Here is a 91910-nt window from a genome sequence, read left to right on the forward strand (position 1 = left end):
AATCCGGGGAGTGGGAATCCGGGGGCCGGCGGCGTCCCCTCGGGAGCGGGCTCCCCCGGTGCGCCTTCGGGCAGCGGTCCGGGCTCGGCCATCGCGCTGCGCTGCTGCGGCGTGAGGGCGTAGTACTGCGATTTGACCACCGAGATCTGCAGCTGCAGACGGCTCTGCTTGGCCTGCAGCTCGGCGCGCACCGCCGCGGCCTGCTCGGTCGCCGTCTTGGCCTCCTCGGCCGATCTGGCCGACGCCTGCTCGGCCTGATCCGCCCGGTCGCTGGCCGCGCGGTAGCGCTCCAGCTGCACCGACAGGTCGCTGGCCACCACCCGCTGCACGGCGAGCTTGTCGATCAGCTGTTGCGGGGACTCGGCGGTCAGGATAGCGTCCATGCCGCCGACCCGGCCACCCATGTAGGTGGTGGCGGCGAACCGGTTCACCGCCGACCGGTAGGTGGACAGCTGCTCCCTGGCGGCGTCGAGCGCGGCCTGGTCCTCGGCGTGCGCTCGATCCGCGGCCTGCTGTTCGGCGAGCTTCTGGTCGAGGTTGAGTTGGGCGGTGTGCATCGCCTCGGTGGTCTGCTCGGCCTGCCGGGACAGCTCGCTGAGCTTGGCCAACGCGTCATCAGCCGGGTCGGCGTACACGCTGCCGACCACAGTGCCGGTCAGAGCCATCACGCCGGCCACCAGGCCGGCCGCAACGCCGAGAGCAGGACGCCTAAAAGCACGCAGGTTCCACCGCATACGTTCGAGCTTCAAGATTGCATCCTTTAACACTGCCAAGGGGGGACGTGGCCGTGCCGCCGAAACTACGTAAGATCTCGAACAGGTTACGAAATAGCAACGGCGTTGTCCATCGCGAGCCGCAACGTTAACAGCCGGTTTTGTGAAAACTCTAAGGCGACGCGGCGCGAATCAGGCCACTCCCGACCGCCGTCCCCGCGCGCGCTCGCCGCGGATCGGCACCAGCCGCAACCGCGGCGCCATCCCGGCCTCGGCGAGCACGTCGAGGGCCGCCCGCTCGTCCTCGAGCAGTTCGTGGGGCACCCCCAAGAGCACACTGACCACGCAGTCCCTGCAGGCAGGCCCGCGGACCGCGCAGTCGTCACAGTCGATCACCACCGGCTCCGGGGCGGCCCGGTCGGTGTCTTGGCGGTCTGAGGGGTCCGAGACCTGTCTCATGGCGATTCCTCTCCATCGGTTGCCGCACGCTAACCCCGGCCACCGACAGACCCGAGGTGTCGGTGCACTCGCCTACGGTTGCGCGCATGACCGCCGGCGCCGCAGGACAGCTGAGCCTTCTTCAGCTCGAGGCCGAGCTCGACGCCTCACCGGCCGCCCGGGCACTGCGGGATACCACGTTCGTGGTGGTCGACCTGGAGACGACCGGTGCCCGCGCCGCGCCCGGCCCGGACGGCACCGCGGACGCCATCACCGAGATCGGCGCGGTCAAGGTGCGCGGCGGCGTGGTCGAGGGCGAGTTCGCCACCTTGATCAACCCCCGGCGCGGCATTCCACCCCAGATCGTCCGGCTGACCGGTATCACCACCGCGATGGTGCACGACGCACCCACCGTCGAGGCCGTGCTGCCGGCCTTCCTGGAGTTCGCCGGATTCGACCGCGGTTCGGTGCTGGTCGCCCATAACGCCGGGTTCGACGTCGGCTTCCTGACCGCAGCCGCAAAGCGCCACGGAGCGGTCTGGCCGCGTCCGCCGGTGCTGTGCACGGTCCGGCTGGCGCGGCGGGTGCTCAGCCGTGAGGAGGCACCCAGTGTGCGGTTGGCCGAGTTGTCCCGGCTGTTCGCGGTCACCACCACACCCACCCACCGGGCCCTCGACGACGCCCGGGCCACCGTCGACGTACTGCACGCCTTGATCGAGCGGGTCGGCAACCAGCGGGTGCATACCCTCGCCGACCTGCGCGCCTACCTCTCGCACGCGACACCGGCCCAGCGGCGCAAACGCACCCTCGCCGAAGGTCTTCCGCACCGCCCGGGCGTCTACCTGTTCCGCGGGCCATCCGAGGAGGTGCTCTACATCGGCACCGCGACCGACCTGCGCCGCCGGGTCGGCGCGTACTTCAACGGATCGGATCGCCGGCGCCGCATCGCCGAAATGGTGGCCCTGGCCACCGGGATCGACCACGTCGAATGCGCGCACCCGCTGGAGGCGGGCGTGCGCGAGCTGCGCCTGCTGGCCGCGCACGCCCCGCCGTACAACCGCCGGTCCAAGTTTCCCCGGCGGTGGTGGTGGATCACCCTGTCGCAGGAGCCCTTCCCCCGCCTGTCGGTGGTGCGCACACCCCGACACGACCGGGTGATCGGGCCGTTCCGCTCCCGCGCCGACGCCGCCCAGACCGCGGCCCTGCTGGCGCGGTTCACCGGAATCCGAACCTGCACAACACGATTGAGCCGCACCGGCCGGCACACCTGCCCGTCGGCCGAGGTCAGTCCCTGCCCCGCCGCACCCGAGTTGACCGCCGCTCAGTACGCCGAGAACGTCCGGCGGGCGGCCGCGTTGATCGAAGGCACCGACAACAGCGCGCTGCGCGCGGCGGTGCACCAGGTGACCGCGCTGGCCGACCGCGGCCACTACGAGGGCGCCGCGCGGCTACGAGACCACACCGCCACCGCGATCGACGCGCTGTGGCGAAGCCAGCGGGCACGCGCCCTGGCCGCCCTGCCCGAACTGGTGGCGGCCGCCCCGGACGGCGCCGGCGGGTGGCACCTCGCGGTGATCCGCCACGGCCGGCTGGCCGCCGCGGGTTGCGCCCCACGCGGGGTGCCTCCGATGCCCGTCGTCGACGCGATCACGCTGGGCGCCCAGGCGGTGGTGCCCGAGCCGGCGCCGTTGGCCGGCGCCCTGGTCGAGGAGACCGGGCTCATCGCCCGCTGGCTGGCGGCTCCCGGAGTGCGCATCGTGCGCGTCGCGCCCGCCGAGGGTGCGACCGCCGGGTGGGCGTCGCCGCTGGGCTCGGCCGGGCCGTGGACGGCGTGGGCGGCGCTGGCTCGCTCCGCGCGGCTGGCCTCAGAGCTGAGCGCCGAAGCGGACCCAACGAGCGAGCAGCTGTTCGGCCGCACCGCTGTCTATCGCCGTGACAGCGCGCTGCAGCCCGTCCTCCCAGGCCGGCAGCCAGTCAGCGCTGCTGGATAGACCGGCGTGGGCCACCAGTGCCCCGGCGGCGTTGAGCACCACCGCGTCGCGCACCGGGCCCGGGCTTCCGGCCAGCACCGAGCGGGCCTCCTCGGCGTTGGCCGCCGCATCACCGCCGAGCAGCTGGTCCACCTCGGCGCGGGCGAACCCGAACCCGGCGGGGTCGAAGGTCAGCCGGTCGATGGTGCCGGCCTGCACCCGCCAGATCGTGCTGGTCGTGGTCGTGGTGAGTTCGTCGAGGCCGTCGTCGCCGTGCACCACCAGCACGCTGGACCGCCGCGCCGCGAACACCCCGGCCATCACCTCGGCCAGCTCACCGAACGCGCAGCCGATCAGGCCGGCCCGCGGCCGGGCCGGGTTGGTCAGCGGGCCCAACAGGTTGAACACGGTGGGCACGCCGACCTCGCGCCGGGCCGCCGAGGCATGGCGATACGACGGGTGGAACTGCGGCGCGAAGCAGAAGCCGATGCCGACCTCGGCGACGCTGCGCGCCACCTCGTCCGGACCCATGTCGATGCGCACCCCCAGCGCTTCCAGGGTGTCGGCGCCGCCGGACAGCGAGCCCGCCGACCGATTGCCGTGCTTGACCACCGGCACCCCGGCGGCGGCCACCACGATCGCCGCCATCGTGGAGAGGTTCACGGTGTTGGCGCCATCACCGCCGGTGCCCACCACGTCCACGGTGTCGGTGCCGATCTCGTCGGTGGGAACCTTGCGGCCGAAGGCCAGCATGACGTCGGCCAGCTCCCCGACCTCGGCCGCGGTCGGGCCCTTCATCTGCATGGCCACACCGAAGGCCGCGATCTGCGCCGAGGTGGCGCTGCCGGCCATGATCTGCTCCATCGCCCAGGCCGCCTGACCCCGGTGCAGATCGGCACCGGACGTCAGCCCGCCCAGTACCTGCCGCCACTGTGCAATCTGCGCTATCGGCTGCGCCTCACCACCCGGCTCGACCACGCGCCGATCGTCGCATGCGACCCGCACGCCACCCAAGCCGCCCGCAAATCCAGCGCGAACGCGCAGGCAACAGCCCAGCCAACAGCAGTTCCGGCGAATTGCCCGCCCCGGGTGGAGTTCTACAACTACATAGCGTCATACTTGCGGATGTGACGAGCGCTGTGGGGTCCTCGGGTACTGCCATTACGTCGCGTGTGCATTCGCTGAACCGTCCGAACATGGTCAGCGTCGGCACCATCGTGTGGCTTTCCAGTGAGTTGATGTTCTTTGCCGGGCTTTTCGCGATGTATTTCACGGCCCGCGCCCAGTCTGGCGGCGACTGGCCGCCGCCGCCAACGGAGCTGAACCTCGCCCTGGCGGTCCCGGTGACGCTGGTGCTGATCGCATCGTCGTTCACCTGCCAGATGGGCGTTTTCGCCGCCGAGCGCGGCGACGTGTTCGGGCTGCGCCGGTGGTACTTCCTGACCTTCCTGATGGGTCTGTTCTTCGTCTGCGGCCAGGGCTACGAGTACTCCCACCTGGTCGAGCACGGCACCACCATCCCGTCGAGCTCCTACGGCACCGTGTTCTACCTGACCACCGGGTTCCACGGCCTGCACGTCATCGGTGGGTTGGTCGCCTTCATCTTCTTGATGCTGCGCACCACGATGAGCAAGTTCACCCCGGCCCAGGCCACCGCCTCGATCGTCGTGTCCTACTACTGGCACTTCGTCGACATCGTCTGGATCGCGCTGTTCGCCACGATCTACTTCATCCGATGAGCAACCGCCCGATGAACAGGAGTGTCCGGTTGAAGACCACGAAGAAGTGGGCCCGACCTCGCCACAACGAATCGGTCGCCCGGCGGCGGCTGCGGCGTCGGTTGTCCGGCGGGCTGCTGCTGCTGGTCGCCCTGGCCATGGCCGGCGGGCTGGCGGCACTGCTGACGCCGACCCCGCAGGTGGCGGTCGCCGACGAGTCCGCCTCGGCCCTGCTGCGCACCGGCAAGCAGCTGTTCGACACCTCCTGTGTGAGCTGCCACGGCGCCAACCTGCAGGGCGAGCCCGGCCGCGGACCGAGCCTGATCGGTGTCGGCGAGGCCGCGGTGTACTTCCAGGTCTCCACCGGGCGGATGCCCGCGGCACGCGGTGAGGCCCAGGCGCCCCGCAAGTACCCGGTGTTCGACGACAAGCAGATCGACGCCCTCGGCGCCTACGTGCAGGCCCACGGTGGCGGCCCCACCGTGGTACGCAACGCCGACGGCAGCATCGCGCAGGCCTCGCTGCGCGGTGACGACCTGGGCCGTGGCGGTGATCTGTTCCGGCTCAACTGCGCGTCCTGCCACAACTTCACCGGGCGCGGCGGTGCGTTGTCCTCGGGCAAGTACGCCCCCGACCTGGCACCGGCCAACGAGCAGCAGATCCTGACCGCGATGCTGTCCGGCCCGCAGAACATGCCGCGCTTCTCCGACCGGCAGATCTCCATGGAGGAGAAGAAGGACATCATCGCCTACGTCAGATCCGTTACCGAGGAACATGATCCGGGCGGTTACGGGCTTGGTGGCTTCGGCCCGGCGCCGGAGGGCATGGTGATGTGGATTATCGGGATGGTCGCTGCCATCGGCGCGGCATTGTGGATCGGGGCACGCGCATGACCGATGTCAACAAGGACACAACCGTTCCCGACGAGGCCCAGCTGGCCACGATGAACAACGACGAGCTGCTCGCTCTCGGTGGCCGCCTCGACGGCGTGGAGACGATCTTCAAGGAGCCGCGCTGGCAGGTCGAAGGCACCCGGGCCGAGAAGCGGGCCGAGCGCAGTGTCGCCGGCTGGTTCCTGGCCGCCGGTGGTTTCGGGCTCGCCCTGCTGCTTGTCTTTCTGTTCTGGCCGTGGGAATACGCGCCGGTGGAATCCCCGGACGGGTTCGCCTACTCGTTGGCCACTCCCCTGTACGGACTGACCTTCGGGCTCTCGGTGCTCTTGATCGGCATCGGCGCCGTGATGTTCGTCAAGAAGTTCATCCCCGAAGAGATCACCATTCAGGAGCGTCACGACGGCAGTTCCTCTGAGCTGGACCGCAAGACGGTGGCAGCGCAGCTGACCGACGCCTTCGAGGGCTCGACGATCGGGCGGCGCAAGCTGCTCGGCGCGTCGTTGGGCGTCGGGTTCGGCGCCTTCGGGCTGGGCACCCTGGTCGCCGGGGCCGGCGGCCTCATCAAGAACCCGTGGAAGCCGGTGGTGGACACCGCCGAGGGCAAGAAGGCCGTGCTGTGGACCTCCGGGTGGACCCCGCGCTACCCCGGCGAGACCATCTACCTGGCTCGGGCGACCGGCCACTCCACCAACTCCCCGTTCGTCAAGATGCGTCCCGAGGACCTCGACGCCGGCGGCATGGAGACCGTCTTCCCGTGGCGCGAATCCGACGGTGACGGCACCACCGAGGAATCCCGCGAGAAGCTCAACGAGATCATGATGGGCGTCCGCAACCCGGTGATGCTGATCCGCATCCGCCCCGACGACATGCCCAGGGTGGTCAAACGAGCGGGCCAGGAGAGCTTCAACTTCGGCGACTTCTTCGCCTACACGAAGATCTGCTCGCACCTGGGCTGCCCGTCATCGCTGTTCGAGCAGCAGACCTACCGGATTCTGTGCCCGTGCCACCAGTCGCAGTTCGACGCACTGCACTTCGCCAAGCCGGTCTTCGGCCCGGCGGCCCGCGCACTGGCACAGCTGCCGATCACCATTGACGCCAACGGGCATCTGGTCGCCAACGGCGACTTCGTCGAACCTGTCGGACCGGCCTTCTGGGAGCGCACCTCATGAGCCCTGCAATCGGCGACCTGCTCGCCCGCCAAGCAGACGACATCGACACCCGCTACCACCCGGCGGCCGCGCTGCGCCGCCAGTTCAACAAGGTCTTCCCGACGCACTGGTCGTTCCTGCTCGGTGAGATCGCGCTGTACAGCTTCATCATCCTGCTGCTGTCCGGCGTCTACCTGACCCTGTTCTTCGACCCGTCGATGGCCGAAGTCGTCTACCACGGCGTCTATCAGCCGCTCAACGGCGTGCAGATGTCGCGGGCCTACGAGTCCGCGCTGAACATCTCCTTCGAGGTCCGCGGCGGGCTGTTCGTCCGGCAGCTGCACCACTGGGCGGCATTGATGTTCGCCGCGTCGATCATGGTGCACCTGGCCCGCATCTTCTTCACCGGCGCGTTCCGCCGGCCGCGCGAGGCGAACTGGGTGATCGGGTCACTGCTGCTGATCCTGGCCATGTTCGAGGGCTACTTCGGCTACTCACTGCCCGACGACCTGCTCTCCGGTATCGGCCTGCGTGCCGCGCTGTCGTCGATCACGCTGGGTATGCCGGTGATCGGCACCTGGTTGCACTGGGCGCTGTTCGGCGGCGACTTCCCCGGCACCATCTTGATCCCGCGGCTCTACGCACTGCACATCCTGTTGATCCCGGGCATCATCCTGGCCCTGATCGGCGTGCACCTGGCGCTGGTGTGGTTCCAGAAGCACACCCAGTTCCCCGGGCCCGGGCGCACCGAGAGCAACGTCGTCGGTGTGCGCGTGCTGCCGGTTTTCGCGATCAAGTCCGGCGCGTTCTTCGCGATGATCACCGGCATCCTCGGCCTGATGGGCGGCCTGCTGCAGATCAACGCGATCTGGAACCTGGGCCCCTACCGGCCTTCTCAGGTGTCGGCGGGCAGCCAGCCGGACTTCTACATGATGTGGACCGAGGGGCTGGCCCGCTTGTGGCCGGCGTGGGAGTTCTACTTCCTGGGCCACACCGTGCCCGGCCCGGTCGGTGTCGCGCTGATCATGGGTGCGGTCTTCATCCTGCTGATGATCTACCCGTTCCTGGAGAAGCGGTTCACCGGTGACTATGCGCACCACAACCTGTTGCAGCGCCCCCGGGATGCACCGGTCCGCACCGCGATCGGCGCCATGGCGATCAGCTTCTACATGGTGCTGACCCTGGCCGCGATGAACGACATCATCGCGTGGAAGTTCCACATCTCGCTGAACGCGACGACCTGGATCGGCCGCATCGGGATGGTGGTACTGCCGCCGCTGATCTTCTTCGCCACCTACCGGTGGTGCATCGGACTGCAGCGCAGTGACCGAGAGGTGCTCGAGCACGGCATCGAAACCGGCATCATCAAGCGGCTTCCGCACGGTGCCTACATCGAGCTGCACCAGCCGCTGGGACCGGTTGACGAGCACGGCCACCCGATCCCGCTGGAATACGCCGGTGCGGCGCTGCCCAAGAAGATGAACAAGCTCGGCTCGGCCGGCTCCCCCGGTCGGGGCAGCTTCCTGACCGCCGACCCGGCCTCCGAGGACGCCGCACTCAACGAGGCCGCGCATGCCAGCGAACGGCGTGCGCTGACCGCGCTGGCCGAGCGTCAGGAAACCAACGGCGACGGCCAGCACTAGGAGGCCGCAGCCTACGGGCAGCCTGCGCGCATTACTGCGCGGGCTGCCCGTTTTGTTCTGTGCCGCACCGGAATTCGATCCGGCGCAGGCCCCGGCCGATCCCGTCGCGCTCTTCGTCGAGTGGCTGTTGCATGCCATCGACGCCGGTGTCACCGAACCCCATGCGATGACGGTGTCCACCGTGTCCGGCTCGCGGCCGTCGGCCCGGGTACTGATCCTCAAGGGCTCGACAGCGCCGGTTGGCATTTCGCGGTCAGTTCGGTGAGCCGCAAGGGCGCCGAACTCGCGCGCAATCCGGCTGTGGCGCTGACGTTTTACTGGCCCGACGTGGGTCGCCAGGTCCGGATCGAGGGCATCGCGCTGGCCGATCCGCCCCAAGTGACCGCCGAGGACTTCCTGGCCCGGTCCCCGGGCGCCCCGCACGATGGCGCTGACCGGCCGCCAGAGCCAGCCCTACCGCGACCCCGCGGAGGTCGCCGAAGCGTTGGCCAAGGCCCGCCTGGAACTCGAGCGGTCCCCCACCCTGGTCCCCGCCGACTGGGTGTCATATGCGGTGCGGGCCGACACGGTCGAATTCTGGCAGTCGGACCCGGACCGCCGGCATCGCAGGCTGCGTTACGAACGCGACGGCGAGGCGTGGTCCGCGACTCTGCTGTGGCCGTAGCGGGACCTCAGCCGAAGCGGGACGGCAGTTCCAGCACCTCGCCCAGGCGGCGCAGGTACAGCCACGGGATCACCGGCATGGCCACGGTGATCACCCCGGCCAGCCCGTAGCAGACCCACGAGCCGGTGTCCTTGCCGACCGCCATCAGATAGGTCGCGGCCGCGACGAAGCTCAGCGCACCACCGACGGCGCTGGCCAGTACGGTGACGCCGCGCAGCAGCACCCGGTCCACCTGGGCCTGGTTGGGTAGCACGGGGCGCTCGGTGGCCGACCGCCGACCGGGAGCGTCGAACCCGCGTTGCGGCAGCGGCGCACCGGGCCGAGCCGGCGCGCCCGCCTGCGGGGCCAGGACGGCCGGCCGCGCGGGCGCGGCGGATTGGCGGGCACGCAGCAGAATCGGGATGGCAGCCAGGATGACCAGTGCGGAGACGCCGATGATGATGTACAGCAGGCCGGTGTGCGAATTCTCCGCCGGCTGGTGAAAACCCCGGCCGAGGTCGACCAGCGCGACCATCGCCGCCACACCCAGACCCAACAGTGTCAGCCAGATCGCCGCGCAGACACCGAGCAGCACCCGGTCCACCACCTCCGGGGACTGCCCGGGGTGGACGAAACGGTCAGCGACGTTTCTGCCGGACATCAGCAGCTCGTCGCCGGTGCGTCGTTGCTGTTGGATGACAGCACTCTACCGTCACTGCTGGTGATCGAGCAGTTGAGCTTGCTCAGCCGCAGCATGCTGGACGCCTCCACCGAACCGATCTCCGACTGGGAGATCGGCGTCAATGTCAGCGACCACGGGATGTAGGCGTTGCGTTGCGTCCGGCGTTGCCCGGAGGCGTCGACGTAGGTGATGGTGATCTGATCGAACGGCGCCTTGGTGCCGGTGACCGAATACGTCACCTGCATCGGCTTGGCCTGGGTGGTCGTGGTGGGCTCCGTTGTCGCAGTGGATGGTTCGGGAGACGGCGCCTCGGCCGGCGGCGGAGGCGGAGGCGGTGATTCCTCGCTGGACGGCGGCGGAGGCGGCGGCTCCTCGGGAGACGGCGGAGGAGGCGGCGGCAGCGCGATGGTGGTCGGAGGCGGGCTGCTGGTCTTGGTGATCTCGTCCTGCACCGGTGGCTGCGAGACGGTGGTACTCGTCGTGGCAGGTGTCGCCAGATCGTGAGTCTCGGTGCGGGCGAACAGCAGTGCCACCGAGACCACCAGGGAGATCGCCGCGATGATCACCGTGACACCGACCACCCAGGGCCAACGCGGCGTCTTGGCGTGCGGATCCGGCTCGTCGGGCGTGTCGAAGTTGTCGTAGTCGTACAGGCGGGGGTCCACCGGCACGTAGGGCCCGCTCAAGAACTGCTCGGACTCGGGGGCCGAATAGGCCTGCGAGTACGCGGTGTTGTCCGGAGTCCCGGCGGGGGTGGCCGGGGCTACCTCGTCGATCGGCGGGATATCCCGGTCACCGGCTGCACCGGGGACCGTTTCCGAGACCGGCTGACCGTTGCCGGGGTCCTCGTCTCCAGAGCCCGCCTCCGGGGGATTCGGCCCGCTCATTCCCGCCTATCCTGTTCCAACCGCAGCGCTCCCGCGCGCCACACCCACCGCGGTCCGATAACTACCGCCGTTGGTCATTGTGCACCGGCAACCCTACCCAAGCGGGCTGACACGACGGTCCCGACGGACCGGCTCAGTGTTTCTCGGGGCCGATGTAGTACTCGAAGACCAGCCCGGCCACGCTCGACAACACGAACGCCACCCCGGCCGCGATCAGCCACGGAAGCCACAACGCGACTCCGACGGCGGCGACCGATCCCGACAGCGCGATCAGGATCGGCCACCAGCTGTGCGGGCTGAAGAAGCCCAGTTCGCCGGCGCCGTCACTGATTTCGGCCGCCTCGTAGTCCTCGGGGCGGGTGTCCAGCCGGCGTGCCACGAACCGGAAGAAGGTGGCCACGATCAGGGCCATCACCCCGGTCAGGACCAGCGCCGTGGTGCCGGCCCACTCGACCCCACCGGTGGCGAACAGTGTCGTCAGTACGGCGTAGATCACCCCGACCACCACGAAGAAGGTGGCCACGAACTCGAACAGCCTGGATTCGATGCGCATGAGGTTGTGTCCCTACTTGTTGCTGGCTTGGGGGGCTAGCAGTCCGCGGCGGCTATCGAACGGGCGCGTGGTGGTGGCCAGCGGCTCCTGCTTGATCGCCTCCAGCGCCTCGGCGTTGCTCTTGCCGGCAATGCGCTGGTCGAGGTACGCCTTGAAGTCGTTGGGCGAGACCACCCGGACTTCGAAGTTCATCATGGCGTGGTAGGTGCCGCACATCTCGGCGCAGTGCCCGACGAACGCCCCTTCCTTGGTGATCTCGGCGACCTGGAAGGTGTTCACCTGGTTGTTGCGTTCGGGCCAGGCGATGACGTCCCGCTTGAACAGGAACTCCGGCACCCAGAAGGAGTGGATGACGTCGGCGGAGTTCAACACGAACTCGATGCGCTTGCCGCTGGGCACCACCAGCACCGGGATCTCGTCGGTGGTGCCGAGCGTCTCGATCTTGTCGAAGTTCAGGTAGGTCCGGTCGTCGGTGTTGAGTCCGCGGACCGGTCCGACCAGCTCCTCGCCGTGCTTGTCGACGCCTTCGGGCTTGGAGGCCATCGCCTCTTTGCGCTTCGGCTCGGCGCCTTCGTAGCTCAGCGTGCCGTCGTGGAAGTCGACCTTCTGGTAGCCGAACTTCCAGTTCCACTGGAATGCGGTGACGTCGACGACCACCTCGGGGTCGGGTTCGTGGTGCAGCATCTTCTCCTGCACCACCACGGTGAAGTAGAAGATCACCGCGATCGCCAGGAACGGCAGGACGGTGAGCCCGAGCTCCAGGGGCATGTTGTAGCCGAACTGACGCGGCAGCTCGGTGTCGGTCGCCTTCTTGCGGTGGAAGATCGCCGCCCAGAAGATCATTCCCCAGACGATCCCGCCGATCGCGACCGAGGCGATCACCATGCCGATCCACAGCTTGTAGTTGGCCTCGGCTTCCGGGGTGATGCCCTTGGGCCAGCCGAAGCCGACCACGTCGGTCCAGTCGTAGCTGCAGCCGCTGAGCGTCACCGTCAGCAGGCCGAGCACGCCGGCCCCCGCCAGCGGTCGAAGCAGACGGCTAAGCACAACGCCCTGCCCGCGACGTGTCACGTTGGTGCCTCCTCGAGTCACAGACCGGGCCGGCGCGAACCGGCGGAGCAGTCGAATACTACGCAGCGTAGACCACCCGGATCACCCTGGTTCGCGTGACCTGCCGGTTGGCCGGTCCCGGTGCGTTGCCGCTAGTCCGGCCGTTCCGCCGCCTACCAGCCCTGCGCAGGCCCAGGCCGATGCCGGTGCGGCATACTGGGACCCGATGTGTGGACTGCTGGCCTTCGTGTGTGCCCCGGCCGGCACCGCCGACCTCCCCGCGATAGCCGCCAGGGTCGAACGCGCGGCGCACCTGATGCGCCATCGGGGGCCCGACGAACTGGGCACCTGGACCGGCGACGGTGTGGCCCTCGGGTTCAACCGGCTGTCGATCATCGACATCGAACACTCCCATCAGCCGCTGCGCTGGGGGCCGCCCGACCAGCCGGACCGCTACGTGCTGGTGTTCAACGGCGAGATCTACAACTACCTCGAACTGCGCGAGGAACTGGCGGCCTCGCACGGCGCGGTCTTCCACACCGACGGCGACGGGGAGGCGATCGTCGCCGGGTACCACCACTGGGGCGCCGAGGTGCTGCCGCGACTGCGCGGCATGTTCGCTTTCGCGATATGGGACACGCTGCGCGGTGAGCTGTTCTGCGCACGCGATCCGTTCGGGATCAAGCCGCTGTTCATGGCGACCGGGCCCGGCGGCACGGCGGTGGGCAGCGAGAAGAAGTCGCTGCTGGACATGGCCGACCTGGTGGGTTTTGACGCCGGGGACGACGGCATCGACATGCGCGCCCTGCAGCACTACACGGTGCTGCAGTACGTGCCCGAACCCGAGACACTGCACCGCGGGGTGCGCCGGCTGGAGTCGGGCTGCTGGGCGCGGATCAGCCGGGACCGGTCGGTCCCGGAGATCACCCGCTACTTCACGCCGCGATTCGACGCCACCCCGATCACCCGCGACACCGAGCAGGCGCGCTACGACGAGATCACCGCGGTGCTCGAGGACTCGGTGGCCAAGCACATGCGCGCCGACGTCACCGTCGGCGCGTTCCTGTCCGGTGGGATCGACTCCACCGCGATCGCCGCGCTGGCGATGCGCCACAACCCGAACCTGATCACCTTTACCACCGGGTTCGAGCGGGAGGGCTTCTCCGAGGTCGACGTGGCCGCCGCGTCCGCGGAGGCGATCGGTGCCCGTCATGTGGTCAAGGTGGTCAGCCCGGCCGAGTTCATCGCCGCCCTGCCCGAGATCGTCTGGTACCTCGACGACCCGGTCGCCGACCCGGCCCTGGTCCCGCTGTACTTCATCGCCCGCGAAGCCCGCAAGCACGTCAAAGTGGTGCTCTCCGGGGAAGGCGCCGACGAGTTGTTCGGCGGCTACACGATCTACCGCGAGCCGTTGTCGCTGCGGCCGTTCAATTACCTGCCCGCACCGGTGCGCCGGTCGATGGGCAAGGTGTCGCGGCCGCTTCCGGACGGAATGCGCGGGAAAAGCCTGCTGCACCGCGGGTCGCTGACGCTGGAGGAACGCTACTACGGCAATGCGCGCAGCTTCTCCGACGAGCAACTGCGGGCGGTGCTGCCCGGCTTCTCCCCCGACTGGACCCACACCGACGTCACCGCGCCGGTCTATGCCGAGTCGGCCGGCTGGGACCCGGTGGCCCGCATGCAGCACATCGACCTGTTCACCTGGTTGCGCGGCGACATCCTGGTCAAGGCGGACAAGATGACGATGGCCAACTCGCTGGAACTACGGGTGCCGTTCCTGGACCCGGAGGTGTTCGCGGTGGCGTCGCGGCTGCCGGTGTCGGGCAAGATCACCCGCACCACCACCAAATACGCGCTGCGGCGTGCGCTGGAGCCGATCATTCCCGGGCACGTGCTGCACCGGCCCAAGCTCGGCTTCCCGGTGCCGTTGCGGCACTGGCTGCGCGCCGGTGAGCTGGTGGAGTGGGCGTACGCCACGGTGGCGGCCACCGCTACAGGACACCTGATCGACGTCGCCGCGGTGCGCGCGATGCTCGACGAGCACCGCGCCGGCACCGCCGATCACAGCCGCCGGCTGTGGACGATGCTGATCTTCATGCTCTGGCACGCGATCTTCGTCGAGCAGTCCGTCGTGCCCGCCATCAGCGAGCCGGCCTACCCCGTCCAGCTCTAACGCCAACAGACACAGAATCGCACTGCGGGAACCCCGCGAGTGCGATTCTGTGTCTGTTCGCCGGGTTATTTGAGCGCGGCGCCGATCTCGGCGGCGGCGGCGTCACCGTAGGCGTCGGCCAGCCGGCCGACCGCGGCGTTGCGATCCCACGACCACTCCTGCGTTCCGGTGGACTCCAACACCAGCACCGCGACCAGCGAACCGAGCTGCGCGGACCGCTCCAGACCCAGCCCGGCGCTGCGTCCGGTGAGGAAACCGGCCCGGAAGGCGTCACCGACTCCGGTCGGGTCGGCCTGCGCCTTCTCCGGGACCACGCCGACGTGGACGCGCGAGCCGTCCGGGTGGACGATGTCGACACCGTTGGCGCCCAGGGTGGTCACCCGCAACCCGACCTGCTTCATCACGTCGGCCTCGGTCCAGCCGGTCTTGGACAGCAGCAGGTCCCACTCGTAGTCGTTGGTGAACAGGTAGGCCGCACCGTCGATGAGCCGGCGGATCTCCTCGCCGGTCAGCCGGGCCAGCTGCTGTGAGGGGTCGGCGGCGAAGGCCAGGCCGAGTTTGCGGCACTCCTCGGTGTGCAGGAACATCGCCTCGGGGTCGTTGGCCCCGATGATCACCAGTTCGGGGTTCCCGACGCTGCGCACCACGTCGGCCAGCGAGATGTTGCGGGCCTCGGACATGGCGCCCGGATAGAACGAGGCGATCTGGGCCATGTCGATGTCGGTGGTGCAGGTGAACCGCGCCGTGTGCGACGTGGTGGAGACCAGCACGTTGTCGCAGTTGACACCGTGCGACACCAGCCAGTTGCGGTAGTCGGCGAAGTCGTCGCCGGCCGCGCCGACCAGCGCGGCGTCACCGCCGAGTACGCCGATCGCGTAGGCGATGTTGCCCGCCACCCCGCCGCGGTGCACCACCAGGTCCTCGACCAGGAAGCTCAGCGAGACCTTCTGCAGGTGATCGGCCAGCAACTGTTCGGAGAACCGACCCGGAAAGCGCATCAGATGGTCGGTCGCGATCGAACCGGTCACCGCAATCGTCACTGACTATCCCCCTCGTGTGTTCAACGTGGACCTCGATGTGGGTTCCCACGGTAGCGGTCCGTCGAACCCGGCCCATCGCCGGGCAGCGCCAAGACGTCGGGTCAAGGGGCGGAGTCAGGCGGTCAGTTGAAGGAGTCGCCGCACGAGCACGAGCCGCCGGCGTTGGGGTTCTCGATGGTGAAACCCTGCTTGTCGATCTGGTCGGCGTAGCCGATCTCGGCGCCCTGCAGGTACGGGGCGCTCATCCGGTCGACGGCCAGCTTGACGCCGTTGAACTCCGCGATCACGTCACCGTCGAGGGTGCGGTCGTCGAAGAACAGGTTGTAGCGCAGGCCGGCACAGCCGCCCGGTTGCACCGAGATGCGCAGCGTCAGGTCGTCACGGCCTTCTTGGGCCAGCAGCGACTTCACCTTGGCCGCGGCCTCGTCGGTCAAGACCACGCCCTGAGACTCGGTGGTCGACTGATCCTGGACAGTCATTGCGTCTCCCTATTGCGGTTGATTGGGGGCGGGCTCGCCTCCGCTCGAGGCGTCGAACCCACCGTCACAACGATACCTTGCGCCGGCGTGTTCCCTACTGAGCCGCCGGGCCCGGTGTCCGCGCCGGCCCGCTGCCGATCTGCGCCGCCAGCACGGTGGTCAGACCGATCAGCTGGTTAGCCGCGTCCACCAGGGCTAACCGCACCGAGCCGGCGTGGTCGGCGATCGCCCGGGCGGCGATGACGCCGGCCGATCGCAGCGCCGGTTCGTCCAGGTCGATCTGGCCGGCCAGCACCAGCACCGGCAGCTGCCGCGCCCGGGCCGCCGTGCACAGCGAGCCGATCACCTTTCCGTGCAGCGACTGCTGGTCGATCCGGCCCTCACCGGTGACGATCACGTCGGTGTCGGCGAGCGCTTCGGCCAGACCGGTGTGGCGGGCCACGATGTCCGCCCCGGATTCGGCGGTGCCACCGAGGGCGAGCAGCGCCGCGCCGATTCCCCCGGCGGCGCCGGCCCCGGAGGCGGCGCTCACCTGCCAGCCGGCCGCCGCGTCGAGTTCGGTGGCCCACGCGTTCAGGCGGGTTTCGAGTACGGCCACGGTGGCGGCGTCGGCGCCCTTCTGCGGCCCGAACACCCGCGCCGCACCCCACGGGCCCAGCAGCGGGTATTCGACGTCGCAGGCCGCGATCAGCGCGACGTCTGCGAGCCGCTGCCGGGCGGCGGCCAGACCGCCCAGCGCATCGATGAGGCCCCGCCCGCCGTCGGTGCTGGCGCTGCCGCCGAGCCCGACGACGATCCGCCTCGCCCCGGCACTCAGCGCCGACTCGATGAGCTGGCCCACGCCCCTGCTGTGGGCGGCCAGGGCCGTGCCGGGCGTCGGCGGACCGTCGAGCAGCGCCAGGCCGCAGGCCTGCGCGCACTCCAGGTAGGCCGTCGTGGATGCGGCGTCCCAGAACCACTCGGCATCCACCGGGTCGTCCAACGGCCCGCTGACCCGGCATCGCTGCACCGTGCCGGTGCTGCCCACCACGGCGGCCAGCACCGCCACGAAACCCGGTCCGCCGTCGGACTGCGGGGCGATCACCAGCCGGTCGTGGGGGCGGCTGCGATGCCACCCGGTGGAGATGGCGGCGGCGGCCTGCACCGCGGTCAGGCTCTCGCCGTAGCAGTCCGGCGCGATCAGCACCCGCAGCAGGGGCGTCCCCGAGGCGGCTGAGGCGCCGGCACCGGGGTGGTCAGCCATACCGGCAGGGTATAGAGCCACACGGACGGCGTGGCAGCCCGGGCAAGTAATCTGGCGGGCGTGAAGTTGCCGGGACGCAGGAAAGATGAGGCGGGTTCCGCGGAGGCCGCCGACTCCGTGGGCGGTGCCGTCGACCTCGACAGCGCCGAATCGAGGGGTATCCGCGGCACCGCCCCCAAAGGCCGGCCCACCCCCAAGCGCAACGCGGCGGCCAAACGTCGCGGCCCGGTGGCGCCGGCGCCGATGACCGCCGCGGAGGCCCGGGCCAGGCGCAAGAGCCTGGCCGGGCCGAAACCGAGCAAGGAAGAGCGCCGGGCCCAGAAGGCCGAACGGCGGGAGCGGATGGCCCAGCGCAGGGAGCGGATGCTCGCCGGCGACGAGGGGGCCCTGCTCGAGCGCGACCGCGGCCCGGTGCGCCGCTATGTCCGCGACGTCGTCGACGCCCGCCGCAACCTGCTCGGCCTGTTCATGCCGATGGCCCTGGGTCTGATGTTCGTCATGATGGCGGTCCCGCAGATCCAGTTCTACATCTCGCCGGCGATGATGCTGCTGATGCTCTTGATGGCCGTCGACGGTGTCCTGCTCGCCCGCAAGATCGGCAGGCTGGTCGACACCAAGTACCCCGACAACACCGAAGCCCGGTGGAAGCTGGGGATCTATGCCGTCAGCAGGGCATCGACGCTGCGCCGGATGCGGGCACCGCGCCCACAGGTGCGGCGCGGCGAACGCCTCGGCTGAGTCCGGCTCGGGGGCCGACAGCTTTGGACTTCGCCGAATTCCCGCCGGTCAGCCCGCCTGACGCGACGGCGGCCGCCGCCGCCCGCGCCCGGCAGGACTCGCTGACCAAGCCGCCGGGTTCGCTGGGCCGCCTCGAAGAGCTGTCGGTCTGGGTGGCGGCATGTCAAGGCCGTTGCCCGCCAAGGCAATTCGATAGGGTCCGGGTGGTGGTGTTCGCCGGCGATCATGGCGTGACCCGCGAACGGGTGTCCGCGTACCCGGTGGAGGTGACCGCGCAGATGGCCGCCAACATCGACCGCGGAGGCGCCGCCATCAACGCGCTGGCCACCGCCGCCGGCGCGGGCGTGCGGGTGGTGGACATGGCCATCGACACCGAGGCCGGCGATCTCAGCGCGTACAAGGTGCGCCGGGGCAGCGGCGACATCTCGGCCGAAGACGCCCTGACCGCCGAGGAGACCGTGGCTGCCGTGGAGGCGGGCCGCCGGATCGCCGACGGTGAAGTCGACGCCGGCGCGGATCTGCTCATCCCCGGCGATATGGGTATCGGAAACACCACTGTCGCAGCAACGTTGATCGCGGCAGTGACCGGCGCCGAGCCCGTCGAGGCGGTCGGCCATGGCACCGGCATCGACGACGCGGGCTGGGCGCGTAAGACCGCGGCGGTGCGCGATGCGCTGTTCCGCGCTCGCGCAGTGTCTGATCCGCTGGGATTGCTGCGCTGCTGCGGGGGCGCCGACCTGGCGGCGCTGGCCGGGTTCTGCGCACAGGCGGCCATCCGGCGCACGCCGGTGCTGCTCGACGGCCTGGCATCGACCGCCGCCGCCCTGGTCGCCGAACGGCTGGCCCCGGGCGCCCGGGCGTGGTGGCAGGCCGGTCACCGCTCCCCCGAGCCGGCCCACGCGCTGGCTTGTGCGGCACTGGGACTGGAGCCGATCCTCGACCTGGGGATGCGGCTGGGTGAGGGCACCGGCGCTGCGGTGGCCCTGCCGGTCTTGCGCGCCGCGGTCGCGGCGTTGGCGTCGATGTCCACCTTCGCCGAAGCGGGCGTTTCGGGGCCCGCCGAGGCGACAGACGGAGCCCCCGGGTGATCCGGTCGCTGGCCTCGGCGGTCGCGTTCGGGACGGCCGTCCGGCTGCCCGGCGCCGACGGCCCGCCGGGACGCGGGACGCTGACGGCGTTTCCGATCATCGGGGCCGCCCTGGGGGCACTGGCGGCCGGCGTAGTCTGGGCCGGCGGGTCGGCATTCGGCCCGGGAAGCGCCTTGACCGGGCTGCTCGCGGTGGCGGTGCTGCTGGCCGCCACCCGCGGCCTGCACATCGACGGGGTGGCCGACACCGCCGACGGATTGGGCAGCTATCGGCCGGCGGCGCAGGCGCTGCAGGTGATGCGGGACGGATCGACCGGGCCGTTCGGCGTGGCGGCGGTGGTGCTGGTGATCGGCCTGCAGGCGTTGGCGTTGCCGATGCTGAATGCGGCCGGGATCGTGGTCGCGGTCGGCGCGGGCCGAGTGGCGGCGGTGCTGGCCTGTCGGCGTTCGGTGCCCGCCGCGGCGGGCAGCACGTTGGGCGCCACCATGGCGGGAAGTCAACCGGTGCCGGTGGCCATCACCTGGGCGCTGGTGCTGGCGGCCGGGTCCACGATCGCCGGTTCGGCGCCCTGGCACGGGCCGGTGGCCGTTGCCGTGGCGCTGGGCGGTACGTCGCTGCTGGTCAGGCATTGTGTGCGGCGGCTCGGTGGTATCACCGGCGACGTGCTGGGCGCCACCGTCGAATGGACCACCACCGTGGTCGCGGTGCTGTTGGCCGCGCTCTGACCTCATCTGATAAGTAACATTTCTCCGAACTTTTAGACATTTCTCCCGACGGTTACCTTACTTCCAGAGTAAATTTGGAAAAATCGAACCGGCATTAACATCGGATTCTCCGGGGAGGACGCCATTGGCTCGCCATCACCGCTACAGCAAGAGAAGTCGGGAATCCCGCAAGGCGATGAGCAACGGCGTCACCGACCTACCCGGGTACCCGGACGCCGACGACGCCGCGGCCGAGGACTGGCAATTGACGGCCGACGAACCGGATCCCCCACCCGGCCCGGCCGCCTGATCAAACCGGTTCAGTCCCCCCGCCCAACCGCCACCGCGTTGGCTCTCGGCGCCGGAGCGCGCTAGACCCGCCCGGCCAGCTACCTGCCCGAGCGCCTCCGCGGTTCAGCGAAAATGCCGACGGCACACCCGGGGTGCCGGTTAATCCAGCCGGGCCATCCAGCCGTGGGTGTCGGCGAAGGTGCCGCGCTGGATCCCGGTCAGGGTGTCACGCAGCGCCATGGTCACCTCGCCGGGCTGACCGTCGGCGATGGTGAACTCGCCGTCCGCGGATTTAACCTGCGACACCGGGGTGATGACAGCGGCGGTGCCGCAGGCGAACACCTCGGTGATCTCACCGGAAGCGGCCTTCTTCTGCCATTCGCTGACATCGATCTTGCGTTCTTCGACGCTGAACCCTGCATCAGTGGCCAACTGCAGCAACGAATCCCGGGTGATACCAGGCAGCAGGGAGCCGGACAGCTCCGGCGTGACCAACCGCGCCGACCCGCCGGTGCCGAATACGAAGAACAGGTTCATCCCGCCCATCTCCTCGACGTAGCGCCGCTCGGCCGCATCCAGCCACACCACCTGGTCGCAGCCGTTGTCGGCGGCCTGCGCCTGCGCCACCAGCGACGCGGCGTAGTTACCGCCGAACTTTGCGGCGCCGGTGCCGCCCGGGCAGGCCCGCACGTACTCCGTCGACAGCCAGACGCTCACCGGCTTGATGCCGCCCTTGAAATACGCGCCGGCCGGTGAACCCATCACCAGGCAGCGGTACTCGTTGGCCGGCCGCACTCCCAGGCCCGGCTCGGTGGCGAAGATGAAAGGGCGCAGATACAGCGACTCCTCCCCGCCGGCCGCCGGCACCCAGGACCCGTCCACGGCGATCAGCTGCCGCAGCGATTCGATGAACAGCTCGTCGGGAAGTTCCGGGATCGCCAACCGCCGAGCCGACGCCCGCATCCGCGCCGCGTTGGCCTCGGGCCGGAACGACACGATCGAGCCGTCCGCCCAGCGGTAGGCCTTCAACCCCTCGAAGACCTCCTGCGCGTAGTGCAGGACGATGGCCGAGGGGTCCAGTTCGATCGGCCCGTAGGGCATGACCCGCGCGTTGTGCCAGCCGGTATCGACCGCATAGTCGATCGAGACCATGTGATCGGTGTGATACTTGCCGAAACCCGGTTCGGCCAAAATGGATTCGCGTACCTCGTCGGGAGTCGGGTTCGCTGTGACCGACACGTGGAACTCGAGGAGGCCGCTTTTCATGCAGCGATTGTATAACCGGTGCGCTAGCGAGTTTTTGCCGTCACGAACGGCGGCGCCACCACCTCGCATTCGAGCGCACGGCCCCGCACGTCGACGGTGACTTGCGCACCGTCGTCGATGCCGGCGCCGGCGTCGATCAGCGCCAGTGCGATCCCCGCCTTCAGGGTCGGTGAGAAGGTGCCCGAGGTGGTGATCCCGACCTGCCGGTCACCGTCGAGCACCGCCAGGTCGGCCCGCAGCACTCCCCGGCCCGTGGCGCGCAGCCCGCGCAGCAGCCGGGCCGGGCCGGCCGCCTTCTCCGCCTGCAGTGCCTCGCGCCCGAAGAACGCCTCCTTCTTCCAGCCGATCGCCCAACCGCAGCGCGCCTGCAGCGGCGAGATGTCCGTTGACAGCTCGTGACCGTGCAGCGGGTAGCCCATCTCGGTGCGCAGCGTGTCGCGGGCACCCAAGCCCGCCAGCTCGCCCCCGGCCTGCGCGACCGCCGCCACCAGCGCGTCGAACACCACCTGCGCCGAGTCCCACTCCGGCAGCAGCTCGTAGCCGTGTTCGCCGGTGTAGCCGCTGCGGCATACCCGTACCGGCACACCGGCGTAGCTGGCGTCGGCAAAGGCCATGTAGTCCATCTCGGTCGGCAGCCCCAGGCCGGCCAGCACCTCGGTCGATCGCGGGCCCTGTACCGCCAGTACCGCACGGGAGCGGTGCTCGTCGGTGATCGTCACCCCGGCCGGTGCGACCTCTTTCAGGGCAGCGACCACGGCCGCGGTGTTGGCCGCGTTGGGGACCAGAAAGATTTCGTCGTCGGCGACGTAATAGGCGATCAGGTCGTCGATGACGCCGCCGGATTCGTTGCAGCACAACGTGTATTGCGCCTTGCCCGGCCCTATCCGGTTCAGGTCGTTGGTGAGCGTCGCGTTGATGAAGGCGGCCGCGCCCGGGCCGGCCACGGTGGCCTTGCCGAGATGGCTGACATCGAACAGACCGACCGCGTTGCGGGTGGCGTTGTGCTCGGCCACGGTTCCGGCGTAGGAGACCGGCATGAGCCAGCCACCGAATTCGGCGAAGCTGGCGCCCAGCTCGCGGTGACGCTCTTCTAAGGGCCCGTGTTGCAGTTCGCTCACGACGAGCCAGCCTAATCGGCACACTGGTGTAGGTGGTCGATTGGGACGCGCTCGAGAGCGCCGGAATCGCCGACGCGCGCCGCCGCGCCGGCCTGATCGAGTACCTCGACGGCCTCGGCTTCACCGCCGAGCAGATGGTCGAGGCCGAGCGGCAGGGCCGGCTGTTCGGGCTGGCCGGCGACGTGGTGGGACGCTCCGGTCCGCCCGATTACAGCCTGCGGACCGCCGCCGAGGCGCTGGGAGTACCGGTCGGCGACGTCGAGCGCGCCTGGACGATGCTCGGGCTCCGCGTCGCCAGTGCGGACACACCCGCGCTGAGCCAGGCCGACGTCGACGGGCTGGCCACCTGGATCGAGATGCGATCCAACCTGGGCGAGCCGGTCGAGGGTTTCCTGCGGGTGCTGGGGACGACGATGGCCCGCCTGGCCGAGGCCGAGTCGTCGATGATCCGGATCAGTGAGCCCGACGTGTGGCTGGGCCACACCTTCGACGAACTCGCCACCGCGCGGGCCTGGCGGTCCGTCGCGAGGTTCATCCCTCGCCTCGGCGCGATGATCGACGCCGTTCACCGCCAGCATCAGGTCAGCGCCCGGACGTTCCTCGAGGGGCTGGCCGCCGGGCCGACGGCCAGGACGGTGTGCGGCGTCGGTTTCGCCGACCTGACCGGTTTCACCGCACTGACCCAGGTGCTCACCTCCGAGGAGCTGGCCAACCTGCTCACCGAGTTCGGCGGCAGCGTCTCCGACGTGGTGCATGCCGACGGCGGGCGGGTGGTCAAGTTCATCGGCGACGCCGTCATGTGGGTGAGCGCGAGCGCGGAACTACTGGCCAAGGCGGCGTGCGACCTGGTCAACCACCCCAAAGCCCGCCGGGCGGGTCTGCGGGTGCGGGCCGGGCTGGGCTACGGCGAAGTGCTGGCGATCAACGGCGACTACTTCGGCAACCCGGTGAACCTGGCCGCGCGCCTGGTGGATGCCGCTGCCCCCGGGCAGGTTCTGGCCTGCGCCGGCGTGATCAAGGAATTGCCCGACTGGCCCGTTGTCGAACGGGGGCCGTTGACGCTCAAGGGTTTCGACGACCCCGTTCCGGCATACGAGCTGGTTCTGGCTGCCGGTCGTTAGGGTGGGTGCTTGTGAGCACTCAACCCGGATACCCCGCCCCCACCGTCACCGTCGCCGCCTCGCTGCCCTCCGCCACCGACGACGTCGCCGGCGACGCCGTGCTGATCGTGCCGGTCGTTTCGGCCGGCGACGAGAATGAGCCCGGTGCGGTGGTCGCCGCGACCGTGCCGCCACTCGCCGCCGAGGCGGTCACCGAGATCGAGGCCGGGCTGCGGGCGTTGAACGCCAAGGGCGGCAGCGACCAGGTGAACCGGCTGGTGGTGGCGTCGCTGCCGGTGGCCAGTGTGCTGACCGTCGGCCTGGGTAAGGCCCGCGACTCCTGGCCCGCCGAACTGATCCGGCGTGCCGCGGGCACGGCGGCGCGCTCACTGAACGGCACGGCCGCGGTGATCAGCACGCTGGCCGGGTTACCCGGCGACAGCGCCGACAGCATTGCGGCCGGCGTCGAGGGCCTGCTGCTGGGCGGCTACCGCTTCACCGCGTTCCGCACCGACAAAACCGCCCCGAAGGATCCGGGCCTGCAAACCGTCACCCTGGTATGCACCGCGGCCGACGCCGAAGCGCAGGCGGCGCACGGGGCCGACGTCGCCGCCGCGGTCGCCACCGCACGGGATTTCGTCAACACCCCGCCGAGTCACCTGTTCCCGGCTGAATTCGCCGAGCGGGCCAAGGCGTTGGGCGAATCCGCCGGCCTACAGGTCGAGGTGCTCGACGAGCAGGCCCTCGCCGATGCCGGGTACGGCGGGGTGATCGGAGTCGGCAAGGGCTCCGCGCGCCCGCCCCGCCTGGTGCGGCTGACCCACCGGCCGCAGGGCGTGCCGTCACCGAAGCGGGTCGCGCTGGTGGGCAAGGGCATCACGTTCGACACCGGCGGCATCTCGATCAAGCCGGCCGCCTCCATGCACCACATGACCTCCGACATGGGCGGGGCGGCCGCGGTGATCGCAACCGTGGCGCTGGCCGCCCGCCGCAACCTGCCGGTCGAGGTGATCGCCACGGTGCCGATGGCCGAGAACATGCCGTCGGCCACCGCGCAGCGGCCCGGCGACGTGCTCACCCAGTACGGCGGCATCACCGTCGAAGTGCTCAACACCGACGCCGAGGGCCGGCTCATCCTGGCCGACGCGATCGTGCGGGCCTGCGAGGACAACCCGGACTACCTGATCGAGACCTCGACTCTGACCGGCGCCCAGACCGTGGCGCTGGGTGCGCGCACCCCCGGGGTGATGGGCTCCGACGAGTTCCGGGACCGGGTGGCACGGATCTCCCAGGCTGTCGGTGAGAACGGTTGGCCGATGCCGTTGCCCGACGAACTCAAGGACGACCTGAAGTCCACGGTGGCCGACCTGGCCAACGTCAGCGGGCAGCGGTTCGCCGGGATGCTGGTGGCCGGGGTGTTCCTGCGTGAGTTCGTCGCCGACGGCGTGGCCTGGGCCCATATCGATATCGCCGGCCCGGCCTACAACACCGCGGGCGCCTGGGGTTACACCGTCAAGGGGGGCACCGGCGTGCCGACCCGGACCATGTTCGCGGTGTTGGAGGACATCGCGGCAAACGGCTAGCCGATCCGGGGCGAGATATCTTCTGCGTCAGGCTGTTTCGCGTCCGCGTCGGGATCGAAGCCGTCCACGCCTTTCTGGAACGACAAGGCGGTGCTTTGCACCAGCACCACGGCGGTCAGCAGCACCACCCACAACCAGCCCTCGGCCGGAGTGATGTGCGCGGCCGGATTCACCGTCGGTAACGCCACGACCGAGTGGATCCGCGCGCAGATGACGATGACGATGGTGAGGTAGGGCAGCGCCGTCTGTGTGAAGCGCGAGAACCGGTCGGGCGGTGCCGTGCTACGCCGCCGGGTGGAGCCGAGCCACCACAGCAGTCCGCACCCGCCCAGGATCGTCAGCCCGATCGGGGCGGAGAGCCGATTGGCGTGGTCCCACAACGGCTGAAGTGGTTGCTGCGCCTCGGTCGAACCGAGCGAGATCGCGAGGTCCATGAGCTTTATCTCGGCGAAGCAGACCACGACCGGGGGTACGAGCACCGCCACGATGAACCGCGCATGTTTGGCCAGCGCGGTAGCCGAACTCGAGGCCAGCTGGACCAGTCCGTAGACCAGGATGTAGATCGAGGCAGCAAACATCACGTCGCCGAGCAGCTCTTCGGAGGCCGCTCGTCCCCCGGTCAGGGCGCAGCCCCGTTCGCCGGACAGGATTCCATACTGGAAACTGGCGAAAAGCAGGCCGAGAAATGCAGCGACCAGGGCAATCCCGGTCAATTTCTCATATTCGATGCCCCGGGCGCCGACCGACTTCCCATCCACGCGGTGCCGGTGGGAGCGATCCAGCACCACGGTGACAGCGGCAAACGTGAAGCCCGCTAGGATTCCGGCGATCGCCTGATAGGTACTGGCCACACTCGAGATGTCGAAACCCGACCACAAAACGCAGGATTGGGCACCTGATCCCGTCGGCATCATCGGGATGCTAGCCCACCGACCCGGCCAGAGACCCCTGAAAAGGTGACGACGACGGCGCAATGACAGGATGGTTTGTGGCCCGCGGGAATCCGCCGGGCGCGCCACTCGATGCGTCCCGCTGTGGTAAGCCAGAAGGCGAGCCAGGGCGGCCCACCGACCGACGAGGAGTCAACAGCAATGGCGTTCTCAGTTCAGATGCCGGCACTCGGTGAGAGCGTCACCGAGGGAACCGTGACCCGCTGGCTCAAGAAAGAGGGCGACACCGTCGAGGTCGACGAGCCCCTGCTGGAGGTCTCCACCGACAAGGTCGACACCGAGATCCCGGCGCCGGTGTCCGGTGTGCTGACCAAGATCATCGCCGAGGAGGACGCCACGGTCGAGGTCGGCGGCGAGTTGGCGTTGATCGGCGAGGCCGGCGAGAGCGCCGGAAGCAGCGCGAGCGCCGCAGCGCCCGCCTCGGAGGCGCCGGCGGCGCAACCCGCCCCCGCGGCCGAGCCCGAGCCGGCGGCAGCGCCCGAGCCGGCGACAGCGCCCGAGCCGGCGGCGGCGCCTGAGCCCACGGCGGCGGCACCGGCCGGTGACGGCACCCCGGTCCTGATGCCCGAGTTGGGCGAATCGGTCACCGAGGGCACCGTGACCCGCTGGCTGAAGCAGGTCGGCGACTCCGTCGAGGTCGATGAACCGCTGGTGGAGGTCTCCACCGACAAGGTCGACACCGAGATCCCGTCGCCGGTGGCCGGGACCCTGCTCACGATCACCGCCGGCGAGGACGCCACCGTCGAGGTCGGCGGCGAGCTGGCCAGGATCGGGTCGGCCTCCGGGGCCGCCCCGGCGGCGGCACCGGCGCCCGCACCGGCCCCAGAACCGGCACCCGCGCCCCAGGCCCAACCCGAGCCGACACCAGCGCCGACACCGGCACCGGCGCCGGCGCCGGCGCCGCAGGCTGCACCCGCACCGGCGCCCGAACCGCAGGCTGCGCCCGCCGCCGCACCCCGGCGCGAAACACCGGCGCAGCCCTCCCCCAGCCCCGACGCCACGCCGTACGTCACGCCGCTGGTGCGCAAGCTCGCCGCCGACAACAACGTGGATCTGAGTCAGGTCACCGGCACCGGAGTCGGCGGGCGGATCCGCAAGCAGGACGTGCTGGCCTTCGCGGAGAAGAAGAAGGCACCGGCCGCCCCGGCGCCCGAGCGCGCGGCTGCCCCGGCGCCCGAGCGTGCGCCGGCACCGGCCGCGGCCTCGGCGCTGGCGCACCTGCGCGGCACCACGGCCAAGGCCAGCCGGATCCGGCAGCTCACCGCGAGGAAGACCCGCGAATCCCTGCAGGCCACCGCTCAGCTCACCCAGACCCACGAGGTCGATATGACCAGGATCGTGGCGCTGCGGGCCAGGGCAAAGGCGGACTTCGCCGAGCGCGAGGGCGTCAACCTGACTTATCTGCCGTTCATCGCCCGCGCGGTGATAGACGCGCTCAAGGCGCACCCGAACGTCAACGCCAGCTACAACGAGGAGTCCGGTGAGATCACCTACTACGACGCCGAGCACCTGGGCTTCGCCGTCGACACCGAGCAGGGGTTGCTGTCCCCGGTGATCCACAACGCCGGCGACCTGTCCCTGGCGGGGTTGGCACGGGCCATCGCCGACATCGCCGCCCGGGCGCGGTCGGGCGGCCTCAAACCGGACGAACTGTCCGGGGGCACCTTCACGATCACCAACATCGGCAGCCAGGGCGCGCTGTTCGACACCCCGATCCTGGTTCCGCCCCAGGCCGCCATGCTCGGCACCGGCGCCATCGTCAAGCGGCCGCGGGTCGTCATCGATGAAGCCGGCAACGAGTCGGTCGGGGTGCGGTCGATCTGCTACCTGCCGCTGACCTACGACCACCGGCTGATCGACGGCGCCGACGCCGGACGATTCGTCACCACGATCAAGAACCGGCTCGAAGAGGGCGCGTTCGAGGCAGAGCTGGGCCTGTAGCGGCATCGAGGGCTTTGGGAAGGGCAGCAAGAGGTTTCAGCTGTGGGTAACCTCCTCGTCGCGGTCGCCGGGTCGTCCGGGCTGATCGGGTCCGCCCTGGTGTCGGCCCTGCGTGGCGCCGACCATCGGGTGCTGCGGATCGTGCGCCGGGCACCGGCCAACGACGGCGAGCTGCGCTGGGATCCCGACGCCGGTGACATCGACGTCAACGCCCTGGCCGGCGTCGACGCCGTGGTCAACATGTGCGGGATCGGCATCAGTGACCGGCGCTGGTCGGGGGCCTTCAAACAGAACCTGCGCGACAGCCGGATCACCCCCACCGAGGTGCTGTCGACGGCGGTGGCCGAGGCCGGGGTGCCGGTGCTGATCAACGCCAGCGGGGTCGGCTTCTACGGCGACACCGGCGCCCGCACGGTCGACGAGTCGGCACCGGCCGGCGACGGGTTCCTGGCCCGGCTCACCCGGGACTGGGAGGCCGCGACCGCCCCCGCCCGGGCCGCCGGCGCCCGGGTGGTACTGGCCCGCACCGGTTTGGTGCTGGCCCGCTCGGGCGGGCTGCTGGGCCGGTTACGCCCGTTGTTCTCGCTGGGGCTGGGCGGCCGGCTGGGCAGCGGCCGCCAGTACATGTCCTGGATCAGCCTCGACGATGAGATCCGGGCACTGCGGTTCGCGATGGCCGAGCCCGCGCTCGCCGGTCCGGTCAACCTGACCGGGCCCGCCCCGGTCACCAACGCCGAGTTCACCGCCGCACTCGGCCGGGCGCTGAACCGGCCGGCACCGCTGCTGCTGCCCGGCTTCGCCGCCCGGGCCGCCTTCGGTGAACTCGCCGATGAGGGGTTGCTCGCCAGCCAGCGCGCCATTCCGGCCGCGTTGGAGCAGGCCGGGTTCCAGTTCCGGCACAACACCATCGGTGAAGCGCTCGCCTACGCGACGGCCCGGCCCACGCCGCTGTGACTCCCCCGGACCCCCGCGGGCGGCCGGAGCCCAGCCGGGTAGCCTGCGAGCATGAGGTCCATCCGGTCTGACACCGCGCCGCTCGAGGTGCGTCAGCTCGGCACCGTCGACTACGAGACCGCCTGGCAGTTGCAGCGTGACCTGGCCGACGCCAGGGTGGCTGGTGGCCCGGACACGCTACTGCTGTTGGAGCATCCGCCGGTCTACACCGCCGGACGGCGCACCGAGCCGCACGAACGCCCGCTGGCCGCCATTCACGGCACCCCGGTGGTCGACGTCGACCGGGGCGGCAAGATCACCTGGCACGGCCCGGGTCAGCTGGTCGGCTACCCGATCATCGGACTGACCGAACCGATGGACGTGGTCAATTACGTACGCCGGCTTGAGGAGTCACTTATCGAGGTCTGTAACACCCTGGGCCTCAATACGATTCGTGTCGAAGGGCGGTCGGGGGTTTGGCTGCCGGCCGACGGCGTCCGTCCCGCTCGCAAGGTCGCCGCGGTCGGGGTGCGGGTGGCCCGCGCAACCACCCTGCACGGGTTCGCGCTCAATTGTGATTGTGACCTCAGTGCGTTCGCCTCGATCGTGCCGTGCGGGATCACCGACGCGGGCGTGACGTCGCTCACGGCGGAGTTGGGTTTTGCGACCAGCGTCGACGATGTCCGCCACGCCGTCGCCGGCGCGGTCGTCGACGCCCTGGACGGCGTGCTGCCGGTGCGCGAGCACTTCGAGTCACGCGTAACATCGACCCGGTGAGCGCCGCCCCGGAAGGCCGTAGGTTACGCCGTGCTGAAGCACGTAACGCCGAGACGCCGATCGAGCGCAAACCGTCGTGGATCAAGACCCGCGCCCGGATGGGCCCGAACTACACCGACCTCAAGGGCTTGGTCAAGCGGGAGAAGCTGCACACCGTGTGCGAGGAGGCGGGCTGCCCCAACATCTACGAGTGTTGGGAGGACCGGGAAGCCACGTTCCTGATCGGCGGCGAAGTCTGCACCCGCAACTGCTCGTTCTGCCTGATCAAATCGGGTAAGCCCAGCGAACTCGACCGCGACGAGCCGCGCCGGGTCGCCGAGAGCGTGCAGGCGATGGGCCTGCGGTACTCGACCGTGACCGGTGTCGCCCGCGACGACCTGCCCGATCAGGGTTCCTGGCTCTACGCCGAGACGGTGCGCGCCATCAAGCGGCTCAACCCCTCGACCGGCGTCGAACTGCTGATCCCCGACTTCGGCGGCCGCCCGGACCTGCTCGGCGAGGTGTTCGAGTCACGCCCGGAAGTGCTGGCGCACAACGTCGAAACGGTGCCGCGCATCTTCAGGTTGATCCGGCCCGGGTTCAGCTACGAGCGCAGCCTGAGCGTGTTGACCCAGGCCCGCGACGCGGGGCTGGTCGCCAAGAGCAACCTCATCCTGGGGATGGGCGAGACCGCCGAGGAGATCCGTGAGGCGCTGTCGGCGATGTACGACGCCGGCGCCGAGCTGGTCACCATCACCCAATACCTGCGTCCCAGCGAACGGCACCACCCGATCGACCGGTGGGTCAAACCCGAGGAGTTCGTCGAGCACGCCCGCTATGCCGAGGAGCTCGGATTCGCCGGGGTGATGTCGGGGCCGCTGGTGCGTTCGTCGTATCGGGCCGGCCGGCTCTATCAGCAAGCCGTACAGAACCGGGCGCGTCGCGCCGAGCTGGACGGCACCTCGGCCCGCGGCTGACGCCCCGGCCGGCGGCAAGACCTGCTGCGTATCCTTGGTAGCTATGTCCAGACCCCGCACCCCCGCCGAGAACAAGGCTGCCCGGGCGGCGGCCAAAGCCACCCGCAAGGCCGCCAGCAGGGAGCGTCGCACCCAGCTGTGGCAGGCCTTCCAGCTTCAGCGCAAAGAGGACAAGCGGCTGCTGCCGTACATGATCGGCGCCTTCGTGCTGGTCTCCGGGGTGACCACCGTCCTGGCGCTCAACGGCGGCACGTTCGCCAAGGTGACGACGATCCCACTGGGCCTGGTGCTGGGAGCGCTGGTGGCGTTCGTAATCTTCGGCCGCCGCGCTCAGCGGACGGTGTACCGCAAGGCCGAGGGGCAGGCCGGTGCCGCAGCGTGGGCGCTGGAGAATCTGCGCGGCAAGTGGCGGGTCACCCCGGCGGTATCCGCCACCGGCCAGCTCGACGCGGTGCATCGCGTGATCGGGCGGCCGGGCATCATTTTCGTCGCGGAGGGCTCGGCCTCCCGGCTCAAACCACTGCTGGCCCAAGAGAAGAAGCGCACCGCCCGGCTGGTCGGTGATGTCCCGATCTATGACGTGGTGGTGGGCACCGGCGACGGCGAGGTGCCGCTGGCCAAGCTGGAGCGGTTCCTGACCAAGCTGCCGGCCAATATCTCCACCAAGCAGATGGATTCGCTGGAGTCGCGGCTGACCGCCCTGGGTTCGCGGACCGGTACCGCGGCCATGCCGAAAGGCCCGTTGCCCGGTGGCGCCAAGCTGCGTGGTGTGCAGCGCGCCGTGCGCCGGCGCTAGCTGCTGCGCACTACCGCGGTGGCGGTGGCACGGTCCTGCAGACCGCGACCGTCGGCGTCGACGAACAGCGCCGGAACCACCAGCGCGATCAGCAGTCCGCGTACCACCGCGCGCACGATTCCGACGCCCGGACCGGTGCCGTCGACCGGGACCACCCGCACCCCGCAGGCGTACTGACCCGGCGTGAAGCCGAACAGCCGCAGCGCGGCGATACCGAGCAGCAGCCAGACCACCAGTATCACCGTCGCCAGCCACTCCGGGGTCACCCATCCCAGGGCCACGCCCAGGCCGGCGATCCCGTAGGCCACCAACCAGTCGACGGCCAGGGCCAGCACGCGACGCCCCGTCGGGGCCAGCGAGCCGGCACCGGTGGGCGGCAGACCCAGCCTCTGGCCGGGGGTGCCGTCGGGAGACTGCGGTCCGGCCGACTCGGGACCGGACAGCCACGATGAGAAGGGGCGGCTCATGGTCCCTACGATATGCGGGGGCGGGACCTGACCCGGCTTAGCCGGGTCCTGCCGCCGTTGCGTAACGTCAGCTGCGGCAACCCCGCGGTCCGACCGGGGCTTCCAGCGGAGGAGAGCACTTCTGTGACCGACAAGACGGCCGACGACATTCTCAGACTCGTCGCCGATGAGAACGTGGAGTACGTCGACATCCAGTTCTGCGACTTGCCGGGCATGATGCAGCATCTGACGATCCCCGCGTCCACGCTGGACTCCAGCGTGTTCGAGGACGGGCTGGCCTTCGACGGCTCCTCGATCCGGGGTTTCCAGTCCATCCACGAATCCGACATGATGCTGCTGCCGGACTTCTCCACCGCGCAGATCGATCCGTTCCGGTCGGCCAAGACGCTGAACCTGAACTTCTTCGTGCACGACCCGTTCACCCGCGAGCCCTACTCGCGCGACCCCCGCAACGTCGCCCGCAAAGCCGAGAACTACCTCGCCAGCACCGGCATCGCCGACACCGCCTATTTCGGCGCCGAAGCCGAGTTCTACATCTTCGACTCGGTGAGCTTCGACTCACAGATGAACGGCACCTTCTATGAGGTCGACTCCGATTCGGGCTGGTGGAACACCGGCTCACCGACCGAGATCGGCGGCGGCGTCAACCGTGGCTACAAGACCCGCCCGAAGGGCGGCTACTTCCCGGTGGCACCCAACGACCACTACGTCGACCTGCGCGACGCCATGACCACCAACCTCGCCAACGCCGGCCTGACCTTGGAACGCGGCCACCACGAGTGCGGCTCCGGCGGGCAGGCCGAGATCAACTACCGGTTCAATACGCTGCTGCACGCCGCCGATGACCTGATGCTGTTCAAATACATCATCAAGAACACCGCGTGGGCGCACGGCAAGACCGTGACCTTCATGCCCAAACCGCTCTTCGGTGACAACGGCTCGGGCATGCACGTGCACCTGTCGCTGTGGAAGAACGGCGACCCGCTGTTCTACGACGAGGCCGGCTACGCCGGGCTGTCCGACATCGCCCGGTACTGCATCGGTGGCATCTTGCACCACGCCCCGTCGCTGCTGGCGTTCACCAACCCCACCATCAACTCCTACAAGCGCCTGGTGCCGCACTACGAGGCTCCGATCAACCTGGTCTACAGCCAGCGCAACCGCTCGGCGTGCGTGCGCATCCCGATCACCGGCACCAACCCGAAGGCCAAGCGACTGGAGTTCCGCAGCCCGGACTCCTCGGGCAACCCCTATCTGGCGTTCGCGGCCATGCTGATGGCCGGCATCGACGGCATCAAGAACAAGATCGAACCGGCCGCCCCGGTCGACAAGGACCTCTACGAACTGCCGCCCGACGAGGCCGCCAATATCCCGCAGGCCCCGACCTCGCTGGCCCAGGTGATCGACAACCTGGAAGCCGACCACGAATACCTCACCGAAGGCGGGGTTTTCACTCCCGACCTGATCGAGAACTGGATCCGCTACAAGCGAGACCACGAGATCACCCCGGTCAACCTGCGCCCGCACCCCTACGAGTTCGCGCTGTACTACGACTGCTGAGTCGAGACGCGACGGCACAGTCAGTCGGCCGTCCTGGGCGGTATGTCGTATTACGATTAAATGATGCGGATCACGCCACACGCGCACCGGCTGAGCCTCGCAGCAGCATTAGTCACCGCGATGCTGGCCTGCGCTTCCGCAGCGCACGCCGATTTGGCACCACCCCCGGGCGCCCCCGTCCCCACCGCCGGGCAGGTAGCGGCCATCTCGGGGCAGCTCACCGATCCGAACGTCCCCGACACCGACAAGGCCAAGCTTGTTTCGCGGTCAGAACGCGAGGTTGAACAGGTCCGACGCATCGATCGTGTCGTCGAAAAGGCTGCCGATCCACATGACCGGGATGGATGAAATCGCCGCCGGGATCAACTGGAAGAAGTCGACCCCGAGAATCTGGAGTTCAGCCGAAACCACATCGGGTAGCGAGCCGTCTGCGATCGCAGTGTCGAACACCTGCATGGCGCTGAGCATGGACTCGCCGGCATCCGCCCACTGCTGGTTGAGCGGGGAGAAGAACAGTTGGTCGATCAACTCCGACATGGAACCGGAGTTCGCGAGGATGCTGGATTCGGCCGGCACCAGGTGGTCGTCCACTATGCCCACAGCCCTGTCCAGGATGTCCGGCTGGCGATGAAGTGCCTCAACGGCGGACAGCAAGTCGCCGGACAGATCCGAGTCGGCTATCCCAGAAAAAATATCCTTGGCGTCGAGGAAGTTCGTGCTGGCGCTGATCAACAGGTCGGTCGAATCCGCGCTGCTGCCGGCGACTGCAATACCGGCGAGCTGATCGGCGGCATCGGCCTGGGCGCCGCCGGGCCCGAGCGCCAACGCAACCGCGACGGTACCGCCGATAAAGCCGGCTCCGACACCAAGCCGGCGGACATGACTAGCCATCAGCACAACCCCTTCACCGCCGGTCCCGACACGAACGTTCCGAAGAAATACCGTAGCGTGTGGGCCCCGCCTTCGACGTCGTTGTCCACAGTTGGGGTTTCGTCCACAGCTACGGTGTCGTGCGGGGTGGTGATCGGCTGTGTTGTCGGGGTGGGTTTTTAGCGTCGGGGTATGGCATTAGCACTGAGTGCGGTAGCGGCGCGGCAGCGGATCTGCGCGGCGTCGGATGCCATTGACGCCGCCCAGGAGGTGTTGCGTGAGACGTCTTCGGATCTGGTAGGCAATGTCTTTCGGGTTGAGGTTGCCGACCGGCTCGAGACTCAGGAGCGCATCAATCGCGGGCTGACGTACCGGATCTTCGGTGAGTTGGCTGACCCGCCCGACGGTCAGGGCTCCATCGCGGCGGCGCTTTACTTCGCCTGCGGGCCCGACCATACCGACGCCACCGAAGGAAGACAGCACACCACCGTCACCGAAACCGGCCGCCTGGGCTGGACCAACGGCACCAGCCCACCCCGGATCAACCACGCCCACCACCCCGAAGAACTCCTCCACGGCGACCCCGACCCACCCGAAGAAGACGTCGCCTGAGCCGCGAAACCACTGCGGCTCAATCCATCCCGTCGCGCGCCCAGGCCGGCATGATGAACACGCCCTCGGCCTCCACGGTGACCCCGGAGGCATCGGCGATATGACCGCGGGCGTACGCCTTGATCCCTTCCCGGCGATACACCGAGGCTTCCGCGTGCAGCGGCCCCAGGGGCGTGCCGCGCAGGTACTTGACGGTGATCGTGCCGGTGAACAACGCCTTGGTCATTCCGTCGCTGGCCGCCTCACCCAGCACGTGGTCGAGCACCAAGGCACTCACACCGCCGTGGACCAGCGACGGCGGGCCCTCGTAGGCCGCGCCGAGGTGAAAATCGGACCAGCAGTGACCGTTCTCGCCGTGCTGGATCACCAGCGGCGGGGCGATCGGATTACGCAGACCGATCACGGCGTTACCCCACGCCAGCGGCCGCCCGTCGACGACGTAGCGCAGCCCTGGTGACTCACTGAGAATCCCGGCGCGCAGCCGATCGGTCAGCTGGCGCACCGCAGCGGTCACCTCCCCGACCGTGGTGTCGTCGGCCTGGGTGCGGATGGTGGCGTCGATCAGCTCACGCACCGCCTGCGCCAACGGTCCGTACTGCTGCAACAGCACGGCGCTCTCTTCGGCACTGATCGTGGGCACGTTCGAGCCCGGTCCGAGATCCACCACAGATGTTCTCCTTCAGTCTCCGAATACCTTGCGTGCCACGGCCTTCGCCCGCCGGGTCACGCGCAGGTAGTTGTCCAGGAATTCACCGCCGTCACCGCCGGGCCAGCCGGCGGCCACCGCGACCGCGTTGAGCGCCCGCCCCGGCCCGGGCAGCTGATCGGTGGGTTTGCCGCGAACCAACACCAGGGCGTTGCGCGCACGCGTTGCGGTCAGCCAGGCCTGCCGCAGCCGATCCACGTCGTCTTCCCCGAGTAGGCCGGCATCGGCGATGGCATCCAGGGTTTCCAGCGTCGAGGTGTTGTGCAGCGCCGGAAACCGGTGTGCGTGACGCAGCTGCAGCAGCTGCACGGTCCACTCGATGTCGGCCAGCCCGCCCCGGCCCAGCTTGGTGTGGGTGTTGGGGTCCGCTCCCCGCGGCAGCCGCTCGGCGTCGACACGCGCCTTGACCCGGCGGATCTCCCGCACCGCCTCGGCGGACACCCCGCCGGCCGGGTACCGGGTGTGGTCGACCATCAGCAGGAACCGTTGGCCCAGATCCGCATCGCCGGCGACCCAGTGCGCCCGCAGCAGCGCCTGGATCTCCCACGGCTGCGCCCACTGGTCGTAATAGGCCTCGTAGGAGGCCAGGGTGCGCACCGGCGGGCCGTTGCGGCCCTCCGGGCGCAGGTTGATGTCGACCTGCAGCGGGGGGTCGACGCTGGCGGTGCCCAGCAGGGCCCGCACCTGTTCGGCGATCGTCGTCGCCCAGCGCACCGCGTCGGTGTCGCTGACTCCGTCGGCCGCCTCGCAGACGAACATCACGTCGGCGTCCGAGCCGTAACCGAGTTCGCGCCCGCCGAGCCGGCCCATGCCGATGACGGCGATGCGCGCCGGAGCCGACTCACCGTCGTCGTCCGGCAGGTTGACCCGGATGATCGCGTCCAGGCTGGCCTGCAGCACCGCCACCCACACCGCGGTCAGCGCCTTGCAGACGTCGCGGACATCGAGCATGCCGAGCAGGTCCGCCGAGGCGATCCGGGCCAGTTCGTAGCGCCGCAGGCTGCGGGCGGCGGCGATCGCGCGGACCGGGTCGGAGTAGCGGGCCGCCGAGGCGATCAGCGCCCGCGCCACCGCCTCCGGCTCGGAGTCGAGCAGTTTGGGCCCGGACGGGCCGTCACCATAGGCCTGGATGACATCGGGGGCCCGCATCAACAGTTCCGGGATGTAGGCCGAGGTGCCCAGCACCCGCATCAGCCGCTTGGCGACCGCGCTGCTGTCGCGCAGCGTCCTCAAATACCAGCGCTGCATGGCCAACGCCTCACTGAGCCGGCGGTAGGCCAGCAGACCGGCGTCGGGGTTGGGCGTGTCCGACAGCCAGTACAGCAGCTTGGGCAGCAACACCGTCTGCACCCGGCCGCGGCGGCCGCTCTGGTTGGTCAGCGCCGCCAGATGCGTCAGGGCGTTCTGCGGCGCCTCGTAGCCCAGCGCGGCCAGCTGGCGTTCGGCGGCGCCGGGCGTCAGGCCGCCAGCCAGCTCCAGGCCTGCGGGGCCGACCGCTTCCAGCAGCGGCTGATAGAACAGCTTGGCGTGCAGCCGCGACACCCGCAGGTTCTGGGCCTTGAGCTCCTCGCGCAGCACCCCCAGCGCGTCGTGGCGGCCGTCCGGCCGGATGTGGGCGGCCCGGGCCAGCCAGCGCAACGCCTCGTCGTCATCGGGCGGCGGCAGCATGTGGGTGCGCTTGAGCCGTTGTAGCTGCAGCCTGTGTTCGAGCAGCCGGAGGAATTCATACGACGCGGTCAGAGTCGCCGAATCCTCCCGGCCGATGTAGCCGCCGGCGCCCAGTGCGGCCAGGGCGTCGACGGTCGATGCCACGTGCAATGACTCGTCGCTGCGGCCGTGAACCAGCTGCAGCAGCTGCACGGCGAACTCCACGTCGCGCAGCCCTCCGGCGCCGAGCTTGATCTCGCGGGCCCGGATCTCGGCGGGCACCAACTGCTCCACCCGGCGGCGCATCGCCTGCACGTCGGTGACGAAATCCTCGCGCTCACAAGCGGTCCAGACCATGGGCAGCAGCGCGTCGACATAGGCTCGGCCCAGTTCGGCGTCACCGGCGGCGGGACGCGCCTTGAGCAGCGCCTGAAACTCCCAGGTCTTGGCCCACCGCTGGTAGTAGGCGATATGTGACTCCAGGGTCCGCACCAGCGCACCGTGCCGGCCCTCCGGCCGCAGCCCGGCATCCACTTCGAAGAACGCCTCACCGGCCACGCGCATCAGCTCGCCGGCGACGCGGCTGCTCACCGAATCGGCTTCCTCGGCGACGAAGATGACATCGACATCGCTGACGTAATTCAGTTCCCGCGCACCGCATTTGCCCATCGCGATAATCGCCAGGCGCGGCACGGCGGCGGTGTCGTCGGCACCGCACACCGTCTGCTCGGCCAATTGCAGCGCAGCCGCCAGCGCGGCGTCGGCCAGGTCGGCCAGGTGCGCCCCGACGGTCACGAAGGGAAGTTCCGGCAGACTCTCGACGGTCGGCGCCAGATCCAGCGCCGCCAGCACCAGCAGCCGGTCGCGGTACAGCGCCCGCAACCGCTCGACGTAGGCACCGTCGGTCGTCTCGGCGATGCACTCGGCGAACATGGCGCGCAGCGTTTCCGCCGACGGCAGGGTGAGCGTGTAACCGTCGGAGTCCGCCGGACTCGCCAGCAGTTTCCAGGACTGCGGGTGGCTGATGAGGTGGTCCCCCAGTGCCAGTGAGGATCCCACCACCCCGAACAGCCGCCCGCGCAGGCCTCGATCGGACATCAGCGCCGCACTCAGTTCGGCCCAATCGATTCCCGGCGTCTCAGAGAGCCGGACCAGGGTGCGCAGCGCGAGGTCGGCGTCGGGTGCTCGCGACAGCGCCCAGAGCACATCGACATGCCGTTGGGAGTAGGAGCTGTACCAACCCAGCTGGGTCAGTTCCGCCGCGGCGTATCTGTCGACCAGACCCAGCCGCCCGACGCTGGGCAGTTTGCGGCGCTGCGCTCCGGGGTAGGCCACGACCGTCGCGGATTAGAGCGCCAGGTAGTTTTGCAGCTCGTAGGGGGTCACGTGGCTGCGATAGTTCGCCCACTCCTGTCGCTTGTTGCGCAAGAAGAAATCGAAAACCTGCTCCCCCAACGCTTCTGCGACCAGCTCGGAGTTCTCCATCTCGCTCAGCGCGCGCTCTAAGGTGCCGGGAAGTTCCCGGTAGCCCATCGCCCGGCGCTCCTCGGGAGTCAACGCCCAGACGTTGTCCTCGGCCTCCGGGCCGAGCTCGTAGCCCTTCTCGACGCCGCGCAGGCCGGCGGCCAGCAGCACGGCGAACGTCAGGTAGGGGTTGCACGCCGAGTCCGGGCTGCGCACCTCGACGCGACGCGACGACGTCTTGTGCGGGCTGTACATCGGCACCCGCACCAGCGCCGAGCGGTTGGACGCACCCCAGGACGCCGCGGTGGGCGCTTCCCCGCCGTGGATCAGCCGCTTGTAGGAGTTGACCCACTGGTTGGTGACGGCACTGATCTCGTTGGCGTGCTCGAGGATTCCGGCGATGAACGACTTGGCGGTCTTGGACAGCTGCAAGGGGTCGTCGGGGCTGTGGAAGGCGTTGACCTCCCCCTCGAACAGGCTCATGTGGGTGTGCATGGCCGAGCCGGGGTACTCCCGGAACGGCTTGGGCATGAACGACGCCCGCACTCCTTCTTTGAGCGCGATCTCCTTGATCAGGTAGCGGAAGGTCATCACGTTGTCGGCCATCGACAGCGCGTCGGCGTAGCGCAGGTCGATCTCCTGCTGGCCCGGGGCGTTTTCGTGGTGGCTGTACTCCACCGAGATGCCCATGGTTTCCAGCGCGTCGATGGCGTGCCGGCGGAAGTTGGCGGCCGACCCGTGGATCGCCTGGTCGAAGTAGCCGGCGTCATCGGCCGGGACCGGTGTCGTCCCGTCGTAGGGGCCGGGCTCGAGCAGGAAGAACTCGATCTCGGGGTGCACGTAGCAGGCGAAGCCCAGCTCTCCGGCCTTGGCCAGTTGGCGGCGCAGCACGTGCCGCGACGATGCCCAGGCCGGGGAGCCGTCGGGCATGGTGATGTCGCAGAACATCCGCGCCGAGTACTGCCGGCCGTTATCCGACGTCCACGGCAGCAGCTGGAAGGTGGACGGGTCGGGATGGGCGACCATGTCCGATTCGAAGACCCGGGCGAAGCCCTCAATCGCCGAGCCGTCGAAGCCCACGCCCTCTTCGAAGGCGCCCTCGAGCTCCGCCGGGGCGATCGCTACCGACTTCAGATATCCGAGGACATCGGTGAACCAGAGCCGGACGAAGCGGATGTCGCGTTCCTCCAGCGTGCGGAGCACGAACTCCTTCTGACGGTCCATACCGCGAAGCGTAGCAGCGCTCAGCACTTCGCATCGTCTGGCGGCAATGTGCCGTCGACCAGGTAACGCGTGGCGTGACCGTCGACGCATTCGTTGCCCTGGAACACCACCGTGTGCTGAGTTCCGTTGAACGTCAGCAGTCCGCCCCGCAGCTGCTTGGCCAGGTCGACACCGGCCTGATACGGGGTCGCGGGATCCCGGGTGGTGGACACCACCATCGTCGGCGGCAGGTCGGGCACCGAGATGGTGTGCGGCTCGGTGGTCGGCGGCACCGGCCAGAACGCGCAGGTGCTCAGCGGCGCGTCACCGGTGAACTTTCCGTAACTCATGAACGGCGCCAGCTCACGCGAACGCCGGTCTTCGTCGATCACCTTGGCGCGGTCGGTGACCGGCGGCTGGTCGACACAGTTGACGGCCACCCGGGCGTCGGTGGCGTTGGTGTAGTGACCGTTGGCGTCGCGGCGCATGTACAGATCCGCCAGCCCCAGCATGATGTCGCCGCGTCCGTCGGCCAGATCCGACAGGCCGTCGTTGAGGTGCGTCCAGAACGTCGGCGAATACAGCGCCATGATGGTGCCGACAATCGCGTCGCTGTAGCTCAGCCCGCGCGGGTCCTTGGTCCTGGCGGGCTTGTCCACCAGCGGGTCGACCAGGCTGTGGTAGACGTCGACGGCCTTGTCCGGGTCGGTGCCCAACGGGCATTCCGGTTCCTTGGCGCAGTCCGCCGCGAAGTCGTCGAACGCGCCCTGGAAGGCCTGCGCCTGGCGCAGGTCCTCCTCGATGGGGTCGGCGTTGGGGTCGACGGCGCCGTCGAGGATCATCGCGCGGACGTTCTGCGGGTAGGCCTCGGCGTAGGCCGCGCCGATCCGGGTGCCGTAGGAGTAGCCCAGATAGGTCAGCTTGTCGTCGCCCAGCCCGGCCCGGATCGCGTCGAGGTCGCGGGCGACGTTGACGGTGCCGACGTTGGCCAAGAACTCCTTGCCGGTCTTCTCCAGGCAGCGTGCGACGTATTCCTTGGTCTCGTTCTCGATGCGCTCCACGCCCGCGGGGCTGTAATCGACCTGGTTGAGGGCCCGCAGCCGGTCGTTCTCCTTGTCGGAGTTGCACCAGACCGCCGGCCGTGACGACGCCACCCCGCGCGGGTCGAATCCGACCAGGTCGAACCGCTCGCGGACCTTGCGCGGCAGGGTGGAGACCAGGCCGACCGCGGTTTCGATGCCGGACTCCCCCGGCCCGCCCGGATTGATCACCAGGGAGCCGATCTTGTCCTTGGTGGCCGGGAAGCGGATCATCGCCAGCCGGGCGACGTCGCCCTGCAGCTTGGAGTAGTCGACCGGCACCGCGATGAAGCCGCATTGGGCGTCGGCGGGCACCTTGATGTTGGTGTCGGCGGTGAACCGGCACTTGTCCCACTGGACCGGCTGTCCGAGCCGCGGCGCGGCCAGCACCGCATGGCCCGGAGTCATCCGGGTGCAACTGCCGACCGTCAGGACCACCACCGCGAATGCGAGGCAGGTCAGGGTGGTGCGCACGATCCTGTCGCGGCGGGTCGGCGGGGTCATGACACCACATGCTGCCATGCACAGCTGGGCACACCCCGACATCAGGGCGCTCAGCGCGTGGCGTCGGGCCGTTCCTGCTGCCAGCGCGCCCCCGGGTGGGCGATCCGGGTGGGAGGGTGTGAGGAAATCCACTGCACCTGGTGGTTCAGCTGTTCGGCCGCAGGTGGCACACTGGCTGATGTCAGACGACCCGGGGACCCGGCTAAGGGCTTCGAGGATCGACCCGACCATTCAAGGGACAACGATGTCTGAGCATGTTTATGGCGCTCCCAGCGATTCGAAGCCCGAAACCGCCCGCATAGCTCCTCAGACCCGCGTTCATCATCTGCAGCAGATGAAGGCCGAGGGCCGCAAGTGGGCGATGCTGACGGCCTACGACTACTCCACTGCCCGCATCTTCGACGACGCTGGCATCCCGGTGCTGCTGGTCGGCGACTCGGCGGCCAACGTGGTCTATGGCTATGACAGCACGGTTCCGATCTCCATCGATGAGCTGATCCCGCTGGTGCGCGCGGTGGTGCGCGGTGCCCCGCATGCGCTGGTGGTCGCCGACCTGCCGTTCGGCTCCTATGAGGGCGGCCCGGCGGCGGCACTAGCCACCGCCACCCGGTTCATGAAGGAGGGCGGCGCGCACGCGGTCAAGCTGGAGGGCGGCGAGCGGGTGGCCGACCAGATCGCGATGCTGACCGCGGCCGGTATCCCGGTGATGGCGCACATCGGGTTCACCCCGCAGAGCGTCAACACCCTGGGCGGTTTCCGGGTGCAGGGCCGTGGTGACGCCGCCGAGCAGACCATTCACGACGCGATCGCGGTGGCCGAGGCGGGAGCGTTCGCAGTGGTGATGGAGATGGTGCCGGCCGAGCTGGCCACCCAGATCACCGGCAAGCTGACCATTCCCACCGTCGGGATCGGCGCCGGCCCCAACTGCGACGCCCAGGTTCTGGTGTGGCAGGACATGGCCGGGATGACCACCGGCAAGACCGCCCGGTTCGTCAAGCGCTTCGGCGAGGTGGGGGCTGAATTGCGCCGCGCCGCAGAGCAGTACGCCGCCGAGGTGGCGGCGGGCACCTTCCCCGCCGAAGAGCACTGCTTCTAGAGCGCGCGTTCTGGTAACACCTGCTTCCCCCCGTCCGGACGGTCCGGATGTGACAGGCTAAACGCCGTGTCTGCAACCGCCCCGAGCACCTCTCGGTTTCGCGAGGTGGAGCGCAAGTTCGACGTTGACGCGTCGGCGATTTCACCGTCCTTCGAAGGCATCGCCGGGGTGGCCCACGTTCAGCTGTTGCCGGCGCATGACCTTGCGGCCGTGTACTTCGACACCCCCGGGCACGACTTGGCGGCCCGGCGGATCACCTTGCGTCGGCGCACGGGCGGTCCCGACGCCGGCTGGCACCTGAAGCTTCCTGCCGGGCCGGCGGCGCGCACCGAGGTGCGTGCACCGCTGGGCCCGGAAATTCCCGACGAACTGCTCGACGTGGTGTTGGCGATCGTGCGGGATCGGCCGCTGGAACCCGTGGCACGAATCCAGACCGCCCGCAGTGTGGTGGTGTTGCGCGACGACCGGGGTGGGGTGCTGGCCGAGTTCTGTGACGATCAGGTCAGCGCGTCGGTCGAAGACCCGCAGGGCCTTCAAGCCGAACAGCACTGGCGGGAGTGGGAACTGGAACTGGGCTGCGGGGACCTCAAGCTGCTGGACCGGCTGAGCAACCGGCTGCTCGACACCGGCGCCAGGCCGGCCGGCCACGGCTCCAAACTGGCCAAGGTGCTCGGCGACCCGGCGGTGCCCCCGCACCCGACCGATCGCCTGCATCGGGCGCTGGCCAAGCAGATCGAGCAACTGCTGGTCGCCGACCGTGCGGTGCGCGCCGACGCCGACGACTCGGTTCATCAGATGCGGGTGACCATCCGGCGGATTCGCAGTCTGTTGCACGGCGAGGAGACGGCACACGCCGCGCTGCTGGGCGAACTACAGGAATTGGGTGCGGTGCTCGGTGTTGCCCGCGATGCCGAAGTCCTGGCCCAGCGCTATCAGCAGGCACTCGACGAGCTGGCGCCAGAGCTGGTCCGCGGGCCGGTGGGCGAACGGCTGGTGGGCGGTTCGCTGCGCCGCTATCAGACGGGGCGGCGCCGTATCCTGGCCGCGCTGCGCTCCCCCAGGTACTTCCGGCTGCTCGACGGCCTCGACGAGTTGGTCAGCGCCCCGGCGGCCGAGCGCTACGCCACGGTGGGCATCGCCTACCGGCGGTTGCGCAAGGCGGTGAAAGCCGCCAAGAAAGCCGCCGACCGCGACGCGGCGCTGCACCGGATCCGCAAGGCCGCCAAGCGGCTGCGCTACGCCGCCGCGGCCGCGAACAAGAAGAAGATCGCCAAGCGGGCGAAGACGATTCAGACCGTGCTCGGCGACCACCAGGACAGCGTGGTCAGCCGGGCGCATCTGGTTGTGCAGGCGGATGCCGCGGCGGCCGCCGGCGAGGACACCTTCACCTACGGGCTGCTGTATGCCCGGGAGGCCGACCTGGCTGCGCGGAGCCGGACTGCGTTGCGGCCCGCACTGCGCAGGCTCAAGCGGGTGATGTGGCCGAAACTGGAACCACCCCAGCCGAGGATCGGCGACGGTCTTCCTTTGCGGGGCAGCTAATCAGCGGCGGATGTGCCCGCCAGTGCGTCCAGTAACCGATCGATGAACCGGTCGGCGTGGCCCCGAATGCCGCCGTTGGAGTGTTGGGAGGTGTCGACCGCGGTCGGGCCTCCCGACGCGAAGCGCACCACCACCGCACGCCGGTAGGTCCGCTCCCCGAACGCGTCCGCCGAACCATAGGTGCTGACCTCGACCCCGATGACTTGGCTCAGCGGCCGGATCACCGCAGCCAGTTCCTGCTCCTCAGCAGCGTCTGCGATGTAGTCCAGTTGCCCGACCACCTGCTTGTCGATCCACACCAGACGGCACTGCTGATCCGGAAGGTTCTCACGGGCGAAACCGTCGACCGGCCAACGCCTCACCAGCCGGCCGATCTGCTCCACCACAATCCGGGGCGGGCGCGACCAGTCCGGGAACACGTCCCTGGCGATCTGCCGAAGACGTTCTTCGCTCGTCATGGACGACAAATTAATCCCCATTTGCCCCGAGTGCGCCGCGGCGTGGCGGTGATCACCTCGCGGGCCTCGTTTCACACGCAGCGCGCCAGTGCCGCCCGGTGCGTGGGCGGGCGAGTTGGCCTGTAAGCCGGATTCTGTTCCGCACCGCGATGCGATGCGGCGGCGACCATCCATCTGGGCACACCGTCGCCGGGTACCTCAAGCGGCCTACCCGCAGGCTTGAGCGAGCAGCCCTCAGGCGCCTGCGCGACCGCACCGAGATGCGGCCTTCTTGGCCTTGCTTCGGGTGGGGTTTACCGAGCCGTCCCGGTCACCCGGGGCGCTGGTGCGCTCTTACCGCACCGTTTCACCCTTACCACCTGACGGTGGCGGTCTGTTTTCTGTGGCACTTTCCCGCGAGTCACCTCGGATTGCTGTTAGCAATCACCCTGCTCTGTGAAGTCCGGACTTTCCTCGACCCGCTCACGCGAGCCGCGGCCGCCCGGCCAACTCGTCCGCGCTGTTCACGGTACTACGCGAGGCGCTGCGACGCCTCAGCGCCGGCCGTAAACGGCGACCACGACGGTCCGGTCCAGCGTGCTCTCCGATCACACCCCGATGGCGTTGTTGGCGCAGTCGGACATGATCGCGAAATCGGCCGGGTCGTGGTACCAGCGGTTGAGGAGTTCCAGGCCGCTGATCGACAGGGCGGGGTTGATCGCGATGGTCTGGGCCACCGGGCCCGGAAAACCGGCGGCCTGGGCGCGGGTTTGCGGTGTGGAGCCGTCGGAGCCCCGGTCGCCGTCGAGGTCGCGGTGGCCCAGCACGTCGCGGGTGTGCCATTCGGCGGCCAGCCGTAGCCGGGGATCGGCCACCACGCCGGTGACACAACCCGCCTGACGCTGAATGGTGTACACGTTCGTCACGTTGCGGTCCGGCGGCGGCACCGCGCCGTCTGGTGTGAGCAGAATGAACGCGGAGGGCCGATGACGACGACACCGTGGCAGAAGCGGGTGGACGCCGGCGACTGGGACAGGATCGCCGCCGATCTCGACGAGTGCGGCGGCGCGTTGTTGCCGCGGCTGCTGACGGTGTCGGAGGCCGCGCGGTTGCGGCGGGTCTACCCCGACGACGCCCGTTTTCGCGCCACCGTCGACATGCAGCGTCATCGTTACGGCTCCGGGCAATACCGGTACTTCACGGCACCGGCACCGGACCCGGTCGATCACCTCAAGCGGGCGCTGTATCCGCACCTGCTGCCGATCGCCCGCGACTGGGCGGCCCGGCTGGGCCGGGAGGCCCCCTGGCCGGACGGCTTCGACGAATGGCTAGACCGCTGCCACCGGGCCGGACAGACCAAGACCACCGCGCTGATGCTGCGTTACGGCCCGGGCGACTGGAACGCACTGCATCGGGACCTCTACGGCGACTTGGTATTTCCGCTGCAGGTCGTCATCAACCTCAGCGATCCGGACACCGACTACACCGGCGGCGAGTTCCTGCTCGTCGAACAGCGGCCGCGAGCCCAATCCCGCGGCACCGCGATCCAGTTGCCGCACGGCCACGGCTATGTGTTCACCACCCGGGACCGGCCGGTGCGCTCCACCCGGGGATGGTCGACGGCTCCGGTGCGCCACGGCGTCTCGGCCATCCGCTCCGGTGAGCGTTACACGCTGGGACTGATCTTTCACGACGCCGCTTGAAAGACGCCGCGTGAAAGACGCCGCTTACCCGGTTCGGCGCAGCAGGATCACATTGTCGATCCACGTCGCCGGCTGTCCGTCGCGTCCGGTGTCCTGGCGACGTGATTGTTCGGCGCGGATCCGCTCCCAGTTTCCGGGCTCGAGGTTCAACGACGCCAAGACTTCGTCGACACCGGCGAAATGATGGTCGCGGGCGTGCTCTTCGGCGCCCGGCGGCGGCGCCCCGTGGTCGACGATCAGCAGCCGCCCGCCCACCGCCACGGCGGCTGCGGCGCGACGCAGCACCGTCTCGCGGTCCAGCCGTGCCGGGGAGTGCAGAAACTGAGCCGACACCAGATCGAACCGGCCGTCGGGGAAGCTGGTGGACAGATCGTGGCGCTCGAAGCGGATGCGGAACAACACATCCCGTTGGGCGGCGGCGGCCCGGGCCCGATCCAACGCATTGGCCGAGACGTCGACGGCGAGCACCTCCCAGCCGTCCTCGGCCAGCCAGATGGCGTCGGCGCCCTCACCGCAGCCCAGGTCCAGCGCCCGGCCCGGCGCCAGATCGGCGGTGACCTCGGCAAGCTGGGCGTTGACCCGGCCGCTCCATACCCGCTCGTCCCCGCCGTAGAACTGTTCCCAGAACTCCCGGGCATCCTGCACCGACTCGGTCATCGCCGGCCCCCCGCGGTCGCCAGCCCGGGCAGCGGCAGCCCGTAGTCGTCGGCCGCCAGGCTCTGCACCACCGCCGCGGCGGCCCGAGAGCCCGCCGCGATCGCGGCGGCGACCTGCGGCATCTCCCCGGTCAGATCCCCGGCGGCGAACACCCCGGAAATCGAGGTGCGGCACAGTGGGTCCACCCCGACCGGGTCTTCGGCGCCGGGCCCGAGGCCGGTGATGTCCACGCCGAGTCGTGCGGCGAGCCGATCGCGCTGCCGCATGCCCGTCGCGACCAGCATGCCGCGGCGCGCAAGCCGGCTGCCGTCGGCGAACACCACCGCCGACAGCTCGCCGTCGTCGGAATCGAGCGCCGCTAGCGTCCGCTCGTCGACCTCGATGCCGGCAGCGGCCAGCCGGGCGCGCCCGGCGTCGTCGAGGTCGGCGGAACCGTCGCCGAGCACCACGATGTCGTCGGTCCAGCACCGCGACAACAGCGCCAGGTGTACCGCGCGCTCACCGCGGGCCAGCACCGCCAGCGGTTGATCGGCGATCTCCCAGCCGTGGCAGAACGGGCAGTGGAAGACCGAACGGCCCCACAGCTCGTCCACGCCGGGCAGCTCCGGCGGCAGGTAGGCCATCCCGGTGGCCAGCAGCACCCGGCGGGTCCGCTCGGTGGCGCCGTCGGCCAGGCGCACCGCAAAGGCCCCGTCCACCCCGGTGACGTCGGTCACCGCGCCCGAGCGGATCTGCACCCCGTAGGAGGCGAGTTCGCTGCGGCCGAGCGCATACAGTTCGGCCGGCGGGCGGCCGTCGTGGCCCAACAGGCCGCCGATTCCGGCTGCGGCCAGGTTGCTCTGCTCCCCCGCGTCGATCAGCAGCGTCTTGCGCCGGGCCCGGCCCAGCATCAGGCCGGCGCTGAGCCCGGCCGCACCGCCGCCCACCACCAGACAATCCCAGATTTCATCCATGACGCCGAGGGTGCCGCGGCCCCTGCACCGGTAGCAAGTTAATTTGCTATACAGGCAAATACGGGGTGTTCTTGCGGGCCGTCCGCCGCCGCATCGAGGCCGACTCCTAGCATCGGTTAACGGGTGTATCCGGTGTGGCCGCACGGCACCGGACGAGCAGCGAGAGATAAGGTCGCCTATGGGCAGGATCTACGACAACGTCACCGAACTGGTCGGGCATACGCCGCTCGTCCGCCTCAACCGGCTGACCGACGGCCTCGGCGCGGAGGTGGCGGCCAAGCTGGAGTTCTATAACCCGGCACACAGTGTCAAGGATCGAATAGGGGTTGCGATCATCGACGCCGCCGAGCGATCCGGTGAATTGCGGCCTGGCGGAACGATCGTCGAGGCGACCAGTGGCAATACCGGCATCGCGCTGGCGATGGTCGGCGCGGCGCGCGGCTACAAGGTGATCCTCACCATGCCGGACACGATGTCCACCGAACGCCGGGTGATGCTTCGCGCCTTCGGCGCCGAGATCGTGTTGACCCCCGGCGCCGAGGGCATGTCCGGCGCGGTGGCCAAGGCGAAGCAGATCATCGCCGACACCGACAACGCCGTCGCCGCCGATCAGTTCGCCAACCCGGCCAACCCGCAGATCCACTCGGCGACGACGGCCGAGGAGATCTGGTCGGATACCGGGGGCGCCGTCGACATCTTCGTCGCCGGCATCGGCACGGGGGGAACCCTGACCGGGGTGGGCCACGCCCTCAAGGCACGCAAGCCCGAGGTCAGCATCGTCGGCGTGGAGCCGAAAGACTCCGCGATTCTCAACGGCGGCGACCCGGGACCCCACAAACTCCAGGGTCTGGGGCCGAATTTCGTGCCCGAGGTGCTCGACCGGGACGTCTACGACGAGATCATCGACGTCGGCTTTGAGGACGCCATCCGCGTCGCCCGCGCGCTCGGCACCGACGAGGGCATCCTCGGCGGAATCTCGGCGGGTGCGAACGTCTGGGCCGCACTGGAACTGGGCAAGCGCCCGGAGAACGCCGGGAAGCTCATCGTGGTGATCATCCCGGACTTCGGCGAACGCTACATCTCGACACCGCTGTTCGAGCACATCCGGGAATGACCACGCCATGAGCCTGCTATCGGCGGTACGCGAGGACCTGCGCAACGCACGGGCGCACGACCCTGCCGCGCGTGGGGACCTCGAGAACGCGCTGGTCTATTCGGGTCTGCATGCCATCTGGTCGCACCGGGTGGCACACCGGCTTTGGCGCCGGCCGGCTCTGCGCGGTCTCGCCCGAGTGCTCTCGCAGTTCACCCGCCTGGTCACCGGGATCGAGATCCATCCGGGTGCGACCATCGGCCGGCGGTTCTTCATCGACCACGGATTCGGTGTCGTGATCGGTGAGACCACCGAGATCGGCGATGATGTGATGCTCTACCACGGCGTGACGCTGGGCGGCCGCTCACTGAACCGGGGCAAGCGCCATCCGACGGTCGGCGACCGGGTGACCATCGGCGCGGGCGCAAAAGTGCTCGGGCCGTTACGCATCGGCGACGATTCGGCTATCGGCGCCAACGCCGTCATCACCCGTGACGTGCCGGCGAATTCGATCGCCACCGGAATCCCGGCGGTGGTGCGCGCCCGCACCGCGAACCAGCGTGAGCCGGGCGTCGACCCGACGTCCTACATCGATCCCGCCATGTACATCTGACGTTGCGCGGTCCCGCCAGCACCTGGCAAGGTTAGTTGCCATGCAGGCAAACGTCGGGGAAAGCAGCGTTGATCTGCGGGTGCGGCGACGGCTGCGTGAGCTGCGCACGCAACAGGGCCTGACGTTGGAGGACGTGGCCACCCGCGCCGGTATCGACGTTTCCACGCTGAGCCGGCTGGAGTCCGGCAAGCGGCGCTTGGCCCTGGATCACCTGCCCCGGCTGGCCGAGGCCTTGTCGGTCAGCACCGACGAGTTGCTCCGCGCCCCCGAACACCCGGACCCGCGGGTACGGGGCAGCTCGCATACCCGCCACGGCATCACCTACTGGCCGCTGACCCGGCACGGGCCGGCGGGCGGTCTGCACGCCTTCAAGATCCGGGTCAGCGTGCGGCGCCGCCGCCCGGCCGAGTTACCGGTGCACGAGGGCCACGAGTGGATGTACCTGCTGTCCGGCCGCCTCCGGCTGGTGCTCGGCGAGGATGATTTCCTGATCGGCCCGGGCGAGGCCGTCGAGTTCTCCACCTGGACCCCGCACTGGTTCGGCGCGGTCGACGGCCCGGCCGAGGCGATCGTGATCTTCGGCACCCACGGCGAACGGGTGCACCTGCACGATTGAGGCCGCCTACAGGTAGGAGGTCTGGTTCACCAGCCGCACTGAGGCCGGCCCGTCACCGAAGAACTCGGCGATGCTCAACGACGCCAGATCCAGGTGCAGCCGGTAGAGGATCGCCGGGCCGGCGTCCAGCGCCAGGCGCAGCACGGTCTTGATCGGTGTCACGTGCGACACCACCAACACGGTGGTGCCGCTGTGTTCGGCGATGATCCGGTCGCGTGCCCGCAACACCCGCCGCTGCACCGCGTCGAAACTCTCCCCCTCCGGGGGCTGGGTGGAGGTGTCCTTGAGCCAGCGCCGGTGCAGCTCCGGGTCTCGGGCGGCCGCCTCGGCGAATGTCAGCCCCTCCCAGGCCCCGAAGTCGGTCTCGGTCAGGTCCTCATCGACCGTCACGTCCAGGCGCAGCAGCTTCGCCGCGGCGGTGGCCGTGTCAAAGCAGCGCTGCAGCGGCGAACTGATGACCGCGCCGATGCCGCCGCGCTGGGCGATGTAGCGGGCCGCCGCGTCGGCTTGCGCGCGGCCCATGTCGGTCAGCGGCGGGTTGCCCCGGCCGGAGTAGCGCCGGTGCACCGACAGTTCGGTCTGCCCGTGCCGCAACAGCAACAGTCGCGTGGGCGTTCCGGTTGCTCCCGTCCAGCCGGGTGCCGTCGGCGCCGCAGGCTTTCCGGGCCTTTCACCCTCCGATTCATCGGATTCACCCGAAGCCAGTTCCTGAACGGCCGGAGCGGCCGCGGCGTCCATCGCCTGATTCGCCAGGCGATCGGCATAAGAGTTCTTCTCCCGCGGAATCCAGCTGTAGCGGACGTGGTCGAACTTCGACGCCAACTCGCGGGCCTGCCGGTGCAGGGGAATCAGGTCGGGATGCTTGACCTTCCACCGGCCGGCCATCTGCTCGACGACCAGCTTCGAATCCATGAAGACCGCGACCTCCGCGGCGCCCAGCCGGGCCGCCTCGGTCAAACCGGCTACCAGGCCGCGGTATTCGGCCACGTTGTTGGTGGCCACACCGATCGACTCCATGGCTTCGGCCAGCACCTCGGCGCGATCCGCGGACCACACCACCGTTCCGTAGCCGGCCGGCCCCGGATTGCCGCGGGACCCGCCGTCGGCTTCGATAATGACCTTCATCGGCGGTGGACTACCCGAAGTCCTTGACCCGCAACAGGATCGCACTGCATTCCGGGCAGCGCAGCACCTCCTCCGGTGGAGCGGCCGAGATCCGCGCCAGCTCCCCGCGGTCGATCTCGATCCGGCAGGCCCCGCACTGGCCGCCCCGTAGCGGTCCCGCACCGACCCCGGCGGAGGCCCGCTGACGTTCGTAGAGCGCCAGCAGCTCGCCGTCGATCGCCGCGGCCAGCTCGGCACGGCTGGCCGCGCGCTGCGCACGGGTGGTCTCGATCTCGGCCGATGTGGTGTCCAAACTCTGCTGGACCCGGGCCAAGTCGGCCGCCAGCCCGTCGATCACGGCCGACTCGGCGGTCGCCTGGGTCTGCAGTTGCTCACGCTGCTCCAGCAGCTCCAGCAGCGAGTCCTCCAGGCTGGCCTGCCGCCGCTGCAATGTCTCCAGCTCGTGCTGCAGGTCGACGACCTGCTTGGCGTTGGTCTGCCCCGAGTCCAGCAGGGTGCGGTCGCGATCCTCGCGCTGGCGCACCGCATCGATCTCCGACTCGAAGCGGGCCGCCTGGGCGTCCAGGTCCTCCAACGCCAGCTCCAGCGCGGCCAGCCGGTCGGAGGCGGCGGTGTGGTCGGCCTGGATGCGCTCGAGGTCTTGCTGCTCGGGAAGATGCCCGGCCCGATGCGCGATCCGCGCCAGCTCCGCATCGAGCTCCGACAATTCCAGAAGCGAACGTTGTTGTGCCACTTCAGCCTTCATCGCCGATCTCCTTCGAGCGCGAGGTTCCAGGGGTCGGTGCGCAGCGCGCTGACGCGCACCGGCAGGGCCGCACCGAAGTGCGAACGTAAGACGTCGGCGGCCTGCGCGCACCACGGGTATTCGCTGGCCCAGTGCGCCACGTCGACCAGCGCCACCGCCGAGCGGCGGGAGTGCTCGTCGGCCGGATGGTGACGCAGATCGGCGGTGACGTAGGCCTGGGCGTCGGCCCTGGCCGCCGCATCCAGCAGGGAGTCCCCGGCGCCGCCGCAGACCGCCACCCGCGACACCGGCAGATCGGGGTCCCCCGCCGCGCGCACCCCCCACGAGGTGGCCGGCAGTCCGGCGGCCACCCGGGCGACGAAAGCGCTCAGCGGCTCCGGCGCTGCCAAGGTGCCGATCCGGCCGATTCCGACACCGGCGGGCAGCGGCTGCAACGCGAAGACGTCGAACGCCGGCTCCTCGTAGGGGTGCGCGGCCAGCAGCGCCGCCCGGACCCGGGCGCGGGCGGATGCCGGAGCCACCACCTCGACGCGGTCCTCGGTGACGCGCTCCACCGCGCCCACCCGGCCGATCGTCGGCGCCGCGCCGTCACCGGGCAGGAACTGGCCGGTGCCGGTCACGCTCCAGCTGCACTGCGCATAGTCGCCGATGTGCCCGGCCCCGGCGGCGAACACCGCGGCCCGCACCGCATCGGCGTGTTCGACCGGCGTGTAGATCACCCACTTGTCGGTGTCGGGAGCCCGGGTCGCCGGTTCCAGCACGGCCTCCACGGTCAGCCCCAGCGCCTCAGCCAGCGCATCCGACACCCCGGGGGCGGCCGAGTCGGCGTTGGTGTGCGCGGTGAACAGGGCACGCCCGGAACGGATCAGCCGGTGTATCAGAGACCCCTTGGGCGTGCTCGCCGCCACGGTATCCACCCCGCGCAACAGCAGCGGATGATGGGCCAGCAGCAGGCCGCCTTCGGGAACCTCGTCGACGACCGCCGCGGTGGCGTCGACCGCGATCGTCACCGAACCCACCGCGTCGTCGGGGTCACCACAGACCAGCCCCACCGAATCCCAGGACTGGGCCAGTTCCGGCGGGTAGGCGGCATCGAGCACGTCGATGACATCAGCCAGCCGCACAGTCACACTCCAAGACAGTAGTGCGCCACCCGGCAGGCCCGCCGCGCACATCGGGGACAATGGGGCCGTGACCCGCACGACCACTGTCAGCGCCGAGCTGGTGATCTTCGACCTGGACGGCACCTTGACCGACTCCGCCGCCGGGATCGTCGCCAGCTTCCGCCACGCGCTGGAGCACATCGGCGCACCGGTGCCCGACGGTGACCTGGCCCAGCGGCTCGTCGGGCCCCCGATACATCACACCCTGGCCGGAATGGGCCTCGGCGAGCTGACCGACGCGGCGATCGCCGCCTACCGCGCCGACTACACCAGCCGCGGCTGGCTGATGAACACCATGTTCGACGGCGTCACCGCGCTGCTGGCCGACCTGCGGGCCGCCGGGGTCCGGTTGGCCGTGGCCACCTCCAAAGTCGAGCCGACCGCGCGCAAGATCCTGGCCCACTTCTCACTCGACGGGTTTTTCGAGGTGGTCGCCGGCGCCAGCGTCGACGGCACCCGGTCGGCGAAGTCCGCGGTGCTGGCCCATGCGCTCGAGCAACTGGCGCCGCTGCCGGCCCGGGTGCTGATGGTCGGCGACCGGCGTCACGACGTGGACGGCGCGGCGGCGCACGGGATCGACACCGTGCTGGTCGGCTGGGGTTACGGGCAGTCCGACTACCCGACCGGCGCAGCAGCCGACGACGGTCTTTTAGCCCGCGTGCAGACCATGGACGAACTGCGGGAGGTGCTCGGTGTCTGACCCGGCACTGCACGTCACGTTCGTCTGCACCGGCAACATCTGCCGCTCCCCGATGGCCGAGAAGATGTTCGCCCACCAGCTCGCCCAGCGCGGTCTGGGTGAGCTGGTGCGGGTCACCAGCGCCGGGACCGCGCACTGGCATATCGGCAAGGGCGCCGACGAGCGCACCAGCCGGGTGCTGCGCGACAACGGCTATCCGGTGGAACACTGCGCCGCGCAGGTCGGCGACGATCATCTGGCCGCCGATCTGGTGGTGGCGCTGGGGCGCAACCACGTCGGCTGGCTTCGCGAGCTCGGTGTACCGGCCGATCGGATCCGGATGCTGCGGTCCTTCGATCCGCGTTCGGGTGCGGCCGTTCCCGACGTCGACGATCCCTACTACGGCGGCCACGACGATTTCGTGCGGGCGTTCAGCGTCATCGCGGCCGCGCTTCCGGGCCTGCACGACTGGGTCGACGCACAATTGGCGTCCGGCGGGGGCGGCTGATGCGGCGGCTGGCCTTCCTGCTGCGCCCGAGCTGGCTGGCCCTGGCGGTGGTGGTGTTGGCCTTCGCCTATCTGTGCTTCACCGTGCTGGCGCCGTGGCAGTTGGGCAAGAACACCACCACGTCCCGCGCCAACAGCCAACTCGAACGGGCGTTGACCGCGCAACCCGTTCCGCTGACAACAGTGCTGCCGCACCAGGATTCGTCGGCACCGGATGAGCAATGGCGGCCGGTGACCGCCACCGGACACTACCTCGCCGAGGCGCAGGTGCTGGTCCGGTTGCGGTTGGTCGACGGTGCGCCTGCCGTCGAGGTCCTGACGCCGTTCGCGGTCCGCGGCGGGCCGACGGTGCTGGTCAATCGCGGCTATGTGCGCACCGACGACGGCGGCTCGCGGATGCCGCAGATTGCGCCGCCACCGGACGGGCAGGTCACCATCACGGCGCGGCTGCGGGATTCGCAGGAAGCCGTTCCGGGCAAGAATCCGTTCAGCGAGAACGGTTTCCGCCAGGTTTACTCGATCAACACCGAACAGGTCGCGGCGTTGACCAAAGTTCCGCTGACCGGCTCCTACCTGCAGCTGGTCGAGGACCAGCCGGGCGGGCTGGGACTGATCGCGCTGCCGCGCCGGGATGCCGGACCGTTCTTGTCCTACGGGATCCAGTGGATCGCGTTCGGCATCCTCGCCCCGATCGGGTTGGGCTACTTCGCCTACGCCGAAATGCGGGCGCGGCGCGCGGAGAAATCCGACGCCGGCGCCGACGCCGATCCCGATGAGCCGGCGCCGCCGATGACCGTCGAGCAAAAGCTCGCCGACCGGTACGGCCGGCGCCGCTGAGCACCGCGGCGCCTCGACAAACCGCCTCGAGTGCGGCATATCCGCCCCGGTATTCGGGCATACTCGCACCCATGGAGCAGCGCCGATGAGAAAGACCACCAGGATCGTCGACCTGCTGAATCCCGCCGCGATGCTGTTGCCGGCCGCCAACGTGATCATGCAACTATCGCTGCCCGGGGTCGGTTACGGGGTACAGGAAAGCCGGGTGGACAGCGGCAACGTCTACAAGCATCCGTTCAAGCGGGCCCGCACCACCGGCACCTACCTGGCGGTGGCCGCCATCGGCACCGACGACGACCGCGAGCTCTACCGCGCCGCCGTGGACACCGCACACCGGCAGGTTCGTTCCACGCCCGAAAGCCCGGTGCGTTACAACGCGTTCGACCCCAAGCTGCAACTATGGGTCGCGGCCTGCCTGTACCGCTACTTCGTCGACCAGCACGAGTTTCTGCACGGCCCGCTCGACGACGCGGCCGCCGACGCGATCTACGCCGACGCCAAGAAGCTGGGCACCACGTTGCAGGTGCCCGATGAGATGTGGCCGGCCGACCGCGAGGCGTTCGAAAAGTATTGGAAGCAGGCGCTGCACGAGCTGCGCATCGATCCTCCGGTGCGTGAACATCTGCGCGGGGTGGCGGCGATGGTGTTTTTGCCCTGGCCGCTACGGCTGGCCGGCCCGCTGAACCTGTTCGCGACGACGGGGTTCTTGCCCGCACAGTTCCGCGAGATGATGCAGCTGGACTGGTCGGCGGCCCAGCAGCGCCGGTTCGAATGGCTGCTGTCGGCGTTGCGCTTGGCCGACCGGCTCATCCCCCACCAGGCCTGGGTGCTGGGTTATCGGGCATATCTGTGGGACATGCGTTTTCGGGCACGTACCGGGATGCGCCTCGTCTAGCGCGTCGGCGCCGTGCCATCCTGGGCTGATGGTGAACATCTCGGGTGTGGGGATCTGGAGCGCGCCGCTGCGCTACGGCGATCAGGGCGAGGCCGCCGAGGCGGCCGCCGAGCTGGAGGAGTTGGGCTTCGGCACCCTGTGGATCCCCGATGTCGGCGGCCGGGTGTTCGACGCGGTCGGCAATCTGCTGGCCGCAACCCGGCAAGCGGTGATCGCCACCGGCATCTTGAATCTGTGGATGCACACTCCGGCCGACGTGGCCGCGTCATACGCATCGCTGACCGCGGCCCACGGCGACCGGTTCCTGCTGGGGATCGGTGTCAGCCACGCCCCGCTGATCGACTCCCGGGATCCCGGCCGCTACCGGCAGCCGCTGCAGGCGATGACAACGTTCCTCGACGGCCTCGACGCCGCGGAAACACCCGTTGCGGCCGACGCCCGGGTGCTGGCGGCGCTGGGCCCGAAGATGCTCGACCTGGCCGCTACCCGCAGCCGCGGCGCGCACCCCTATCTGACCACCCCCGAACACACCCGGTTCGCCCGCGAACAGCTGGGCGCGGGCCCGTTGCTGGCGCCCGAGCAGACCGCGATCCTGTGCTCCGGGCGCGACGAGGCCCGCGAGATCGGTACCGCCTGGCTGGCCTCGTACCTGGCGCTGCCCAACTACGCCAACAACCTGCTGCGCTCGGGATTCACCGCCGACGACATCGCCGACGTCAGCGACCGGCTGTTCGACGCACTCATCGCCTGGGGGAGCCCGGAGGCCGTCATCAAACGGATCACCGAGCACCGGGAGGCCGGGGCCGACCATGTCTGCGTGCAACTGCTCGACGCAGACCCGCGGGCCTTCCCGCGGGAGCAGTGGCGCCGGCTGGCCGCCGCGCTGAGTTGAACACCGGTCCCCGCAAGAAAACCGGGGCCGTCGGATCGGCTAGGCCGACAAGATGATCAGCAGGGCGAAGATCCCGATCAGCACGGCCAACCCCGCCCACAGCGTGGCCCGCCCCCCTGGTGTGGCCCTGGAGCGTCCTCCTGTCGGGGTCAGCTGCGGACTGGTCGTCGGCGGTACGCCCCATTTGCCGGTCGGCGCCGTGCCTGGGGTTTCAGGCGGCGGTGGCGGCGTGGGGTCCTCGTCCGGACTCGGGTAGGTGGTCATGGCCGGGTGCATTGACCGTCGGCGGCGATGTCAAACCCGGTTTCGCCTTTATGGTGGGCGCGGACGGTATCGAACCGCCGACCGCTGGTGTGTAAAACCAGAGCTCTACCACTGAGCTACGCGCCCCTGCCTCGGGCAGGTTACCCGGCAGAACGCCGGGCGCCCAAAACCGCGAGATTGCGCTGATGCAGAAAAAAACCGTGAAACGCCTGCGTCAGTGCAATCTCGCGGCGGAAAACGCCGGGGAACTACCCCTTCAGGGCGGCCAGGGCGTCGACCCACAGTTTCTGGTCGCGCGCCTCGCCGGGCGCCTTCATCTCGGCGAACCGGATGATGCCGGTCTTGTCGATGACGAACGTGCCGCGATTGGAGAAGCCGGTCTCGGAGTTGAACACCCCGAACGATTCGCTGACGGCGCCGTGCGGCCAGAAGTCGGACAGCACCGGGAACAGGAACCCGCTCTCAGCGGCCCATACCTTGTGGGTGGGCGGCGGCCCCACCGAGATGGCCAGCGCGACGCTGTCGTCGTTGACATAGCTGGGCAGGTGATCACGCAGCTGGTCCAGCTCGCCCTGGCAGATGCCGGTGAAGGCCAGCGGGAAGAACACCAGCAGGACGTTCTTGTCCCCCCGGTAGTCACTCAGGGAGACCAGCTGCTGGTCCTGGTCCTTGAGGGTGAAATCAGGAGCTTCGGTACCGACTTCCAACATCAACGCTTTCCCATCCTTGATTTGGGTTGAACCAGTCGACTGGCACTCCAGTCGCCGAGATTGACCGACGAAGTAGGCATCAGGCCGGCGGTCGGCGCCGACTCCGCGATCTCCGCGGGCTGGACATGGCCGGCCTTACCTGTCTTGGGCGTCAGCACCCAGATCACGCCGTCGTCGGCCAGCGCGGTGATGGCGTCCATCAGGGTGTCCACCAGGTCTCCGTCGCCGTCGCGCCACCACAGCAGCACCACGTCGACCACCTCATCGGTGTCTTCGTCGAGCAGTTCACTGCCGCAGGCCTCTTCGACGTCGGCACGGATGTCGTCGTCGGCGTCGTCGTCCCAGCCGAACTCCTGGACCAACTGATTGCTCTGGATGCCCAGCTTGCGGGCGAAGTTCGGGGCGTTGTCCGCCGCGACCACCGTGTGACCTCCTTCAACCATCAGCGCGCCGTGTGTTGGGCATCATCGTTGCACAGCACCGCAAGCCAGTCGCGGGCGAATCACCGGGTCCGTGGGGATCGAAGGCCTCAGAAGGCTCGGCACAGCTGCATCCCCTTCTCCCTGGCCCGGTTGAGTTCGTCTTTGCGGGAGTTGTAGACCGCCACCGGCGCCTTGGAGGAAATCGCGTTCGCCACACCGCGCGCGGCTTCGGCATACGTGGTGAACGCGTCCTTGAGCTCTGTCGACAGCTTCTCGTTGATGGCGCCGGTCACCTCATCGGCGCTGTGGTTGAGCGCCTCGATCGCCGGCCCGGCGGTTCCGGGAATGTCGCCGCCGCTATTGAACGCCTCGACGTACTTGTTCACGGTGTCGACCGCGTCGCTGCTGCTCGAGGCGAACCGCCCGCACGCGCCGCGCACCGCCTGGGTCGTCATCGACTGCTGGCGCTGGGTCTCGCGGATGCTCGAGGTGGCCTCCGAGGCCGACACCGACGCCGACACCGAGGAGCGGTACGCCGGCGCCGCCGAGGTGTCCGCCTCCGGGGTCCCGCCGATGATGCTGGTACAGCCGACGACGCCCATCACCACCGCGGCGGTTCCACCGGCCACCAGCGCACCCAACCGGGCGTGTCGCCGCGCCCGCGCACGCGGCACGGTCCGCCATCCGGTCAGCACATCGTCAAACGTTACCGCGTAGTCGGCGGCAAGCCGAGATCAGCCCACCCCCACCCGTCACTCACCCACCGCCGGTCCCGGGTCCGGTGGGGCAGGATAGAAAAGACGAGGCCGACGAAGCGATCGGTCCGGTGCCGTCCTGGCCACAAGCCGGGAGGCACGTCTTGACCTCCAAACCAAGGAGTAACGCGTTGACTACCGAGACCGTGCACCAGGATCTGGGCAATAAACCAAGCGGCACAACCGAATCCGATCGAGTTCGGGTGATCCGCGAGGGTGTGGCGTCTTACCTTCCCGACATCGACCCCGAAGAGACCTCCGAGTGGCTGGAGTCCTTCGACGAACTGCTGGCCCGGTCCGGCCCGGCGCGCGCCCGCTACCTGATGCTGCGGCTGCTGGAACGCGCCGGCGAGCAGCGGGTGGCGATCCCCGCGCTCACCTCCACCGACTACGTGAACACCATCCCGACCGAACTGGAGCCCTGGTTCCCCGGCGACGAGGACACCGAGCGCCGCTACCGTCGGTGGATCCGCTGGAACGCCGCGGTGATGGTGCACCGCGCGCAGCGCCCCGGCGTCGGCGTCGGCGGGCACATCTCGACCTACGCGTCGTCGTCGACGCTCTATGAGGTCGGCTTCAACCACTTCTTCCGCGGCAAGAGCCACCCCGGCGGCGGGGACCAGGTGTTCATCCAGGGCCACGCCTCCCCCGGGATCTACGCCCGGGCGTTCCTGGAGGGCCGGCTGAGCACCGACCAGCTGGACGGGTTCCGTCAGGAGCACAGCCACCCCGGTGGCGGCCTGCCGTCCTACCCGCACCCGCGGCTGATGCCCGACTTCTGGGAGTTCCCCACGGTGTCGATGGGGCTGGGGCCGATGAACGCCATCTACCAAGCCCGGTTCAACCACTACCTGCATGACCGCGGCATCAAAGACACCTCCGACCAACACGTGTGGTGCTTCTTGGGCGACGGGGAGATGGACGAGCCGGAGAGCCGCGGCCTGCTGCACGTCGGCGCACTGGAGGGTCTGGACAACCTGACCTTCGTGATCAACTGCAACCTGCAGCGCCTGGACGGACCGGTGCGCGGCAACGGCAAGATCATCCAGGAGCTCGAATCGTTCTTCCGCGGGGCGGGCTGGAATGTGATCAAGGTGGTCTGGGGCCGTGAGTGGGACGCCCTGCTGCACGCCGACCGGGACGGTGCCCTGGTCAACCTGATGAACGTCACCCCCGACGGCGACTACCAGACCTACAAGGCCAACGACGGCGGGTACGTGCGGGAGCATTTCTTCGGCCGCGACCCGCGCACCAAGGCCCTGGTCGAGGATCTGTCCGATCAGGACATCTGGCACCTCAAGCGCGGCGGGCACGATTACCGCAAAGTCCATGCGGCCTACCGTGCGGCCATCGAGCACAAGGGCCAGCCAACCGTCATCCTGGCCAAGACCATCAAGGGATACAGCCTGGGCAGCTACTTCGCCGGCCGCAACGCCACCCACCAGATGAAGAAGTTCCGGCTGCAGGACCTCAAGGACTTCCGCGACGAGATGCGAATCCCCATCTCCGACGCCGAACTCGAGGAGAACCCGTACCTGCCGCCGTACTACCACCCCGGCGAAAACGCACCGGAGATCCGCTACCTGCTGGACCGCCGGCGCAGCCTCGGGGGTTTCGTTCCCCAGCGCCGCACCCAGGCCCGGCCGCTGGCGCTGCCCGCCTCCGACGCGTATGCGGCGGTCAAGAAGGGATCGGGCAACCAAGAAGTCGCCACCACCATGGCGACCGTGCGGGTGTTCAAAGAACTGTTGCGGGACAAAGGAATTGGCGATCGGATCGTCCCGATCATCCCCGACGAGGCCCGCACGTTCGGGATGGACTCGTGGTTCCCGTCGTTGAAGATCTACAACCGCCTCGGGCAGCTCTACACCTCCGTCGACGCCGATCTGATGCTGGCCTACAAGGAAAGCGAAGTCGGCCAGATCCTGCACGAGGGCATCAACGAGGCCGGCTCCACGGCGTCGTTCACCGCGGTCGGGACGTCGTACGCCACCCACGACGAGCCGATGATCCCGATCTACATCTTCTATTCGATGTTCGGCTTCCAGCGCACCGGCGACGGCCTGTGGGCGGCCGCCGATCAGATGGCACGCGGTTTCGTGCTGGGCGCCACCGCGGGGCGCACCACGCTGACCGGCGAGGGCCTGCAGCACGCCGACGGGCACTCACTGCTGCTGGCCAGCACCAACCCGGCGGTGGTGTCCTACGATCCCGCGTTCGCCTACGAGGTCGCCCACATCATCGAAAGCGGCCTGCACCGGATGTACGGCCCGGACCCGGACAACGTGTACTTCTACGTCACGCTCTACAACGAGCCCTATGTGCAGCCGGCGGAGCCGGACGGCTTCGACCCGACCGGCCTGCTGCGCGGTATCTACCGCTATCAGAAGGCCGCCGAGCCCAGGGCCCACACAGCGCAGATCCTTGCCTCGGGGGTGGCGATGCCCGAGGCGCTACGCGCCGCGGAGCTGCTGGCCGCCGAGTGGGACGTGGCGGCCGACGTCTGGTCGGTGACCAGCTGGGGTGAGCTCAACCGCGACGGTGTGGCGGTCGAACGCGAGCGGCTGCGCCACCCGGACCGGGAGGCCGCGGTGCCCTATGTAGCTCAGGCGCTTGCCGACGCCGACGGCCCGGTCGTCGCGGTGTCGGACTGGATGCGCGCGGTGCCCGAGCAGATCCGGCCCTGGGTGCCCGGCACGTTCGTCACCCTGGGCACCGACGGGTTCGGCTTCTCCGACACCCGCCCGGCCGCGCGGCGCTACTTCAACACCGATGCGGAGTCGGTGGTGGTCGCGGTGCTGGCCGCCCTGGCGCGGGACGGGGCGATCGAGGCATCGGTACCGGCGACGGCCGCGACCCGGTACGAGATCGATGACGTGCTGGCCGCTCCGGAGCAGACGTCGGACTCGGGGGTGGCCTGACAACGCCGGGTTGTCAGTTGTTGCCAGAAATCTGGCGTAGCTTTTAGGGATGGTCGACAACAGCGGGGGCCAGGTCCTGCCCCGGTCCACCCTGGACCTGCTCAGCACCGTCCCGGACACCCTGCTGCGCAGGCTCAAGCACTATTCGGGCCGACTGGCCACCGAGGCGGTGTCGGCGATGGGCGAACGGCTGCCGTTCTTCGGCGACCTGGAGGCCTCTCAGCGCGCCAGCGTCGCGCTGGTGGTGCAGACCGCGGTGGTCAATTTCGCCGAGTGGATGCACGATCCGCACGGCAACGTCAGCCACACCGCGCAGGCCTTCGAGCTGGTGCCGCAAGAGCTCACCCGGCACATCGCGCTGCGCCACACCGTGGACATGGTGCGGGTCACCATGGAGTTCTTCGAGGAGGTCGTGCCGATGCTGGCGCGCTCCGAGGAGCAGGTGACCGCGCTGACGGTGGGCATCCTCAAGTACAGCCGCGACCTGGCCTTCACCGCCGCGTCCGCCTACGCCGACGCCGCCGAGGCCCGGGGCACCTGGGATTCCCGGATGGAGGCCAGCGTGGTCGATGCCGTGGTGCGCGGTGACACCGGGCCGGAGCTGCTGAGCCGGGCGGCGGCACTGAACTGGGACACCACCGCACCGGCCACGGTCGTGGTGGGCACCGCGCCACCCGGCCCGGACGCCTTCTCCGGGCAGAAGGCCAGCCAGGACGTCCGCGACGTCGCCGAACGCCACGGCCGGGCGGCGCTGACCGACGTACACGGCACCTGGCTGGTGGCGATCGTGTCCGGCCCGCTGTCGCCGACCCAGAAGTTCCTCGCCGACCTGCTCGGCGCGTTCTCCGACGGGCCGGTGGTGATCGGGCCGACCGCGCCGACGCTGACCGCGGCCTACCACAGTGCCAGCGAGGCGATCTCGGGTATGAACGCCGTCGTCGGCTGGACCGGGGCGCCGCGTCCGGTGCTCGCCCGCGAACTGCTGCCCGAGCGGGCCCTGATCGGGGACCCCTCGGCGATCGCCGCGCTGCACACCGACGTGATGCGGCCCCTGGCCGAGGCCGGACCGGCACTGACGGAGACGCTGGACGCCTACCTGGACTGTGGCGGCGCCATCGAGGCGTGTTCGCGGAAGTTGTTCGTTCATCCAAACACCGTCCGTTACCGGCTCAAGCGGATCGCCGACTTCACCGGACGCGATCCCACCCAGCCCCGCGACGCTTATGTGCTGCGGGTGGCCGCCACCGTCGGCCGGCTGGCCAATCAGGCGCAACATGCCAGCTTCAGCAGCGCACAGGCGCCATACGCCGCGCCACCGGCGACAGCGCCTATACCCGATGAGCATCAGGTCGGCTGACGCGGGTGCGGCGGGGAAGCCGGGAGGCCGCCGCTGGGCCCACCGCCGCCCGGGCAGTTGTCGCAGGACGGTATCGAACATGTCGCATCGAGTGGCTGTTTTGTAGGGGTTCCACAAAAACATAAGACAATGTTCATAATCTAGGACATCCTGCAAATCGCGCTTCACAATGTTCTCTTAAAGACGTGATTGCGTTGCTCGCTCCCGGACAGGGATCGCAGACCCCCGGCATGCTGTCGCCGTGGCTCGAGGGGTCCGATTCCGACGCAGCCCGGGCCCAGCTGGCCGCCTGGTCGGAGATCAGCGGCCTGGATCTGGTCGCGCTGGGCACCACCGCGGGCGCCGAGGAGATCACCGACACGGCGGTGACCCAGCCGCTGGTGGTGGCGGCGACCCTGCTCGCCTACGGCGAGCTGGCCAAGCGTCGCAACGGCCCGGTCAGCGGCGACGACGTCATCGTGGCCGGCCACTCCGTGGGTGAGATCGCCGCCTACGCCATTGCGGGCGTGATCTCCGCCGACGACGCCGTCATGCTGGCCACCACCCGCGGCCGCGAGATGGCCAAGGCCTGCGCGCTCGAGCCGACCGGCATGGCGGCGGTGCTGGGCGGTGACGAAGCCGAGGTGCTGACCCGCCTCGAGCAGCTCGACCTGACCCCGGCCAACCGCAACGCTGTCGGCCAGATCGTCGCGGCCGGTCCGCTGACCGCATTGGACAAACTCGCCGAGGACCCGCCCGCCAAGGCGCGGGTGCGTAAGCTGGCCACAGCGGGTGCGTTCCACACCCAGTACATGGCTCCGGCGCTGGAGGCCTACTCCGCCGCGGCGGCGCAGGTCACGACATCGGAGCCCACCGCCACACTGTTGTCCAACCGCGACGGGCAGCCGGTGGCATCGGCAGCCGTGGCGATGGATCAACTGGTCGCGCAGCTGACCAGGCCGGTGCGCTGGGACCTGTGCACCGAGACGCTCCGCTCCCGCGGAGTCACGGCGATCGTGGAATTCCCGCCCGCGGGAACCCTGGCCGGAATCGCCAAACGCGAACTTCGGGGGACCCCGACGCACGCCGTCAAATCCCCCGCGGATCTGGACGGGCTCCCCGAGTTCTAACCCTTTTTCGGCCCGCTCCAACCTGCACAACGAGATATGCAGTAATCAAGCCGCACACCCCGTGCGGAACCAACCGAAGGGAACACACTGTGCCTGCCAGTCAGGAAGAAATCATCGCCGGTCTCGCCGAGATCATCGAAGAGGTGACCGGTATCGAGCCGAGCGAGGTCACCGTCGAGAAGTCCTTCGTCGACGACCTGGACATCGACTCGCTGTCGATGGTGGAGATCGCCGTGCAGACCGAAGACAAGTACGGCGTCAAGATCCCCGACGAAGACCTCGCGGGTCTGCGTACCGTCGGCGACGTGGTCGGCTACATCCAGAAGCTCGAGGCCGAGAACCCCGAGGCTGCCGCCGCGCTGCGCGAGAAGTTCTCCTCGGAAAGCAACTGACCGTGTCCTCTCAGCCTTCGACGGCCAACGGCGGTTACCCCAGTGTGGTGGTAACCGCCGTTGAGGCCACAACATCGGTCGGGGCGGACATCGAGAGTACGTGGAAAGGTCTGCTGGCCGGCGAGAGCGGAATTCACGTCCTCGAAGACGACTTCGTCACCAAGTGGGACCTGCCGGTCAAGATCGGCGGGCACCTGAAGGATCCCGTCGACGACCACATGGGCCGGCTGGACATGCGGCGCATGTCCTACGTCCAGCGGATGGCCAAGCTGCTCGGCACCCGACTGTGGGAGAACGCCGGCTCGCCCGAGGTGGACCCGGACCGGTTCACCGTGGTGATCGGCACCGGCCTGGGCGGCGGCGAGAAGATCGTCGAGACCTATGACCTGATGAACGAGGGCGGCCCCCGCAAGGTGTCGCCGCTGGCCGTTCAGATGATCATGCCCAACGGCGCCGCCGCGGTGGTCGGCCTGCAACTGGGTGCTCGCGCCGGGGTCATCACCCCGGTGTCGGCCTGTTCGTCGGGTTCGGAGGCGATCGCGCACGCGTGGCGTCAGATCGTCATGGGCGACGCGGACTTCGCGGTCTGCGGCGGTGTCGAAGGCGGCATCGAGGCACTGCCGATCGCGGCGTTCTCGATGATGCGCGCGATGTCGACCCGCAACGACGACCCCGAGGGCGCGTCGCGGCCGTTCGACAAGAACCGGGACGGCTTCGTGTTCGGTGAGGCCGGCGCGATGATGATCATCGAGACCGAGGAGCACGCCAAGGCCCGCGGCGCCAAGCCACTGGCGCGGCTGATGGGCGCCGGGATCACCTCCGACGCCTTCCACATGGTGGCGCCGGGACCCGACGGCAAGCGGGCCGGCCGGGCGATGACGCGGTCGCTGGAGTTGGCGGGGCTGTCCGCCAAGGACGTCGACCACATCAACGCGCACGGAACGGCCACTCCGATCGGCGACACGGCCGAGGCGAACGCGATCCGGGAAGCCGGGTGCGAGCACGCCGCGGTGTACGCGCCCAAGTCGGCACTCGGCCACTCCATCGGTGCGGTCGGTGCGCTGGAGTCGGTGCTCACGGTGCTCACGCTGCGTGACGGGGTCATCCCGCCGACGCTGAACTACGAGACGCCGGACCCCGAGATCGACCTCGACATCGTCGCGGGCGAGCCTCGCTACGGCGACTACAAGTACGCCATCAACAACTCATTCGGATTCGGTGGGCACAACGTCGCGCTCGCCTTCGGGCGGTACTGACACCAGTACCAAGAGAGGGAAGTTCGCAACAGCCATGTCAACGCTGGCCACAGGAAACGGTTTACCTAACGTCGTCGTCACCGGCTTCGCCTTGACGTCACCATTGGCCGCGGATGCGGAAGAGACCTGGAAACGGCTGCTGGACGGCCAGAGCGGCATCCGCAAGCTCACCGATTCGTTCGTCGACGAGTTTGACCTGCCGGTCCGCATCGGCGGGCATCTCGTCGAGACGCCCGAGTCCTTCGACGAAGGGCTCAGTCGGACCGAGCTGCGCCGGTTGTCCTATCTGCAGAAGGTGGCATTGGTGCTGAGCCGGCGAGCGTGGGACCACGCCGGCTCGCCCGAGGTCGACACCACGCGCCTGATGGTGTCGGTCGGCACCGGTCTGGGTTCCACCGAGGAACTGGTCTTCGCCTACGACGACATGCGAGAGCGGGGGCTCAGAGCGGTCTCGCCGCTGACCGTGCAGAAGTACATGCCCAATGCGGCCGCGGCCACGATCGGCTTGGACCGCAAGGCCAAAGCCGGGGTGCTCACGTCGATTTCGGCGTGCGCGTCGGGGTCGGAGGGCATTGCCCGGGCCTGGCAGCAGATCGTGCTCGGCGAAGCCGACATCGCGATCTGCGGCGGGGTGGAACAGCGCATCGAGGCGGTGCCGATCGCCGGCTTCGCCCAGATGCGCATCGTGATGTCGACGAACAACGATGACCCGGCCGGTGCCTGCCGTCCGTTCGACCGTGACCGCGACGGGTTCGTGTTCGGCGAGGCCGGCGCCCTGCTGGTGATCGAGACCGAAGAGCACGCAAAGGCCCGCGGCGCCAACATCATCGCGCGGATCATGGGTGGTGCCGTCACCTCCGACGGCTACCACATCGTGGCCCCCGACCCGAATGGTGAGCAGGCCGCCCACGCGATGAAGCGGGCGATCGAGTTGGCCGGGCTGACCCCGGGCGACATCGACCACATCAACGCCCACGCCACCGCCACGACGGTCGGTGACATCGCCGAATCCCACGCCATCGACAACGCGCTGGGCAAGGGCGGCGGCGGCGCCGCGGTCTACGCGCCCAAGTCGGCACTGGGGCACTCGGTGGGGGCGGCCGGCGCGGCGGAATCCATCCTGACCGTGCTCACGTTGCGCGACCAGGTCATCCCGCCGACCCTGAACCTGAAGAATCTTGACCCCGAGATCGACCTGGACGTGGTGTCGGGCGAAGCCCGACCGGGCAACTACCAGTACGCGATCAACAACTCGTTCGGATTCGGCGGGCACAACGTCGCGCTCGTCTTCGGCCGGTACTGACGGCCGCACAGCGGCCCAAGCATGAAACGACAAGGAGACGCGCGATGACGACCATGGCTCCCGAAACGGTGGGCGAATCACTCGATCCGCGCGATCCCCTGCTGCGGCTGTCGACGTTCTTCGACGACGGCACCGTGGAACTGCTGCACGAGCGGGACCGCTCGGGCGTGCTGGCCGCGGTCGGTGAGGTCAACGGGGTGCGCACCATTGCGTTCTGCACCGACGGCACCGTGATGGGCGGTGCGATGGGCATCGACGGCTGCGACCACATCGTCAACGCCTACGACACCGCGATCGCCGAGCAGAGCCCGATCGTGGGTCTGTGGCACTCCGGTGGAGCCCGGCTGGCCGAAGGGGTGCGCGCCCTGCACGCGGTGGGGCGGGTCTTCGAGGCCATGATCCGGGCTTCGGGCTACGTCCCGCAGATCTCGGTGGTGGTCGGCTTCGCCGCCGGCGGCGCCGCCTACGGTCCGGCGCTGACCGACGTCATCGTGATGGCCCCGGAGGGGCGGGTCTTCGTCACCGGTCCCGACGTGGTGCGCAGCGTCACCGGTGAGGACGTCGACATGGCCGCCCTCGGCGGCCCCGACACCCACCACAAGAAGTCGGGTGTGTGCCACATCGTCGCCGACGACGAACTCGACGCCTACGAGCGGGGCCGCCGCCTGGTCGGGTTGTTCTGCCAGCAGGGTCATTTCGACCGCAACAAGGCCGAGGCCGGCGAGATCGACCTGCACGCACTGCTGCCGGAGTCGGCGCGGCGCGCCTACGACGTGCATCCGCTGGTGCACGGGCTGCTGGACTCCGACGCCCCGTTCGACGAGTTCCAGGCCAAGTGGGCGCCGTCGATGGTGGTCGGGCTGGGCCGGCTGTCGGGTCGCACCGTCGGCGTGCTGGCCAACAACCCGCTGCGGCTGGGCGGCTGCCTGAACTCCGAAAGCGCCGAGAAGGCGGCACGTTTCGTGCGGCTGTGCGACGCGTTCGGGATTCCGCTGATCGTGATCGTCGACGTGCCGGGCTATCTGCCGGGGGTCGGCCAGGAGTGGGGCGGCGTGGTGCGCCGCGGCGCCAAGCTGCTGCACGCGTTCGGCGAGGCCACCGTCCCCCGGGTCACGCTGGTCACCCGCAAGACCTACGGCGGGGCCTACATCGCGATGAACTCCCGATCCTTGGGCGCCACCAAGGTGTTCGCCTGGCCGGACGCCGAGGTCGCGGTGATGGGCGCCAAGGCCGCGGTCGGCATTCTGCACAAGAAGAAGCTGGCCGCCGCGCCCGATCACGAGCGGGACGCGCTGCACGAGGAGCTGGCGGCCGAGCACGAGCGGATCGCCGGCGGGGTGGACAGCGCCATCGACATCGGTGTGGTCGACGAGAAGATCGACCCGTCGCACACCCGCGGCAAGATCACCCAGGCACTGGCCGAGGCCCCCGCCCGCCGCGGCCGCCACAAGAACATCCCGCTGTAATTTCTCGCGCGAGGATTCTCCCGCGAGCAGACGCAGAATCGCACAAACTGCCGTGCGGCAGTGCGATTTTGCGTCTGCTCGCCCCCAAGTGCCCCTGGTCTCGCCAAGTCCCCCTAGTGGCCTACCGCGTGGTGTAGCCGCCGTTGGCGAAGATGGTCTGGCCGGTGATCCAGTGCCCGCCGTCGAGCAGGAACGCCACCAGCGGGGCGATGTCCTCGATGCGGGTCAGTCGGTTGCCCATCCCCTGCGACTTGTGGAACTCCACCCGCTCCGGGGTCTCCTGCGGGTAGAAGAACGGGGTGTCCATCGGGCCCGGGGCAACGCTGTTGACGTTGATGCCCCGAGCGCCGAACTCCTTGGCCGCGGCCCGGGTGAAGTGCTCCACCGGGCTCTTGGAGCCCGCGTAAGTGGAGTAGCCGTCGGTGAACGCGCCCAGCAGTGCGGTCACGATCGTCACCACCGAACCGTTGTCGTTGAGCCGCCTGCCGGCCTGCTGCAGGAAGAAATACGCCGACTTGGAGTTGATGTCGAACATCGAATCATATTCGGCCTCAGTGGTTTCCAGCACGGGCTTGCGCAACACCTTTCCGACGGTGTTGACCGCGAAGTCCACCCCGCCGAATGCATCCACGGCGGCGTCGAACAGCGCGGTGACATTGGCCGGGCGGGTCAGGTCGCCTTGGACCTTGATCGCCTTGGCGCCGGCGGCCTGCACCGCGGCGACGGTCTTGTCGGCGTCGGGTTCGGAACTGTCGCTGTTGTAGTGCACCGCGACGTTGACGCCGCTGCTCGCCAGCGTGGTGCTGATCAGGCCGCCCAGGTTCTTGGCCCCGGCCGCAACGACCGCCGATTTGCCCGCAAGTTTGCTCATTGGGTTGTCCCTCCTGTCTCGGATTCCCGAAGCTAGTCGGCAAACACACAAATGAGAAACACCAATTTGCGACTTTTCAACAACTATCACTTGTGGCTAGTGTGGTGTCGGTGTGCACCGTCCCCGATCTGCGCCGGCTGAGCCATTTCATCGCCGTCGTGGACGCCTCCGGTTTCACCCGGGCTGCTGCGCAGCTGCACCTGTCCCAGCAGGCGCTGTCCAGCTCCGTCCGCCAGCTCGAGAAGGACCTCGGAGCGACGCTGCTGGTGCGCTCCGGGCGGCGCATCTCGCTCACCGCCGCGGGCCAGACGCTGCTCGATGAGGGGCGCACCCTGTTGGCGGCGGCCCGGACGATCACCCAACACACCCAGGCTGCGGCCAGCGCCAAACCGGATGAGTTCGTGGTGGGCCACTCCCCTGCGATCACCAACCATGACGTCTACGCGCTCATCGAACCCGCGATCGCCGAAGCGCCCAGCACCTCGTTCACCGTGCGGCAGATGTTCCCCGACCAGCTGGTCGCCGGGGTCCGCGACGGCTCCGTGCACTTGGGCTTGCGCCGCGGAGTGGTGCCTCAGGAGCGGCTCGCCACAACGGTGATCCGTTACGACACACTGCGTGTCGCGGTGCGCAGCGACCATCCACTGGCCGGACGCACCCACCTCGCCATGGCCGACCTGGCCGGTGAATTCATTGCACTGTGGGCACCGCCCGGGGAATCGTACTACAGCGACTTTCTGATCAACGCCTGCCGGCGCGCCGGCTTCGAACCCCAGTACCGGGTCAGCCGGGTGCAGGGCTGCCCGCCCGAGGTCGCCGCGATCACCGAGGACGCCGCCGCGTTCGTCACCGCCCCGCCGGGTCCGGCCGTCGACGGCGCCGTCACCGTGATCGATGTCGCCGAACCGCTGCTGGTGCCCCTGCAGGCGCTGTGGCAACCGCACACCGGTTCGGCGGTGCGGGACCTGATTCTGCGCTGCCGTCCTTGACAACCAGCACCCGGAGCTCCACAATTCATCATGCGATGAATTTCTTGCTTCATCCGGATGGAGTGCGATGCCCGCGTATCTGGCCGCCCTGGTACTCGCCTTGTGTCCCGTGCTGGTCCTCACCCGCCTGATCGTGCTGCGGCGCAGCGGAACCCACGCCATGCATTTCGGAAGCATGGACAACAAGGACTTTCTGATTCCGCCCTTCGCGCTGGTCTACTTCTACGTGGTCTTCGCCGACGCCTTCGGATGGCCGCTGGTCGGCTCCGAACCGTTCTTCACCTCCGCTGCCATCGACTGGATCGGGGTGGCATTCTGCTTCGCCGGCCTGGCAATGGTGGTGCTGAGCCTGGTCGCCTTCGGCACCAGTTTCCGGGTGGGCATCGACACCGAGCGCCCGGACAAGCTGGTGACGTCGGGGGTGTTCGCCGTCAGCCGCAACCCCATCTACGTCGGATTCGGCTTGGTGCTGCTCGGTGAGTTCCTCGTGTTTCCCACCTGGATTCCGTTGATCTACCTGCTGGCCGGGGTATGGCTGTTCAACCGTCAGGTGCTGCGGGAGGAAGCCTTCATGCGTGGGCACTACGGCCGGGAGTACGCCGAATACTGCGGCCGCGTCCGCCGGTACCTGTGACTCAATCGGTGGCCGCGACGAACTCGCGCGCCACCTCGACCACCCGCTCCCGGTCGGCGGCCACCAGCCCGATCCGGGTGCGGCGATCCAAGATGTCGTCGACACTGAGGGCACCCTCGTGGCTGACCGCGTACTCGAACTCGGCGCGGATCACGTCGATCCCCTCGGCTACCGGGTCATCCGGTCGCCGGCAGGTGGCGGTGGCGAGCACGTTGGCCGCTTCCGCGCCGTAGCGTGCCACCAGGGATTCGGGTAGCGCCCGCGGCGCGGGCACCGCCGAAGACACCGGGTTGTTCGGCGCGCCCACCAGCGGCAGGTCGCGGGTGCGGCAGGGTGTGGCGCGCAGCGCCCGCGTTCGCACCGCCCGGTCCAGGACGTCTTCGGCCATATGCCGGTACTCGGTCAGTTTGCCGCCGATAACGCTGAGCACCCCGGACTCCGATTCGACGACGGCATGGTTGCGCGAGACGTCGGCGGTGCGGCCCTGCCCGGTGTCGATCAGCGGGCGCAGACCCGCATAGGAGCCGATCACGTCACCGACATCGACTGCGGCGCCCAGCGCCCTGTTGACGGTGTCCAGCAGGAAGGACACTTCTTCTGTAGTAGGTTGCGGCACATCGGGAATCGGTCCGGGCGCCTCTTCGTCGGTGAGCCCCAGATAGACCCGGCCGAGCTGTTCGGGCATGGCGAAGACGAACCGGTTCAGCTCCCCCGGTATCGGTACGGTCAGCGCCGCGGTCGGGTGGCCGAAAGCGGAGGCGTCGAACACCAGGTGGGTGCCGCGGCTCGGCCGCAGCCGCAATCCGGGGTCGATGTCGGCGGCCCACACCCCGGTCGCGTTGATGACAGCCCGCGCGGTGACGTCGAAGGACTCGGCGGAGAGTTGGTCGGTCAGCCGAACCGACTCGCCGGTGGCCGCTGACGCGGCCACGTAGCTGAGGATCGTCGCACCGTGCTGGGCCGCGGTGCGGGCCACCGCCGTGACCAACCGGGCGTCGTCGATCAACTGCCCGTCGTAGGCCAGCAGCCCGCCGTCCAGGCCGTCGCGACGTACCGTCGGCGCCAAGTCGATGACCTGTTCGCGCGAGATCCGTTGCGAGCGGGGCAACACCGTCGCCGGCGTGTGCGCCAGCCGACGCAGCGCGTCACCGGCGAGAAAGCCGGCACGCACCAGCGCCCGGTCGCGCCCGCGCATCGACCCCAGCAACGGCACCAGCTGCGGCATCGCTCGCACCAGATGAGGTGCGTTGCGGGTCATCAGGATTCCGCGCTCGATGGCGCTGCGTCGGGCGATGCCCACGTTGCCGGTCGCCAGGTAGCGCAGCCCACCGTGCACGAGTTTGGAGCTCCACCGGCTGGTGCCGAACGCCAGGTCGTGCTTTTCGACCAGCACCACCCGCAATCCGCGGGTGGCGGCGTCCAGGGCGATGCCGGCGCCGGTGATCCCACCGCCGATCACGACGACGTCGACGGGGGCGCCGTCGGCCAGGGCCGTCAGCTCGGCGGTGCGGCGGGCGGCGTTGAGCGCCGCGTCGGCTATCACGACAGGTACCTGTTCAGCGCGTAGGTCAGTTCGGCGGCCAGTGCGTCCTCATCCAGAATCGGCGCGACGATCTGTGCCGACTGGATCGCCGACTGGGTGATCAGCAGGCACATCGCGGCGAGCTGACGCGGGTCACCCGTCCGGACACCGCCGCCGCCCTGGGCATTGGCGAGCTCGGTGCCGACCAGGTCGACCAGGCGCCGTTGGCTGGCGCCCATTCGCTCGGCGATGTAGACCATCGCCAGGTCGGGCGCGTGATGCAGCACCTGCATGACCACCTCGTCGCGACGCAGCCGCGCGGCTACCCCGACGATCCGGTCGACCAGGGCCTCGCGTCCGGTGCCGCGGGGCGCCAGCCCCGTCCAAGCGTCGGTGACCCGGGCGGTGAGCAGCGCGGCGATCACCGCTCGGCTGTCGCGCCAGCGCCGATAGACGGTGGGCCGGCTGACACCGGCGCGGCGGGCGATGGCCGCCAACGTCACCCGCTCGACTCCGAGCGCGAGCAGACAGCTCGCCGCGGCGTCGAGGATCCGGTCCCCCACCCCGAGCTGCTCATCATTACTGGTTGACAGCATATGTAATACTGTAACGCATGACTCCGTCCGACGCCCAGGATGTCCTCATTCCCCCGATGAAGTGGAACGCCTGGGGCGATCCCGCGGCGGCCAAACCGCTGTCCGACGGCATCCGCCAGCTGTTGAAGGCCGCCCTGGGCATCGAGGGCTCCGATGCCGCCGAAGCCGACCCCGCCCAGGTGCCGCTGCGGCCGTCGGCACTCGCCGATGCCGACCGCCGCGCCCTGGCGGCGATCGTCGGTGCGGAGTTCTGCCGGGTCGACCAGCCCGGCCGGCTCTTGCGCGCCGGCGGAAAGTCCACCCTGGACCTTTTGCGCCGCAACGAATCCGGCGTCCAAGACGCACCTGATGCGGTGCTGTTGCCCGGCGGTCCCGACGGTGAAGACCAGATCACCGAGATCTTGCGCTACTGCAGCGAGCACGGCATCGCGGTGGTCCCGTTCGGCGGCGGCACCAGCGTCGTCGGGGGCCTCGACCCGCTGCGCGGCGACTTCACCGCCGTGGTCTCGCTGGACCTGCGACGCTTCGATGAACTGATCAGCCTCGACGAGGTCTCCGGAGAGGCCGAGTTCGGCGCCGGGGTCACCGGGCCGGACGCCGAACGACTGCTCGGCGAGCGCGGCTTCTCGCTCGGCCACTTCCCGCAGAGCTTCCAGTTCGCCACCCTCGGCGGATTTGCCGCCACCCGCTCCTCGGGCCAGGATTCGGCGGGCTACGGCCGGTTCGACGACATGGTCCGCGGGCTGCGGATGATCACCCCCGCCGGGGTGCTGGACCCCGGACGCGCCCCGGCGTCGGCGGCCGGACCGGACCTGCGCCAGCTGCTGGTCGGCTCGGAGGGCGTCTTCGGCGTCATCACCCGGGTGCGGGTGCGGGTGCATCCGGCGCCGGCGACCACCCGCTACGAGGCGTGGTCGTTCCCGGACTTCGCCACCGGCGCCGCCGCACTGCGGGCGATCACCCAGACCGGCACCGGCGCAACCGTCGTCCGGCTCTCCGACGAGGCCGAGACCGGGGTGAACCTGGCCAGCACCGAGCAGATCGGCGAACAGCAGATCACCGGAGGCTGCCTGGCGATCACGCTGTTCGAGGGAACCGCCGAGCACACCGAGAGCCGGCACGCCGAGACCCGCGCGGTGCTGACCGCCCACGGCGGCACCTCACTGGGCGAAGAGCCGGCACGCGCCTGGGAGCACGGCCGGTTCGCCGCGCCCTACCTGCGGGATTCGCTGCTGGCCGCCGGGGCGCTGTGCGAGACGCTGGAGACCGCCACCAGCTGGTCCAACATCGCGGCACTCAAGACCGCCGTGACCGAGGCACTGACCACCGCGCTGACCGACAGCGGCACGCCCGCGCTGGTGTTGTGCCACATCTCGCACGTCTACCCGACCGGCGCGTCACTGTACTTCACCGTCGTCGCCGGGCAGCGCGGCAACCCGATCGAGCAGTGGCGCGCGGCGAAAACCGCTGCAAGCGAAGCGATCATGCGCAACGGGGGCACCATCACCCACCACCATGCCGTCGGCGCCGACCACCGGCCGTGGATGCGCGACGAGGTGGGCGAGCTCGGTGTGCAGGTGCTGCGGGCGGTCAAGGCCACCCTGGATCCGGCGGGAATTCTCAACCCCGGCAAGCTGATCCCGTGACGCGCTCCATCAGCCGGGTCACCTTGTTGACCAATCCGGCGGCCGGGCACGGCAACGCACGACACGCGGCCGAGCGGGCACTGGCCCGCTTCCAGCAGCGCGGCGTGGACGTCAACCACCTCGTCGGCGCCGATGCCCGCCAGGCGCGCCAGCTGCTCGACGAGGCACTGGCGGCGGGCACCGACGCGGTGGTGGTGGCCGGCGGCGACGGCGTCATCTCGCTGGCGCTGCAGGCGCTGGCGCTCGGTGAGGTGCCGCTGGGCATCGTGCCGGCCGGCACGGGAAACGATCACGCCCGCGAATATGGTCTGCCCACCGGCGATCCCGAGGCGGCCGCCGATGTCGTCGTCGACGGGTGGACGGAGACGGTCGACCTCGGCCATATCGCCCCCGACAACGCCGCCCCGTCCTGGTTCGGCACCGTGATGGCGGCGGGATTCGACTCACTGGTCAGCGACCGCGTCAACCGGATGCGCTGGCCGCACGGCCGGATGCGCTACAACCTGGCCATGGTGGCCGAGATCTCCAAGCTGCGGCTGCTGCCGTTCCGGCTGACCTTCGACGACGACGAGCCACTCGAGGTCGACCTGACGCTGGCGGCGTTCGGCAACACCCGCAGTTACGGCGGCGGCATGCAGATCTGTCCGGGAGCCGACCACAGCGACGGGCTGCTCGACGTCACGATGGTGCATTCGGGGTCACGGACCAAGCTGATCCGGCTGTTCCCCACCGTGTTCAAGGGCACCCATGTGAGCCTGGACGAGGTGAGCACCCGGCGGGCCGCCTCAATACGGGTGGAGTGCCCGGGCATCAACGCCTACGCCGACGGCGACTTCGTCGCCCCACTGCCGGTGACGGTGTCGGCGGTGCCGGGCGCGCTGCAGATCCTGCGTCGCCCCTAACGCGCGAGCAGTCCCCCGCAAGCGGTAGGGACTCAGCCCACGCCGCGGCTGAGCCAGGACACCTCCGCGCCGTCGCCGCCGTCGCGGAAGGCCTCCAGCGCCTCGTCCCAGGCGGTGCCCAACACGGTTTCCAGCTCGGCGGCCAGCGCGTCGGCGCCGGCGGCCATCATCGTGCGCAGGCGATTCTCACCGACCATCACGTCACCGTTGGCGCTCATCGCTCCGCTCCACAACCCCAGCTGCGGAGTGTGGCTGAACCGCTGGCCGTCGACCCCGGCGCTGGGGTCTTCGGTGACCTCGAAGCGCAGCACCGACCAGGAGCGCAGCGCACTGGCCAGCCGAGCGCCGGTGCCCACCGGCCCGACCCAGTTGACCACCGCGCGCAGCTGTCCCGGCATGGCCGGTTGTGGCGTCCAGTTGAGCTTGGCCTGAGCATTCAACGTCGAGGTCAGCGCCCACTCGACGTGCGGGCACACCGCCGCGGGCGACGCGTGGATGTACACCACGCCGCTGGTCACGTCGGCGAATTGATTCGTCGCGCGCATCAGTTGCTCCTTCGGATCCACGAGGGACGTCTTCCCCAACGACCTGGTGGAACCGTGCGGAACGGTGCTGCCGCGAACTCCCGGGTTATTAGTGATGTATGTGTCTATTGTGCCTCGTGAGACGCCTGTTGGCTAGTCCCCGCCGTACTGCGACACGACCGCGTCGGCCAGCTCCGGCCACCGGGGCGTCACCCAGTCGCCGAAGTCGCGGTCGGTGAGCACCACCAGCACCCGCTCGATCGCGGGATCAGCCCAGATCAGAGTGCCTGACTGGCCGAAATGGCCGTAGGTCCGCGCCGAGTTGGCCGCTCCGGTCCAGTGCGGCGACTTGCCGTCGCGGATCTCGAAGCCCAGCCCCCAGTCGTTCGGCCGCTGCGGCCCGTAACCGGGCAACACGCCGTCCAGCCCGGGAAACTGCACGCTGATCGCCTCGGCGTGCAGTTGCGGCGACACCGTGACCGGCGCCAGCAGGTCCCCGGCGAACGCGGCCAGGTCGGCGACGGTCGAGGTGACCCCGAACCCGGCCGCCGCGGCGCCGCCGTCCAGCCGGCTGGCCGCCATCCCCAACGGTCCGAACACCGCCTCGGTCAGGTAGCGGCCGAACTCGATCCCGGACGCGCTCTGCACCGCCTGCGCCAGCACCGCAAAGCCGTGGTTGGAGTACACCCGCCGAGTGCCCGGCTTGGCCAGGACCCGATCGGAGTCCGCCGAGAGCCCCGAGGCGTGCGCCAGCAGGTGGCGCACCGTCGCCCCGGGTGGCCCGGCCGGGGTGTCCAGCTCGATAGCGCCCTCTTCGACCGCGACCTGCAGCGCCCGAGCCACCAGCGGCTTGGTCACCGACGCCAGGTAGAACGGCCGCGACGTGTCTCCGTGGCTGGCCAGCACCCCCTGTGGTCCGATGACGGCGGCGGCCGCGTGATCCACGGGCCAGTCGTTGAGGGCGGCGAGGGCTTCAACTGTGGACATCGGCAGTCAGCCTAGCCCCGGCCGGCGAGCCTGCCGGGCACGGCGCAGGCCCGCGACGGTCGAACGAATGTCCGCCGATGTCGAGACTTCGACGGCAACGCGGGCCATGCTGGAACGGCACCCCACTGGAAAGGAACGCTTCGTGAGCTTTGACACCGTGATACGCGACGGCCGGTGGTTCGACGGCACCGGCGCCCCGTCGGCGATCCGCAACATCGGCATCCGCGACGGGCATATCGCGGCGATCAGCCCCGAACCGCTCGATGAGACGGGCTGCGACCAGGTGATCGACGCCGCCGGCAAATGGGTGCTGCCCGGGCTGATCGACATCCACACCCATTACGACGTCGAGGTGCTCGCAGCGCCTTCGCTGTCGGAGTCGGTCCGCCACGGCGTGACCACCGTGCTGGTGGGCTCCTGCTCGCTGTCCACCATCCACGTCGACGGCGAGGACGCCGGCAACCTGTTCGGCCGGGTGGAGGCCATCCCCCGCCAATACGTGGTCGACACCATCGATCGGTTCAAGACCTGGTCGAGCTGTGCGGACTACATCGCCAGCCTCGAGCAGCTGCCCCTGGGCCCGAATGTGACCGCGTTCATCGGACATTCGGACATGCGCACCGCGATCATGGGGCTCGATCGCGCCACCCGAGCGGACGTGCGGCCCACCGCGGCCGAACAGGCCCGCATGGAGCAGATGCTCGACGAGGCACTGCAGGCGGGATTCGTCGGAATGTCTTCCCAGCAGCTGCTTTTCGACAAGATCGATGGCGATACCTGCCGCTCGCGCACCCTGCCGTCGACGTATGCCAAGCCGAAAGAGCTGCGCCGGCTCAAGTCGAAACTGCGCCGCAGCGGGCGGATCCTGCAGGCCGGGCCGGACGTCAAGAACCCGTTCGACGTCCTCTCCCAGCTGGCCCAAGCCCTGGGCATCTTCCGCCGCCCACTCAAGACCAGCCTGCTGGCCGCCGCCGATGTCAAGAGCAACCCGCTCGCGATCCCGGCGATGATCAAGGCGTCGCGCATGCTGAACAAGCTGGGCGCTGATTTCCGCTGGCAGCACCTGCCGGTGCCGTTCGAGGTGTACGCCGATGGCATCGACCTGGTGATCTTCGAAGAGTTCGGCTCCGGTGCCGAGGCGCTGCACCTTCGGGAGTACGTCGAGCGCGACAAGCTGATGCGCGACGAGGCTTACCGGCGGCGCTTCCGCAAGGATTACGCGAACAAGTACGGTCCGCGGGTCTGGCACCGCGACTTCTTCGACGCCGAGATCGTCGAGTGCCCCGACGCGTCGGTGATCGGCAAGTCGTTCGGTCAGGTCGGGATCGACCGTGGCGGAGTGCATCCGGTTGACGCGTTCCTCGACCTGGTGCTCGAGCACGGCACCGCGCTGCGTTGGCACACCACGATCTCCAACCACCGGCCCGAGGTGCTCAAGAAGATCGCCCGGGAGCCGGGCATCCAGATGGGCTTTTCGGATGCCGGCGCGCACCTGCGCAACATGGCGTTCTACAACATGGGCCTGCGGTTGCTTCGCCACGTCGTCGACGCCCAGCAGGCAGGTCAGCCGTTCCTGACTGTCGAGCAGGCGGTGCACCGGCTGACGGGCGAACTGGCCGACTGGTATCGGATCGACGCCGGGCATCTGCGGGTCGGTGACCGCGCCGACGTGCTGGTCGTCGACCCCGATCATCTCGACGCCACGCTGGACGCCTATGCCGAGGAGCCCTTCGCGCAATACGGCGGCATGTCACGCATGGTCAACCGCAACGATCAGACCGTCACGGCCGTGTTCGTCTCGGGACGTGCGGTATTCCTGGACGGCCGGCCCACCGACATCCTCGGCAGACAACGCACCGGAAGCTTCCTGCGCGCCGATACCCGCACCCCCGCGGTCGCCGCGCAAGCCACGGCGCAGGGCGCCGCACCGGGCACCTAAGGTTGACTGCATGAGTCAGACAGTGCGCGGTGTGATCTCCCGAGAACAAGGCAAACCCGTCGAGGTGACCGACATCGTGATCCCGGATCCGGGCCCCAACGACGTCGTCGTCGCCATCACGGCCTGCGGGGTGTGTCACACCGATCTGACCTACCGCGACGGTGGCATCAATGATTCGTATCCGTTCTTGTTAGGCCACGAGGCCGCCGGGACCGTGGAGGCGGTGGGTTCGGCGGTGAGCGCGGTCGAGCCCGGCGACTTCGTGATCCTGAATTGGCGTGCGGTGTGCGGGCAGTGCCGGGCCTGCAAGCGCGGCCGGCCGCACCTGTGCTTTGACACCTTCAACGCCTCGGTACCGATGACCCTGACCGACGGCACCGAACTCACCCCGGCACTGGGTATCGGCGCGTTCGCCGACAAGACCCTGGTGCATGAGGGGCAGTGCACCAAGGTCGATCCGGGCGCTGATCCGGCGGTGGCCGGGCTGTTGGGCTGCGGGGTGATGGCCGGTCTGGGCGCGGCGATCAACACCGGCGGCGTCAGCCGTGACGACACCGTCGCGGTGATCGGCTGCGGCGGCGTGGGCGACGCCGCGATCGCGGGCGCGGCCCTGGTGGGTGCCCGGCGCATCATCGCCGTGGACACCGACGAGACCAAGCTGGCCTGGGCCCGAGACTTCGGCGCCACCGACACCGTCAACGCCGGCACCCAGGACCCGGTCGAGGCGATCCAGGAGCTCACCGACGGTTTCGGTGCTGATGTGGTGATCGATGCGGTGGGTCGACCGGAGACCTGGAAGCAGGCGTTCTACGCGCGTGATCTGGCCGGAACCGTTGTGCTGGTGGGAGTCCCGACACCGGATATGCGCTTGGAGATGCCGCTGGTGGACTTCTTCTCCCGCGGCGGGTCACTGAAGTCGTCCTGGTATGGCGATTGTTTGCCCGAGCGTGACTTCCCGACCCTGATCAGTCTGTATCTGCAGGGGCGGCTGCCGCTGGAGAAATTCGTCTCCGAACGCATCGGCCTCGACGACATCGAGGAGGCGTTCGCAAAGATGCACGACGGTACGGTGCTGCGTTCGGTGGTGGTGCTGTGAGCGGCATCGAGCGGGTCGTCACCAGCGGCACCTTCGCACTCGACGGCGGCAGTTGGGACGTCGACAACAACATCTGGATCGTCGGTGACGATTCGCAGGTGGTGGTCTTCGACGCCGCCCACGACGCGGCACCGATCCTCGACGCGGTCGGGGGCCGCAAGGTGGTGGCGGTGGTGTGTACGCACGGCCACAACGACCACATCACGGTGGCGCCGCAGCTCGGCGAAACCCTCGACGCCCCGGTGTGGCTGCACCCGGCCGACGAGATGCTGTGGCAGATGACGCACCCGGACAACAACTTCGAGCCGATCTCGGACAACCAGACGCTGCGGGTGGCCGGCACCGAGCTGCAAGCCCTGCACACCCCGGGCCACTCGCCGGGCTCGGTGTGCTGGTATGCCCCGGACCTGGGGGCGGTGTTCAGTGGCGACACACTGTTCTGCGGTGGCCCGGGCGCCACCGGACGCTCGTTCTCGGACTTTCCCACGATCCTGGCCTCGATCTCCGAGCAGCTCGGCACACTACCGGCCGAAACCGTCGTCTACACCGGCCACGGCGACACCACCCGCATCGGGGATGAACTGGTGAACTACGACGACTGGGTGGCACGCGGCCACTGATGCTCAGCGTCCGTCGAGGATTCGCCGCTTCTCGGTCTCGAACTCCGCCTGCGTCAATGCCCCGCAATCACGCAGTGCCGTAATCGTTTTGAGTTGCTCGATGCGCACCCCTTCACCGTCGGGGACGAATTCCGCCCCGGCCGGCGCCGGGCTGCCACGACGCGCCGGCCCGTACCGCGCCGCGATTAGGCCCACGACTGCGAACCCGAACACGGCCGCGAACACCCACACCAGTGACCCGTGGGTACTGGGCGCGCCGAAGGCCAGCCGCGGCGCGATGAATCCGCCGACCTGCCCGTCGGTGGTGATCCGATAGTCACCCGCCTCGGCCACCCGCATCCGCCACAACCGCCGCCGGGTGTCGTTGTTGACCGTCGTGGTGACCCCGACGCTCTCCTCGAACTGCGGTTCGGCCACCCCGGCTGGCGGCTGCACATCCAGGCTCAGCGGCGGCACCGGCAGGCCGGCACCGCTGGGGCTGGCGATCACCCGGGTGTGCAGGCTCACCGTCACCTCCCCCGCCGGTAGCCGGACAGTGCCGGACCCCGGGATCGGCACCTCGCCGTAGGCGTTGTAGCGGTCCAGCACGAACACATTGAGGACCAACGCCACCACGAAACCGACCACTCCGACGACCATCAGGGCCACCGCGACCGGCACCGCAACCCGCCGGCTCGCCCGCGCAGCGCTCATTCGGGCAGTGTGCCACGCTGGCACCCGAAGATCCTGCCGACGCCGACCCCCTCCCCCCGCATTCGCTACCGTCTGGGGTATCGGCGAATACCTTTGGCGGTCGGAGGTGCATATGCCAGAGTCGAGCATCGTCGTCCGCCCGGAGCCTGCCGGTACCCCTTCGCGGCGGTTGCAGGCGGCCGGCCTGGCCCATGCCACCGCCGTGTTCGAGCAACTGGCGGCGACGGTTCCCCTGCCCACCGCCCCGCGCCCGATCGTCGTCGCCGACTACGGGGCCGCCACCGGCTACAACTCCTTGCTTCCGATCGGCGCCGCCATTGCGGTGTTCCGCCGGCGCACCCGCCCCGACCACGCCGTCCTGGTGACCCACACCGACCTGCCCGACAACGACTTCACCGCGCTGTTCACGACGCTGGCCGACGACCCCGACAGCTACACCCGCAAGGACTCGGCCAGCTTCCCGTCGGCGATAGGCCGGTCGTTCTACGACCAGATCCTGCCGTCGCAGAGCGTCAACCTGGGCTGGACCTCCTGGGCGACGATGTGGCTGCGCCGGCCCGCCGCGGACCTGCCCGAATTCGATGACCACGTCCATGTCGACCACAGCGACGATGCCGCCGCACGCCAAGAGTACGCACGCCGGGCCGCCCAGGACTGGCATGATTTTCTGGCCTTCCGCGGCCGGGAACTGGCCCCCGGCGGCAAGCTGCTGGTGTTGACCGCGGCCGTCGACGCGCAGGGCCGCTCGGGCTACCAGCCCGTGCTCGACGCGATCGTCGCGGTGCTCGCCGAACAGGTCCGCGAGGGCGTGCTGAGCCGCGACGAACTCGCCAGGATGACGATCCCGGTGCTCGGCCGCAGCGAGAAGGAACTGCGCGCACCGTTCGCGCCGGCCGGGCGATTCGAAGCGCTGACGATCGAGCGGTTGGAGGTGTTCGACGCCGAAGACCGGTTCTGGAGCCGCTATCTGGTCGATGGCGACGCGGGCGCGCTGGGCACCCAATGGGCCACGTTCACCAGCGGCGCGATCTTTCCGGCCCTGACCGCCGCACTCGCCGGCGGGACCGCCGACCCGCGGGCGGGTGAATTCGTGCAGCGCCTGGAAGCCGGGGTCGCCGCCCGGTTGGCGAGCAGCCCGCAGCAGGTGCAGATTCCGCTGGCACTGGTGGTGCTGGCCAAACGCGCGCGGTGACCGCTACGGGCTGACCGGCGCCTCGGTGGGTACCGGAGGAGCCGGATTTTCCGGGCTTGCCGGGAGCTCTGGAATCACCGGCGCGGCAGGCGGGACCGGCTCGGGGCGGGGCGCAAACGCCGGTGGCAGCTGGGCGGTCGACGACGGGGTCGTAGTGGCAGACACCGTGGTCTGCACGCCGGAATCGGGTTCGGTGTCGGCGGCGTTGCGCAGCAGCAGCACGGCCAGCGTGCCCAACAGCATCGCGACCAGCGCGGCCAGGATGACCACCGGGACCGGGCGCCGGTACCACTGGACGCCACCGCGGCCGACGCTCTCGTCGGGTTCCGGCGCCGCGGGCTGGCGCGGTGGTGTCGGGGCGGGGCGCGGTGGCGGCGTGATCAGGGGTTTGAGGGCCGCGTTCGCGGGAGTGTCGGCCGGTGGTGGCGGGGGCTCCGCCGGCGGCGGCGGAGGGGTCTCGGGGAACGGCGGCGGCTCGGCCGGCGGTGGCACCTTCTTCGGGGTGGCCACCACATTGCCCGCGACGCTCAGCGCGGCGCCGATGGCGGCGGTCAGCTGCGGCCGGGGCGAGCTGATGACAGGAGCCCCGAAGCGTTGCGACAGGCCGGTGGTGACGGTCGGCATGTTGGCCCCACCGCCGACCGACACGATCGCCGACAGCTCATCAGGAGCAATACCGTTGTCGTCCAAGGTGTTCTGCAGCACCGTGAAGAAACCTTCGAGCGGCTGACGCAGCACCTCGTCGAGTTCGGCGCGGGTCAGCCAGACGCCGCCGTGGAAACCCGCGAGTTCGGCCACCGTCTCGGTCGACAGCTGCTCCTTGGCGTCGCGGCACTGGTTGCGCAACCTGGTCAGCGACCCGACCGTCGGCGGCCCGTCACCGTTGCCGCCCAGGTCGGCCACCACGTGATCCAGCAGCGCCTGATCGATCACATCACCCGAGAACGTGGTGATGCGGCGGGTGGGGCCGATCGGTTCGAACCCCCGCCCGGCGTCGACCAGGCTGATGTTGGTTCCGCTGCCGCCGAAGTCGCACACCGCGATGGTGCCGTGATCCGGCAGGCCCGGATTGGCTTGCAGGGCGGTCAGCACCGCCGTGGTGTCGGAGATCAGTGTCACCGGATGCTGCGCCCATTCCGAGACCCGGCCCAACGCAGTGCGCAGCGCCGCGACGGCCTCCCGCGACCAGTGGGCGGGGTGGGTGACCGCCACCGCGGGCGGAATCGGGCGTCCCTCGGTCGCGGCGTAGGCCAGCGCGTGCAATCCGTCGCCGAGCAATTGCTCGGCGCGGTGGGTCGACCCGTCGCCGGCCACCACCGGCTCGCCGCCGCCGACCCGGTCGACGAAATCGGTCACCACCAGGCCTCGTTCGTCGAGGGCGGCATTGACTGCGGAATTCTCAGACGGCATGCCGATCTGGGATGGCCGGTCGCGGAAGAGCGTCAGCACCGGCCGCCGGGTGATCGCGCGATCGGCGGTGACCGCCGCCAAAGTGGTCGCTCCGACGGACATGCCCATCGCGGGGCCTGTGTCATGCGCCATGCTGTCCCGTCCACGGTGTCCACCGGCGGTCGAACGCACCGGATCGGATGCAATTTTATCGATGAGCATCCTGTTTACCCGGCATTGCAACGCCATTGGTGCGCCGAACGGCTCGCATTCGTGCCCGCGGGGGGCCTCGGGGACCGCGGGGGCGGCGTCGGGTTACGAGTTTGCTCCGGCGCCGACACCCGATGGTTTCCTCGCCGATTCCGGGGCGACACGTGACGGTAACCGCACGCTCACCGCGGCACGTCTCAGTCACGATTCAGACCGTCGACATGGTCTGCACAGCGGCCCGATGCGCGATTGTCACGAACCCGGTATTACGTTAATTCCCAGCATTGTCTGCCCACGTCGTGCCACGACTTATGCCACCATGTACGGGTGAACACACCTCGGATACTGCGCTCCCTCGGTGTTGTGCTGGCACTGACCTGGCTGCTGCAGAGCACCGCCGTCACCCCTCCCTCCGCCTCTGCCGACCCTTGCCCCGACGTCCAAGTCTTGTTTGCTAGAGGCACCGACGAGGCCACCGGGATCGGTGAGACCGGGCAAGCATTCGTCGATGCGCTCCGGCCCCGGATCGGTGAGCGATCCATGGACGTCTATGCGGTCGACTACCCGGCCACCAACGACTGGCCGACGGGTATCCAGGGCATCCGGGACGCCACCACTCATATCGAGGCCACCGCGGCGAATTGCCCCAAGACCAAGATGGTGCTTAGCGGTTTCTCGCAGGGCGCCGCGGTGATGGGATTCTCCACCGCCAACGTCATCCCCGACGGGGTGGAAGGGGTGGATGTACCACGGCCGATGCCCCCCGAGGTGGCTGACCATGTCGCCGCCGTGGTGCTCTTCGGCACCCCGAACGAGCGGGCGATGAACTTCCTGGGCCAACCGCCCGTGGTCATCGGCCCTGCGTACGCGTCCAAGACCATCCAACTGTGCACGCCGGAAGACCCGGTCTGCTCTGAAGGGATGAATTTCGCGGCGCACGCACCCGGCGCCTACGACAGCATCGTCGACGAGGGTGCGGCCTACGCGGCAAACCGCCTGTAACCACCGTGTTCGCGGCCGGGCACCCGTCCCGCGCTTTGCTGATGGAAGCGTCGTCGCTGCTGGCCGGTTGCGGCTCGCCGGTGCCGGACCTGGCCGCCGACGCAACCCGAGCACGGCCCCGGGTATCGCCTGCCGGCGGTCCCACACCGCTCCCGGAGGCTTCGCACTGTGCAGATCGGGCCGGAACGGTGAGTGAATGCCGACCCGCGGGACGGTCCCAAGACGGCGGCATGTCAGCATTTAGGGATGACTTTGCGTGACACTGTTCGCACCGTCGCTGCCACGATGATGCTGACGGGAGTGCTGCTGGGCGCGCCGGCGGGCCTGCCCGCCGCCGCCGCGGAGCCCTGCCCGGACACCGAGGTGGTGTTTGCCCGCGGCTCCGGTCAGCCTCCCGGTCTCGGTGACGTCGGGGAGGCTTTCGTGGCTTCGCTGAAGGAACAGCTGCCCGGCCGCGACGTGCAGGTCTACCCGGTCGAATATCCGGCCAGCACCGACTACCGCAACAGCGCACAGCTCGGTGAGGGTGACGCCACCGCACACATCCAGGTCACCGTCGCCAACTGCCCGAACACCAAACTCGTGCTGGGCGGTTACTCGCAGGGCGCCAGTGTGATCGCGATGTCGAGCAATTCGTTGCCGCCCGCGGTCACCCACCATGTCGTCGCGGTAGCGCTCTTCGGTCCGCCGTCGAGTCCCTACTCGACCGCGCTGTGGGGCGGCCCGCTGCCGGTACTCGCGGCGTCCTACCGCCCCAAGAGCATCGACTTCTGCCTCGCGGGTGACATCTACTGCGAAGAGAGCGGCAGCGTCGTCCCGCACCTGATGTATGTCCAGGACGGCAAGGCCGACGAGGGCGCGGCGTTCGCCGCGAATCGCCTGACGATCAGTTAGGCCGCTGGGTTAGAACACACTCGGGATCCGCGCGTCGATCAGGTGCGGTCCCGGTTCGGCCAGCGCCCGGCGGAACTGTTCGGCGAGTTCCTCGCAGGTGGTCGCCACGCTCGCCGGCACCCCGAACCCCTCGGCGATCTTGGCGAAATCCATGTTCGGCCGCGACAGGTCCAGCAGGTCTTCCGCCTTCGGACCGTGGCCCCCTTCGCTCTCGGCGCCGACGCGGGCCAGCTCCATGCGCAGGATAGCGTACGAGCTGTTGTTGATCAATACCGTGGTCACATCGGCGTTCTCCCGCGCCATCGACCACAACGCGGAGATGGTGTAGGCGGCGCTGCCGTCGGCCTGCAGCGCGATCACCGGCCGGTCCGGGGCGGCGACGGCAGCGCCCAGCGCCACCGGCAGTCCCTGTCCGATCGCCCCGCCGGTGAGGGTGAGCACGTCGTGGCGCGCTGCCCCGGCGGTGGCCGCCGGCAGCATCAGGCCCGAGGTGTTGGACTCATCGGAGATGATCGCGTTGTCGGGCAGCAGGGCGCCGATCACCTGCACCCAGTTCTGCGGGGTCAGCTGTCCGGCCGGAAGTTCCGGGGCGGCAGCGGGTGCCGGCCGCGGCTGCACGCCGGGCGCCACCGCGTCGGCCAATTGCGTCAGCGCCGCGACCACGTCGGTCTCCAGTCCGGCCAGGTTGTGGACCAGGCAGCCCTCGGGGACCAGGTCGCTGGGCTTGCCGGGATAGGCGAAGAACGACACCGGGGCCCGGGTGCCGGCGACCACCAGGTGCTTGATTCCGTCGAGTTGGAAGGCGGCCTGCTCGGCCAGGTAGCCGAGCCGGTCGATCGGCGGCACGCCGGCACCGCGAGCCAGTCGGGTCGGGAAGGTCTCGACCAGGGCGCGGGCCCCGGTCGCGGCGGAGATCCGGTCGGTGGCCTCCAGGGCGCCCACGTCGGCCACGGCGGGGCCCCCGATCAGCAGCGCAACCGGCTCGCCGCTGCGCAGCACGTCGGCGATCTCGGCGACAACCTGTCCGTCGGGGGCGGCCGCAGCGAGTGGTTCGACCGGCCCGGCCGCTTGGGCGCCGTCATCCCAGGAGATGTCGGCGGGCAGGATCAGGTTGGCCACCTGCGCGGGGCTGGCCATCGCGGCGGCCACCGCTTCGGCGGCATCGCGGCCGATCTCGGTCCCGGAGCCGGTGCGGCGCGCCCAGCCGTGGGTCCAGTCGGTCAGCGGTTCGATGTCGGATTCCAGCGGCGCGTCGTACTTCTTGTGGTAGGTGGCGTGGTCGCCGATGACGTTGACCACCGGCACGTGGGCACGGCGGGCGTTGTGCAGGTTGGCCAGGCCGTTGCCCAGCCCGGGGCCCAGGTGCAGCAGAGTGGCGGCCGGTTTTCCGGCGATCCGGGCGTAGCCGTCGGCGGCGCCGGTCACCACGCCCTCGAACAGGCACAGCACCCCGCGCATCTGCGGCACCGAGTCCAAGGCGGCCACGAAGTGCATCTCGGAGGTGCCGGGATTGGCGAAACAGACCTGCACGCCGCTGTCGACCAGGGTGGTGATCAGGGCCTGTGCTCCGTTGGTCATGGGGTTGCCTTTCTTGACGGGCACCGAAGTATGCGGGAAGCGCGCACTCTGTTGCCTATAGAAGCACGCCGGGGTTGAGGATCCCGGCGGGGTCGAAGGCGGCCTTGATGCGGCGCATCAGGGCGATCTTGACCGGATCCTCCAGGTCCAGGAAATGTTGCGTCTTGACCCTCCCCAGGCCGTGTTCGCCGGAGATCGCGCCCCCCAATGCCATCGCCGCGGCGAAGATGTCGTGCAGCAGCCGGTGCCGGACATCGTCGTCGGCGCAGAACACCGCCAGGTGGACGTTCCCGTCGCCGGCGTGTCCGCAGCCGACCACCCCGGCGCCCGCCTGCTGCGCGAAACCTTGTGCTCGGGTGAAGAATTCATGCATGACCGCGCGCGGGACCACCACGTCGATGACGTCGTGGGCGCCGGCGGCCTTGGCCGTCCAGAACGCCTTCTCGCGGGCCTCGATCAGGGCGTGCGCCGAATTGCCCTCCAGCACATAGACGTCGACCGCCCCGAGTGATCCCAGCAATTCGCCCAGCATCGCCACGTCGTCGTCGAGCCGGTCGTGGTCTCGGTTCTCCACCCCGATCACCAGGTGCGCCTCGGCGGTGTCGCGAACGGCGTCGGGGATGCCCAGGTTGAGGTTCTGCGAGTAACTGATGGCGGCCAGTGTCAGCTTGTCGACGTATTCGAGGATCACCGGGTCCACCCCGCTGCGCACCACCGTCGGTACGGCGCGCATCACCGCGGGCAGGTCGGCGAACGGAGCCAGCAGGGTGGCCGAGTGCGCCAGCCGCGGGTAGAGCCGCACGGTGACCTCGGTGGCCAGGGCGCAGGTGCCCTCGGAGCCGATGATCAGCTGGGTCAGGTCGTATCCGGTGGACAGCTTGGTGATCCGGCCACCGGTGCGGATCAGCTCGCCGGTAGGCAGCGCGGCCTGCAGCCCGAGCACGTTGTGGCGGGTCACCCCGTACTTGACCGCGCGCATGCCGCCGGCGTTGGTGCCGACGTTGCCGCCGACGCTGGCCGACAGCTCCCCGGGAAAGACGGTGTACATCAACCCCGCCTCGGCGGTCGCGGTGTCGAGGTCGGCCAGAGTGACCCCGGGTTGGACCACCGCGACCTGATTGTCGGTGTCGATCTCGCAGATCGCGTTCATCTTCTCGAAGGAGATCAGCAGACCGTCGGCACACGGCCGGGCGCCGGCCGACAGTCCGGTACCGGACCCGCGGGCGGTCACCGGGACCTTGGCCTCGGTGGCGGCGGCCAGCAGCGCCGCGACCTGCTCGGCGGTCTGCGGGCGGACGAGGTAGCGCGGTGTCACCGGTGCGCCGATCAGCGCCTCGTCGTGGGCGTAGTCGGGGCCGATCTGGTCGCCGGTGAGCAGTCCGGCGGCGCCGACGATGTCGGCGAACCCCTGCGCGACTGCGGCATCTACCATGCGGCCCTCACTTCCCGAATCCGGCGTCCCGCAGCGCCTGGGCCATCGACCCGCCGGCCGGGGCCGCATCCCGGCGCCCGGCACCGTTGCCGGGACGCCGCCCCCGATTCTGCTTGGCCGCGTCGTTGCGCGCAGCGGGTTTGGGGCCGCGAGCCGGCTTATCCCCCAACCGCAGGCTCAGCCCGATCCGTTGGCGGTCGATGTCGACGTCGACGACCTTCACCTTCACCACCTGCCCGGAGCGGACCACCTCGTGCGGGTCGGAGACGAATCGGTCCGACATCGCCGAGACGTGCACCAAGCCGTCCTGGTGCACCCCGACGTCGACGAACGCGCCGAACGCCGCAACGTTGGTCACCACGCCCTCCAGGACCATGCCCACCTTCAGGTCGGCGATCTTCTCCACACCCGCGGCGAACGTCGCGGTGGAGAACGCCGGTCTCGGGTCGCGTCCGGGCTTCTCCAACTCGGCGAGGATGTCGGTCACGGTCGGGACCCCGAATCGGTCATCGGCGAAGTCGCCCGGATTCAGCGACCGCAGCACTCGCTCATCACCGATGATCTCCGCCAGGGAAACTCCCGAGCGGTCCAGGATGCGCCGGACCACCGGGTAGGCCTCCGGGTGCACCCCCGAGGAGTCCAGCGGGTCGTCGCCGTCACGGATGCGCAGGAACCCGGCGCACTGCTCGAATGCCTTGGGCCCCAACCGCGGCACGTCGAGCAGCGCGGCCCGGTTGCGAAACGGCCCGGTCTGGTCGCGGTGGGCCACGATGGATTCGGCCAGCGATTCCGAGACCCCCGACACCTTGGCCAGCAGCGGCGCAGAAGCGGTGTTGAGGTCGACGCCGACCGCGTTCACGGCGTCTTCGACGACCGCGTCGAGGCTGCGGGCCAGGATGCCCGGCGTCACGTCGTGCTGGTACTGGCCGACCCCGATGGACTTCGGCTCGATCTTGACCAGCTCGGCCAGCGGATCCTGCAGCCGCCGCGCGATCGACACCGCCCCGCGCAGGGTGACGTCGAGATCGGGCAGTTCATGTGCGGCGTAGGCCGACGCCGAATACACCGAGGCGCCGTCCTCGCTGACCATCGCCTTGACCGGGGCGGCGGCCCCCGCGGATCGGAGGTCGGCGATCAGTTCGGCGGCCAGGGCGTCGGTCTCCCGCGACGCGGTGCCGTTGCCGACGGCGATCAGCTCCACGCCGTGCCGGGCGACCAGTGCGGCCAGCGTCGCCTTGGCCTGATCCCACTGCTTCTGCGGTTGGTGCGGGAAGATCGCGCAGGTGTCGAGCACCTTGCCGGTGCCGTCCACAACGGCGACCTTCACCCCGGTGCGAAAGCCCGGGTCCAGCCCGAGCGTGGTGCGGTTACCCGCGGGCGCGGCCAGCAGCAGGTCCTTGAGGTTGCGGGCGAACACCGCGACCGCGTCGGATTCGGCGCGCTGCTTGAGCCGCATCCGGGCGTCGACCGCCGCGGAGAACGCCAGCCGGGTCTCCCAGGCCCACCGCACCGTCTCGGCCAGCCACGGCGTCGCCTCGCCGGGTGCGGTCATGTCCACGCCCAGCGACCGGGCGACCATCGCCTGATAGGGCTCGCCGTCGCCGCCGTCGAAGGCCAGCGCCAGGGCCTCCTCCTTTTCGCCGCGCAGCACCGCCAGCACCCGGTGCGACGGCATGGTTACCAGCGCCTCGCTGAAGTCAAAATAGTCCCGGAACTTCTGTGCCGCAGCGCTTTTCGCGGCATCTTCGGAGCGCGGCATGGTCCGCAGCGAGCCGGCCGACCAGAACTTCTCCCGCACGGCACCCACCAGTTCGGCGTCCTCGGCGGCCCGTTCGACCAGGATGGCGCGCGCCCCCTCCAGCGCCGCGACCGCATCGGCGACCGCCTCGCCGGTGTATTCCGAAGCGATCTGCTGCGGGTTCAGTGTCGGGTCGGCCAGCAGCCGGTCGGCCAGCGGTTCCAGACCCGCTTCGCGGGCGATCTGTGAATCGCCCTGGATTCGTCGGAGGCTCGAGCTATTGGATTCCGACCAGGGGTTGGTCGGTCCGTGATGCATCGTA

85 protein-coding genes, 1 tRNA gene, 1 other RNA gene and 5 pseudogenes are annotated in these 91910 nt (G+C 69.4%); 49 read left to right on the top strand and 43 right to left on the bottom strand.

Going from position 1 to position 91910, the window contains the following annotated elements:
* Both BST28_RS13005 and BST28_RS13010 read right to left on the bottom strand, forming a co-directional pair.
* Positions 1-734, bottom strand: a pseudogene (locus tag BST28_RS13005) (peptidoglycan hydrolase RipC); the annotation flags it as partial.
* A gap of 171 nt (positions 735-905) precedes the next feature.
* Positions 906-1172 carry a hypothetical protein gene (locus BST28_RS13010; RefSeq protein ID WP_083081299.1) on the bottom strand — a complete coding sequence of 89 codons (267 nt, stop codon included), beginning with the start codon at positions 1170-1172 and terminating at the stop codon, positions 906-908.
* A gap of 86 nt (positions 1173-1258) precedes the next feature.
* On the opposite strand from BST28_RS13010, the pseudogene BST28_RS13015 reads away from it, so the two are divergent.
* Positions 1259-3079: pseudogene (locus tag BST28_RS13015) on the top strand (DEDD exonuclease domain-containing protein); the annotation flags it as partial.
* Here the strand turns inward: BST28_RS13015 and trpD are convergent.
* Complete coding sequence (gene trpD / locus BST28_RS24760) at positions 3017-4099, bottom strand: anthranilate phosphoribosyltransferase (RefSeq protein ID WP_019736767.1); 1083 nt, start codon at positions 4097-4099, stop codon at positions 3017-3019. The pseudogene BST28_RS13015 and the gene trpD sit on opposite strands and share 63 nt — an antisense overlap.
* 149 nt (positions 4100-4248) lie before the next feature.
* Between trpD and ctaE the strand changes: the two genes are divergently transcribed.
* Genes ctaE through qcrB form a run of 4 tightly spaced genes read left to right on the top strand, consistent with a single transcriptional unit; the run spans position 4249 to position 8523 of the window.
* Positions 4249-4860 carry an aa3-type cytochrome oxidase subunit III gene (gene ctaE, locus BST28_RS13025; protein WP_029249145.1) on the top strand — a complete coding sequence of 204 codons (612 nt, stop codon included), beginning with the start codon at positions 4249-4251 and terminating at the stop codon, positions 4858-4860.
* Positions 4861-4871: 11 nt separating this feature from the next.
* Complete coding sequence (gene qcrC / locus BST28_RS13030) at positions 4872-5732, top strand: cytochrome bc1 complex diheme cytochrome c subunit (RefSeq protein WP_052312246.1); 861 nt, start codon at positions 4872-4874, stop codon at positions 5730-5732.
* Complete coding sequence (gene qcrA / locus BST28_RS13035; RefSeq protein WP_019736764.1) at positions 5729-6901, top strand: cytochrome bc1 complex Rieske iron-sulfur subunit; 1173 nt, start codon at positions 5729-5731, stop codon at positions 6899-6901. The genes qcrC and qcrA overlap by 4 nt, the downstream gene beginning before the upstream one ends.
* Entirely contained in the window at positions 6898-8523 is a 1626-nt protein-coding gene (qcrB, locus tag BST28_RS13040) for a cytochrome bc1 complex cytochrome b subunit (RefSeq protein ID WP_019736763.1), read from the top strand. The genes qcrA and qcrB overlap by 4 nt, the downstream gene beginning before the upstream one ends.
* A gap of 31 nt (positions 8524-8554) precedes the next feature.
* Here the strand turns inward: qcrB and BST28_RS25100 are convergent, their stop codons facing one another.
* Complete coding sequence (locus BST28_RS25100; protein WP_272937536.1) at positions 8555-8686, bottom strand: hypothetical protein; 132 nt, start codon at positions 8684-8686, stop codon at positions 8555-8557.
* On the opposite strand from BST28_RS25100, the pseudogene BST28_RS25200 reads away from it, so the two are divergent.
* Positions 8648-9187, top strand: a pseudogene (locus BST28_RS25200) (pyridoxine/pyridoxamine 5'-phosphate oxidase). The gene BST28_RS25100 and the pseudogene BST28_RS25200 overlap by 39 nt on opposite strands.
* Positions 9188-9194: 7 nt before the next feature.
* Here the strand turns inward: BST28_RS25200 and BST28_RS13050 are convergent.
* The 4 genes from BST28_RS13050 to ctaC all read right to left on the bottom strand — a co-directional run bounded on the left by BST28_RS13050 (position 9195) and on the right by ctaC (position 12359).
* Positions 9195-9827, bottom strand: coding sequence for a DUF2561 family protein (locus tag BST28_RS13050; RefSeq protein WP_065289294.1), 633 nt, complete (start codon positions 9825-9827; stop codon positions 9195-9197).
* Positions 9827-10735, bottom strand: coding sequence for an MmpS family transport accessory protein (locus BST28_RS13055; RefSeq protein ID WP_083081303.1), 909 nt, complete (start codon positions 10733-10735; stop codon positions 9827-9829). The genes BST28_RS13050 and BST28_RS13055 overlap by 1 nt, the downstream gene beginning before the upstream one ends.
* Before the next feature lie 133 nt (positions 10736-10868).
* Complete coding sequence (ctaF, locus tag BST28_RS13060; RefSeq protein WP_019737134.1) at positions 10869-11288, bottom strand: cytochrome c oxidase subunit 4; 420 nt, start codon at positions 11286-11288, stop codon at positions 10869-10871.
* 12 nt (positions 11289-11300) lie between these two features.
* Entirely contained in the window at positions 11301-12359 is a 1059-nt protein-coding gene (ctaC, locus tag BST28_RS13065) for an aa3-type cytochrome oxidase subunit II (RefSeq protein ID WP_083081305.1), read from the bottom strand.
* A gap of 205 nt (positions 12360-12564) precedes the next feature.
* Between ctaC and asnB the strand changes: the two genes are divergently transcribed.
* A complete protein-coding gene (gene asnB / locus BST28_RS13070; RefSeq protein ID WP_083081307.1) occupies positions 12565-14511 on the top strand; it encodes an asparagine synthase (glutamine-hydrolyzing) in 1947 nt (648 codons plus the stop codon).
* A 65-nt stretch (positions 14512-14576) separates the two neighbouring features.
* On the opposite strand, the gene BST28_RS13075 is transcribed toward asnB, so the two are convergent.
* From BST28_RS13075 to BST28_RS13085, 3 genes are all read right to left on the bottom strand, one after another.
* Entirely contained in the window at positions 14577-15551 is a 975-nt protein-coding gene (locus tag BST28_RS13075) for a carbohydrate kinase family protein (protein WP_019737137.1), read from the bottom strand.
* 122 nt (positions 15552-15673) lie between these two features.
* On the bottom strand, positions 15674-16030 hold the full coding sequence (locus BST28_RS13080) for a HesB/IscA family protein (RefSeq protein ID WP_019737138.1): 357 nt from the start codon (positions 16028-16030) through the stop codon (positions 15674-15676).
* Positions 16031-16124: 94 nt separating this feature from the next.
* Complete coding sequence (locus tag BST28_RS13085; protein WP_083081309.1) at positions 16125-17273, bottom strand: glycerate kinase family protein; 1149 nt, start codon at positions 17271-17273, stop codon at positions 16125-16127.
* A gap of 60 nt (positions 17274-17333) precedes the next feature.
* On the opposite strand from BST28_RS13085, the gene BST28_RS13090 reads away from it, so the two are divergent.
* The 4 genes from BST28_RS13090 to BST28_RS24085 all read left to right on the top strand — a co-directional run bounded on the left by BST28_RS13090 (position 17334) and on the right by BST28_RS24085 (position 20113).
* On the top strand, positions 17334-18011 hold the full coding sequence (locus BST28_RS13090) for a DUF3043 domain-containing protein (protein WP_083081311.1): 678 nt from the start codon (positions 17334-17336) through the stop codon (positions 18009-18011).
* 23 nt (positions 18012-18034) lie between these two features.
* Entirely contained in the window at positions 18035-19099 is a 1065-nt protein-coding gene (gene cobT, locus BST28_RS13095; protein ID WP_083081313.1) for a nicotinate-nucleotide--dimethylbenzimidazole phosphoribosyltransferase, read from the top strand.
* Positions 19096-19824, top strand: coding sequence for an adenosylcobinamide-GDP ribazoletransferase (locus tag BST28_RS13100; RefSeq protein WP_083081315.1), 729 nt, complete (start codon positions 19096-19098; stop codon positions 19822-19824). The genes cobT and BST28_RS13100 overlap by 4 nt, the downstream gene beginning before the upstream one ends.
* A gap of 124 nt (positions 19825-19948) precedes the next feature.
* Positions 19949-20113 (top strand): hypothetical protein, encoded by a 165-nt coding sequence (locus BST28_RS24085; protein ID WP_162112466.1) that lies wholly within the window; start codon positions 19949-19951, stop codon positions 20111-20113.
* 140 nt (positions 20114-20253) lie between these two features.
* Here BST28_RS24085 and BST28_RS13105 read toward each other — a convergent pair whose 3' ends face one another.
* Together BST28_RS13105 and gcvT are read right to left on the bottom strand one after the other, a co-directional pair.
* The gene (locus BST28_RS13105) at positions 20254-21360 is read right to left on the bottom strand and encodes a branched-chain amino acid aminotransferase (RefSeq protein ID WP_019738358.1); all 1107 of its coding nucleotides are present in this window, start codon (positions 21358-21360) and stop codon (positions 20254-20256) included.
* 23 nt (positions 21361-21383) lie between these two features.
* Positions 21384-22478 (bottom strand): glycine cleavage system aminomethyltransferase GcvT, encoded by a 1095-nt coding sequence (gcvT, locus tag BST28_RS13110; RefSeq protein WP_019738357.1) that lies wholly within the window; start codon positions 22476-22478, stop codon positions 21384-21386.
* A 32-nt stretch (positions 22479-22510) separates the two neighbouring features.
* On the opposite strand from gcvT, the gene BST28_RS13115 reads away from it, so the two are divergent.
* Entirely contained in the window at positions 22511-23599 is a 1089-nt protein-coding gene (locus BST28_RS13115) for an adenylate/guanylate cyclase domain-containing protein (protein ID WP_019738356.1), read from the top strand.
* An 11-nt stretch (positions 23600-23610) separates the two neighbouring features.
* Positions 23611-25161, top strand: a complete 1551-nt coding sequence (locus BST28_RS13120) for a leucyl aminopeptidase (RefSeq protein WP_083081317.1) — start codon at positions 23611-23613, stop codon at positions 25159-25161.
* On the opposite strand, the gene BST28_RS13125 is transcribed toward BST28_RS13120, so the two are convergent.
* A complete protein-coding gene (locus BST28_RS13125) occupies positions 25158-25949 on the bottom strand; it encodes a hypothetical protein (protein WP_234808281.1) in 792 nt (263 codons plus the stop codon). The two genes, BST28_RS13120 and BST28_RS13125, sit on opposite strands and share 4 nt — an antisense overlap.
* A gap of 303 nt (positions 25950-26252) precedes the next feature.
* Here BST28_RS13125 and sucB point away from each other — a divergent pair, with 303 nt between their 5' ends.
* From sucB to BST28_RS13150, 5 genes are read left to right on the top strand one after another with little or no spacing between them, the layout of a single operon-like run.
* Positions 26253-28052, top strand: a complete 1800-nt coding sequence (gene sucB / locus BST28_RS13130; RefSeq protein WP_083081321.1) for a 2-oxoglutarate dehydrogenase, E2 component, dihydrolipoamide succinyltransferase — start codon at positions 26253-26255, stop codon at positions 28050-28052.
* Between the two features lie 42 nt (positions 28053-28094).
* Positions 28095-29006, top strand: a complete 912-nt coding sequence (locus tag BST28_RS13135; protein ID WP_019734697.1) for a TIGR01777 family oxidoreductase — start codon at positions 28095-28097, stop codon at positions 29004-29006.
* Positions 29007-29057: 51 nt separating this feature from the next.
* The gene (lipB, locus tag BST28_RS13140; RefSeq protein WP_019734696.1) at positions 29058-29762 is read left to right on the top strand and encodes a lipoyl(octanoyl) transferase LipB; all 705 of its coding nucleotides are present in this window, start codon (positions 29058-29060) and stop codon (positions 29760-29762) included.
* Positions 29750-30718, top strand: coding sequence for a lipoyl synthase (gene lipA / locus BST28_RS13145; protein WP_100226892.1), 969 nt, complete (start codon positions 29750-29752; stop codon positions 30716-30718). Before lipB ends, lipA begins: the two co-directional genes overlap by 13 nt.
* 43 nt (positions 30719-30761) lie before the next feature.
* Positions 30762-31514 (top strand): DUF4191 domain-containing protein, encoded by a 753-nt coding sequence (locus tag BST28_RS13150; protein ID WP_019734694.1) that lies wholly within the window; start codon positions 30762-30764, stop codon positions 31512-31514.
* Here BST28_RS13150 and BST28_RS13155 read toward each other — a convergent pair.
* Positions 31511-31981 carry an RDD family protein gene (locus tag BST28_RS13155; RefSeq protein WP_019734693.1) on the bottom strand — a complete coding sequence of 157 codons (471 nt, stop codon included), beginning with the start codon at positions 31979-31981 and terminating at the stop codon, positions 31511-31513. The two genes, BST28_RS13150 and BST28_RS13155, sit on opposite strands and share 4 nt — an antisense overlap.
* A gap of 123 nt (positions 31982-32104) precedes the next feature.
* Between BST28_RS13155 and glnA (BST28_RS13160) the strand changes: the two genes are divergently transcribed.
* Entirely contained in the window at positions 32105-33541 is a 1437-nt protein-coding gene (gene glnA / locus BST28_RS13160) for a type I glutamate--ammonia ligase (RefSeq protein ID WP_083081323.1), read from the top strand.
* 120 nt (positions 33542-33661) lie between these two features.
* Complete coding sequence (locus tag BST28_RS25365) at positions 33662-33889, top strand: MTB12 C-terminal domain-containing protein (protein ID WP_474630498.1); 228 nt, start codon at positions 33662-33664, stop codon at positions 33887-33889.
* Here BST28_RS25365 and BST28_RS13165 read toward each other — a convergent pair.
* Positions 33809-34366: a hypothetical protein gene (locus BST28_RS13165; RefSeq protein ID WP_019735917.1), complete on the bottom strand. Its 558-nt coding sequence runs from the start codon at positions 34364-34366 to the stop codon at positions 33809-33811. The two genes, BST28_RS25365 and BST28_RS13165, sit on opposite strands and share 81 nt — an antisense overlap.
* A gap of 237 nt (positions 34367-34603) precedes the next feature.
* Between BST28_RS13165 and BST28_RS25255 the strand changes: the two are divergent.
* Positions 34604-34840: pseudogene (locus BST28_RS25255) on the top strand (HNH nuclease); the annotation flags it as partial.
* 202 nt (positions 34841-35042) lie between these two features.
* On the opposite strand, the gene BST28_RS13175 reads toward BST28_RS25255, so the two are convergent.
* Genes BST28_RS13175 through BST28_RS13190 form a run of 4 tightly spaced genes read right to left on the bottom strand, consistent with a single transcriptional unit; the run spans position 35043 to position 41626 of the window.
* Positions 35043-35687 carry a PaaI family thioesterase gene (locus BST28_RS13175; RefSeq protein WP_019735915.1) on the bottom strand — a complete coding sequence of 215 codons (645 nt, stop codon included), beginning with the start codon at positions 35685-35687 and terminating at the stop codon, positions 35043-35045.
* 15 nt (positions 35688-35702) lie between these two features.
* Entirely contained in the window at positions 35703-38711 is a 3009-nt protein-coding gene (locus tag BST28_RS13180) for a bifunctional [glutamine synthetase] adenylyltransferase/[glutamine synthetase]-adenylyl-L-tyrosine phosphorylase (protein ID WP_083081325.1), read from the bottom strand.
* A 12-nt stretch (positions 38712-38723) separates the two neighbouring features.
* Positions 38724-40064, bottom strand: a complete 1341-nt coding sequence (gene glnA / locus BST28_RS13185; RefSeq protein ID WP_065288745.1) for a type I glutamate--ammonia ligase — start codon at positions 40062-40064, stop codon at positions 38724-38726.
* Between the two features lie 20 nt (positions 40065-40084).
* On the bottom strand, positions 40085-41626 hold the full coding sequence (locus BST28_RS13190) for an alpha/beta hydrolase (RefSeq protein WP_083081327.1): 1542 nt from the start codon (positions 41624-41626) through the stop codon (positions 40085-40087).
* 244 nt (positions 41627-41870) lie between these two features.
* Here BST28_RS13190 and panB point away from each other — a divergent pair, with 244 nt between their 5' ends.
* Together panB and BST28_RS13200 are read left to right on the top strand one after the other, a co-directional pair.
* Positions 41871-42722, top strand: a complete 852-nt coding sequence (gene panB, locus BST28_RS13195; protein WP_019735911.1) for a 3-methyl-2-oxobutanoate hydroxymethyltransferase — start codon at positions 41871-41873, stop codon at positions 42720-42722.
* A 66-nt stretch (positions 42723-42788) separates the two neighbouring features.
* Complete coding sequence (locus BST28_RS13200; RefSeq protein WP_083081330.1) at positions 42789-44264, top strand: CYTH and CHAD domain-containing protein; 1476 nt, start codon at positions 42789-42791, stop codon at positions 44262-44264.
* On the opposite strand, the gene BST28_RS13205 is transcribed toward BST28_RS13200, so the two are convergent.
* The 3 genes and pseudogenes from BST28_RS13205 to BST28_RS13215 form a co-directional block, all read right to left on the bottom strand.
* Positions 44261-44722 carry a hypothetical protein gene (locus BST28_RS13205; RefSeq protein ID WP_165758083.1) on the bottom strand — a complete coding sequence of 154 codons (462 nt, stop codon included), beginning with the start codon at positions 44720-44722 and terminating at the stop codon, positions 44261-44263. The genes BST28_RS13200 and BST28_RS13205 overlap by 4 nt on opposite strands.
* Positions 44723-44829: 107 nt before the next feature.
* Positions 44830-45215: RNase P RNA component class A (gene rnpB / locus BST28_RS13210), an RNA gene on the bottom strand.
* 97 nt (positions 45216-45312) lie between these two features.
* Positions 45313-45672 (bottom strand): annotated as a pseudogene (locus tag BST28_RS13215) (CAP domain-containing protein); the annotation flags it as partial.
* Between the two features lie 15 nt (positions 45673-45687).
* On the opposite strand from BST28_RS13215, the gene BST28_RS13220 reads away from it, so the two are divergent.
* Positions 45688-46404, top strand: coding sequence for a 2OG-Fe(II) oxygenase (locus tag BST28_RS13220; protein ID WP_083081332.1), 717 nt, complete (start codon positions 45688-45690; stop codon positions 46402-46404).
* A 24-nt stretch (positions 46405-46428) separates the two neighbouring features.
* Here BST28_RS13220 and BST28_RS13225 read toward each other — a convergent pair whose 3' ends face one another.
* Entirely contained in the window at positions 46429-47061 is a 633-nt protein-coding gene (locus BST28_RS13225) for a class I SAM-dependent methyltransferase (protein ID WP_019735906.1), read from the bottom strand.
* Positions 47058-48014: an NAD(P)/FAD-dependent oxidoreductase gene (locus BST28_RS13230; protein WP_019735905.1), complete on the bottom strand. Its 957-nt coding sequence runs from the start codon at positions 48012-48014 to the stop codon at positions 47058-47060. Before BST28_RS13230 ends, BST28_RS13225 begins: the two co-directional genes overlap by 4 nt.
* 178 nt (positions 48015-48192) lie before the next feature.
* Here BST28_RS13230 and cysK point away from each other — a divergent pair, with 178 nt between their 5' ends.
* From cysK to relB, 3 genes are read left to right on the top strand one after another with little or no spacing between them, the layout of a single operon-like run.
* A complete protein-coding gene (cysK, locus tag BST28_RS13235; protein ID WP_019735904.1) occupies positions 48193-49128 on the top strand; it encodes a cysteine synthase A in 936 nt (311 codons plus the stop codon).
* A gap of 7 nt (positions 49129-49135) precedes the next feature.
* Positions 49136-49720 carry a serine O-acetyltransferase EpsC gene (gene epsC / locus BST28_RS13240; protein WP_019735903.1) on the top strand — a complete coding sequence of 195 codons (585 nt, stop codon included), beginning with the start codon at positions 49136-49138 and terminating at the stop codon, positions 49718-49720.
* Positions 49721-49760: 40 nt separating this feature from the next.
* Positions 49761-50336 (top strand): type II toxin-antitoxin system RelB family anti-toxin, encoded by a 576-nt coding sequence (gene relB, locus BST28_RS13245; protein WP_083081334.1) that lies wholly within the window; start codon positions 49761-49763, stop codon positions 50334-50336.
* 6 nt (positions 50337-50342) lie between these two features.
* Here relB and BST28_RS13250 read toward each other — a convergent pair whose 3' ends face one another.
* The 3 genes from BST28_RS13250 to BST28_RS13260 are packed head-to-tail and all read right to left on the bottom strand — an operon-like array spanning position 50343 to position 53336.
* Complete coding sequence (locus BST28_RS13250) at positions 50343-51461, bottom strand: bifunctional RNase H/acid phosphatase (RefSeq protein ID WP_019735901.1); 1119 nt, start codon at positions 51459-51461, stop codon at positions 50343-50345.
* 10 nt (positions 51462-51471) lie between these two features.
* Entirely contained in the window at positions 51472-52206 is a 735-nt protein-coding gene (locus BST28_RS13255) for a zinc ribbon domain-containing protein (protein WP_083081336.1), read from the bottom strand.
* Positions 52203-53336 (bottom strand): Nif3-like dinuclear metal center hexameric protein, encoded by a 1134-nt coding sequence (locus BST28_RS13260; protein ID WP_083081338.1) that lies wholly within the window; start codon positions 53334-53336, stop codon positions 52203-52205. The genes BST28_RS13255 and BST28_RS13260 overlap by 4 nt, the downstream gene beginning before the upstream one ends.
* 61 nt (positions 53337-53397) lie before the next feature.
* On the opposite strand from BST28_RS13260, the gene BST28_RS13265 reads away from it, so the two are divergent.
* From BST28_RS13265 to BST28_RS13285, 5 genes are all read left to right on the top strand, one after another.
* Positions 53398-54069, top strand: coding sequence for an HAD-IA family hydrolase (locus tag BST28_RS13265; RefSeq protein ID WP_083081340.1), 672 nt, complete (start codon positions 53398-53400; stop codon positions 54067-54069).
* Entirely contained in the window at positions 54062-54556 is a 495-nt protein-coding gene (locus BST28_RS13270) for a low molecular weight protein-tyrosine-phosphatase (protein WP_065288764.1), read from the top strand. The genes BST28_RS13265 and BST28_RS13270 overlap by 8 nt, the downstream gene beginning before the upstream one ends.
* On the top strand, positions 54556-55392 hold the full coding sequence (locus BST28_RS13275; RefSeq protein ID WP_205634622.1) for an SURF1 family cytochrome oxidase biogenesis protein: 837 nt from the start codon (positions 54556-54558) through the stop codon (positions 55390-55392). Before BST28_RS13270 ends, BST28_RS13275 begins: the two co-directional genes overlap by 1 nt.
* A gap of 85 nt (positions 55393-55477) precedes the next feature.
* On the top strand, positions 55478-56287 hold the full coding sequence (locus BST28_RS13280; protein ID WP_019735895.1) for an oxygenase MpaB family protein: 810 nt from the start codon (positions 55478-55480) through the stop codon (positions 56285-56287).
* A 31-nt stretch (positions 56288-56318) separates the two neighbouring features.
* A complete protein-coding gene (locus tag BST28_RS13285) occupies positions 56319-57179 on the top strand; it encodes an LLM class F420-dependent oxidoreductase (protein ID WP_029248959.1) in 861 nt (286 codons plus the stop codon).
* A gap of 39 nt (positions 57180-57218) precedes the next feature.
* Here the strand turns inward: BST28_RS13285 and BST28_RS23685 are convergent, their stop codons facing one another.
* From BST28_RS23685 to BST28_RS13305, 5 genes are all read right to left on the bottom strand, one after another.
* The gene (locus BST28_RS23685) at positions 57219-57443 is read right to left on the bottom strand and encodes a hypothetical protein (protein ID WP_131813844.1); all 225 of its coding nucleotides are present in this window, start codon (positions 57441-57443) and stop codon (positions 57219-57221) included.
* A gap of 51 nt (positions 57444-57494) precedes the next feature.
* Positions 57495-57569 (bottom strand) — tRNA-Val (locus BST28_RS13290).
* 122 nt (positions 57570-57691) lie between these two features.
* Positions 57692-58153, bottom strand: a complete 462-nt coding sequence (locus tag BST28_RS13295; RefSeq protein ID WP_019735893.1) for a peroxiredoxin — start codon at positions 58151-58153, stop codon at positions 57692-57694.
* The gene (locus BST28_RS13300) at positions 58153-58575 is read right to left on the bottom strand and encodes a DUF3052 domain-containing protein (protein ID WP_043335654.1); all 423 of its coding nucleotides are present in this window, start codon (positions 58573-58575) and stop codon (positions 58153-58155) included. Before BST28_RS13300 ends, BST28_RS13295 begins: the two co-directional genes overlap by 1 nt.
* A gap of 107 nt (positions 58576-58682) precedes the next feature.
* The gene (locus tag BST28_RS13305) at positions 58683-59270 is read right to left on the bottom strand and encodes an Rv2240c family protein (RefSeq protein ID WP_413784791.1); all 588 of its coding nucleotides are present in this window, start codon (positions 59268-59270) and stop codon (positions 58683-58685) included.
* 191 nt (positions 59271-59461) lie between these two features.
* Between BST28_RS13305 and aceE the strand changes: the two genes are divergently transcribed.
* The 7 genes from aceE to BST28_RS13340 all read left to right on the top strand — a co-directional run bounded on the left by aceE (position 59462) and on the right by BST28_RS13340 (position 69134).
* Positions 59462-62251, top strand: a complete 2790-nt coding sequence (aceE, locus tag BST28_RS13310; protein WP_065288784.1) for a pyruvate dehydrogenase (acetyl-transferring), homodimeric type — start codon at positions 59462-59464, stop codon at positions 62249-62251.
* Between the two features lie 49 nt (positions 62252-62300).
* Complete coding sequence (locus BST28_RS13315) at positions 62301-63608, top strand: PucR family transcriptional regulator (protein ID WP_065288785.1); 1308 nt, start codon at positions 62301-62303, stop codon at positions 63606-63608.
* 185 nt (positions 63609-63793) lie between these two features.
* On the top strand, positions 63794-64717 hold the full coding sequence (locus BST28_RS13320; protein WP_083081342.1) for an ACP S-malonyltransferase: 924 nt from the start codon (positions 63794-63796) through the stop codon (positions 64715-64717).
* Positions 64718-64806: 89 nt separating this feature from the next.
* On the top strand, positions 64807-65109 hold the full coding sequence (gene acpM, locus BST28_RS13325; RefSeq protein ID WP_019736462.1) for a meromycolate extension acyl carrier protein AcpM: 303 nt from the start codon (positions 64807-64809) through the stop codon (positions 65107-65109).
* 2 nt (positions 65110-65111) lie between these two features.
* Positions 65112-66365 carry a 3-oxoacyl-ACP synthase KasA gene (gene kasA, locus BST28_RS13330; protein ID WP_065288787.1) on the top strand — a complete coding sequence of 418 codons (1254 nt, stop codon included), beginning with the start codon at positions 65112-65114 and terminating at the stop codon, positions 66363-66365.
* Between the two features lie 34 nt (positions 66366-66399).
* Positions 66400-67668, top strand: coding sequence for a 3-oxoacyl-ACP synthase KasB (gene kasB, locus BST28_RS13335; RefSeq protein ID WP_065288788.1), 1269 nt, complete (start codon positions 66400-66402; stop codon positions 67666-67668).
* Positions 67669-67712: 44 nt separating this feature from the next.
* The gene (locus BST28_RS13340; RefSeq protein WP_019736465.1) at positions 67713-69134 is read left to right on the top strand and encodes an acyl-CoA carboxylase subunit beta; all 1422 of its coding nucleotides are present in this window, start codon (positions 67713-67715) and stop codon (positions 69132-69134) included.
* 121 nt (positions 69135-69255) lie between these two features.
* Here BST28_RS13340 and BST28_RS13345 read toward each other — a convergent pair whose 3' ends face one another.
* A complete protein-coding gene (locus tag BST28_RS13345; protein WP_019736466.1) occupies positions 69256-70005 on the bottom strand; it encodes an SDR family oxidoreductase in 750 nt (249 codons plus the stop codon).
* 104 nt (positions 70006-70109) lie between these two features.
* Between BST28_RS13345 and BST28_RS13350 the strand changes: the two genes are divergently transcribed.
* Together BST28_RS13350 and BST28_RS13355 are read left to right on the top strand one after the other, a co-directional pair.
* Positions 70110-70994: a LysR family transcriptional regulator gene (locus BST28_RS13350; protein WP_083081371.1), complete on the top strand. Its 885-nt coding sequence runs from the start codon at positions 70110-70112 to the stop codon at positions 70992-70994.
* Positions 70995-71061: 67 nt separating this feature from the next.
* Positions 71062-71628: a methyltransferase family protein gene (locus tag BST28_RS13355; RefSeq protein WP_065288789.1), complete on the top strand. Its 567-nt coding sequence runs from the start codon at positions 71062-71064 to the stop codon at positions 71626-71628.
* A 1-nt stretch (position 71629) separates the two neighbouring features.
* Here the strand turns inward: BST28_RS13355 and BST28_RS13360 are convergent, their stop codons facing one another.
* Both BST28_RS13360 and BST28_RS13365 read right to left on the bottom strand, forming a co-directional pair.
* On the bottom strand, positions 71630-73171 hold the full coding sequence (locus BST28_RS13360; RefSeq protein ID WP_083081344.1) for a glycerol-3-phosphate dehydrogenase/oxidase: 1542 nt from the start codon (positions 73169-73171) through the stop codon (positions 71630-71632).
* A complete protein-coding gene (locus BST28_RS13365; RefSeq protein ID WP_065288791.1) occupies positions 73168-73746 on the bottom strand; it encodes a TetR/AcrR family transcriptional regulator in 579 nt (192 codons plus the stop codon). The genes BST28_RS13360 and BST28_RS13365 overlap by 4 nt, the downstream gene beginning before the upstream one ends.
* Before the next feature lie 56 nt (positions 73747-73802).
* Between BST28_RS13365 and BST28_RS13370 the strand changes: the two genes are divergently transcribed.
* Entirely contained in the window at positions 73803-75392 is a 1590-nt protein-coding gene (locus BST28_RS13370; protein ID WP_109560697.1) for an FAD-binding oxidoreductase, read from the top strand.
* Positions 75389-76294: a diacylglycerol kinase gene (locus BST28_RS13375; protein ID WP_065288793.1), complete on the top strand. Its 906-nt coding sequence runs from the start codon at positions 75389-75391 to the stop codon at positions 76292-76294. Before BST28_RS13370 ends, BST28_RS13375 begins: the two co-directional genes overlap by 4 nt.
* Before the next feature lie 32 nt (positions 76295-76326).
* Here BST28_RS13375 and BST28_RS13380 read toward each other — a convergent pair whose 3' ends face one another.
* Together BST28_RS13380 and BST28_RS13385 are read right to left on the bottom strand one after the other, a co-directional pair.
* Positions 76327-76839, bottom strand: a complete 513-nt coding sequence (locus tag BST28_RS13380; RefSeq protein ID WP_043337966.1) for a DUF3145 domain-containing protein — start codon at positions 76837-76839, stop codon at positions 76327-76329.
* Positions 76840-76971: 132 nt separating this feature from the next.
* On the bottom strand, positions 76972-77805 hold the full coding sequence (locus BST28_RS13385; RefSeq protein WP_065288794.1) for a serine hydrolase domain-containing protein: 834 nt from the start codon (positions 77803-77805) through the stop codon (positions 76972-76974).
* Between the two features lie 106 nt (positions 77806-77911).
* On the opposite strand from BST28_RS13385, the gene BST28_RS13390 reads away from it, so the two are divergent.
* From BST28_RS13390 to BST28_RS13400, 3 genes are read left to right on the top strand one after another with little or no spacing between them, the layout of a single operon-like run.
* Positions 77912-79744 (top strand): N-acyl-D-amino-acid deacylase family protein, encoded by a 1833-nt coding sequence (locus BST28_RS13390; protein ID WP_083081373.1) that lies wholly within the window; start codon positions 77912-77914, stop codon positions 79742-79744.
* Between the two features lie 10 nt (positions 79745-79754).
* Positions 79755-80840, top strand: coding sequence for an S-(hydroxymethyl)mycothiol dehydrogenase (locus BST28_RS13395; protein WP_083081359.1), 1086 nt, complete (start codon positions 79755-79757; stop codon positions 80838-80840).
* Entirely contained in the window at positions 80837-81460 is a 624-nt protein-coding gene (locus BST28_RS13400; RefSeq protein WP_083081361.1) for an MBL fold metallo-hydrolase, read from the top strand. Before BST28_RS13395 ends, BST28_RS13400 begins: the two co-directional genes overlap by 4 nt.
* Before the next feature lie 3 nt (positions 81461-81463).
* Here BST28_RS13400 and BST28_RS13405 read toward each other — a convergent pair whose 3' ends face one another.
* Positions 81464-82153, bottom strand: coding sequence for an SHOCT domain-containing protein (locus BST28_RS13405; RefSeq protein ID WP_065289511.1), 690 nt, complete (start codon positions 82151-82153; stop codon positions 81464-81466).
* 112 nt (positions 82154-82265) lie between these two features.
* Between BST28_RS13405 and BST28_RS13410 the strand changes: the two genes are divergently transcribed.
* Entirely contained in the window at positions 82266-83345 is a 1080-nt protein-coding gene (locus BST28_RS13410) for a class I SAM-dependent methyltransferase (protein ID WP_065289512.1), read from the top strand.
* 3 nt (positions 83346-83348) lie between these two features.
* On the opposite strand, the gene BST28_RS13415 is transcribed toward BST28_RS13410, so the two are convergent.
* On the bottom strand, positions 83349-84887 hold the full coding sequence (locus BST28_RS13415) for an Hsp70 family protein (protein ID WP_083081363.1): 1539 nt from the start codon (positions 84885-84887) through the stop codon (positions 83349-83351).
* A 384-nt stretch (positions 84888-85271) separates the two neighbouring features.
* Between BST28_RS13415 and BST28_RS13420 the strand changes: the two genes are divergently transcribed.
* On the top strand, positions 85272-85946 hold the full coding sequence (locus BST28_RS13420) for a cutinase family protein (RefSeq protein WP_019735954.1): 675 nt from the start codon (positions 85272-85274) through the stop codon (positions 85944-85946).
* Positions 85947-86192: 246 nt separating this feature from the next.
* Positions 86193-86840, top strand: coding sequence for a cutinase family protein (locus BST28_RS13425; protein ID WP_029248972.1), 648 nt, complete (start codon positions 86193-86195; stop codon positions 86838-86840).
* Positions 86841-86849: 9 nt separating this feature from the next.
* Here the strand turns inward: BST28_RS13425 and BST28_RS13430 are convergent, their stop codons facing one another.
* The 3 genes from BST28_RS13430 to BST28_RS13440 form a co-directional block, all read right to left on the bottom strand.
* A complete protein-coding gene (locus tag BST28_RS13430) occupies positions 86850-88418 on the bottom strand; it encodes an acetolactate synthase large subunit (protein WP_083081365.1) in 1569 nt (522 codons plus the stop codon).
* Positions 88419-88473: 55 nt separating this feature from the next.
* Positions 88474-89850, bottom strand: coding sequence for an FAD-binding oxidoreductase (locus BST28_RS13435; protein ID WP_065289514.1), 1377 nt, complete (start codon positions 89848-89850; stop codon positions 88474-88476).
* Between the two features lie 7 nt (positions 89851-89857).
* Positions 89858-91910 (bottom strand): Tex family protein (locus BST28_RS13440; RefSeq protein WP_083081375.1); only part of this gene is annotated, 2053 nt, incomplete at its 5' end.

This window comes from Mycolicibacter kumamotonensis (assembly GCF_002086285.1).
GTDB lineage: Bacteria > Actinomycetota > Actinomycetes > Mycobacteriales > Mycobacteriaceae > Mycobacterium > Mycobacterium kumamotonense.

Excerpts from the sequence above, each read along its gene's own strand:
- BST28_RS13430 (WP_083081365.1), bottom strand. The coding sequence starts at position 88,418 with ATGACCAACGGAGCACAGGCCCTGATCACCACCCTGGTCGACAGCGGC.
- BST28_RS13275 (WP_205634622.1), top strand. The coding sequence starts at position 54,556 with ATGCGGCGGCTGGCCTTCCTGCTGCGCCCGAGCTGGCTGGCCCTGGCG.
- qcrB (WP_019736763.1), top strand. The coding sequence starts at position 6,898 with ATGAGCCCTGCAATCGGCGACCTGCTCGCCCGCCAAGCAGACGACATC.
- BST28_RS13280 (WP_019735895.1), top strand. The coding sequence starts at position 55,478 with ATGAGAAAGACCACCAGGATCGTCGACCTGCTGAATCCCGCCGCGATG.
- BST28_RS13295 (WP_019735893.1), bottom strand. The coding sequence starts at position 58,153 with ATGTTGGAAGTCGGTACCGAAGCTCCTGATTTCACCCTCAAGGACCAG.
- BST28_RS13150 (WP_019734694.1), top strand. The coding sequence starts at position 30,762 with ATGTCCAGACCCCGCACCCCCGCCGAGAACAAGGCTGCCCGGGCGGCG.
- BST28_RS13205 (WP_165758083.1), bottom strand. The coding sequence starts at position 44,722 with ATGACGAGCGAAGAACGTCTTCGGCAGATCGCCAGGGACGTGTTCCCG.
- BST28_RS13315 (WP_065288785.1), top strand. The coding sequence starts at position 62,301 with ATGGTCGACAACAGCGGGGGCCAGGTCCTGCCCCGGTCCACCCTGGAC.
- BST28_RS13395 (WP_083081359.1), top strand. The coding sequence starts at position 79,755 with ATGAGTCAGACAGTGCGCGGTGTGATCTCCCGAGAACAAGGCAAACCC.
- BST28_RS25100 (WP_272937536.1), bottom strand. The coding sequence starts at position 8,686 with ATGGGGTTCGGTGACACCGGCGTCGATGGCATGCAACAGCCACTCGAC.
- BST28_RS23685 (WP_131813844.1), bottom strand. The coding sequence starts at position 57,443 with ATGACCACCTACCCGAGTCCGGACGAGGACCCCACGCCGCCACCGCCG.
- BST28_RS25365 (WP_474630498.1), top strand. The coding sequence starts at position 33,662 with ATGCTGGCCTGCGCTTCCGCAGCGCACGCCGATTTGGCACCACCCCCG.
- sucB (WP_083081321.1), top strand. The coding sequence starts at position 26,253 with ATGGCGTTCTCAGTTCAGATGCCGGCACTCGGTGAGAGCGTCACCGAG.
- BST28_RS13415 (WP_083081363.1), bottom strand. The coding sequence starts at position 84,887 with ATGGCGCATGACACAGGCCCCGCGATGGGCATGTCCGTCGGAGCGACC.
- BST28_RS13365 (WP_065288791.1), bottom strand. The coding sequence starts at position 73,746 with ATGCTGTCAACCAGTAATGATGAGCAGCTCGGGGTGGGGGACCGGATC.
- glnA (WP_065288745.1), bottom strand. The coding sequence starts at position 40,064 with ATGGACCGTCAGAAGGAGTTCGTGCTCCGCACGCTGGAGGAACGCGAC.
- ctaF (WP_019737134.1), bottom strand. The coding sequence starts at position 11,288 with ATGCGCATCGAATCCAGGCTGTTCGAGTTCGTGGCCACCTTCTTCGTG.
- BST28_RS13385 (WP_065288794.1), bottom strand. The coding sequence starts at position 77,805 with ATGTCCACAGTTGAAGCCCTCGCCGCCCTCAACGACTGGCCCGTGGAT.
- qcrC (WP_052312246.1), top strand. The coding sequence starts at position 4,872 with ATGAACAGGAGTGTCCGGTTGAAGACCACGAAGAAGTGGGCCCGACCT.
- BST28_RS13340 (WP_019736465.1), top strand. The coding sequence starts at position 67,713 with ATGACGACCATGGCTCCCGAAACGGTGGGCGAATCACTCGATCCGCGC.
- panB (WP_019735911.1), top strand. The coding sequence starts at position 41,871 with ATGTCTGAGCATGTTTATGGCGCTCCCAGCGATTCGAAGCCCGAAACC.
- kasB (WP_065288788.1), top strand. The coding sequence starts at position 66,400 with ATGTCAACGCTGGCCACAGGAAACGGTTTACCTAACGTCGTCGTCACC.
- BST28_RS13085 (WP_083081309.1), bottom strand. The coding sequence starts at position 17,273 with ATGGCTGACCACCCCGGTGCCGGCGCCTCAGCCGCCTCGGGGACGCCC.
- BST28_RS13250 (WP_019735901.1), bottom strand. The coding sequence starts at position 51,461 with ATGAAGGTCATTATCGAAGCCGACGGCGGGTCCCGCGGCAATCCGGGG.
- BST28_RS13050 (WP_065289294.1), bottom strand. The coding sequence starts at position 9,827 with ATGTCCGGCAGAAACGTCGCTGACCGTTTCGTCCACCCCGGGCAGTCC.
- BST28_RS13055 (WP_083081303.1), bottom strand. The coding sequence starts at position 10,735 with ATGAGCGGGCCGAATCCCCCGGAGGCGGGCTCTGGAGACGAGGACCCC.
- qcrA (WP_019736764.1), top strand. The coding sequence starts at position 5,729 with ATGACCGATGTCAACAAGGACACAACCGTTCCCGACGAGGCCCAGCTG.
- BST28_RS13105 (WP_019738358.1), bottom strand. The coding sequence starts at position 21,360 with ATGAAAAGCGGCCTCCTCGAGTTCCACGTGTCGGTCACAGCGAACCCG.
- BST28_RS13345 (WP_019736466.1), bottom strand. The coding sequence starts at position 70,005 with ATGAGCAAACTTGCGGGCAAATCGGCGGTCGTTGCGGCCGGGGCCAAG.
- asnB (WP_083081307.1), top strand. The coding sequence starts at position 12,565 with ATGTGTGGACTGCTGGCCTTCGTGTGTGCCCCGGCCGGCACCGCCGAC.
- lipB (WP_019734696.1), top strand. The coding sequence starts at position 29,058 with ATGAGGTCCATCCGGTCTGACACCGCGCCGCTCGAGGTGCGTCAGCTC.
- cysK (WP_019735904.1), top strand. The coding sequence starts at position 48,193 with ATGGGCAGGATCTACGACAACGTCACCGAACTGGTCGGGCATACGCCG.
- BST28_RS13405 (WP_065289511.1), bottom strand. The coding sequence starts at position 82,153 with ATGAGCGCTGCGCGGGCGAGCCGGCGGGTTGCGGTGCCGGTCGCGGTG.
- BST28_RS13380 (WP_043337966.1), bottom strand. The coding sequence starts at position 76,839 with ATGCGCGCGACGAATCAATTCGCCGACGTGACCAGCGGCGTGGTGTAC.
- BST28_RS13190 (WP_083081327.1), bottom strand. The coding sequence starts at position 41,626 with ATGACCCCGCCGACCCGCCGCGACAGGATCGTGCGCACCACCCTGACC.
- BST28_RS13435 (WP_065289514.1), bottom strand. The coding sequence starts at position 89,850 with ATGGTAGATGCCGCAGTCGCGCAGGGGTTCGCCGACATCGTCGGCGCC.
- BST28_RS13255 (WP_083081336.1), bottom strand. The coding sequence starts at position 52,206 with ATGAAGGCTGAAGTGGCACAACAACGTTCGCTTCTGGAATTGTCGGAG.
- relB (WP_083081334.1), top strand. The coding sequence starts at position 49,761 with ATGCAGGCAAACGTCGGGGAAAGCAGCGTTGATCTGCGGGTGCGGCGA.
- BST28_RS13425 (WP_029248972.1), top strand. The coding sequence starts at position 86,193 with ATGACTTTGCGTGACACTGTTCGCACCGTCGCTGCCACGATGATGCTG.
- BST28_RS13370 (WP_109560697.1), top strand. The coding sequence starts at position 73,803 with ATGAAGTGGAACGCCTGGGGCGATCCCGCGGCGGCCAAACCGCTGTCC.
- BST28_RS13390 (WP_083081373.1), top strand. The coding sequence starts at position 77,912 with ATGCTGGAACGGCACCCCACTGGAAAGGAACGCTTCGTGAGCTTTGAC.
- BST28_RS13225 (WP_019735906.1), bottom strand. The coding sequence starts at position 47,061 with ATGACCGAGTCGGTGCAGGATGCCCGGGAGTTCTGGGAACAGTTCTAC.
- BST28_RS13220 (WP_083081332.1), top strand. The coding sequence starts at position 45,688 with ATGACGACGACACCGTGGCAGAAGCGGGTGGACGCCGGCGACTGGGAC.
- BST28_RS13155 (WP_019734693.1), bottom strand. The coding sequence starts at position 31,981 with ATGAGCCGCCCCTTCTCATCGTGGCTGTCCGGTCCCGAGTCGGCCGGA.
- BST28_RS13010 (WP_083081299.1), bottom strand. The coding sequence starts at position 1,172 with ATGAGACAGGTCTCGGACCCCTCAGACCGCCAAGACACCGACCGGGCC.
- BST28_RS13355 (WP_065288789.1), top strand. The coding sequence starts at position 71,062 with ATGCCCGCGTATCTGGCCGCCCTGGTACTCGCCTTGTGTCCCGTGCTG.
- BST28_RS13230 (WP_019735905.1), bottom strand. The coding sequence starts at position 48,014 with ATGGATGAAATCTGGGATTGTCTGGTGGTGGGCGGCGGTGCGGCCGGG.
- epsC (WP_019735903.1), top strand. The coding sequence starts at position 49,136 with ATGAGCCTGCTATCGGCGGTACGCGAGGACCTGCGCAACGCACGGGCG.
- BST28_RS13410 (WP_065289512.1), top strand. The coding sequence starts at position 82,266 with ATGCCAGAGTCGAGCATCGTCGTCCGCCCGGAGCCTGCCGGTACCCCT.
- BST28_RS13080 (WP_019737138.1), bottom strand. The coding sequence starts at position 16,030 with ATGACTGTCCAGGATCAGTCGACCACCGAGTCTCAGGGCGTGGTCTTG.